Raw genomic sequence first — 115343 nt, 5'->3', positions numbered from 1 at the left:
CATGCCAGCTGGGATCAGAGAGGGCGAGATTTTACTCATTACTCACCACATCAGTTTGAAAAACTCTTCTCTGACAAAGTAACCTTTACTTTACGCTATCAGCGTATGCTGTCCTACCAGGATTTGGCAACGCTGCCTTTCTTTATCGAACACCTGGAAGCAAGCTATTGGGGCTGTAAGTTGCGTATTCGAGATATTCGCAATGAGCCTGGCGATACTCGTGCTATTTTGGTGGTTGAAGATACCGGAGGGTTAAATCCATCAGTACTGGAAACCAGTTTGCAGCAAGAAGCTGACAAGCTGCAATCAATCCAGATTAGTTTACAGTCTGAGCGAAAATTACAGTTTGCAATCCGAGAGTCATTACAGGCGATAAAAGATAAGTACTGGCCGAAACTGCTTGAGCTGTCGGAAATTGACAGTGATGCTAAAACGCGTCGCCTGGCGGTTTTATTTACTGACTTAAAAGGTTTTTCAAACTGGAACGAAGACGAGCGTACCGACAAGTTATCGCTGTTCCGAGGTTTATTAAAACCCGTGTTAAAAAAGTGGCACGCCAGCTACCCGAATATGGAAGGCGACTCGTTACGTGCGACTTTCCAGTCCGTTGAGCATTCTTTGCAGTGTGCAGCTATGATGCAACGGGTATTAGCCGGTGCTGGCTTCTCTCTGCGCATTGGCTTGGATATTGGTGAAGTCAAAATAACTCATAATGAAATTACCGAACAGCTGGACATTGAGGGTGATGCCATTAATTTCGCTGCTCGCCTGGAGTCGATGGCCGATCCTGGTCAGGTGCTTGTATCAGAGAATGTGCGTCATTATGCGATTCAGTCGGATGCACCATTCAATTTCACCGAACATCGCCTGGCACTGAAAAAAGCCGTAGGAGAGAAGCAGGCAGGTGATACCATTGTTTGCTATAGCTCATTGCTGGAATCGGAGTCTTAAGCATGAAGCGACTGCTAGTAACGCTTTTTAGCGTATCCTGTATCAGTTTTGCCGGTTCAGCTTTAGCTGAGTCGCAGGACATCATGTTATTACCGCTATCAACCGATCAGAGTGGTTATTATCAAGTTGAACTTAAACCGTTTCATCTGACTTATCGGGGTGGCTATGATAATCAGCCGAAGTTCAGCCAAAGTGGCGATGCGATATTTTTTACTCGGATGCAGTCGGTTAAAAATGCCACTGAGCAGCAGACGGATATTTATCAGTTTGTCTTTGAGAATAAGCAGCTTATCAATGTTACTCAGACTGAAGAACACAGTGAGTATTCGGCGACACCTTACACTGAAAGTTCGATTTCAATTATCGGGGTTAATCCAGAGGGGAAACAGTATCTGCGAAAAGTGGAGCTGAGTACTGCTGAGCAAAGTGCGTGGCGCAAAGACATCGAACCTGTTGGCTATCATGCCTGGTTAAACCCAGAGCAGGCTGCGGTCTTTGTGCTGGGTGAGGTGATGACATTACAAATACTGGATACTCAATCCAGTGAAACTCCAGAGGTGTTAGCTGAAAACATTGGGCGCTGCTTTGAGACAATAGATGCCGATAAAGTCAGTTTTACCATAGAGAAGGATGGTATTCACCACTTGCAGACGGTTTCTAGTAAAGGAGATATCACGTCAACAGGTATTCAGTTACCGCAAGGCGTACAGGATTATGCCTGGCTTGACGCAGAGCATATTCTCGTGGGCAAGGACTCAAAGTTAATGGTGTTAGATGAGAAGGGTGAGAGGTTGATTGCTGATCTCAACTCGTTGGGTGTTCAGGGAATTACCCGGCTGGCTATTAGTCCAGATAAAACTAAGTTAGCTCTCGTTTATAGCCGTCCTTAGCAATGCTTTCATTTATATTACTTACAAAAAAGCCGCTGATATCAGCGGCTTTTTGATGTAGGAACGGTTACTAAACTTTGGGGCCTGCTTTGATAAGTTCCTGTGCCTTGTCGTTATCGGCAAAGCGATTAAAGTTATCGATAAACATGCCTGCTAATTCTTTAGCTCTTGTTTCCCACTCGGCTGGATCTTTATACGTGTCCTGCGGATTCAGAATAGCCGTATCAACGCCGTTTAGCTCGGTTGGAATCGCCAGGTTAAAGTATGGCAAGTTAGTGAACTCGGTATTCTCAATGGAACCATCCATGATGGCATCAATAATACCGCGAGTATCTTTAATCGAAATACGTTTACCCGTACCGTTCCAGCCGGTATTCACCAGATAAACCTCTGCGCCAGCGTCTTGTATGCGCTTTTCAAGAACTTCTGCGTATTGCGTAGGGTGTAAGCTTAAGAAAGCTTCACCAAAGCAAGAGGAGAAGGTTGGCGTTGGCTCTGTCACACCGCGCTCGGTACCGGCAAGCTTGGCCGTAAAGCCTGATAAGAAGTAGTACTGTGTCTGCTCTGGCGTCAACCTCGCAACCGGAGGTAAAACACCGAAGGCATCGGCACTTAAGAAAATGACTTTTTGCGCGTGTCCCGCTTTGGATACCGGCTTAACAATGTTATCAATATGATAAATTGGGTAAGACACACGAGTATTTTCTGTTTTGCTGTTATCGTCGAAGTCGATATTGCCCTTATCGTCAACAACAACGTTTTCTAGCAAGGCATCACGACGAATAGCACGATAAATATCCGGCTCATTTTCTTCCGACAGGTTAATGGTTTTGGCATAACAGCCACCTTCGAAGTTGAAGACGCCATTGTCATCCCAGCCATGCTCATCATCACCAATTAATGCACGTTTTGGATCGGTAGATAACGTCGTTTTACCAGTACCGGAAAGGCCGAAGAAAATAGCTACATCACCATCTTTACCGACGTTAGCAGAACAGTGCATTGAGGCGATGCCCTTAAGAGGCAATAGGTAGTTCATCATTGAGAACATCCCTTTCTTCATTTCACCGCCATACCAGGTACCGCCAATTAACTGAATTTTCTCAGTTAAATTAAACGCCACGAAGTTTTCAGAATTAAGGCCGTGTTCCTGCCATTTGTCGTTGACCGCTTTGGAGCCGTTCATGACCACAAAGTCCGGCTCAAAGTCTTTAAGCTCTTCTTCCGTCGGACGGATGAACATGTTTTTAACGAAATGCGCCTGCCAGGCAACCTGTGTGATGAAGCGAACTTTCAGGCGCGTGTCTTCATTAGCGCCGCAGAAGGTATCGACCACGAACAAGCGACTACCGGAAAGCTGTTCTGTAACAGTTTCTTTTAAGTCGCTCCAAACGGCCGGCGAAATAGGCTTGTTATCATTTACGCCATTTTTAGACCACCACACTGTATCACGAGTGATGTCATCTTCAACGATGTATTTATCTTTTGGAGAGCGGCCAGTAAAAATCCCTGTATCTACTGCTACAGCGCCTTTGTTGGTAACAACACCTCGCTCATAGCCGGTTGTATCTTCTTTAGTTTCTTCTTCAAATAGTGTTTCGTAAGATGGGTTGTAAACGATTTCGTGGACTGAGTGGATGCCGTATTGGCTCAGGTCTACATCGCGGGACATGGGTTACTCCTCGTGGACAAAGCTTAGCTTTGCAGTGCAATAGTTTAAATAACAGTTTGCTATTTGAAAATTGCACGTAATTATGCCAAAAAACTTTTTAGCTGGCGAGGCTTAATGAAACTTATTTGCAATATTTTTATTAATTTAAAGCGAGGACAGGTTAAACGCTTAAAATTTAGCCTGAATTAGCGTATCCAGGCTCTTAAGGAAGTTAGCTATTACGGTTTAAAGACAATTTAGCTAATTCGATTAAAGCCGTTTTAAACGCTGTATCCGGTAACGGCGTCAAAGCATCTATGGCTTTTTTTACGGCTTTTTCTGCTGCCTGATAGGTGTATTCGATGGCATTGCTGGACTTTACGATAGCTAATATACGTTCTAGATCGTCCAGACCGCCTTGCTCGATAGCTTTACGGATTAAAGCCTGATTCTCCGGGCTGGACTGAGTCAGGGCGTAAATAAGTGGTAGAGTGGGTTTGCCTTCTGCCAGGTCGTCACCTACGTTTTTGCCCATTTCGTCAGCATCGGCTGCATAATCAAGCGCATCATCCACTAACTGAAAGGCAGTGCCAAGCTGTAAGCCATAGGTACGTAGCCCTTTTTCTATCTGATCTGAGGCACCTGTTAGTAGGGCGCCAAGCTGAGTTGCGGCGGCAAAAAGGATCGCTGTCTTACGCTCAATGACCTGATAGTAGCCTTCTTCTGATACGTCCGGATCATTGATATTCATCAGCTGTAGCACTTCGCCGGCAGCGACCTGGTTCGTGGTGTCAGCCAGAACGTTCAACACTTTCATATTGTCGACTTCAACCATCATCTGGAAAGAGCGGCTGTAAAGAAAGTCACCCACTAATACTGAAGCCTGATTACCAAAGAGTTCATTCGCTGTTTCACGACCACGGCGCATGCTGGACTCATCCACCACATCATCGTGCAATAGGGTAGAGGTATGGATTAACTCGATGACGGCGGCCAACTTGGCGTGATCATTTCCTTCGTAACCCGTTGATTTTGCTGCTAGCAGTACCAACATTGGTCGCAGGCGTTTACCGCCAGCCGCAACAATGTAGTGACCGACCTGATCCACTAAAGCCACATCGGACTGAAGACGGTCAAGAATCATTTGGTTTGTTGCTTGGAAATCGCTTTCTACCAAAGCACGGATGTCTGCCAGGTTCATTGTTTACCTTTCATATTATCTATAGACTGATGTTAAATACTGTAAAGATTGACAGTTTGTCTAAGTCAGTCACACTAAATTGGATAATCGCTTGGCAATCCTAGTGAGGCTCGGCCTTGGGGTCAAGCTTTTATAGTGAATATTCAATATCTTGATAGCGTTTTGGTATCTTTCTGGCTGATTTAGTAAAAAACACTTGTTTTATTGGCTTTATATTGGATAAAACCTTGCTTTAGGCGGGGTTTTGGCTTAAAATTCGCGCCCTCAAATTAGAGAAAGCCAATGAGCAATACATATTAACCTTCTTATTGAGATATATGAGAGGGTCGTAAACTGGAGAATAAATATGTACGCAGTAATTAAAAGTGGTGGTAAGCAACACCGCGTAAAAGAAGGCCAGGTTGTACGTCTTGAGAAGATCGAGGCAGAAACTGGTGCTACAATTAATTTTGAAGACGTTTTAATGGTTGCTGATGGTGACAATGTTACTATTGGTACTCCGCTAGTTGATGGTGCTGTGGTTTCAGCTGAAGTCGTTGACCATGGTCGCGCTAAAAAAGTGAACATCATCAAGTTCAAGCGTCGTAAACATCACATGAAACGTCAAGGTCACCGTCAGTGGTTCACAGAAGTGAAAATCAGTGGTATTGCTCTTGATGGCGCTAAAAAGCCTGCGAAGAAAGCTCCTGCTAAAAAAGCAGCAGCTAAGAAAACAGACGGTGATGATTTAACACAACTATCAGGTGTAGGTCCGGTAATCGTTAAGAAATTGAACGAAGCTGGTGTTACTACATTTAAGCAAATTGCTGAGTGGACTGCTGAAGACGTAGCTCGCTTGGATGAAGAACTTAGCTTTAAAGGTCGTATCGAGCGTGAAAACTGGATCGATCAAGCTAAAGAATTGACGAAAGGAGAGTAAACGATGGCTCATAAGAAAGCTGGTGGTAGTACTCGTAACGGCCGCGATTCCGAAAGTAAACGCCTTGGTGTTAAACGCTTTGGTGGTGAAGAAGTAAGCGCAGGCAGCATCATTGTTCGTCAACGTGGTACTCGTTTCCACGCTGGTAACGGTGTTGGTCTAGGTCGTGACCACACTATCTTTGCGAAAGTTGATGGCAAAGTTAAGTTTGAAACTAAAGGTAAAGACAAGCGTAAGTTTGTTTCTATCGAAGCTTAATCAAGCTTTTAGTTTTAGAAAAAGCCTCAGCTCTCGCTGGGGCTTTTTTGTATGCCGGTCTGGAAGGTAGATAAATATGATTTCACGGATCTGGCGCGATATAACAGGATTTATGGCACAATAGACTTATGAAATTTGTAGATGAAGTCTCGATAAAGGTTAAAGCAGGCGATGGCGGTAATGGCATTGTCAGTTTCCGCCGTGAAAAATATGTAGCCAAAGGTGGCCCTGATGGTGGCGACGGTGGCGATGGCGGCAATGTATATATCGAAGCTGACGAAGAGCTGAATACCTTGGTTGATTATCGTTATGTGCGGTTTTATGAAGCCACTCGCGGTGAAAATGGGCAGGGCCGGAACAAAACTGGCGCTAAAGGTGAAGAGCTGGTCTTAAAAGCACCTATTGGAACTCAGATTACCGATAAGGAAACCGGCGAAATTGTTGGTGACCTTACTAGGCCCGGTGAACAGGTTTTAGTTGCTAAAGGTGGCTTCCATGGCTTAGGTAATACTCGCTTTAAGAGCTCGATTAATCGTGCACCGCGCAAAGCGACTCACGGTACCCCGGGCGAAGTTCGAGAGTTACGTCTGGAGCTTAAGGTTTTGGCTGACGTTGGTTTGTTGGGCTTGCCTAATGCCGGTAAGTCGACGTTTATCCGAGCGGTATCGTCCGCTAAACCGAAAGTCGCGGGTTACCCGTTTACTACTCTGGTTCCCAACCTGGGCGTGGTTCGTGTCGATGCTGAGTCGAGCTTTGTCGTGGCCGATATCCCGGGGGTGATTGAGGGTGCTGCAGAAGGTGCCGGTCTGGGTATTCGTTTCTTACGCCACTTAGCCAGAACGCGTATCTTATTGCATATAGTGGATTTATTGCCCTATGATGAATCAGATCCGGTAGAAAACTTTAATGGCATCATGAATGAGCTGTATAAATACAGTGAAAGCAAGGATATCTTGTTAAAAGACAAGCCGGTCTGGTTAGTCTTTAACAAAACGGATTTGATGAGTGAGGAAGAAGCTCAAGCGAAGATGGATGATGTTTTAAAGCGTCTCGAATGGGATGGTCCCGTATTTAAGATGTCGGCCATCAAGAAAGAGGGAACCCGAGAAATCTGTAACTCGATTATGGATTATTTAATCGAGCATCCACAGATTCGTAAGTTTGAAGCCGAGAAAACTCAGGAAAAGTTTAACTGGCCAGAGCCCGGTTCTATGGATGAGCCAGAAGAGGATCCTTTTGCTGGTCTGGATGACGAATGGGACTTTGATGATATCGATCCAGACTTTGTTCTGGACGACGATAAGTAACAGAGAAAGCCGCCTTGAGCGGCTTTTTTATATCCGGAGGTAGAAGAGTGGGTTACGATCTGGCTTTTTCCGCACAAACAGCAGGTAAAAAAAAGCCACTCGTCAGAGTGGCCAAAAAATAACACAGAGGAGTCTGTGTATTCATCGTCCCTCACGACGTAATGCCGAGGACGTAAACTGTCTATAATTCATCTTCTTAGAGAAGTCATACATGTCTTCCTGATTATCCAGACCGTAGGCAATGTAACGGCGGGCTTTCAGGTCATGAATGACATCGAGGGTTGACCAGAGCACTGGTACTTCGTAGTAGTTCAAAGCATGAGCTTCAGCCACTCGCCATAGCTCACCATCGTCATCATAATGATCGACCAATAAGGCTTGCCAACTGTCTTCATCAAGGTAAAAAGTCCGACGACTATAGATATTCTCTTTCAGTTCTTTAAGCGTCGCTTCGACCACCCATACACGGTGTAATTCGTAACGGGCTAAGTCCTGATTAATATGGCCTGGGCGAATAATATCTTCGTAATCCAGTTGGTCGCTGTGTAACTGATAAGCGTTATAAGGAACAAAAATTTCTTTCTTACCTTTGAGTTCCCAGTTGTAACGATCAGGAGAGCCGCTAAACATGTCAAAGTTATCAATTGTAGCTAAGCCGTCCGATGCTAATGCAGGGGCATCGTAAGCGACGGTGGGTGTGCGGAACGCTCTGCGACGGCCGGGATCATAGCGCCAGGCACGACGAGGGTCGACGACCTGATTAGAGGTCTCGTGCACTAGCAAAACTTCACCGGCTAATGCGGCAGGAGAAGTGATGCGCTGTTTATACAAAAACAGGAAATTTTCTTTTTCTGGGTGCTCCTGCGCATAGTATTGCAGTGATTCCTGCTCAAACTTTACAGGGTTAAAGCTACCATCTTCGGTTGGTGAGACCTGAATGTACTCTCGTTTAATGGCCTCGCCACGAAAGCGTGTCAGGTGATTCCATATGGCTTCCAGACCATTTTTAGGGATTGGGAAGGGGACACCGACAGCAGCATTACTTAAACCCGCGCCATCCTGGGTTAAGATGGCTGTTGTCGCATTTTTGATGCTGAAGTCGTAAATCTTCTGCGGAAATGATGCACTTCGGTGAGTTGGATACACCGTAATTTTGTAGTCCGGGTATTGCCTGATCAGTGCAATTTGTCCGGCAGTTAAGTGAGCCGTATAATCTTGATAATTCTCCTGAGTGATCGTCAGTATTGGTTCATCAGAAGCAAAGGGATCAGCGTGATGCTCGCCGGGCGTGTAATCCTGTGGTATTTGTCTAATACCGCCTGTCCATGCCGGGATAGTTCCTTCCTTATTACCCGCTCGCTCAGCACCCATTGGTGTCAGTGTTCGTTGTAACTTTTTAGCTTCGCTTGTCATAACCTTTGACTCCGCCAAAGGAGTCATGACGGCGGTTGTCATGATGGATAATAAAACCAATTTTTTCATGGTATAGATCTTGCATATCTAATGGTGGCGGGCATTCTACATATACACCCAAAGGTGTCAACTGGTACAACCACAGCTTGAGGTAAGATATTACAATTGGAGGTTCACGTTGTAACTGTGTTATCTTAGCTAAGTTAATAATTAACTAATGTTAATTTATGGTGAGGCTATATTAAAACTGAAAATAAAGGTAAAAAGTGAAGACTTATCAGCAAAATACAGAGCAGCAGTTATTCCAGATTCTGAATTCCTACCATATGAAATCAAAAGAGCTTGAGAAAAGCGCGGGATTAACCCAAGAGCGTTTGCAGATTTTAATGCTCTTAGTAATACAAGGGCCAAAAACCATTAATCAACTCGCAGAGGGCGAGAAAGTTAGTGCCCCGGCAATAACGCGAACGGTTAAGGCGCTTGAAAAGCAGGGATATGTGATTAAATCGCGTTCGAAAACCGATCAGCGAGTGGTTTATGTTGCGCCAACAAGGAAAAGCCAGCAAATTATCGAGTCTATCCGCAGTAAGCAGAAAAAACTGATAGCTGAATTAGTAAAGGGGCATAGTGATGAGGAGCTACGGGCTATAGGTCTTGGAGCAGGTTTGTTGGTGAAAAGAACATTATAAATCAGTCGGTTACAATTGACTTATAATACAACGGGTAAAGAAAAAGCCGCTCAATGAGCGGCTTCTAAAATCTTGTTTCAAGCTAACTGATTAAAGCGCTTGAATGCGAGCGTTTAAACGGCTCTTATGACGTGCAGCTTTGTTTTTGTGGATAAGGCCTTTGTTTGCAGCTTTATCAATCACAGACACAGCACGTTGGAACGCAGCTTCTGCATCCTTCTTGTTACCAGCATCAATAGCGTAAATAACTTTCTTCATGTAACTACGCAGCATTGAGCGGCGGCTAGCGTTGTGCTTGCGACGAGCTTCAGCTTGACGAGCACGTTTTTTGGCAGATTTAATGTTAGCCAAGGTGAACTCCTAACAACTGTTGAATAAATAAATCACAAATTTAAGGTCGCGAAATATACCTGTTTTAAGCTTAGGTATCAAGTAAAAACAGCGAAAAACCGTATAATTCTGTCATTTTTAAGGCTTTTAAGCCTTCGCTATGGTTGTTAAAGCCTTTATCGCTTAAACTTGCGCTCAAATAAAACAATATTTTAACACATTCAGGAACCATGGCTAGCCTATTACGCTCCAGTACCATTGTCAGTTTTTGGACCATGATTTCCCGTTTCATGGGACTTGCGCGAGACGTTGTTTTAGCCAACTTGCTGGGTGCCAGTGGTCAGGCCGATGTTTTTCTGGTGGCTCAAAAGATTCCTAATTTTCTTAGGCGTCTTTTTGGTGAGGGCGCTTTTGCCACTGCCTTTGTGCCGGTATTCTCTGAATATTACTCGAATCGTACTAAAGCTGAGACGGTGTCGCTGCTTAGTAAAGTCTCAGGAACCTTAGGTGGCATTTTAGCTGTTATTACCATTATTGGTGTGCTGGGTTCACAAGGAGTTATTGCATTATTTGGTGCAGGCTTTATAGCCGATCCGGAAAAATTTCAACTGGGGAGTGACTTACTAAAAATCACTTTCCCTTATATCTTCTTTATCTCGCTGGTTGCGATGTACAGTTCCGTTCTAAACACTCTGGATAAGTTTGCCATACCCGCGTTCGCGCCTATTTTATTAAACTTATCTATCATTGCCGCGGCTATAATCTGGGCTCCTCATATGGAGCAGCCAACGGTAGCACTGGCCTGGGCGATTTTTATTGCGGGTGCACTGCAGCTATTCCTGCACTTCCCTTTCTTATGGAAAGCGGGTTATTTACCCAAACCTCAGTGGGCTTGGAAGGACTCAGCTGTCCAGCGCATTATTAAATTAATGCTGCCCGTAATTTTTGGTGCGTCAGCCAGCCAGATCAATCTTTTGATTGACACACAAATTGCCTCTTTTCTTCAAGAGGGCAGTATTTCCTGGTTGTATTACTCAGACCGTATGATGGAGTTTCCTTTAGGAATTTTCGGAATTGCGATTGCCACTGTACTTTTACCTACGCTCTCTAAATTCTTTTCAAAAAAGGACATGCAGCATTTCTCGGGTACACTGGATTGGGGGCTGAGAATGGTGCTGATGATTGGAATACCAGCGGGGATTGGCTTATTCTGGCTGGCTGAGCCCATCATGATTAGCGTCTTTCAACATGGTGCTTTTACTCCTGAGGATTCGTATAAAGCAGGGCAGAGTTTGCAGGCTTACTCCATTGGTTTGATTGGTTTTATGATGGTCAAAGTTTTTCTGACCGGTTTTTATTCAAGGCAGGATACCAAAACTCCCGTAAAGATCGCCTTGTTTGCGGTAGTCAGTAACATTGTTTTGAACCTTGCGCTATTCAAACCCTTTGGACACGTCGGCCTTGCTATCGCGACCAGTGTATCAGCTTTTATTAATGCTATTTTCCTATACCGCTACTTACATAAAGAGCAGCACTTGCAGTTGTCTCGCGAAAGCAAGTTGTGGATCCTTAAACTGATCATTGCCAGTGGGTTGCTGTTACTAGGACTCTGGTATACCGACTTCAGCGTCGAACAATGGCAGTCATGGAGCCGTTTTGAAGCGATCGGCATGATTTGCGCCATTATCGCCTCGACCGTGGTGGCTTATACTGTACTGCTGTTTTTATTTGGACTAAGACTGAAGGATTTTAGGATTCTGAGATAGCTTGTGTGGAGTTTGTTTATACGAGATTCCCACCTTCGTGGGAATGACGGTGCTAGGGGGAAGTATTGTTAAAGATTCTGTTTTTGCGGGAGGACGGTACGTAGGAGGGAATGTCGAAGCTTTTGTCAGATAACCTAACCACAAACCACGTCATCCCCGCGAAGGCGGGGATCTCAAACAGGTTTATGGAGCTCTGTTTTCAAGCTTGGGAGTCATCTAAATAATTACAAGGAGTAAAAATATTATGGAAAAACAGGGATATGTTTATATATTAGCTTTAAAGCCAAATGGGGTTCTATACATAGGTGTTACTTCTAACTTAGTGAAAAGAATTTGGGAGCACAAGCAGGGGGAAGCAGAAGGTTTCACTAATAAGTATAATGTTAAGCAGCTAGTTTATTATGAAGCATGTGACTCAATAGAGAGCGCTATTTTTAGAGAAAAGAGACTAAAAAAGTGGAACCGAAACTGGAAAGTTAGGTTGATAGAAAAGCAAAACCAGCACTGGAAAGATCTGTACCTAGATTTGCTTGATTAGGTTTTTAAGAGATTCCCGCCTTCGCGGGAATGACGAGGATAGATTAACTTGAAGGCGCTGTAGAGGTGGGCTCTTACAGCTCTCTAACTACCTTGTGGTGGGGAAGCACTCATGTACAACTGTCATTCCCGCGAAGGCGGGAATCTGTTGAGGTTGGTATTACTTCTAATTAACCATCTTTAGCACCGCTTTATACCTCGGCTCTGCATGCCTTTCTAAATAATAAATCAACTCTTTGGTTTCTGGCTTATATTCCAGCATCCAGACGTTGGTTTTAGCGTCTGGTATTAGATTTGAAGTAAATTCGTCTGCATGGAAAAACTGCTTGGTCGCAGTCACTGGCTGTCCCTTGTATTCAGCTGCGTGGCCACCGTAGTTAGTGATTCGATCTGGCGTACCGTCTTCGTGGCGATGGTCATGTTTAAACAATAGGCCCTGGTGTGTGGCAACTAGTACCCAAGTTCTGGATTTGTCTTCCCCAACGCTGAATGGAATGCGAATAACCCGATCATTGCACTGCTCAATAGTAGCAACGAGTTTTTTACCAGCGAAGTTATGGTTTGGATCGTCTGGGTAGACCGTGGTACCAATAAATGTTTTACCACAAAGCGATTTTATCCTGCTGAAGAAGTCTGCTTGAGGTTTTGACATCATTTCCTCAAGGTTTGGTGCCGGGGCGCAGCTACTACAGGCGCATGCGGTAATTAGTGCTGACAGAATGAGTGTCATGCCAAGTTTTAAATAATGCTTCATTATTGCGCCATAACTGCTTGTTTATGTACGAATAGTTACTGATTTTGGGGATTGAAGCAAGCGGTTAACTCATTATTTTTATTAAAAATATCGTTTTCAATCCATGAATCAGGGATTTATGGTTAATTCTTAGCCCATAGTCCGCTATAATTGCCGCCTTTGGCAGATGCCTGTAGAGAAATTTACTGACCGACATGCGCTTATTACGAGGCCTATATAATTGTCCACCTGAACTGTTCAAGCAGGGATGTGTGGCGACTATTGGTAATTTCGATGGGGTCCATCTAGGCCATCAAGCGATTATTGAGCGTTTAACGGATAAGGCTGATCATTACAATCTGCCTAGCGTGGTGGTGCTCTTTGAGCCTCATCCACAAGAATATTTTCGCCCAGACAACATACCTGCACGTCTATTTAAGTTGACCGATAAAGTTCAGGCACTACGTCAGCTTGGCGTAGATTATGTGCTCTGTTTCCGCTTTAACCAGGAGTTTGCGGAGCTGCGAGCTGAGGAATTTATTCGACGGGTGTTGGTAGAACGCTTGAATGTACTGCACCTGTTTATTGGTGATGATTTCAAGTTCGGCTATCAGCGCCAAGGTGATTTTGACATGCTGAAAGAGCTCGGGGAAGGGCTCTTTACCGTTGAAGCCAATCATTCGGTGACGCTTGAGGTGGATAATGAACATAAGCGTATTAGCAGTAGCTTAGTACGTGAAGCCATAGCTAATAATCAGTTCGATTTAGCCGAACGTTATCTGGGGCGACCTTATCGAGTGGAAGGGAAAGTGGTTCATGGCGATAAACAAGGCCGTGAAATTGGCTTTTCAACCGCTAACATTCCGTTAAAACGCCGTAAAAGTCCTTTAAAAGGGGTGTATGCGGTTTGGGTGTATGGTATAAGTGCTAGTTCGCTGCAGGAGGGCCGCTGGCCAGCTGTTGCGAATGTTGGTAACAAGCCGACGCTAAAGCAAAGTCCCGAGCGGTTAGAGGTTCATCTGTTGAATTTCTCAGGCGATATTTATGGGCAACGTATTCGCATTGAGCCTATTGATAAATTGCGCGGAGAACAGAAGTTCAATTCTGTCGATGAGCTAAAAACACAAATTGCAGCAGACATTGAAGCTGCAAAATATATTTTTAATCAGAAACTAAAACAGAGTAATCATTTCGATGAGTGACTATAAAAGTACCTTAAACTTACCGAAAACTAAGTTTGAAATGCGCGGTAACCTACCAAATCGTGAGCCAAAGATGTTGGCACAATGGGGAAAAAACGATTTGTATGGTGAAATTCGTAAAGCACGTGCTGGCCGTGAGCAATTTATTTTGCACGATGGCCCTCCGTACGCCAACGGTAATATTCATATTGGTCACTCAGTCAATAAAATTCTGAAAGATATCGTGGTTAAGAGCAAAACTATCAGCGGTTACGACAGCCCTTATGTGCCGGGCTGGGACTGTCATGGTTTGCCGATTGAGAACAACGTTGAGAAGAAGGTCGGTAAAGCAGGGCAAAAAGTGACTCACGCCGAGTTCCGTCAGAAATGTCGCGATTACGCGGAAAAGCAAGTTCAGGGCCAGATGAAAGATTTTATCCGTCTTGGTGTTCTGGGCGAGTGGGATAATCCTTACAAGACAATGAACTTTGGTTTTGAAGCGAACATTGTTCGAGCCCTGTCAAAGCTGGTTAAAAACGGTCACATGTTCAAAGGTGAAAAGCCGGTGTACTGGAGCGTTGTTGGCGGTTCGTCTTTGGCTGAAGCTGAAGTTGAATATCAAGATAAAACATCTTTTTCTGTTTATGTGCGCTACCCATTAGCTGATGTAGAAGGATTTGAGAAAGCCTTTGGTGGTCAGTCATGCGCCAACACTTCAGTTGTTATCTGGACCACAACGCCCTGGACCTTACCTTCGAGCCAGGCGGTGACGGTTCATGCGGACTTTACTTATGTGCTGCTTGAGGCAAAAACAGCTGCAGGCACAGAGCAGTTTATTTTAGCTGAAGATCTGTTTAAGCAGGTGATGGAAGAGTCCGAGATTGAAGAGTACAAAATTCTGGCGACGACCACAGGTGCGCAGTTGGAAAATCTGCATGTGCAGCATCCGTTTTATGATAAAACATTGCCGGTGATCATCGGTGAGCATGTGACGACGGATGCCGGTACAGGTCTGGTGCATACCGCGCCGGATCATGGTCCAGACGATTTCCAGGTGGTAAAGAAATACGGTATCGGTTTGTTGAATTACGTTATGGCAAACGGTGTCTTCTCTGAGGATACGCCGCTGTTTGCCGGACAGCATGTCTACAAAGTCGATCAACCGATTGTCGATCATCTGGTCGCAACGGGTCGCTTGTTGCATCAAGATAAAATTCGCCACAGCTATCCGCATTGCTGGCGTACCAAAACGCCTCTGATCTACCGTGCGACGCCGCAGTGGTTTATCTCCATGACGCAGAATGGTTTGCAGCCTCAAGCGATGGAGGAAATCAAAAAGGTGAAATGGGTGCCCGAATGGGGCGAGGCGCGTATCGAGTCGATGGTCGAAAACCGTCCGGACTGGTGTATTTCTCGCCAACGAACCTGGGGCGTGCCGTTATGCTTGTTTATTGACAAAAAAGATGGTCAGCCACATCCGGATGCTGCCGAATTGATGGAAAAAGTGGCTCAATTGATTGAAGAAAAGGGTATTCAAGCGTGGTATGACTTGGATGCCGCAGATTTTGTCGATGCGGATAAATACGAAAAGATCGACGACACGCTGGACGTCTGGTTTGATTCGGGCGTAACGCATTATTGTGTATTAAGTGCGCGCGACTATTTGCGCCAGCCAGCAGATTTATATCTGGAAGGCTCGGATCAGCATCGAGGTTGGTTTCAGTCGTCGCTACTAACTTCAGTTGGTATCCACGGACATGCGCCTTATAAACATTGTTTAACACATGGTTTCGTCGTCGATGGCAAAGGCGAAAAAATGTCGAAGTCGAAAGGCAACGTCATGGCGCCAAATGATGTGATCAATAAGCTGGGCGCGGATGTGCTTCGCTTATGGGTTGCCTCGGCGGACTATCGTGGTGAAATGGCAGTTTCTGACGAAATTCTAAAACGCACGGGTGATACTTACCGCCGTTTAAGAAATACGTCGCGCTTCTTATTAGCGAACCTGGAAGGCTTTAACCCAGAAACTGATTTAATTGCGAAAGAAGAATTACTGCCACTCGATCGTTGGGCTGTGGACTGTGCTTACCAGGCGCAGAAGGCAATTGTTGACGCTTATGATGATTATAATTTCTGGGTAGTGGCGCAAAAAATCCATCATTTCTGTTCGATTGATATGGGCAGTTTCTACCTCGATATCATTAAGGATCGCCAATATACGGCCAAGCGTGGTTCGCAAGCGCAGCGCTCCTGTCAAACGGCCTTGTATCATATTGTGGAAGCCTTGGTGCGCTGGATGGCACCAATCCTAAGTTTTACAGCCAATGAAATCTGGCCTCTGTTGCCAAAGCCAGCTTCAGGTGAGCGTGAGAACAACGTTTTCATTTCTGAGTGGTATGACGGTTTGTTTGCGATGGAAAATGCCGATATTACAGCAGATGACTGGAACACGATTTCTGAAGTAAAAGCCGCTATCAATAAGGCGCTTGAAGCAAAACGTAAAGAAGGCGTTATTGGTGGCTCTTTGCAGGCCGAAGTGACGATTCATGTCAATGATGAGTTGTATGCTGTGTTGAGCAAGCTTGAAGATGAGTTGCGCTTCGTGTTTATCACGTCTCAAGCACGTTTGGTTAATGACGCGGCAGGTGAAGACACTGATATCGAAGGGTTGAAACTTACCGTTGAAGCTTCTGATGCTGAAAAGTGTGAGCGTTGTTGGCATTATCGCGAGGACGTAGGTTCTAACGCTGAGCATCCGACTATTTGTAGCCGCTGCGTGGAAAATGTCGTCGGTGATGGCGAAGTGCGTCATTACGCTTAACATTCAGTCCGTCATCCCCGCGGAGGCGGGGAGCGCCATCTGTATAGTTACCAGATTCCCGCCTTCGCGGGAATGACGCATCAAAAATAGAGTAAATATTTTGAAAAAACTAAAACAAACAGGCTGGGTGTGGTTATGGATCACGGTGATCCTACTCATTATCGATCAGGCCACCAAGATATGGGCAGACAGTGCTTTGGCTCCCGTTTATGGCGGGCGAATTATCGAAGTGATGCCACATTTTGATCTGAACCTGGCTTATAACTATGGTGCTGCTTTCAGCTTTCTTGGCGATGCCGGTGGCTGGCAGCGTTGGTTGTTTACCATCATAGCTATTGGAATCAGCGTTGCGCTCTTGGTGTGGATGTATAAAACACCAAAATCACACAAGCTACCGAATATCGGTATGGCGTTAATATTGAGCGGTGCCATTGGCAATTTATATGATCGTATGGCTTATGGCTACGTCATTGATTTTATTGACTGGTATGTGTCGAAAGATGGCTATCACTGGCCAACGTTTAATATTGCTGACAGTGTCATTTTAATCGGTGTTGGCTTGCTCATAATTGATAGTTTTAAAAATCCAGAGAAATCTAAGAAGGATGAAACGTCCTCTTAGTGCTCTCGTATAGAAGTGATGTATGACAACTGAGAATATAATTAAAGCAGATTCGCGCGCCTTGGTGCATTTTAATGTGCTACTTAAAGATGGTTCCGCCGCGGACAGTACCCGAGTGAATGGTAAGCCGGTATGGTTTATTTTTGGCGATGGTAGTTTGACCGATGTTATCGAGAAGTCATTGATTGGTTTAAAAGCCGGTGATGAAAAGCGCCTTGAAATTCATGGTTCCGAGTTTTTTGGCCCAGCAAATCCTGACGATATTCACTTTATGGATATTAGCCAGTTTTCTGCCGATGTGAAGTTGGAGGAAGGCTCGATTATTGCATTTGAAGACATGATGGGCGGAACGGTCCCCGGTATGATTCGCGAAGTGAAAGGTCATTCGGTCAAGGTGGACTTTAATCATCCGCTGGCGGATCAGGATATAGTCCTTGAAATTGAAATTGTCGAAGTGAGACAATAGTACGTATACCATACCTCGTCATTCCCGCGAAGGCGGGAATCTCTGTTAGGAATATGGTTATTAAAGATTCCCGCCTTCGCGGAAATGATGAAAGAGTTGATAGGTAGTCCTTTGGAAATAGTATTAGCAAATCCCCGCGGCTTCTGCGCCGGTGTAGACCGCGCGATTGAAATCGTCAATCGTGCTTTAGAGCTTTTTGGTGCGCCAATCTACGTTAAACACGAAGTGGTTCATAACAAGTTTGTGGTGGATGGCCTGCGCGATAAAGGGGCTGTTTTCATTGAAGATTTAAACGATGTACCCCGAGATTCAACCTTAATCTTTAGTGCTCACGGCGTGTCGCAACAGGTTCGTAAAGACGCCGAAGCACGTAATCTAAAAGTATTTGATGCCACATGTCCTTTGGTCACTAAAGTGCATATGGAGGTTGCTCGTCATAGCCGTCGTGGTGAAGAGTGTATCTTAATCGGTCATAAAGGTCACCCGGAGGTCGAAGGTACCATGGGGCAATACGATAACTCGACGTCAGGCATTTATCTGGTTGAGGATGAAGAGGATGTGGCCAAGCTGGAGGTGAAAAATCCTGAGCAGCTTTATTACGTCACGCAAACCACTTTGTCAGTGGATGATACGCAGCGTCTGGTTAAGGCTCTAAAGGAAAAGTTCCCACAGATTCAGGGCCCTAAAAAGGATGACATCTGCTATGCTACGCAGAATCGCCAGGATGCGGTGAAGCAGCTGGCGGCAGAATGTGACTTGATTCTAGTGGTTGGCGCACAAAATAGTTCTAACTCCAGCCGTTTGCAGGAATTAGCTGAAAATAAAGGAACGCGCTCCTACTTAATTAACAATGCCAGTGAAATTAACCCTGTATGGTTGCAAGGCATTGATAAAGTTGGCGTTACTGCCGGCGCTTCTGCTCCGGAAGTTCTGGTCAAAGATGTCATCAAATACCTTGAATCTCAGGGTGGCGTTAACCCGCATGAGTCGGAAGGTGTCGAAGAAAGTATTGTATTTGTCCTGCCCAGCGAACTGCGTCCAAACTAAGTCAGTTCTGCATTAATTTCTTAAAAAATAACCACTTAAAGCCGATAAGTTACCGCTTATCGGTTTTTTTATACCGTTTATCCGATACCAGCTGATCTTTGACTGTTAAAACCTTATAACAGTAGTACTTATAAGTATGAAGTGGGATCAAATGGTGAAATCTAAACATTCAGGTTTTTCTTTGATGGAAGTCCTCATCGCCATGCTGGTGATTGCAGTAGGGTTATTGGGGTACCTTTCATTACAGTTAGCCTCTATTAACTCAAATCAGGAAGGGATGGCACGTTCGCAGGCCAACCTTATTGCTCAAGATTTGGCATCCGCGATTCGCGCTAATCGCGCTTACGTAAATAGCAGTGACACGGCAAGTCTCGGTAACCTTTATCTAGCAGGTGATTATACTAGTTGTGATGCGGCGCCTGTTGACTGTAGTGCGGGATGTACTCCTGAAGAGCAAGCACAGTACGACGTCTACCAGGCATGTCAGTCAATACAGGGTTTTGACACGACATCAAAAGAGTCGGACCTAATCACCGAAGGATATATTGATGTTAGCTGTGATGATCGTGATACGGGAGATGCCGACGTTTGTTCCCCAGGGTCTACGTTAAGTATCTTTGCTTATTGGCAAGCGAGCCAAACACGCGAAGATACGGGCCAAAAAGGTTTAATACGGAATGCTCGGTGCGATGCTTTAGCAAAAGATGCTTCATTTGACTGTATTGTTTTGGATGTTATGCCATGAAAATGATTACTAAGAGTAAACAAAAAGCTTTTACGCTGATTGAGTATATGGTTGCCATAACCATTGGTCTTATTTTGCTAGCAGGTATTACGTACCTGTTTTTAGGAATGAAACGCTCTACCGATACGCAATCAGCAATTTCGAACTTGCAGGAAAGTGGTCGGTTTGCACTGTATTTCTTGAGTGATGATATACAGAATGCGGGCTGGGCTGATGTTGAGGAAAGTGGGTATGGCGTTTATACAAGCCCTGCGTTTTTATTCGGAGCTGGAGAGACCGCTGATGGTGGTGCCGCTGATGTAAGTGACTCGATTACTGTTCGCTATGAAGCGGACACAGACTGTGTTGGAGGAGCTAGCGGAGGCATCGTTGAGAACAATTACTACGTAAAGGATGGGCAATTAGTGTGTTCAGGCAACAGTGGTGGTACGGCTGCGTTAATTAGTAATATAAATTTAGCCCATTTCTTTTACGGTGTAGATACTGATGGTGACAGTGCACCGAATAAGTTTCTAAAAGCGAGTGATATCGACCCTTCTGAGCAGGAGTCCATTGCTGCTGTAAAAATTATTCTCTTACTTTCTTCTGATGGTCCTGTAAGGCAGTCTCCTTCTGCACAAAGTTATACGATTGCTAACGAAGGAACCTACGAAATATCGGATAGAAAAGCTCGTAAGATTTTTACCACAACAGTGGTAATCCCAAATAAACCCGCATTTGTAATTTCACCTTAAAGGATGGAGTATTATGATTATTAAGCCATTCCCAAAAAATGACGGTGCAACCTTAGCATTGGTATTGGTTTTTTTACTAATACTAACTGTCTTGGGTGTTGCCAGTATGTCGGACTCGATTATTCAGCAGAAGTCTTCTACTAATATCTATCTTGAAAATGAAGCCTTTCATACAGCAGATAGTGCTGTTAGTGCAGCGATACACTGGGACGAAATAGCCGGTAACGCGCTTTACGGAACAGACACCTCTGAAACTAAAGTTGGTCAGGATTATTGTGTTGGTAACAACGGCGAGCTAACTGAAATTGAGGACGGTGAAAATTGTGCTGTAGCCTTTGAGGACCATGCTAATGTTATTGCTTATGCTCGTGTTGAGTACTTAGGTTGCGGTACCTGTCCAAACTTTGAGATGGGGGTTTCACCCAGTATTGGGTGTAATGCCTGGAAAATTACAGGTGATAGTACTGTTGCTGAGAAAACCAACGCAGCAGTGCAAAGCTGGGTAACCAAAGTTGGTGGCTGCTTCTCGTCTGGTAAAGGTTCAGAACTAATTTTATAAAAGGTGATTGTTATGAAAAATATATTTAGCTCATTGATGAAAGGGGTTCTGCTAGGGCTTTATCTGACAATCCCCTTAATGACAAGTACTACAGCTCATGCTGATGATACCGAAGTCTATTTTTTCGATGGCGATAAAATAGAGTCGGGGAAATCTAAAGTTATGCTGTTGCTTGAGTCATCATCCGCCATGAATGGTGGTGGGCGAATGGCTAAAATCCAAGAAGCCCTTAAGCTCTTGGCTAAAGATGATGAGGTTACCGCTTCAGCGGACTTTGGTATAGCCGTATTCAATAAAGAGAACTCTGGGCCTGGTAAAGCCGAAGGAACGGTTCAATTCCCGATAGCTACGAATAATACGACACCTAGTAGTCCAACATATGACTCGGTTGTTGATCGTTTAGCTAACGCAAGTCCAGATAAAGGTGCAACACCTACGGTAGAAGGTATGTCAGAAGCATATCGTTATTTTCTATCAAGAGAACCGTATTATTGGGATGACGAGTTTGCGACGTCAGGAAAAACTCACCCAGATGCGGTTTCAGAGGGTAGATATGACTTTAACGATACATCAGGTTGTGCAGCAAAGGCGCTAATTGTGTTAGCTCACGGTCAGATCAACGGTAAAGAGTGGCGCAATGCTGCTAGCTCTATCGTTGGTCGCGATAGCACAGATATTGAAATGGTCTCTTACATGAAAGGGAACCACAGTGTTGAAACTTACACAATTAGCCCCGGCTCTTCTGGTAATAACAAGGCGAACTTAGATGCTTGGGCAGATGCTGGTGGAACAGAGCAAGCTTTTGAGTGGAATGATACGGCCGAGTGTTTTGCAACTGATGCAGATGGTAATCCGGTAGGTTTGTGTGCAATCCTGAAGGACATTTTTCAGGAAGTGGCGAGTCAGGGAACAAGTTTTGTGCAAGCAGGTGTAACTGTAAGTCAACAAAACCGGCTAAACCATGATAATCACCTTTATTTTGCCCAGTTTCAGGCGGAGGACATTGCCCGTTGGCCAGGGAATCTGAAGAAGTATAAAATCAGCGGCGGCGAAATTCTTGATGTTGAAAACAAGTCTGCAGTGGATCCTAATACTGGACTGTTTTTAGAGGAAAGAGATGCGAATGGCTTTATTACCAGAAGTACGAGCTTTTGGCCTAAAAAAGATGAGGCTGGCAATATTATTCTCCACGACGGAAACCAAGTAGAGCTTGGTGGCGCTTTAGAACATGTCAGTAATTATTTAGATGAGGCAGTAACAGAAGTTACGGCAGGTGACGGCTCAGTTCATAACGTTCTTAATGAGTATAATGCATATGGTCGCCCTTTATTCTCTGATAGTTCAGGCTCGATGTATAAGGTTATTAATGCTGGTAAAGCAGACTTTGCAATGGGGGGGGCGACAGATGACGAATTTTACTGGGTTAAAGATCGAACTCTAGGCTTTAAGCGCCGCGATGTAACGATAACGCATGATAATGGAGATGAGGAGACGATCTCTAATGTCGCTTCGTCTGCCCGTCTGATGGGCGACCCGCTGCATAGTGTACCTAAAGTTGTTCAATACGGTAATGGCAAGTCGTTAGTGTTCGTTGGAACAAACTTGGGCTACCTGCATGCGGTTGATCTAAGTACAGGTGTTGAAGAGTGGGGGTATATCCCAAACGACTTATTAACAAAAATGCAAACCTATATGAAAGATGAAGAAATCGGTGGCGATCCGACGCTTCATAACTACGGTTTGGATGGCGAAATTCATATTGCGCATGGTGATACAAACGGTAACCTGAAAGTTGACGATGGAGAAATCGCTCTGTTATTAGTCGGAATGCGTCGAGGTGGCGATAAATATTATGTGCTAGATATTAGTAATAGCTCTGTTCCAGAGTTTAAGTTTGATATTGACCCTTCTGATGATGGCCTGTCTAATTTGGCGGATACCTGGTCAACTGCAACGGTAACCAATATTACCTATGGGGGTGATACTCGAACTGTCGCTATTTTTGGTGGTGGTTATGATGATAATCAGGACAGTAGCTTTAGTAAAGATACTGAAGGTAATGATGTCTTTATCTATGACTTGAAAAGCCAGACAGTTCTGTGGAGTTTGCAGGATTCTGGTTTAACGGAAGTAAAAGGACAGATTAATAGTGTACCGGCTAATGTTCGAGCGATTTCTTTGGATAATAACTCGACTGTTGAGCACCTTTACGTCACTGATACCGCTGGTCAGGTATTCCGTTTTGATCTTTATAATACTGACACTGGCATTGAGGTTAAAGGTGGGCGTATCCTTGAGGTCAGTAGTTCAACGGAAGCAGAGAACCGCCGCTTCTACTATGCTCCATCGGTTGCTTATATTCCACAGCCAAGTGGGCAGTCTTATATGGCTGTAGCGCTAGGTAGCGGTTATCGAGCACACCCTTTAGATACTAAGGTGCAGGACTATTTCTTCATGTTAAAAGATAAAGGGATATTACAGACACCGAAGACCTTTAAGGATGTGACCTTTACCCCTGGTGTTGCAGACGGACCTTTAGTCGATGTGACTAGTAATGTAAGTGGCTCGGCTTCTGTCCCTCCAGAGAAAGATGGTTGGTACATTAAACTAAATAGTGAGTTAACCGTTGTGAATGATGATGGCACACAAACAACCACAGCTTATGATGGTGAGAAAGTTATCGCTGAAGCAAGAATTCTGTTTGGTAAAATCGTCTTTACATCGTATGTACCGACCGTTGATTTAACTAAGCTTCAGTGTGCACCTGTAATTGGTAGTGGTAAGATTTATGGTGTGAATGTTGATGATGGTAGCTCATTCTTTTCAGACGATACCCGCTCAATCAGTTTGATCAGTGATGGTATACCACCTATTTTCCAGCTGTTATTCACTACAGGAGCTAGCTCTGATGGCTCAGAAGCAGATTTTATTGGCTTAGTTGGTAACGAGGTCATATCTGATGCCTTTACCGAGGCACTAACCAAAGGGTATGATGGGGTTATACGTGTTAATTGGCGGAAAAAACCAGATGATAATTAAGACAAAGCAGAAAGCTTTTACGCTTATTGAGTTAATGACAACTATTGCAATCGTGGCTATTATGGCTGCGATTGCAACGCCGTCTTTAAGGAATATGATTTTGAATAACCGTTTAGCAGGTTTTTCAAATGATATAATCAGTTCAGTTTCTGCCGCAAGAAATGAAGCTATTTCAACCCGCCAGCAAGTTGTTATTGAGCCTAACGGTGGTGACTGGACCGGTGGTTGGCAAGTGTTTATTGATTCTGATTCTAATGGTACTTTTACGGCTGGGGAAGAGTTAGTTAAAACTGTAGAGGCCTATCCAAGTTCTTTAAGTGAAAGCGCTTCTCCAGGGGACAACTTAGTGTTTAACTCAAAAGGCACTATGAAGGACCTTGGTGGCTGGGGCACCTTAAAAGTATGTGATGACAGAAGCGCAGGCCGCAGTATTAATGTGGAAGGCGCTGGCGTCGTATCCGTAGAAAAACATAAGGTAGGGGAATGTTGAAGGTTAATAATATGCGTAAAACTAAAGCATTTACTTTGATGGAGCTAATGATCGTAGTTGCCATCGTTGCAATATTGGCGGCGATTGCGATTCCGAGCTATCAACACTTTGTAAGAAAAGCCAAGCGGAACGATGCGATGCAGGCTTTATTGGCTGCGTCAGAAGCTGCTGAGAGATATAAGGCAGCTAATTTTTCGTATGCAGGATTAGACGGTAATTTAGGCAGTGTGTTCAATACTCAGGTGCCAGTAGATGGTGGGACGCCGTATTACACGCTGAGTATTGCGGCTGATGCAACAACATATACTATTACAGCTACGGCAACAGGTGGAATGACTGGAGATGGTAACCTAACTATAAACAATGCTGGTCAGAAAACCTATAAAGGTTCTACGGGATGGCCTGATTAAATATTTTTCAGTACATATATCAAAAAAGGAGCTGCGGCTCCTTTTTTGATGCCTCGGTCAATTGTTCAGCAGCAATAGAATATTAGATTTTATCTTGACTGTATCTGTTTGTATCCGTGTGTTACAAAAATGTAACAATGCCAATTTGTCTGCTAGTAAGTTCTGTTATCTTTAAAAAATCTTGTTAGAATCTATCTCTTATTTTGAACTAGGGGTAGTTTAAAGGATGAAAAAAGTATCTGGCTTCTCTTTGCTAGAAGCGATGATAACAGTGGTTGTTATTAGTATTGGTTTATTGGGGTACGCAGCACTGCAGATGGGTGCTTTAAATAGCTCTGTAGATTCGTTCTCACGTTCACAGGCCACCATTATACTGGAGAATACTGCTTCTAGGATTAGTGGCAATACGCAGTATTTGAAGAAGAGTGTTGATGAAGTAGTTGTGCCTAATGCCTACGTTAGTGACTCTGCTTCAGAAACATACTCAACCTGGTGTGACACCAGTACCGGGAGCATACCTGAAGCGGCTTGTAAGTCGGACAACTCTTGCATTCTATCCAACCGCGCTAAGCAAGATATTCATGAAGTTTGCACTACTTTAGCTGATACCAAATTCCCAGAAGCCCAAATGGGAGCTGCTTGCTTTGATCGCGATACTTCCGACGGTGACAACTGCAGTTATGGCTCACGCATGTCTTTATATATGGCATGGCGTGGGCTCGAACGTGAAGATGTCAGCGGTAAATCTGAATACGCTCAGAATACACGTTGTCAAAAAGAAATTGGCCTTGCTTCCGATTACGCCTGCGTGCAATTGGAGCTAGTGCCATGAAAATGCTTAAAAAGCAAGCCAAGGGTTTTACCCTGATTGAAATGATGGTGGCCATGGTTATTGGGCTAATTATCCTCGCTGGAGTGTTTGTCGTTTATCTATCAAGCAAGAAAACATTTAATCTTGGTTCCGGCATGGTTAACGTTCATGAAAATGGCCGCTTCGCCATTAACTACTTGGTTAAAGATATTCGACGAGCAGGGTGGATAGACACGGATGTTACGCCGAGTGAGGGCTTTAGTTTGACTCAACCCTTAACCAACTTTAAAAATAACCAATCGGTTGCTGGCGGTGAAAGCTCTGATGCGATCACTGTTCGTTATTATGGCGACAAAAATTGCAAAGGTGATGTTCCTGCCAGTGGTATCGTGGAAAATACATATCAGCTAGTCCCGGGTGATGATTTATCTGAACTTCAATGTAACGGTGTCACGTTATTAAGCAATGTCGAATCTTTTCAGCTTCGTTATGGGGTTTTATCGCAACATGGGGTGAGCTATGTGAGTGCTGACTCAATCACACCTCAATCTATTATTAAGTCTGTTCAGGTTGGACTAACTGTTGCTTCCAGACAAAAAAATGTCATGAGTGAGAAGACGGTGTCAGTCAAGAACGTTTTAGATGAGGGCCCGTATAGTTTTAGTGACGGCCGTTATCGCCAGGTCTTTTCCAATACTATTTTAATTAATAATTCCGGTTCACTACCACCTGACGAGCTATTGGTTTCGGAGTAAGGCATGAATAATCAAAAAGGGTTTACGTTAGTCGTTGCGTTGATACTACTTGCTATCTTAGCTGTACTTGGTGTGACGTTAATGTCCTCAGGCGTTACGTCTCAAAAAACGGCTTCGGTTAAAGAGCAGGATGCGGTCGCTTTCCATGCTGCAGAAACAGCCAATGGCTCATATAAAAGCAGTTATCACTATGGAACTGAGCATATATTTAAAACAGCTGAAGATGCTTACTGGGACGATTTGGCAGCGCCCAAGTTTGGTTACACCCGTTGCGTTGATGACAAAGGGCGTTTAGTTGACTGTGGGACGAAACCACGAGTTGAGTCCGATCAGTTAGTGAAATCAAAAGTAGAAGCGTTTTATCACAACTGTGAGACGGCTGCCTTGAAGTGTCTGGGAAACTCCTGGGATGACAAAGGGTTAGGCTGTCACTCTTTTCAAATGATTGGAGAAGGGCATTTGGATATCAGCAAAGATGATGTGGCTGATACAAAAGAGGCCCGAACTCATGTCGAAGAGTGGGTTCGAATAGTCCGTAGCTGCAATAAATCGCTTTAAAGGAAGTGCACCATGATGTTTAGAAAAGTTTTATTAAGTACATTTGGAGCGTTTTTGCTGGGGAGTATGGTCAATACTGCAAAAACGGATGATATTGAAATTTACTTCGGAGAGCCAGCCCCGGTAAATGTTTTGCTGGTGTTGGATGTCTCGGGTTCTATGGCCTGGACGATGGATGCGTGTAATGAAGGATATCCTTATAGCGGTTGCTATCCAAAAGGTAGTGAGAAGTCACGCTTAGAAGTTATGAAAGGGGCGCTTTTTGCTTTCATTAATGATCTACCCAGCAATGCAAAAATTGGGATATTAACTTACTCCAGATCGAGTGATATTGACCTGTTACATGAAGTTAAATCTTTGGACGAAGGTAGTCATAAAAGCGATTTATTAAGTAGTGTTGCTGGTTTAAGTGCCGACGGAGGTACTGCGGCAGCAGATGCCGTTTATGAAGCAGCCAGATACTTTCGGGGAGAATACGGAGGTTATAAATCGCCAATCGAGGTTGACTCTAAATGTGGTAGTGCAAGCAATATTGTTTTCTTAAGCGATGGTGAGCCTAATCAATTTAGGAAAAGTCGTTATCATGGAGTTAATGATATTTTAGACGAAGGTGGGGATAAGACGAGTTGTAAATACAAAAAAGATGGTATTGATTGCATGAATAAGCTGGCTGCTTTTATGTCAAGAAACGATCAAATCTCTTCTGTTGAAGACTCAATCGTTAAAACTCATACCATCGCCTTTTCAAAAGAAGAGGGCCCAAAAACATTCCTGAAAAACCTTGCATCGGAGGATCATGGTAATGGGGTCTACAGTGAGGCTGATAGCCAGGAAAAACTGATAGAAGCCTTTAAGGCTTCGATTCAGGCTGATATTGAGCGAAGCATGTTGGTAACACCAAGCGTGCCATTAAGTCGAAGCAACCGCTTAAGCACTAGCGACGAATTATTCTTGTCGTTGTTTCAGCCACAACAAACTCAATCTTGGCCCGGTAACCTTAAGAAATATTATTTTAAAGACGGTAATATTGTCGATAAGAACAAAAATCTCGCAATTAACGATGAGCAGCAGTTTTTTGATACCGCCTCCAGTGCATGGAGTGTACAAGACGGCAATGACGTCACCTTAGGCGGTGTTGCTCAAAATATGGCTATGCCACGTAAGGTTTACTCTAACATTCTAGAGAAGAACTTATGGACTAAGAAAAACCGTGTTGAGGTTGGTAATAATAAAATTAACCGCTCACATTTAGGGTTAACACCTACAGTAAGTGAGACAGAGTTTGAAGATCATATAACTTGGCTCTATAACCACCAGATAGATTATAAGCCAAAAAGTGGTGATGAGAGGAAGGTTAATCGTTTTGGCGATTTACTGCACTCCCAGCCTGTTGCGGTTCAGTATGACGGTAAGAGCCTGCTTTTTGTCGGTGACAATGATGGTTATCTTCATGCTATTAATGGCGCAGATGCGAGTGGTAAGGAAGAGTGGGCATTTATTCCTCGACAGTTGCTGAAAAATACGGCGGCGTTTTATAAAGATGAACCGTTGGGGACGGTGGAAGAGCGAGAGTACGGGCTAGATGGTGATATTTCTGTCTACCATCAAGATAAAAATAATGATGGTATTGTCAATCGCGGTGACAAAGCTTATCTCTATGTGGGCATGCGCCGAGGCGGTAAGAATTATTACGCTATTGATATCACAAGGCCTGATAAGCCGCAGGTGATGTTTACCATAACCGGTGATAAGGCGACCTCTGATGAAATCACGGCAGGTTTAAGCTGGGATAACGTTCATTATTATGAAGGGCTCGCTGAGACTTGGTCCAAGCCTTATATCGGCCATATGAAATGGCGAGGTGGTAAGAAACTTGTCATGATATTTGGTGGCGGTTATGACTCGGCCAATCAAGACGATGAAACATTAGTAGCGGGAAGTCCAGACTCTGTTGGTAATAATATATTTATTGCTGATGCGGTTAGTGGAAAAATGTTATGGAATGCTAGAACCGACGCTATCCATAAACGCTCTGGTAGCTTAGCTGACAGTATGACTAACAGCATTCCTTCTGATATTGCCGCCGGTGATTTACGAGGCTCGGGGACTATTGAGCACTTTTATGCTTCGGATACTGGTGGGCAGTTATTTCGTTTTGATGTTATTCAGAAGAAAAAGTCGGATGCAGTTAAAATTCAGGGAGCGAAAGTCGCTGACATTCAAGGTTCCGGTGTGGCCGGTAACCGCCGTTTCTTTACCAAGCCGGATATTTCATTCATCAAACTTCAGGGGCAGACCATCGGAATGGTGGCTTTAGGCTCTGGCTATCGGGCCCATCCGCTGAATGAAGACATTACCGACAGATTTTATTTATTTTATGACAAGAAGGTCATGGATAGAGAGTTTGAGGATGATGTCATTACTGAATCTACGCTATTCGATGTTACCAACAAGATCCGTGAAACCGATCCGGATACCGGTAAAACCAGGGAGCGGTTTGTCAGTATTTTTGATATCTTAGCGGAAGACTCTAAAAATAACGGTTGGTACTTGCAGTTATCGTCCGGGGAGAAAATATTATCGGACTCCACGACGATTAATTATCGTCTATTTTTTACCAGCTTCTCACCTGAAAAGGGGGACGACGGTAAAGTATGTCAGGCTGCAACAGGTAAAAACAGGCTTTATGCAGTGAGTGTGCTGGATGGAAAACCTGCATTCTTCAGAGAAACTTTACCGGATGGCACCCTGGGGGATCTTGAGAGGGATATTGAGTTAGAATCAGGCGGCATTGCACCTCCTTTTTCGGTGTTCTTTCCTCTGAATGAAAGTGGAGATAGCTCAGAAGGCGCTGGTTATGTTGGCCTGGAAAAGATTTGTGCTGGCAAAGACTGTGATTTCCTTGACCAGTTAACCACGGTTAAATGGAGAGAATTGACAGGAAAGAAGTTAAACGAACTACGCAATAAATAAAGAACCCCGTCAGAGCCCCCAGTTTGGGGGCTCTTGCGTAATGCCTTATGTCATGTAAAATTATCTCAAAACAAGATATAGGGAGTACATTGTGCGTGCGAAAGTATTGAGCTTTGTTCAAATGAAAGGAGGGGCCGGGAAAACCACCCTGTGCTCGAATATTGCATCAACCTTATCTGAATCGGGTAATGTCTTGATGATTGATACAGACGTCCCGCAGAGCTCCCTGAAGACCTGGTTTGATATACGCAATGAACAATATATCATTGAAAATCTTGATGTTTTAGTCGCTAAAAACTTAAAGCACCTGCAGTCTATTGTACGTGATAAAATCAATGACTACGATTATATCTTGATAGATGGTCATCCTCGAATTACCAATCTCACCCGCGCCGTTATTCTCTTATCCGATATGGTGTTAATCCCTATGGCTCCATCCCAGGTCGAAGTCTGGTCAACCAAGCATCTGGCTGAAATCGTTGAAGAAGCAAAGCAGGTGAACAATAAGCTGGAAGCTCGAATTTGCTGGAATCGTTATCGTGTCCGAACCAGCTCTGCGGATGACGTGGTTGCCAGTGCCAAGAAAGAACTTGATCTAGAAGAGTTTTCTACCAAGCTGGGAAACCGTGTGGCCTATCTCGATTCTTTTGCTGAGGGGTTAACCGTAGCCGAATGGCATGATGCCGCAGCCAAACTGGAAATATGGGCATTAACGTCGAGCATTGAGCGGTTATTAGCAAAGCAGGGGAACACACGACTTAAAACAGAAGCCCAGGTTGAAAAATTTGTGAAAGGTAAATAAAAGCCTTGACCTCTTCAGGAATTTCGATTAGCTTACGAACTATGGAAAGTTTATACGTTAAAAGCATCTGGTGGTGGCACGTTACATAGGTAGCGGGCACCTTTGCGTATATACGAAATGAATACCTAAAGCCCGCATTGTGCGGGCTTTTTTTATGTCTGAACGAAATCAAAGGCAGTTAGTAAGGAATTAATGATGACAGTAACAACCCTTTTCAGTGTAACTACATTTGCATGGTGGTGGATTCACTAGGGTGGGTTATTGTCTGTTGAAATCGACAAAAGCCCGCCATTGTGCGGGCTTTTTTTATACCTGATGAATTTTTAACTTTATAGGAACCAGTGATGATTATTATTTTAAAACCAACGGCTACAGAAGCCGATTCTAAAGAAATTTTAAACCAGATTGAGCAGTCTGGTTTAAAGCCACTGCATATGCCGGGAGTAGAACGTACGGTTATAGGGGCGCTTGGCGACGAACGTATTCTGCAGTCTTTACATTTAGACAACCATCCACAGGTTGAACATGTAAAGCCGGTTCTAAGCAAATACAAGCTCGTCAGCCGCGAAATTTATCCCCATGACACAGTGATCTCAGTGGGAAACACGCCTGTCGGCGGCGATCAATTTGCCATTATGGCGGGCCCCTGTGCCATTGAAAGTTACGACCAGTTGCTGGAAACAGCCAAGCAAGTTAAAGCCAGTGGCGCAACTGTCCTTCGAGGTGGCGCTTTTAAGCCAAGAACCAGCCCTTATTCATTTCAGGGGCTGGGCTTGGAGGGTCTCAAGATTATGCAACAGGTCGGTAAGGAGGTCGGCATGGATACCATCACCGAAATCATGGATATCAAAGATCTCGATGACATTGCTACTCATATCTCGGCTTTCCAGATTGGCGCCAGAAATATGCAGAATTACACTCTACTAAAGGCCGTGGGGGAGACAAAGCACCCGGTACTATTAAAGCGTGGTCTTTCAGCCACGATTGAAGAATTATTATTGGCGGCTGAGTACATCGTGGCAACGGGTAACCCGAACGTTATGATTTGTGAACGTGGGATCCGTACTTTTGAAACGGCTACCCGTAATACGCTTGATTTAAACGCGGTTGCTTACATTAAAGAGAAAAGTCATTTACCTGTGATTGTCGATCCATCCCACGGTACCGGCGTCCGTACTTTAGTCAGCCCAATGGCCAAGGCTGGAGTTGCCTGCGGCGCAGATGGCCTGATTATCGAGTCACATAGAAATCCTCGTGAATCTGTTTCAGATGCGGCTCAGGCTTTATCTGCTGATGACTTTTCAGAGCTTATGCAACAGCTATTGCCATTTATTAAGGCAAGCGGTCGTACCTATAAGGAGTTTAATCATGCAAGTTAATACCATAAGTAGAAAGCTTCCTCTGAGCTTGAACCCATATCAGGTTTACGCAGCATTAACTGACAAAGGTCGTGTAGAGCATACCGCGTTATTAGAGACTGCTGAGGCCGGAACACACGAGCACCGCAGAAGCGTTACCATGTTATCTGCAGCTTTGCAGATCCGAGCGCTTGATCAAAAAGTCACACTAAAAGCACTTAATCACAATGGTCATGAAATACTGGCATCGATCAAATCCAGTGAAGAGATCGCTAACCAATTTGAATTAAGATATGAAGGTGGTGACCTCGTTCACTTGATTTGTCCGGAAGCTGTTGAAGTCAATAATGAGCAAGAGCGTTTATTTGAAGTAACCACTATTAGTGCTCTGCAGTTAATCAGAGATTTGCTAAAAGTTGGTCAGGTGTCAGATGACGAAACATCATTATTGATAGGAGCCTTCAGTTACGAGCTGGTAGAGCAATTCGAAGATTTGCCCGACGTTGAAAAGTTCCAGGAAGATTACTGCTTTTATGTTGCTGATCAAATAATTGTTCAAAACCAGGATGGGCAGAACGCTAAAATCGTAGTGAAGGGCTTTGGTGAGAATGCCGAGAATACGGTCAGGTTAGGTGTGGAGCTGGAAGCAACTTATAGCACATTGAAAGAAGCTTCGGTCTCCGAAGTTTTAGACTTTTCTCCACAACAGGAAAATGCCGAATTGTCGCTGAATTTGTCTGATAAAGATTATTATGGATTTGTTGAAGCAGCTAAGGAAAGGATAAAACAGGGTGATATCTTCCAGGTCGTTTTATCCAGAAAATTCGGCATTTCCTGTCCTAATCCTTTTCAGGCGTACGGTAAGCTTCGTCAAAGTAACCCTTCACCCTATATGTATTTTGTTAACTTTGGTGATAAGCAGCTGTTTGGAGCGAGCCCCGAAAGTGCGTTAAAAGTTAATAAACAACGCGAAGTATTTTTATATCCGATTGCTGGCACGCGCAAACGGGCGATTGATAAAAATACTGGCCAAATCAATCATGAGCATGATTCCAGAGTCGAGTTCGAGTTAGTAGAAGATGCCAAGGAAAATGCCGAGCATATGATGCTGGTTGATCTGGCACGGAATGATCTGGCTAAAGTTGTCCAGTCGGGGACGCGTGAAATTATTCAGCTGAAAAAAGTGATCAAATACTCTCATGTCCAGCATATGGTTTCTGAAATAAAGGGAGTGTTAAAGCCTGAAATTGATTCACTAGTAGCTTACCGGGCATGTGCCAACATGGGCACCTTAACTGGTGCTCCAAAAATTAAAGCGATGGAAATTATTCGCCAGCAAGAGAAATTGGCTCGTGGTTTTTACGGCGGAGCGATTTGTATGATGAATGCCAATGATGAGTTTGATAGCGCTATTATTATTCGTTCTGCGGTCGTTTCTGATGGCCAGGCGATGATTTCTGCAGGTGCGGGTATTGTTCATGATTCTGAGCCAAAGGCAGAAGCTCTTGAAACTGTGAATAAAGCGAAAGCTGTTATTGATGCCTGTCGTCAGCAGCTACCCCAGTCGGAGGTGCTGGCATGAACATACTAGTTATCGATAACTATGACTCTTTTATTTATAACCTGACTTATGAATTGGAGTCCATGGGCCATACAGTTGTCGTCTGCCGTAACGATATTAGCTACGAAACTTTAATTCGTCAGGCGCGTTTATCTGATGTTATTGTTATATCCCCAGGGCCAGGAGCACCGGCAGACGCGGGTCATTGTTTAAGTTTAGTTAAAGAACTTGTCGGACATAAACCTTTTCTTGGCGTTTGTCTTGGGCATCAGGTCATTGTAGAGGCATTTGGTGGTAAAGTTGGCTCTGCTAAAGCAATAGTACACGGCAAAACTGAGACTCTGCGTTCAGAAAATCGTGGTGTGCTGGCAGGGCTTGGTAAGACCGTAAGAGTGGCGCGTTACCACTCTCTAGCGGCAATCAATTTACCACAAGCTTTGAGGGTTGACGCTGAAAGTGCTGATCAGGAAGTCATGGCGGTTTCCCATATTGAGTATCCGATCTACGGCTTACAGTTTCACCCTGAAAGTATTATGACCCGTAACGGCTCTAAAATACTGGCTAACTTTATTGAGTTATCGCAAAGCAACCATCCACACGTCAAGACGGAGGGCAAGGCTTATGCTGAGTTTGCTTGAGAATGTCTATCAGGGGCAGCATCTGAACTTTGAGCAGGCGAGTTCCTCTTTCCGTGAAGTACTACAAGGTGATATTGACGTGCCAGTGGTTGCAGCTATGTTAGCAGCACTAAAAACTAAAGGTGAAACGGTGGAAGAAATTGCTGGGGCGGCAGCAGCTTTACGGCAAGAAGCCCAATATTTTCCATCATCCCACTATTCGATAAGTGACTGCTGTGGTACCGGCGGCGATGGTCTCAACACGATAAATGTTTCTACTTTAGTGGCGATAGTCGCCGCCTGTGCTGGAGTGAAAATAGTCAAACACGGTAATCGTTCCGTTTCTTCCAAATGTGGTTCTGCTGACTTGATGGAGCAACTTGGAGTTAACATTAATTTATCAGCCGAGAAGAGTAAGCAGTTACTGGATAGCACTAATTTCTGTTTTTTATTTGCTCCTGACTATCATCAAGGGGTAAAACATATTATGCCTGTGAGGCAGTCGTTAAAGACGAGAACCATTTTTAATTTAATTGGACCACTTGCTAACCCGGCTTTACCCGATGTGCAACTGCTTGGCGTTTATGACGCACAGTATCTACTGCCCTTTGCCAAAATCCTGGATTTGCTTGGAACAAAAAGAGCTTTGGTTGTTCATGGTTCAGGGCTTGACGAAATCGCCGTTCACGGCACAACTAAAGCCGTCAGCTTGAACAGCGGTGTCATAGAGTCGTTAGAGCTTTCACCACAACACTTTTCAGCGAAGCAACATGACTTATCGGCGATTCAGGTCACGGAGGGAGTAGATAATAAAACGGCAGCAATTGCTTTGCTAAGTGGAGATGCACCTGAGGCGCATGTTGATATGGTTGCGGTAAATTGTTCAGCATTGTTGGTGCTTAACGGTGTCGCTAACGATTATAAGCAGGGTTATCAGTTATCCAGGGATATTATCCAAAGAGGACGTGCTTTAGAGCACCTGAATAAAATTAAGGAGATGTCACATGGTTAATGTTTTACAGGCAATTGTTGAACACCGTAGAGAAACCCTGGCCAATAGTTCGGACGTTGATGAAGTGTCAAGCAGCACCAGAAGTTTTTATGATGCCTTAAAGCAGCCTCATTTCGGCTTCATTATGGAGTGCAAAATGGCGTCTCCTTCAAAGGGATTGATCAGAGCTAACTTTGATCTTGGGGAAATTGTCCCGGTCTATAATCGATACGCCGATGCGATTTCGGTATTAACGGAAGAACGATTTTTTCGAGGCAGTTACGCCAACCTTAAATATGTCAGTGAACATACTGATAAACCAGTGTTGTGCAAAGACTTTATCCTGGAGCCAAAGCAGGTGAGACAAGCAAGGTTTTATGGCGCCGATGCGATTTTGTTGATGCTGTCCGTACTTAATGATCAGGAGTATAAAGCCTGTCAGTCGCAGGCTGAAAAGCTGGGTTTAGATATACTGACAGAAGTGCACAATGAACAGGAGCTACAACGTGCCTTGGAGCTTAATGCGAAGATTATTGGCATTAATAACCGCAACCTTAAAGATTTAAGTACCGATTTATCACATACCGAGCGACTGATCGAGCTGATTCCTGATGATGTAATCGTGGTAACTGAGTCTGGCATCGCAACTCATGATGATGTTTTATCGCTATCACCTATGGCTGATGCCTGCTTGGTCGGCAGTAGCCTGATGGCTCAGGACGACCTGGAGGCTGCTGCAAGCCAGTTGGTGTATGGCGATATTAAAGTGTGTGGCGTTAAGAATCAGCAGAGTGCCGATTTAGTCAGCAAAACACCGGCAGCTTCTGTGGGCATGATATTTGTAGATAGTTCACCTCGCCGAGTTGACGCAGAAGGTTTTGACAGCAATAAAAAAGTGATTGGTGTGTTCCAAAACCATCCATTTGACGATGTCCTTGCTGCGGTTGGGAAATATCATCTGCAAGGTGTTCAGTTACATGGTGATGAGTCGGTTGACTTTGTGCTGTCACTGCGTAAAGCGCTCCCCGATGGTTGCATGCTATCCAAAGTGATTTCTATCAAAGATGGGGAGGCGTTACCTCAAGTGGCTGATTACCCGGTTGACGAAGTGTTACTGGATACTCAGGTTGGTGCAACGAAAGGCGGCACGGGAAAGACCTTTGATTGGGCTCTAGTTGAGCAGTTTAAACAGCGATACCCAAATTATCAGATCAGAGTGGCTGGCGGTGTGAGCGCTGATAATATTGCTCAGCTCAAACAGCAGGGGGTTAGCGCTATTGATGTTTGTGGCGGAACAGAACGGGAGCCTGGAGTGAAATCAATCGAAAAAATTGAGTCTCTTTTTGCTAATGCTCGTGCAATGTCAGGAAGAGAGGTTAAGAGGTAATTATGACGATAATTGAAGAACAAACGCATTCAAAGTTTGAGTATGATGGAGCTTATATAGGTCAGTATGGCGGTCAGTTTGTGCCACAAATATTGGTACCTGCGCTTGAACAGTTAGAGCAGGCATTTGAACAGGCTATCGATGACCGGGGGTTTCTGGACGAACTCAATAAGTTGCTTAATGATTATGCCGGTCGACCAACACCACTGACAGAGTGTCAGACTTTTGGACGTAATGAGAATTGCCGAATCTTTTTAAAGCGCGAAGATTTATTGCATGGTGGTGCTCACAAGACTAATCAGGTGTTGGCTCAGGCGTTACTGGCAAAGCGTATGGGTAAAGGGCGAATCATCGCTGAAACTGGAGCTGGGCAACATGGTGTGGCAACGGCTTTGGCCTGTGCCTTATTAGGACTTAAGGCAACCATTTATATGGGCAAGAAGGATTGCGATCGTCAATCACCTAATGTCTTTCGAATGCGTTTGATGGGAGCGGAAGTCATTCCGGTGGATAACGGCAGTGCCAGCCTTAAAGATGCCATTAACGAAGCCTTGCGAGACTGGGCGGCCAACTACGATGATACCCATTATCTGCTGGGAACAGCGGCTGGGCCGCATCCGTTCCCCAAGATGGTTAAACGTTTTCAGCAGGTGATTGGTGAAGAAGCCAAGCAGCAGGTTTTGCAGCAGACCGGGCAGTTACCGGATGCCGTTATTGCCTGTGTCGGTGGCGGCTCGAATGCCATTGGTATTTTCACAGATTTTATTCCTGACGAAGATGTTCGCCTGATTGGTGTTGAGCCAGCGGGACACGGCCTCGATTCGGATGCCCATGGAGCGACCTTATTACGTGGCACAGAGGGAATTATTCATGGTGCCAGGACCCATACTTTACAGACAGAAGAAGGGCAAATTATAGAGTCGCATTCGGTATCCGCGGGTCTCGATTATCCAGCTGTTGGTCCTGAACATGTGCATCTAATGACTTCCGGACGTGCTGAATATGTTGGTATTACTGATGATGAAGCTCTGCAGGCTTTTCAGGAGCTGTCACATGCCGAAGGCATTATTCCAGCACTGGAATCGTCACATGCACTGGCCTACGCTAAAAAGCTAAGTCAACAGGTGACCGAAGAAACGGTACTGTTGGTGAACCTGTCGGGGAGAGGCGATAAAGATCTGTCGCATGTGATGTCCATTCTTGAGTCAAACCAGAAGGAGAGTTCCAATGCGCTATAGTAAGATGTTTCAACAGGTTCGTAACGAAGGTCACCTGGCGTATATTCCTTTTGTGGTGATTGGTGATCCGAATGAGGAATTGAGTCTTGAGATTATCGATCAACTGGTTACCAATGGTGCTGACGGACTGGAACTTGGCTTGGCCTTTTCTGATCCGGTGGCCGATGGGCCGGTGATACAGCAGTCGATTTTAAGACCATTAGCCAATCAGTTTTCAGTGAGCTCTGGCTTGAGGCTAGTTGCTAAAGTGCGGGAGAAATATCCGCAGCTACCTATAGGGTTATTGATATATGCCAATTTAGTCTTTGCACAGGGCATCAAAAGCTTTTTTAATCAGTGCTGTAATGCTGGAATTGACTCAATCTTGATTGCGGACTGTCCGGTTAAAGAATCTAAACTATTTGCTGGTGCAGCAGAGGAGAGCGGTATTGATCTGGTCTTTATTGCTCCGCCCGATGCAAACGATGAGACATTACAGCAAATTGCCAATACGAGTAAAGGGTATACCTATGTGTTAAGCCGTAAAGGTATTACTGGAACCGAAGTAGCTGCCAGCAAAGCCAGTACTGAGTTTCTCGGTAAGCTGAGAAACTTTGGCAGTCCTCCATTAGTACAGGGTTTTGGTATTTCTAAGCCACAACATGTATTTGATGCGGCTAAAGCCGGCGTGGATGGAATTATTACAGGCTCAGCCATAGTTAACTTGATCAATCGACATTATAATACCCCCCAGATTATGCTGGAGCATATTGGGGATTATGTCCGAACAATAGCTCAGGCGGCACACACCAATCATGCCCAAAGTGCTTAGCGCAGGCGTGAATAAAGAGACAAGAGAGAGTGGCTATGTCGATTGCTGATGATATAAAGCAAAGGTTATTACAACTTGAGCAGGAAGTTGAAGAAGAGAAGTTATTTTTAGTGGGATATTTGATCCCAATGGTGGATCTCATTCCTGCGGATGACCTGACTGATGAACAGTGGTTTGCCGAGTTTGCATTATTTGTCGAAGATGCGGTTGACTCGGATGGTTTGAGTGATCGTGACATTGAGTTACTTGCAGAGCTAATAGAGGAGTTACAGCCGTAACTCCCTTAATAAAAAGACATAAGTATGACAGTTAAAAAGATCATCTCACATCATATTAACAACCCGGTTGTTACGGTGCCGGGCAGTAAGTATCTGGCGAACCGCTATGTCGCCATCGCTGCGCTTGCTAATGGCGCTACAGTTCTGCGTAACATGCCGGTTAATGATGATATTGAAGCGGCGTTGGAAGCTGTTCAGCGCTTGGGAGCTAAGGTGACTCAGTTATCTGAGCATGAGGTAAGTATTACCGGAATTGAACGCTTTGAGCAGCCTGAGAGCATTCATATTGACTGTCGAGATAGTGGTACTCTGAGTCGTTTTGTTACGGCATTAGCCAGTAACTTAAGCTCGACGGCCATTATTGGTGCCAGTGCGCAAATGCGACAAAGGCCAATGGAAGAAGTGACCGCAAGTTTAAGAAGCCTCGGTGTGAGCGTTCAAGGCGACAAATTGCCTATTGAGCTTAAAGGGCCGCTCCAGGGTGGACAGATTACATTAGATACCAGTCGTAGCAGTCAGTATCTCAGTGGTTTGTTAATTGCTTGCTTGAAGGCAAAAACAGATACCAGGATCCGTCTGGAGGGTAAAACAGTATCTTCCAGTTATATTCAGCTGACTAAAGATGCCATCGCACGGTTTGGTGGTCAGATTGAAGCCTTATCCGACAAGGAGTTACTAATTCCTGCCAATCAGGATATTGTTGCCACAGACATTCAGGTGGCGGGAGATGTCGTCAGCAGCAGCTATTTTATGGCGGCGGCTTTGTTGGCTAAAACATCGGTGACATTGCAGGGTTATGCTTTCAACTCTCCACAAGGTGAGTCTGGATTCTATCGAGTACTTGAGGCTATGGGCGCAGAGATAGAGACACGAGGTAACGACTTACGAATTGCTTATGAGCAACCGTTGCAGGGTGTTGATGTTGATATGGGAGATATGCCGGATGCGGTGCCGACCTTAGTGGTGACTGCATTGTTTGCATCAGGTCAGACGCATATAACTAATATTGCTCACCTGGCTTTTAAGGAATCAAACCGTATCGTTGATTTGTGTGAACAGCTGAAGAAATTAGGTGCTGTTGTTGAGTATGATGATGATAGTATCACTGTGACTGGCCAGCAACCTTTAACGGTAGCGAGGTTATCCAGCTGCCATGATCACCGCCTGGCCATGAGCTTTGCATTGATTGGTTTACGGCTACCGGGAGTAGTTATTGAAGACGCCCAGGCTGTCGAGAAATCTTTTCCACTGTATTGGCAGTATCTGGAGCAGATTGGTGTAGAGGTTGTTGATATTGATTAAAGTTATATTAATTGGAGTTCATTATGGCCGGTGATAGTTTCGGCAAGTTATTTAAAGTAACCAATTACGGTGAGTCTCATGGTAAAGGCATTGGTGCTGTGCTTGAGGGATGTCCTGCGGGTTTGCCGTTATCGGAAGATGATATTCAGCCATTTTTAGACAAACGCCGTCCGGGACAAAGCTCCATTACGACGCGGCGCGATGAGTCTGATACAGTCGAAATCCTATCGGGCATGGTCGATGGCATAACCACGGGAACGCCAATTAATTTATTTATCCGTAATAAAGATCAGAAAAGCAAAGATTACTCTGAAATGGCACAGCTGTTTCGCCCCAGCCATGCGGACTACAGCTACCAAAAGAAATACGGGATACGTGACGTTGCTGGCGGTGGGCGCAGTTCGGCGCGAATTACGGCGGGTCATGTGGCAGCCGGTGCGATTGCTCGCAAGGTGTTACAACAATCGCTTGGCGTCGATATCTTTGGATATGTCAAAAGTGTTCAAGATCTGGAGCTTAACGTTAGCCCGGAAGATATTCAGCCAGAGCTCATTGATACTAACTTGGTGCGTTGCCCAGATGAAACTTTAGCTGAACAGATGGTGAGTAAGATAGAAAAGGCTCGAAAGGCAGGTGATTCGCTCGGTGGGGTCGTTGAGTGCCAGCTACGATCCGTTCCGGCAGGTTTGGGCGAACCGGTGTTTGATAAGTTAGAAGCTGATCTGGCTAAAGCGATGTTGTCGATCAATGCCAGTAAAGGTTTTGAGATTGGTTCGGGCTTTGCCGGCACTTTAGAACAAGGATCGACGCATAACGATATATTCTTTGATGATAATGGCGAAATCCGAACGAAAACCAATAACTCAGGTGGTGTGCTAGGTGGTATCTCCAACGGTATGCCGATTGTATTTCGAGTTGCTTTTAAGCCAACGCCGACGATTATTCGTGAACAGGAAACAGTAAACCTGGAAGGAAAAGATGTGGTGTTTCATGGTCGTGGCCGCCATGACCCCTGTGTCCTGCCAAGGGCGGTACCGATTGTTGAAGCCATGGCTGCTTTGGTGTTGTGTGATCACTACCTACGTTTCAGAGCTTATAAGAATTTGTTTTAGAGAAAATAAAAAAGGCTGGAAACTCCAGCCTTTTTTATAGGTTCCATAGCAGAGCTTATTCTATGCCTTTTGCTTTCTTGGCTTCAGCATTGGTCTTGATACCTTGCGACAGTGCGTACTGCCTGACATAGCTGACCGAGGCTAAAAAGTATAAGACTGACAAAATAACAAGGATGGTTGACCAGACAACTTTATCGGGTTCGATAATAAAGTAAAAAGCATAGAAAAAGGGCAATAGAATAATAAATCCCGTCCAGCCGTAGGTGTAGGTTTTGCCTCTGAACATGCCTGGAAGTGCGAATAATAGTGGTAGCCACCAGATGCCCAGTGAAATCCAGCGCATAGTCGGGTGGTCATGATTAAACCAGATAAAAAACGGTAAAATGATGACGGTCGCTACAAAGCTGGCAACAGCAATCAATCTGGCTCTTAGCGCTTTTTTGAGATGTATATTCATAGTTTGGCTCATGACTGATTAAGTTTTTTGCTTAGCTCAGCCATCCGTTTACCTTGTGCCAAACATAACGCTTTTTCTGACTCACTGATGTCATTGCTATTATCTGCACCAGCCACATGCGAAACCCCGTAAGGTGTCCCCCCGGTTTGGGTTTTGACTAACTCAGTTTCCGAGTAAGGAATACCTGCAATAATCATGCCGTGATGTAACAGCGGAACCATCATAGTCAGCAGTGTTGACTCCTGACCGCCGTGCAACGAGCTGGTCGAAGTAAAAACACTGGCGGGTTTGCCGCTTAAGGTACCCGATAGCCATTGCGATGAGGTTTGCTCCAGAAAATACTTTAAAGGGGCTGCCATATTACCAAAACGTGTTGGACTGCCCAGCACAAGGCCGTGACTTTGTTCCAGATCGTCTAAAGTAACGTAGGGGTCACCTTCATCCGGAATCGCATCAGCCGTAGCCTCATGATCGGCGCTGACTGGCGGCACAGTACGTATCATCGCCTGGCAGCCGTCGATACTGTCAATGCCTCGGGCGATCAGCCTCGCCATGGTACGGGTGGCGCCATAGCGAGAGTAATAAAGCACTAAAACGGTATTCATTTTACTTAATGATATTTAAAACGTTTTCTGGAGGACGACCCACAGCGGCAGCTTTGTCATTAAAGACAATTGGACGCTCGATAACTTTCGGATATTGTACCATCAGGTTAATTACTTGCTTGTCGGTTAATTCCTGATTATCCAGCCCGGCTTCTTTATATTCCGCTTCTTTTTTTCGCAAAACATCGCGGGGGCTAACGCCGAGATTTTTGATAATTGCGCTGAGTTCTTTTTCAGACGGTGGTGTTTTTAAATACTCAATAATCGTTGGCTCGATACCATTTTCCTGTAATAACGCCAAAGTTTGACGAGATTTCGAACAACGAGGGTTATGTAAGATGTTAAAATCACTCATAATAGTTTAAAGTTTAATTATTGATGCGACTATTCTAGGCATATTTGATGTTAGAAAAAAGGATTAAATGGCTAAAAGCCTTCTCCAAATTTGTTTTTAGTGAGTTTGCGAAAAAGAATGCCAGCTCGATGGCGGCCGAGCTGACGCTGAACAACATGCTAGCTTTAGTTCCATTAATGACCGTTGCGGTCAGTCTGATGGCTATTTTCCCTGCGTTTGATAATTTGAATGTTCAGGTTCAGGATTTAATCTTTAAGAACTTTCTGCCGGAAACAGGGTTGGCTGTTCAGGAGCACCTGAATGAATATGTCGCCAAATCAAAAAATCTTTCAGCCGTAGGCTTCGCTTTCCTGATTATTACATCGCTGATGCTAATACGGGCGATTGATCGTGCCATTAATACCGTTTGGGAGACTCGCAACCGTCGTCGTGGTGTTCAGAAGTGGCTGTCGTATTGGGCGATGTTAACCATGGCACCGATACTGATTGCGGCGAGTCTGGCCGCTTCTTCCTATTTTGCGGCACTTCCACTGGTTTCAAAAATTAGCGGTATTTTAACCTTTGGCTTGCCTTTTCTCTTAATTGTTCTGGCCTTTACGGCACTCTACATGGTCGCCCCTTTCAGTCATGTAAAGTTTCGTTTCGCAGTATTAGCGGCGACCATTACTGCGATATTGTTTGAGTTAGCCAAGTATGGCTTTGCCATCTTTGTGACGAAGTTTTCCACCTACGAGGTAATTTATGGTGCGATTACAGCGATCCCACTGTTTTTCTTATGGGTTTTCTTATCCTGGTTAATCTTGATGTTTGGGGTGGTGATTTGTTTTGCCTTGCATCGTTTTGAGATGAAGCGGGAGAAGTCTGAACATGATTTTATCTCCATACTGAAAATCATGCATTTTTTTGCTCAGGCGCAATCCAATGAGTCCAGCGTCACTATCGAGCAGCTAAAGAGCAAGTTTTCATACCTTCATGGGCAAACGCTGAGACATTTGGTTGAGCAGTTACTAAACCTTAACTATCTGGCTAAACTGGAGAATGGACAATATTGTTTAAAGCTCAACGCCAGTGATTTAACGATTGGGCGTATATATCGGCACGGACCATGGCGTTTACCCAACAACAATCAAACACTGGATGCCGAAGAGCAATCTTTTTTCTCCCGGCATGTTGAGTCGGCCAATCAGGCCATAAACGAGAGCCTAGATGTTTCCATTCTTGGGGACGACAGCAAAGACAGTAACCAGTGAGTTGCTGTCCTCAGTTGAAATAATATGATATTCAGCAGTGTTATTTTCAGTTTTAATGCCTAATGAGCGTTTGTTACCGATAAGGTTTTTAGGGGTTACCAGAAGCGTTTGATTGTCCGTCTCATAGTGAATCAGTAAAACGTTATGTTGGATCGTTTCACCATACTTATTTTTAGTAAGGTAATGGCAGGGTTTAGGTTTTCCTTTCAAATACTCAATGCCCATGGTTGCGCCTGTAGAGCAGTTACCAGTAAGCCATCTGATGATACCAACGAGCCCTTGTGATTGACTGGATTCTTTGCGGATAAAAACGATATTGCCAACGTTCAGGTTGGTGACGTCAGCCTGGGGCTGCTTCAGACATAAACCACCCTTACTGTAATTCGTTGCTTGCCACTGGACCAGGTGAGGGTAATCCTTTTGCGAGCTATCAGCCTGTAGTGGTGACCCAGTGTCCTCAAGAGTTTTAAAAACTGGACCTAGTCCAATGGTGACTTTGACATTGCTGTGGCTTGGGTAGCGAATATTTTTCCGCTCAATATGATGATCGCAGTAGGCATAGATTTGTTGTAAAAGTTTATGCCCCGAAGTGTTATCAATGGATGGATAAAAACCATACTGGGGCAACTTATGGTGTTGTTCGTAATAAATTAATTGTTTTTTTAACTCTTTTAGCAACTCCGTCGTTATCAGTAATCGATAGAGATTGTGTTCTTCATACTCAATATCAGTAGCAGCATATTCAGGGGGATGGCTACCGAGAAGGTTAATAATAAAACACTCGCTGTCGGTATAGTGCGACAAGTCAGCCGACAAGTAAGTTGTTTTTCCCCAGTAACCAAAGTATTTAAAAAGGTGCCAGTGAAGATTACCTTCAATATGGTAAGGATTAATGACCGACATTAAGCAGTTGCGCTTATAAGTGTTTTCGATAGTGTCTAATGCCTGTAAAGTCTCCCCTGTAGCTTTTTGCTGTCTCTGATGCAGCCCTTCCTGCTCAGCAAAGTGGTAAAGTTTATGTAGCTCGTGCCAGATATAGCTTGGTACCGGTGCATACTGCTGATAGTGCTCAATGAGATGCAGCCCCAAGTAGTGCTGGGTTTGATTGATGGCAAAAGCGAGACGGGACGGTTTTTTGAGAGCCATCTTTTGCTCGGCTAACTCATGAATGACTCGCTTATAACCGTAAGCCATTTCGGCCGTTAATTGACTGAATAGCTGAAACTGTTCAGTATCCGGCGTGGCCACTCTTTGGTCATGGTGCTGTCGGAAGTGACGGCTCATCTGCAAATAGCCCCGATCCAGAGTCGCCAGGTTCTCTTCTCGGTGAGCGAGTTTACACTCGCTGCGATTAAATGTTTTAGCTGCTTGCAGCAGATGGGTTAAAGAGAGTGTTATGTCGGTAAAGGTTAAATCCTCTAACCATTGTTTTACGACCGTTGGTTTGTTATCCATCATGAACTCTTGGCCTTCCTGAGTCGATGGATACGTGAGTTGTATAGACTCCATAAGCGCTCCCTTTATAGCTTTATCCAGTAATTAAATTGCTTTAGGCTTTATTGTTTTTATCTGTATAATATGCACAAAAGTGTGACAGAGTCCACTTTTCGTTGTTTGCGTTTAATTTAAGTTATTGATTTTGTGTTGGTAGTCCATGAAAAAAATGTTATTTAGTCTCGCTGTGGCGGTAGCTATGCTGCTTACAGCATGTTCCAACGAAAACTCTTTTCATCTGCTGTCTGGTGAAAAAAAAAGTATGAACGATTATGAAGGGCAGTGGTTGGTCATTAATTTCTGGGCTGAATGGTGTCCGCCTTGTCTGGAAGAAATTCCGGAGCTTGGTTTGTTGGCAGAGGAAAATCCGGATATTGCCATTTTAGGAGTAAGCTACGATAAGTTAACCAATAATGAGTTAAAGTCTTTGGTGGATAAGCTTGAAATTAGTTATCCCATCGTTGCCACCGAACCTATGCCGTATCTGCCTGTTGCAAAACCACAAAGTCTTCCTGGTACTTATCTGGTTAGCCCCAGTGGGCAGACTATGGGGCCAATTCTAGGTAAGGTTGATAGAGCCAAGATTTTAAAAATCATTAAGAAAGTAGAAGGCAGGCTGGAAGCGGCTGACTAGCGCCTGGTCTTGGCTTCGAGTTGAGCTCGCATCTTTTGTTTCACTTCTTCAAGTCGAGCCTGGATGCGGGTTTGAGCATAAGGATCTTCAGAGGTTGCATGCAGCGCTAACTCAAAATGTTGCTTGGCTGTCCTTAAGTCTCCTAGCAACAATAAGTACTGTCCGGTTGTTTCATACATTTCAGGGGTGTGTCCGGCTTCAGCCTGTGCCTCGGCAAGTAGTTTCAGGTAGTTTGGGTTATTGCGGTTCACATCAACGTAGCGCAGCAATAACTTTTCAGCTTTGTCGACTTTGTCTGTTTTTAAGTAGATTTCTGAGGTAGCTAATATCAACTTGGTAGAGTCAGGATGCTTGATAAGTTGAGTTTCCAGTAACGGCAGCATTTCTGCACCGCTGTCTTGCGCCAAATGAGCTTCCGCCAAGCTAAACAGTAACAATTGATTGCCTTCATTGTTTTTGTATAAGCTGGTCAGTACTTTTATTGCCGGATTGAAGCGGCCTTTACTTTTGAGTAACTCAGCGTATAAATAACGCTCACCCAGATCCGACAGTTTGTCGCTTTGTGCCTTGGCGGTCAATTGTCGAAATTTTTCCTTGTCATTAATCAGCGTTTTGCTCTCTATCCTTGATTTGACCAGTCGGTAGTCTACAGAGTCCTGATGTTCGACTTCAGGGTAGAGCTCGGCACGTTCACGCGCTGCTGCGATACGATTTCGTGACAAAGGGTGGGTCAGTAAAATTTCTGGTGGTTTAAAAGTATATCGGCTGGCATTTTGCAGTGTTTCAAAAAAATCGGCTGCCGCGCGGACATCAAAGCCGGCACTGGAGAGCATCGTAATGCCAATGCGATCGGCTTCTTTTTCGTTGTCTCGGGTATGATTAATAATGCTTTGTTTTCCTGCTGCCTGAGTTGCTGCTATTCCCGCCATGCCTGCCTCTGGATCTTGTGTTGCAGCGAGAACCGAACCGATCAACCCCAGAATACTGGGGATTGATAATTCGTTCTGGGCTTCCAGGCGTCGTGCTAAATGTCTCTGGGTGACGTGGGCAACCTCATGACCGACAACGGACGCGAGCTCGCTCTCACTTTGGGATGCCGTAATAAGACCTGAGTGAAGACCTATATAACCACCAGGCAGGGCAAATGCGTTAATGGAGTTCTCTTGAATAACGAAAAACTGGAATTGTCTGCCCAGGGCGTCAGGATTTGCCGCAACTAAACGATAGCCCAGTTGCTGGATATAGTCTGTGACGATAGGATCTTTCATCAAATATTCACTGCGTCTAATTTGACGCATAATTTGATCACCGATTTGCTGCTCTTTAGCAACGGATAAGGTTGAGCCTGCGGTTTCCCCTATCTTAGGTAGATCAAGGCTTGCCGCACCTGCTGCAGAATGAGCGAGTAGCGTAGAGCTTAAGCTCAGTACACGTAAGGCTTTGGAGGCTTTTGAATGCAGGAATATATTACTCATTCTGATAAAATAGCAGTGAAGTTACTGTATATGATGGGGCTTGTGTGGTAAAAGTTCAATCATCAGGTACCGATATACCTCTTAGTTTAAATAATCTTCCGCTGAGTCAATAATATGGCTCGTGACAGAAAAAAGTGTAAAACAATGAATTCTATCTTTACTCGCTGGTTTCAGCGTAACTTTTCCAGCCCTGCAACTATCGTACTAACGATGCTGATTATTGTGGGCTTTTTTATCATCCTGACAGTGGGTGATATTTTAGCGCCGATCTTATGGGCTTTGGTCATTGCTTATTTATTAGAATGGGGAGTTACGGCACTACAAAAACGGGGGCTTGGACGGTTCGTTTCTGTGCTTATTGTTTTTGTTGCATTTGTCGGTTTGTCGATTGTTATCTTCTTGGGGCTGGTGCCATTAATTTGGAAGCAGGGTTCAAAATTGATCGCTGAGTTACCCAGCATTATGTTGAAGTTGAAAGAGCAGGTATTAGAGCTGCCGACCAAGTACCCAAACTTTGTATCAGCAGAGCAGGTTGATGGTTTTATTAACAGTTTAAATTCTGAACTAGGTAACATTGGTGAAGCCATATTGAGCGCTTCTTTCAGTTCTCTTATTAGTATCGCCAGCTTATTGGTCTATATTGTGCTGGTCCCACTGCTAGTCTTTTTCTTTCTTAAAGATCGACAGAAAATCTTTGGCTGGTGTAGCCAGTGGTTGCCTCAGGAGCGTCACCTTGCAGAGCGAGTCTGGAGCGAAGTGAACCGACAGATTGGCAACTATATTCGGGGTAAAGTTGTCGAGATTATTATTGTTGGTGTCGTATCCTATATTACTTTTGTTTTAATGGGGCTTAATTACGCTTTATTGCTGGGTGTTTGTGTCGGTTTGTCCGTACTAATACCTTATGTCGGCGCTGCTCTGGTAACCATTCCTGTGGCGTTGATTGCATTTTTCCAATGGGGCCTAACCTCGGATTTTTATATTTTGTTGAGTGTGTACCTCATTATTCAAATTCTCGATGGTAATGTACTGGTACCACTAATTTTCTCCGAGGCGGTCAATTTGCACCCGGTTGCCATTATTGGCGCCATTCTCCTGTTTGGTGGCTTGTGGGGCTTCTGGGGCGTATTTTTCGCCATTCCATTAGCCGTTCTTGTCAACGCAACGCTGGATGCTGTGAAAGAACATAAAGCTGAAGAGGAGAGTCTCGCTCTGGAGCAGCAAGCTGAGGTTGAGTAAAACTGAAAACCCCTTGGCACAGAGATCTGCTTTTTAGGCCAAGGGGACGTTATTAAAGTAGCTCAGTGGCGTAATCGGCCAGTCTCGAGCGTTCACCGCGTTTGAGTGTAATGTGTCCTGAATGATCCCAGTTCTTGAACCGATCCACGACGAAGGTAATGCCGGAAGTGGTTTCGGTAAGGTAGGGGGTATCAATTTGGCCGACATTTCCCATACAAACCACCTTGGTACCTGGGCCGGCACGGGTGATCAGTGTTTTCATCTGCTTCGAGGTCAAGTTCTGAGCCTCATCAATAATGATGAATTTATTGAGGAAGGTTCGGCCGCGCATAAAGTTCAATGAGCGTACTTTAATCCATTTACGTAACAGATCGTGGGTCGCTGCTACTCCCCACTCATCGTCTTCACTGGGTGACAGAACTTCGAGGTTGTCCATCAAAGCTCCCATCCAGGGAGTCATCTTTTCTTCTTCTGTGCCAGGGAGGAAACCAATATCTTCACCGACCGATACCGTGACGCGGGTGACAATGACTTCCTTATAGCGTTTCATCTCTATCGCTTGCTCTAGAGCGGCGGCGAGAGCCAGCAGGGTTTTACCGGTACCTGCTGGGCCTTGCAGAGTGACGAAGTCAATTTCAGGGTCCATTAGCACATTTAAAGCGAAGCTTTGTTCACGGTTTCGAGCCGTGATGCCCCAGATATTATGACTGTCGTTTCGGTAGTCGACTAATAACTCGATAATGGCCGTCGGATTATCAGCGTCAGTATCGTCAATTTCTCGCACAATAGCTTCGAAATTATCTTCGGGCTGGAACAGGCACTGATTAACGAACCACTCTTTAACCAGCGGGCCTTTGATACGGTAGTAGGTGTGGCCTTCCTCCTGCCAGGAGTCTATATCACGACTATGAGTGTCCCAGAAATCACCAGGGAGTTCAAAATAACCTGTATGTAGCTGCTCTACATCATCCAGCACCTTGTCGTTATAGTAGTCCTCTGAGTGGACGCCGACAATATTGGCTTTTATTCTAAGGTTAATATCTTTCGAGACTATGGTTACGGTTTTATCTTTGTTTTTTGCTTGGAGCGCCAGGGCGACGTTAAGAATGGTGTTATCGGCTTTGCTACTGGGCAGTGAATCGGGTAGTCGGTCAATGTGATCTTTGGTTTGAAAGTAGATTTTCCCGTGTTTGTCTGCGTCTTGAATCTGGGGCAGCATACCGATGGGAATACCTTCTTTCATGGGGTCTTTATCATCTTCGGCAATTGAAAGAAGGTCATCAAGATAGCGGCTGACTTGCCGCACATTTCGGGCCACCTCCGAGAGGCCCTTTTTACCAGCATCCAATTCTTCGAGAACGACCATCGGAATTAATATATCATGTTCTTCAAATCGGAAGAGGGCGGTAGGGTCGTGCATCAGCACGTTGGTATCAAGAACAAAAAGGCGTTTACCATCTATTTGGGGTTTTACCATTGGGACTCCTTTATCAGCTCCTAAGGGAGTAGTGTCACTGTAACAATTACAGTGACTTAACAGCTTCCAGAACTTCGTCGACGTGACCTTTAACTTTTACTTTGCGCCACTCTTGACGTAACTTCCCCTGCTTATCGATCAGGAAGGTACTGCGTTCGATTCCCATGTACTCTTTGCCATACATCTTTTTAAGTTTAATCACATCATAGGCATTACACATTTCTTCTTCTTTATCGCTTAGTAGGTCAAAAGGGAAATCATGTTTTTTTCTGAAGTTTTCATGGACTCGAACACTATCACGCGACACGCCAACGATTTCTGTGTCGTGGCTTTGGAATTCTTTGTATAAGTCTCTAAAGTTTTGCCCTTCGGTGGTACAACCGGGGGTGTTGTCTTTAGGATAGAAATAGATAACGAGGTTTTTATCTTTAAAGTCTTTTAGAGAGAGGTTTTGTTCTCCGGTGGCTGGGAGATCGAAATTAGGTGCTTTCTTATTCAGCTCTGGTTGGCTCAAATCAGCCTCCTGTACGCTTTTTATACTGTTTGTTGGTTAATTAACCAGCTCTAATCACTAAAGCTTTGTTTTATCAATATAAGTCACTGTAACGCTCTTTTATTGAATAAAAATGAACGTTAATATCACTTTACGTTAGAATTTTTATTGTCGCAAGTTATGCACAGCGATTTTTCGCTTTTAGGTTGTTTTTAGTGCTGTGGCTGGCTAACATAGCGGCGCGCAGATAGAGGATTATTATGATGTTTTCAGGCAGTATTGTAGCAATAGTGACGCCAATGACTGACTCGGGTCAGTTAGATCTAGAGGCATTACGTCAGCTTGTCGATTGGCATGTTGAGGAAGGTACTTCAGGGATTGTTGTGATGGGAACGACGGGTGAATCGGGTACTGTCACGGAAAAAGAATATTTCGCGGCGATTGATGCAGTGGTTAAACAAGCTGCAGGGCGTATCCAGGTCATTGCTGGGAGTGGTGCTATGAGCACTAACAAAACCATTACGTTAACCAACCAGGCTAAAGAGTTAGGCGTTGATGGTGCGCTTGTAGTAACCCCTTATTATTGTAAGCCGTCGCAACAAGGTCTCTATGAGCACTTTAAAGCTGTGGCGAGTCATTGTGAGTTACCGATTATTCTATACAATGTACCAGGCAGAACGGCGGTTGACTTATTACCAGAGACCGTAGCCAAGCTGACTGAGCTGGAGAATATCGTGGGCATTAAGGAGGCCACTGGCGATGTTAGTCGAGTTACGGAACTAAATCGCCTTATCGAAACTCCAATCAGCATATTAAGTGGTGATGACGCTACGGCATATGACTTCATGAAGCTGGGCGGACATGGTGTTATCTCGGTAACAGCCAACGTTGCGCCAGGATTAATGAGCAAAATGTGCCAGTTAGCCCAAGCCGAAAACTGGAAACAGGCCGCATTGATTAACGATAAACTTTCGGGTTTGAATGATAAGCTATTTTTAGAAGCTAACCCGATTCCCGTAAAATGGGCGCTTTATCGAATGAATAAAATAGGGTGTGGTATCCGACTGCCTTTGACCGAGTTGGATAGTCGTTTCCACTCACAAGTTGTAACAGCACTGGAACAAGCGAATGTTGAATTATCATAAGAATATTAAAGTTTTAGCCCTTTCCGTTAGTGCCGCGGTATTAGTATCGGCCTGCGCAACTTCAGGCGATGGTTCTGAAGACATTGATGACCGCTATATGCAAAGTCAAAAGGGGCCTGATCTGCAGTTGCCGCCTGGAACTAGCGAAATCAATGTTCAGGACGGGTACCGTGTACCTGAAGGCGCTGTTATTACTGAGCGCGAGCCGCAAGGTAAAGCGATGAGCCTTGAGCCACCGCAATTGTTATTGGTCGCTGGCGATGGTGTTTGGGAAGACACGGAACGTGCCGAGCCTACGGTCTGGATCAGAGGGGATGCTGAACAGTTGATCAGCTATATTGAGCGTTTCATGCAGTCCCAGAACTTATCCTATAACGAGCCAGCTAACAGCTTAGTGGAGACCGACTGGATCACCGACACGGAAGATAACCAGGTCGCAGAGCGCCTAGGTTCTTATTATGTTGATGGTCAGCGTCATAAATTTAGGCTGAGCATCGTTGATAAAAAGCCAAATGAGGTCGCTCTGCAGGCGAAGCATATCGCTAACCAACGCTATCAAGACGAACAGTGGAACAGTGTTGCGACTTCACAGCGCGTAGCGAAACAGTTTTTAAATTATTTCATTGGTTATTATGACTCTGCAAGAACGCGCGAAGCTCGTCAGAGAATCTTGCAACAGGCTAAAGTCGACTTTGAGTTAGGCTACGACGATCAGGGGTCCTTGGCACTTATCACAGAGCGAAAATTTTTGGCCGTTTGGGAGCAGATGCCTCGTGTATTAACAGCATTAAATCTGTCGATAACTGATAGAGACCGTTCGGAACAGACGTATTACTTTAATGTTAAGGAGCCTGATACTGGTTTCTGGTCGCTATTTTCTAGCGATAACGAAAAAGTAAAAGTGGATTTAGAGCCGGGTGATTATCAAGTTAAACTATCCGAACTCGCTTCCGGTGGTATCAGCATGAGCTTTTATGGTGCTGAGGGCGATAAGCTCGAGGACAATGTTGTGACTCGAATCTATCCTGAGTTTGCGGCTGAGTTTAAGCGAGGCAAAGAATAGCGTGTTAAAGGTCGCTTCGCTGGGTTCTGGGAGCAAAGGCAATTCAACACTTATCGCAACTAAAGAAGCCACGGTTATGGTTGACTGTGGCTTTACTTTAAAAGAAACGGTTAAGCGGCTGCAGCGACTGGAGGTCGAGCCATCCTGTATTGATGCTATTTTGGTGACACATGAGCACCAGGATCATATCAGCGGTGTTGGGCCGTTAAGTCGTAAGTATGATATTCCTGTATGGTCTACCCGAGGTAGTTTGTTATCCGGGAAGTGCGGCAAGTTGAACGCATATTCTATTATCGAGGGCTTTCAACAGTTTGCAATCGGTGATTTATCGGTTATTCCTCTATCGGTTCCTCACGATGCCCGAGAGCCTTGTCAGTATCTATTCCAGGCTTATGGTAAGCAGCTGGCCATTCTTACCGATCTGGGTTCGTATACATCAGAAATTATAAAGGCATTACAGTCGTGTCATGGTCTGTTACTCGAGTGTAATCATGATGAGGATATGCTTTGGAACGGGCCTTACCCAAGGTCATTGAAACAAAGGGTAGCAGGTCCTTTAGGGCATATGAGCAATCGACAGGCCATTGAGCTGTTGCAAAAGGTGTTCAGTGATGATTTAGAGTTGCTGATAGCCAGTCATATCAGTGAGCAAAATAACTGCCCTAAACTGGTTCAAGAGAGTGTTGCAGAGTCGATTCAATGGCCTTTAGATAAAGTCGTTATCGCTGAGCAAAATCACGGATTTGACTGGGTTAATCTGGCGTAATATCAGTACCTTTCAAGCTATCTCCGGCGATGGCGCTGTTCTGTTTTGTCGTCTGTGTCTGTGCTCGAGGATTTTTTTAAGGCCTCTTCTGCTTCAATGACTGCTGATTTTTGTTCCAGCGGCATATGAATGGTGAGCACTGCCCCACCGAGCTCCCGGCTGTCTTCAGCCCAGATTGTGCCTTGGTGGCGGTTGATGATTCCCTTCGCAATAGCGAGGCCAAGACCTGCACCGCCAGAATCCCGGCTCCGACTATAGTCCAGACGAGTAAAGGGCTCAAAGATGCGGTTGCGTTTCCCCGGTGGAATGCCTGGTCCATCATCCTCGACCCGAATTTCGATGCTGTCTTTAAAGCAAATTAAAGCGACTTTCACCTTAGAGTTAGAGAAACGAGCTGCATTACGAATCAGGTTGATCATGACTCGATCAATCAGGTTACAGTCAGCATAAAGAGGAATGGCTTTGGCTGGTTCCGAGTATAAGATGAAGTTCTTTTCTGGGTATAGAGTTTTTACTTTTTCAATCACACTTTCGGTTATCTTTCTCAGGTCAAAGTGCTCCAACTCAAGAGGAAAGCGTCCATCCTTTAACCTGGAGTAACCCAGCACTTCTTTAACCAGATCGTCTAACTCTGAAAGTGCGTCATCCATGTCTTCTGTTAGTTCCTGTCGGCGCTCCTCTGATCGGGTTTGAGAAAAAAGATCCAGCGCAAAGCTTAATCTTGCCATCGGCCCTCTAAACTCATGGGCAACTGCATGCATGAGGTCGCGTTGGTTGTACAGGCTTTGCTGATGTTGTTTGTGCAAGCCCTTGATATGGTTAACCACTCTTGGTGTGTTTGCCGATATATTGGTCAGGGGAGAGCGGGTTTTTTTGAGTTTGAGCCCACTTAAATCCAGCTGTCCAATCGCCCGAATAGCGACATTTAAAGCCTCGTTAACGTGCCTATATACAATGAGTACTGCTACAGCATTAAATACAATTAGTATAATGACGTAAAACAGCCAGTCCCTTAATTGGATGTCACTATTAACTTTGGGGTAGGGACCAACGGTCAGGATAGTTTGGTTATCGTTAAGTAACAGGTAAGCAGAGGGACCTTCTGGGCGACCCATATCAATACCATAGCGATTTTCTTTTAACTGGTTAAAGTAAGACGGTTCCATACCAAGTTGCTCTCGGGAACGCGCTTTGATTTTTATATTTAACTCATGCTCTGCTTTGGCGATGGTTTGTGGTGAATAGCTGTAATCAAGAAGGGATAAACGAAAGTTTAAAAAGCGAACGTCTGCGAGTATGGACTCCTGGAGTTCCTGACTGTCTATTTTATGCATCCAGGGAAAATAGACATAATACATGGCAATAAAACTACACAGATTGATCCCAACCAAGATAGCGAGGAGAGCTAAGCTACGTTTCATTAGACCGCCAGAAGGTATCCTTCGCCACGAATCGTTTTTATTATATAGGGCAGCTTTGGGTCGTCTCCCAACTTTCGGCGAAGTCTGGATATTCTTAAGTCAATACTTCGATCTGTGCCATCATATTCTAATTTAAAGGTTTTGCGGTGCAGTTCTTCGCGGCTGACCACCTCTCCTGAACGTTCAGCCAGCAACCATAAAAGGTTGTATTCTGCGGTGGTTAAATGGATTTCTTTCCCATGGCAGAGGACACTGCGATTTTGAGGGTTAATAGCGATGCTGCCAGCATTAATAATTTTATCCTGAGGCTGGCTGGATTCATCAGATTCAATTCGGCGTAACAGAGCACGCAGGTGAGCTAGTAAAACGTGTGATTTTACCGGCTTGCTTAAATAATCATCTGCACCATTTTCAAGGCCGGCAATTTCATCGATCTCATCACTAAGCGATGTCAGCATTAATATTGGCCCCTGGTATTTGGGGCGTACGGTGCGACAGATAGTAAAGCCATCCGTTCCTGGAAGCATAACATCCAGAATAACCGCTCGTGGTTGATTTTGCGTAATGAAGTCAATAGCCTGGCTCCCATGGTTCTCAACGGTAACATTGAAGTCATGACTTCTTAGGAAGTCTGCAATCAGGCTGGAAAGTTTCTCATCATCTTCAACGAGAAAAATAGTATCATTCATAAGCAAAACTTATTGGCGAATCTTACAAAGGTGAGATAAATTGCCTTATTTCGGCGCTAAGGTCAATATTTTAACCATTTTATTCGCAGAAAACTTTGAGGTTTTTGCAAAATAACATGCCTTATTTTTTCTTATTAAAAAATAAAACAATTAAAAATCAAAAGGTTATAGGTGTTAGCCTAAGCTTGCAATTAACTGCTAAACTCTTACAATATGAACTGTGTCATAAATTTTGACATTAATTCCGCGTTTTGATTAATAATGGCTGCACTCTAATGAAAAAAATTACACAAGTACTAATTCTACCCTTTGTTGCGTATGTATCTATTGCCTTTATCAACTATGCTTCAGCTGCAGAGCAGGTTGATGTCGCTGGTGCTCCTTTAAAGTTAAATGGTCTGGGAGTTCATAGCGAATTACGAAACGAATGGTTTCTGGATGCTTTATATTTAGCGAGCACCACGGATGACGGCGAGGAAGCCGTATCAAGCCCTGGCGCAAAGCGCATGGAGCTGCGGGTTTTGGCGGATAATTTATCGGGACGCCGTTTAAAGCGCTTTTGGATCGAGCGGATTAAGAATAACAACGAGGCCAGTAATGTTTTGGCAAACGCGAAAGCCGTTCGTGATTTTGCAAAGCTAATGGATCAAGATTTAGTGAGTGGCGACATTGTGACGATTGACCTGTTGCCCGGTGTTGCCACCGTGATCGGCGTCAATGGCTCAGAAGTAGGGCGTATTGGCGAAGAAGCCTTTCCTCTCGTCCTAAGAACCTGGGTTGGCGATCGGCCGCCTAGTTCAGAATTTAAAGAAGCTATTTTGGGTGAAACATCTGATGTTCAGCGTTCAGAGCTGCTTAGTCGGTTTAGTTCCGTTCAGCCTTCTCCAGCACGTATAGCAGCTTTCGATCAGGCGGCCGTCGCGGCGAAAGAAGAAGCCGAGCGAAAAAAACGTGAAGAAGAAGCCAGAAAGAAAAGGGAAGCGGCCGAAGAAGAGCGTAAGCGCCTGGAAGAGGAAAAGCGCAAGCTGGAAGAGCAGAAGAAGCTGGAGCAAGAAAAAGCAGCTGAAGCACAGAAGGAAGAGGAGCAACTTGCTGCAGAAGCTGAAGCTGAAAAGTTACGCAAAGAACTGGAAGAAGCGAAGCGTAAGTTAGCGGAGAAGGATAAGGTGCAGCAGCCACAAGGACCAACGCCCGCCCAAATTGAAGCGATGAGGAAAAAGTACTCAAGTCAGCTAGGGGCCCATTACATTCCTTATTTCGAATACCCATTACAGGAGATATTCCGCCGTCATGGTAAGTCCGTTTTAATGCGACCACGCAAAGGGAAGACCCACGGTGACGTTTCTATCAGCATTGAAGTTGATAGAGAGGGTCAGCTTGTTGGTGGTAGTCTGGTGAGCAGTTCAGGCGAGAAAATTCTTGATGATGCGGTGATGGCAGCCTTGTTTGACTCGGTGCCTTTCCCATCCATGCCAGAAGAGTTGCCAGAAGAGACGTTTAAAACCACGGTGAGTATTTCAATTCCTGCACCAGAAATGTAGAATCTGTGCATACGTCTAAAGGGGCCTATATGGCCCCTTTTATTTATTGTAGAATTTATTCTTTTGATAGATTTCTTGAGGTCCTATGAATATTAATAGTTCATTTGATAGCGGTAATATTGAGGTTGTTTCTGCAGATAGTCCGGATAATATTAAGCTACAAATTCGCACAGACTCTAATAGTGAGTTTAAGCAGTGGTTTCACTACAAATTTAGCGGTAATGTAGGCCAAGCCTATAATTTTGAGCTGGTTAACGCTAAAGACTGCTCTTACGTTGAGGGTTGGGAAAATTATAATGTCGTGGCATCCTATGATCGTCAGTACTGGTTCCGTGTTGACTCTGAGTTTACTGCTGAGAAGACGTTAACCTTTTCTCATGAATTAGAACAGGCTTCGATTTATTTTGCTTACTTTGAACCATATTCATATGAACGCCACCAGAATTTAATTCAGGCATCTCAGTTATCGGAGATCTGTCAGCATCGTGTTATTGGCCATACAGTTGATGGGCGAGACCTGGATTTATTGGTCATTGGTAATGAGTCTAAAGGTAATAAAATCTGGATCACAGCCCGCCAACACCCTGGAGAAACAATGGCTGAGTGGTGCGCAGAAGGCTTGATTGAGCGCCTGCTCGATCCGAACGATGCTTTAGCTCGTAGCTTATTAGACAAAGCCGTTTTCTATATCGTCCCTAACATGAATGTTGACGGTAGCTACCGCGGCAACCTGCGTTCTAATGCCGCGGGTGCAAACCTTAACCGAGAGTGGCAGGAACCAACGTTGGAGAAAAGCCCTGAGGTATATCACGTACGTCAAATGATGAAAGAGACGGGCGTTGATGCCTTTTTAGACTTGCACGGTGATGAGGCTTTACCTTACGTTTTCGTCGCTGGTTCTGAAGGTGTACCAAGTTATTCTGACACCATAAAGTCTTTGGAAGATGAATTTAAAACTATCCTGATGTCGGCAAACCCTGACTTTCAGGACAAATATGGTTATGACAAAGATGAGCCGGGAAAAGCTAACTTGACGGTAGCCAATGCATGGGTTGCGGAAGAGTTTAAGTGCCTGTCTTTTACCCTGGAAATGCCTTTTAAGGATAATGATAATTTGCCTAATGAAGAAACCGGTTGGTCATCTGAGCGAAGCTTTTTGTTAGGGCAAACATTATTAAATCCACTGTATCAGCTGGTTGATAAGTTAAGGCCGTAATTTATGCGATTGATTTTAGTTCTTGGAGCGGCTTTGAATGGAGCCGCTGTTTAGTTAAGAATTAACTTATTATCTGATCGTCAAAAAAGCGCTCTTTTAGAGCGCTTTTTTATTCAAAGGTTTGACTGTACTTAAGCCGGAATTTTTTAGGAGGAACTGATAAATCAGTTCGTTAAGCGACCAGTCTGAGTCATTGAGCCTTACTTTTGTATGGTCCGCCTTCATTAATAGGATGGGGTTCTTAGCCAGCTGTTGATTCTGCCATAGGGCTGCTAGCTTTAACAGCTCATCAGATTGGTTCGAACCAATCAATAGCGTCGTCGGATAGCTCCCCTGTGGAAAGTTGTGATAGGGACTCATTCCCAGGAGTTTAGTGATGCCTTCTGTATCGGGGGCTATGGCTAAGTGTCTTAGCCAAGCTTTGTCATCGTTTTGGTAGTAGTTGATAAAGTCAGCTGTTGGATTCTGTAAAACCAGGGCCGACCAGTTTTCTGGCGATAAGATAGCTGCCTGTAATAAGAAGGTAGCACTGTTATCTCGTCCATAGCCAAGAATACCCTGAGCTGAGCTATAGTTTTTATCAACCAACCAACGAACCGCTGAGTTGATATCTTCTGCTGCTTTTAGTTGGCTGCTGGACGATGTCGCTTTTTGCCAGGCGAATCCGTAGGTGCCGCCGCCTCTGATATGCGGGACTGCGATAATACCGTTATGTTCCAACCACTGTTCAAAAATAAAGTGATATCTGTCAACGAAATGCTGTCCTAACCCCTGATGAGTGGTGATTAAGATCTTATTGGCATCGCTCTTATTAATGGCGTGTTTTGAGTATAAGGTGATCGGGATTCGGCTTCCGTCATTGGAGCGGAAAAATAGGACTTTTGTCTTTAGCTGGCCTAGTTGTTGGCGGCCGGAGTGAAGAGCAGTTATGTTTCTTTCTACGAAATCCAGCTGGTATAATTCATGAGGGGTCGACAGCGTCGAGCTGGATAGTAATACTTGGTAAGGATGTGTCAGTAATTGCTCGATACGGGTCTGGGCATGCTCAGGAATATCCAGCTGAGTTTGAGTCGTTCCATTGAGCCTGCTGATGAACCATTGGTGACGTGTGTTATTGACATAATGCAATAACCATTCATTATTCATCAATTCGGCATTCAGAAGTACATCATCTCGCTGGCCAATAACCTCTTTCCAGTATTGTCTTGAGGGTTGCGATTTATCCACTGAAATAATACGTCCTCGTGAAGCGGCCAGGGTAGTTTGAAAGTAGAAAGTGTTGCCATGACTGCCAACGTATTGATATTGTGGCTCCGTTGAGTGGATGAGTTCTTTTGCGTCGTAAGGCCGTTTGAGTTGTAAGTCTTTAACCCAGAATTTTAAATGATTAGCCTGTGGGTTCACTCCTTTGATAATTAACGCGGTATGATCGGTAGCCAGTTCGACATCAATTTCCCAATCTGACGGCTTATCAACCAGACGCGCCGGGTCAAAAATTAGTTGAGGCTCTTTGCCCTTCGGTAGTAGCTTTTGCAGAACGACTTGTTTGCCAGTACTCAGTAATAGCGCACGATTATGCTCCAACCATTCGAGATGTGTTTTTATTTGCGTTATAGGGAGTTCGTGCTCGATAAACTGTCGGTTTGCTAAATCAAACAGTTGCCACTGATATTGATTGTTATCGTTAAGCTCCGAGCTGTTATCTGGCAGCTGCCACAAAATGGCAAAGTAACGGGCGCCTGGTGATAATGAGCTGGCGATCGGCTTTTTTTCGGTAAGACTTAACTCAAATTCAAGTTCAACTTTATTCGACTCTAGATTCCAACGCTGAACGCTAAGCTTTTTATTTTGAGTACTTTGCTTTAAATAATACAGTCTATCCCTAAGTTTTTTAGGAAAGAGGATATGATAAGCGCTGGTTGTTTGCCGCTCTTTCTCTTCCGGTAGAAATTGGGAGAAATATTGCTGAGTGACTTGCTGTTGCTGGGATAACCAGTCGCGTCTTTCCTGGCTGTTTTTTTCTTCTAACCAACGATATGGATCGTGAATCTCCACATCATGCAGCTTATAACTAAAGTCTCGGGTTTGATTTGGTGATACAGTTGAGATTTCCCTGCCTGTCGGACCATCATCTTCTGAGCAAGAGGAAAGCAAGGTGATCCAGGCCAAAAATAATAGAGTTTTCTGTATCTTAAGTATCAACATAGTTGCTGAGCAGGCTTTAATCCATGACTAGCTCCAGTCTAGAGTATAGTGAGCGGGCTATCAACATGGAAAATATATATAAATCAAAGGTATAAGAATTGGTTATCAGTTGAGCAGGAAGTGTTATATAATACTCTAACGATCTAAGACATCCTGTAAAGTAATGACCGATGTAATGACTTCTGTGGACATTGACGTTCCATTTCCAAAGCCGCCTTTAGAGTTATCACCTGAAGAAAAAAGCCTTCACAAATCGAAGATAAAAGATTTGCTGGAGCGACATAATGCTGTGCTGATCGCACACTATTATACCGATCCTGATATTCAGGCATTAGCCGAGGAAACTGGTGGTTTCGTGGGCGATTCACTCGAGATGGCTAAGTTTGGTGCACGTCATGATGCTGACACCTTAATTATTGCTGGCGTTAAGTTTATGGGTGAGACTGCAAAAATCTTAAGCCCGGAAAAACGCATCTTAATGCCGACACTGGAAGCTACCTGCTCTCTGGATTTAGGATGTCCGATCGAAGAGTTCAGCAAATTCTGTGACCAACATCCGGATAGAGAGGTTGTGGTGTATGCCAACACATCTGCTGCCGTTAAGGCTCGTGCAGACTGGGTGGTAACCTCAAGTATAGCTGTTGAAGTCTTAGAGTACCTGGCAGAACAAGATAAGAAGATTATCTGGGGGCCGGATAAGCATTTAGGCCGTTATATTCAACAGAAAACAGACGCTGATATGTTGTTATGGCAGGGGGCCTGTATTGTCCATGATGAGTTTAAGACGAAAGCCTTGCAGCAAACGATGGCACTACACCCTGATGCTGCGGTGCTGGTCCATCCAGAGTCTCCACAAAGTGTGGTTGATTTAGCTGACTTTGTTGGCTCGACGTCACAAATCATTAAGGCCGCGAATGAGCTGCCGAATAAAAAAATGATTGTGGCCACCGATAAAGGCATTTTTTATAAGATGCAGCAAAAGGCACCACACAAGGAATTAATTATCGCACCAACTGCCGGTGAGGGAGCGACCTGTCGTAGTTGTGCCCACTGTCCCTGGATGAAAATGAATGCTCTACACGTACTGTCAGAAGTGTTTGAAGGGCAGGGTAAAGAAATTTTTGTCGATGAAGCTTTAGCAGAAAAAGCACTGATTCCACTTGAAAAGATGGTGAACTTCGCTAAGACTATACAGTCGGAAGTGAAAAGTAATATCTAGAAAGTTAACTTTAGAATCAAATAGCTAGGAGTCAGAATGCGAGCATTTACAATCAGTGCATTAGTATTAGCAATGTCAGCAATCGGTTGTGCAGATGCAACTGAAGATAAAAAGCTGGATGCAAAGGCTAAAGCCAAAATGTCAGTAAAAAATGAAGTTATGGCTGAGAAGGGCGTGGGCTTATGGGAGGAACTTCTCATTTCAGGTCACCGTTCCGACAAAAATAAGCAGCGTGATCAATTCCGTCATCCAAAAGAAACTCTAGAGTTCTTTGGAATTAAGTCCGGTATGACGGTGGTTGAAATTGCTCCTGGTGGTGGTTGGTACACTGAGATTTTGGCGCCACTGCTTGGCCCCAATGGAAAGTTATACGCAGCACACTTCGATCCAGAAAGTGAGGTTGAGTATTTCCGTAAAAGCCGTAAGGGGTTTGGTGAGAAAGTTAAGGCTAATGCCGAGGTTTATGAGAATGTTGAAATTACAACTTTCCAGCCGCCTGAAATGTTCGATATTGCTCCAGAAGGCTCAGCGGATGCAGTAGTGACTTTCCGTAATGTGCATAATTGGCTACGTAATGGCCGTGGAGCTACAGTAGACAGCTTTAAGGCGATGTATAAAGCGTTAAAACCAGGTGGTGTTTTGGGGGTAGTTGAACATCGCTTACCTAAGTCTATGAAGCAAGACGAAAAAGCATCTTCTGGTTACATGCATCAGGACTTCGTGATTAGCATGGCACAAGAGGCTGGTTTTAAACTGGTTGCAACGTCGGAAATTAATGCGAACCCTAAAGACACGGCGGATCACTCTAAAGGTGTTTGGACTTTGCCGCCCAGTTTGCGCTTAGGCGACAAGGACAAAGAAAAATACATGTCGATTGGTGAAAGTGACCGTATGACGCTGAAGTTTGTGAAACCTGCAACTAAATAAGCTTTGGTAAAATACGCTTGAAAAAAAAAGGCTCCTGCGGGAGCCTTTTTAGATCTAGTGTTAAATTTTAGCCTTTCTTAATCGCAGGGAATTCGTGATTACTGAAACTGAGCTAAAGCTCATCGCCGCTGCCGCTATCATTGGCGATAGCAGCAGGCCAAATACCGGGTACAGCACGCCAGCTGCCAGTGGTATTCCCAGTACATTATAGAAAAAAGCAAAGAACAGATTCTGTTTGATGTTTATCATGGTCTTATGGCTTAGTTGATAGGCTTTCTCAATACCTGAAAGATCGCCTTTAACTAACGTGATTTCGGCACTTTCGATGGCAACATCCGTACCGGTACCCATGGCGATACCGATATCTGCCTGTGCCAGTGCCGGAGCGTCGTTAATACCGTCGCCAGCCATGGCAACAATTTTACCCTGAGATTGAAACTCCTTAATTTTGTTCAGTTTGTCCTCTGGCAGACACTCGGCTTCGAAATCAATATCAAGTCCCTCGGCAACGGATTTCGCGGTCACTGGGTTGTCACCAGTCATCATCAGTACTTTTATACCGGAACTTTTTAGCACCCTGACAGCTTCCGCTGATGAAGCTTTGAGTTTATCGCCAATAACAATAAAGCCTACCGCTGTCCCATCGACAGCTAAGTAAGAGATGGTTTTGCCTTTTGACTGATACTTTTCAGCCTGTTGGGTAATGTTTTGCACCAGTTCAATCGAGTTGTGCTTTAAGAGCGCTGCATTGCCAAGCATGATCTGCTGGTCATTGATTTGACCGCTAACGCCATGGCCACTGTGCGCCTTGAAGTTTCCTACTTCGCTGAGCCTAACGTTCTGTGCTTTTGCATACTTGACAGTTGCTGTTGCTAACGAATGCTCACTCGGTTGATTGACTGAACCTGCTAAAGCTGCAACCTTATTCGTTGTATAGTCTGAATGAGTTGACACAACTTCTTCAACGGAAGGTTTGCCTTCGGTCAAGGTTCCAGTTTTGTCGATTATTAGTATATCGACCTGGTTTGTCCGCTCCAGTGCTTCAGCATTTTTTATCAGTACACCCGACTGGGCTCCACGGCCGACCCCAACCATGACGGACATAGGCGTAGCTAATCCAAGCGCACAAGGGCAGGCGATAATTAATACCGCGATAGCATTGACCAGGCCATAGGTATACGCTGGCTGTGGCCCCCAAATAGCCCAGATGATAAAGGTGATGATTGCGGCAACAATGACCATTGGTACGAAGTATTTTGCAACTTTATCCGCTAATTTCTGAATAGGGGCTTTCGAGCGGCTTGCATCGTTGACCATTTGAATGACCTTGGATAACAGGGTATCTTTGCCGACCTTGGTTGCTTCCATCAAGATAGAGCCGCTACCGTTGATGGTGCCTGCGCTGACGGCGTCATCTTTGCGTTTAGTGATGGGAATTGGTTCTCCTGTAATCATCGATTCATCAATATCGGATGAACCATCGATCACTTTGCCATCGACTGGGATTTTACCGCCGGGTTTGACGCGGAGTGTATCGCCGACGGAAACTTGGTCAACGGTTACCTGCTTTTCTTCACCATCTGTGACAAGGGTGGCGACGGAGGGAGATAACTTAAGCAGTTCCTTGATGGCCCTGTTGGTTTTACCGTGTGCTCGAGCTTCCAATAATTGGCCAAGAAGTACTAGAGTCAGAATGACTGTTGCGGCTTCAAAATAGACAAAGACCGTTCCTGACTCTGTCTTAAATTGTGCGGGAAAAATATTGGGTGCCAGTAGGCCACTTAAACTGAAGAGCCAGGCAATGCCCGCACCAATACCAATTAAGGTGAACATGTTCAAGTTCAGAGTTTTAATCGATGTCCAGGCTCTCTCGAAAAACATCCAGCAGCTATAAAAGACAACGGGCAGTGACAGTCCAAGCTGTATCCAATTCCAGTAACTTTGTGGTAGCCATTGATATAATGGGTTACCGGGAATCATTTCTGACATGGCAATCATAAAAATTGGCAGTGTGAACCCGACTGACCATTTAAACTTTTTAAGTAAAGTTACATAGGTTTCGTCAGCTTCCTCTTCATGCTCAACTTCTTTGGGAACCAGTTCCTTACCACACTTGGGGCAGAGGCCGTGTGCTTCCTGTTCAACTTCTGGATGTTCGCTACAGGTATAAATAATATGACTGACTGCACTGGCATGGACCTTCTCAAGATTCATGCCACAAACAGGGCAGGCTCCTGGTTGATCGTAGAGCTTATCACCTTCACAAAACATGGGGCAGTAATACTTACCAATAGCTTCTTGCCCAAATTCATGCTCAGGCTTGTCCTCGTTGGAGTGCTCATGATGACAGCTGGAAGCACTTTGAGCGTGCGTAAGCTTGTCTTGAGCCTGGCTCTGGTCGAGTCCGATAGCTTCGAGCATGATGGCCTCTATTTTGTAATTACCTTTTTCTGTTAATGCCTTTTGTAGCCTTTCCAATGGCACCTCATTCTCTGAATCAATCAGTGCCGTTTTCGGAAGTTCGACGAAAACATTATGCACACCATCTATAGGTTCTAACGCTTTTTGAACTTTTTTACGGCAGCCATCGCAACTCATGCCATCAATTTTATATGCTCGGATCATCACCCCTCCTTAAAGGAAGCCAATGGTTCCAGTATCAGATTAGAACCAGGCTCTAAAACCTATTTTATATTCAGTGCTATTGGCAGACTCGCCTTCGGCCCTTAAAAAGTTTACGGTATCGCCATAGCTGTTATTTCTGCTGATAGCGATAAAGGGTGCAAACTTCGGCGTCACCTCATACCTTAATTGTAGGCTTATTTCGGTATCAGACAAGCCTGAACCGATACTTCGCTCTGCATCATCTTTGCCATAAAAGTTTGCTTCAATCTCAGGCGATAACACCCATTGCTGAGTTAGCATCATTTCGTATTCCGCTGAAAAGCGGAGTCCTGTCTGACCGGACTCGCCAATAAAGAGGGCTGAGTCGATTTCAAAGAAATAGGGGGCTAAGCCTTTAAAGCCAATTACAGCCCAGTGCTGATCTGGGTTCGGTAATAAATCTTTTCGAACGCCCATCTGAAAATCCCAGTAAGGTGCTACTGCTTTACTGTATAAAGCCTGTAACTCGATCTCCTCAGTATCCCCATGATGACGTTCAATGTTGGCTTTTAGCCATAATTTGTTGAGATCATAGCCAAACCAGGCTTCCCCTTCGAAAATATAGGTATCATCTTCATTTTCCACCCACGAAAATTCGTCGACCATAACCATACTTAATAGAGGATCATCTTTAGCTCCAGCATTGGCCATTAGAGGCATACCGCATAGAGTAATAGCTGTCAGGCTATGTTTAAGTGTCATGATGACTCTCCTTAATCGTGGTTGTCGTGGTGATTATGATGGTTCATCATCGGCTGTTTCTTTTTGCCTTTGACGACCCGGACTTCGCGCATCATGCCTGGCATGTGATATAGCAGGTGGCAATGGTAAGCCCAGCGTCCCAACGCATCGGCAGAGACAAGGTAGCTGATTTTCGACCCGGGTTGCACCAGTATCGTATGTTTACGCGGAATATAATCAGGTTCCCCGGTTTCCAGTTCACTCCACATACCGTGCAGGTGGATGGGATGGGTCATCATGGTGTCGTTAACCAAAGTAATGCGAACCCGCTCACCATACGTCAGGATTAAGGGCTCCGCGTCGGCAAATTTTATACCATCCATGGACCACATGTAGCGGCTCATATTGCCGGTTAAATGTAGCTGGATCTCACGCTCAGGTTCGCGCCGGTCTATGGTTGGTGTCAAATTGTAGATATCACCGTAGGTCAGTACTTTTCGTCCTAAGGCCTTTTTATGATTGCGTAAACCAACCCCGGGGTCGTGCAGACCGCTTTGTGGCATTTCCGCACGCATATCAACGTGAGGACCGAACTCGGTTGGTGCATGCTTGATTTCATTATTGCTACCCATGCCGGCTTTACCAAGCCCTTTATGCATCGAATGATCCATGCTGTTATGATCCATATTCGAGTGGTTCATACTACCGCCATTCATGGAGTCATTTTGCATTGAGCTGTGATCCATACTGCCGTGATGGGACATGCCCATATCACGATGGCCTAAGATTGGTGCCCTGTCCATCTCTGGAATCTCGGCCCGCCACTCAGGATTTGGCGTCAAAGTACCGCAGGCATAGCCAGAGCGATCAATCGTTTGTGCAAACAGCGTATAAGCGCTGTCGGCGCTTGGTTCAACAATGACGTCATAGGTTTCGGCAACGCCAATACGGAACTCATCAACAGTAACTGGTTCAATGTTCTGACCGTCGGTCGCAACAACTTTCATACTCAGGCCTGGAATACGAATATCGAAGATACTCATAGCGGCTGCATTAATAAACCGTAAACGAATTTTTTCGTCTTTACCAAATAGTCCCATCCAGTTTTGGGCTGGTGTAGCGCCGTTCATGAGGAAGGTGTAAGTGTATCCAGTGACGTCAGAGATATCACGATCACTCATACGCATGTTATTCCACATGGCGCGATCTTCCCAGGTTTGTTCAACGCCTTTTTTCTTAACTTCAGACCAGAGGTCGCTCATAGTGCGCTCCTGGCGGTTGTAGAAGTGACTCATCTTTTTCAGGTTGGCGTAAATATCATTCGGATCATCATCACTCCAGTCGGACAGTAGTACCACATAATCGCGATCAGCTTGAACCGGATCTGAGTCCTTAGCATCAATGATCAGGGCACCGTAAACCCCGGTTTGCTCCTGGAACCCCGAATGGCTGTGATACCAGTAGGTTCCACTTTGGTTGAGATCGAATTCGTATTCGTAGGTTTCGCCCGGTTTGATGCCATCAAAACTTAAGCCAGGAACGCCATCCATTTCGGTGGGTAGGATAATGCCGTGCCAGTGGATGGAAGCATCGTGGGCAAGGTTGTTTTTAACATTGAGTTTAATCCGTTGTCCTTCTTTAAAGTGTAGGGTTGGTCCTGGTAGAGAGCCGTTAACGGTAGTCGCTGTGCGCTCTGAGCCTGTCAGATTCACCGTCTGATAACCAATGGAGAGGTTTACTTCATCACCGCTCAGAACCAGTGGCAGCTTATAATCAGCAGCTTGTGCAAAGAGTCTTCCACTCATGCCCAGGCCGACGGCAGCGCTTGTAGCTGCTGCGCCGGTTACAAATTTACGGCGATTAAAACTTTTATTCAGTAGTTTATCGAATACTGACATCAGAACTGTTCCTCTAAACCGTTGACTTCAGCAAAGATCGATACCTGGCCATTGTCATGTAGAAGGAAAACCTTGTAGGGCATAAACTTATCCTGATACTCCATTCCCGGACTACCCACCGGCATCGCAGGGACGGATAATCCTAAAGCACCTTTTGGCGGGTTGGATAAAAACTGTTTAATGTACTTTGCGGGGATATGTCCTTCGAAAACAAACTGTTGTTCATCCTGTTCGATGACCGCTGTATGACATGATGCCAGGCGAGAGTTGATACCAAGCTCTTGCTTAAGTTGGCTCAAGTTAGAGCTAATTTCGATAGTGGTACCAATATCATTTTGATTCAGATGCTTAGCCCACTTATCACAGCAGCTACAGCCTTTATTTTTATAAACCGCTAAATGCAGTTCATTTAGGTTGCTAGTATTTGTTGTTTCTGAGGCTGGCACCTCAGCAAAGCTGAACGTCATCACCAAAGCCAGCGATAGCTTTACAATTGCATTTAATTTCATGTTGAACTCCAAAGTCTGTTAATAAGTAGCACGGTGGTGTGCGAGACATATTGATTGCTTTAGAGTTGGATAGGGGGTCTATAGAGAATACTGTGGACAGAGAGTAAAGGCAGGTCTTTATAACGATCCAGTACCTGTTGAGATGTTGGCTCGTTCGTTTTTGCCAGCATCGGCGGTGCCACAAGGGATGGTGTACTACAGCTTGTCATAGGACAATGTGATTCACCGCAGCAATCATCAGTTTTTACTGACTGTGTATCATGCTGCATTCGACTTTTCATAGCATCATGATCCATATTCATGACGTGCTGCTGTGACATGTCTTTCTGTTGCATGATGCCGCCGCAGTCCTGAAGGGAACCGAGCGAGGCACTACTGATGTTCAGCATCAGTATGCTGATTATCAGGTATGTTAATTTCAGAAAACGAGCCATGTCTTTGAATGTCTTAAAGTTAAGGTGTGGCAAACCAACCACACCTTTCTGATTCTAACACTTTGATTTTTCGCAAGCCAAGCCGTTTACATATCTTTACCGACTATTTAGTCGGTAGTTGACTTTCCTTTCTCTATCATATCGTTGACGTAATCGTCCTTATCTTTTTGTAAATCCTCGTCAGTGGGTAAAGGCTGGCCTGTGTAGGCATGAAGAAATGCCTCACATAGAAGTTCACTATTGGTGGCGTGTCTCAAATTATTAACCTGGCGACGAGTTCGCTCATCGGTTAAAACTTTCAGCACCGAAAAGGGTATAGAAACGGTAATTTTCTTTACTTTATCCTTTTTTTCACCATGTTCTACATAGGGATTAATGAATTCCCCGTTCCACTTTTTGCTCATTTTCACCTCATAGTTTGTTGATCAGTCGGATTATACACATATTCAGCCGCCTAAACATCTTGACTTTTACAATTATCAAGTTATGATTTCTATACGTTTAGACGTCTAAATGTATAAATGGTTTGTTTGAATTCCAGCAATATCATTTAGGGCGAATTTCGAAAGATAGTTATCCCTCGAGATGGGAGGGTGTGAGTTAACGATATGCTGACAATAAAAAGCCAAGAAAAAAGAGAGGAGGTAACAACGCCGGTATCTAGCCGTTTGGGCGTGGTAACTCTCGAGCCGACTCCTGAGTTAAGTGTCGGTATTCCCGCTCGACCTGTTGAAGTTGAATACGCCCTGTACGGTGATCTAAACCTACCAGTAACGGTTGTGCTGGGTGGTATTTCGGCCAGTTGTCAGGTGATGAAGTCAGGTCAGGATAATGCTCATTCCCGAGCAACTTACACTCAAGGGTGGTGGCAACCCTTAGTAGGACCTGGCAAAGCTGTAGATTGCACCAGGACCTGTGTCTTGTCTTTTAATTATGTAGCGCAGCATAGAGTCAAAACTTCAGTGAGCGAAGTTCGAGAGCTAAGTTTAACGCCAGCTGATCAAGCTAAGTTGCTCAATGTCCTGTTAAAAACATTAAAGCTCAACGGGAGGATTACTTTTGTTGGCAGTTCTTATGGCGGCATGGTGGGCTTAAGCTTTGCTGAATTATATCCGGAAGCCATTAAGCAATTGATTTGTATTTCTGCGAGCGATCGAAGCACCCATACGGCCAGGGCGATACGAGCGATACAGAAAGGTATTTTTGAATTGGCCGACTTGCCTGAACAAAAACACCAAGCGTTATCTCTGGCCCGCCAATTAGCGATTTTATTTTATCGTACCGATGATGTGTTTGATGCTCAGTTTATAGACCCACTGCTTGAGCTTCCCCAAGGAAAAGTTGTGGGTTATGAGCAAACGGTTTATAGCTACCTTGCGCATCAAGGTCAGAAATTTGCCAACTCGAACACTATAGAAACTTATGCTGCATTGTTGGATTCAATTGATACTCATGCTGTTAACGCATCAAAAATTGAGTGTGATTGCAGTTTTATAGCCGTACCTAGTGACCGACTAGTCAGTTATGAGTCGATGCGCAAGCTTGCGCATAAGGTCAATGGTCAATCTCAATTTTATCGTCTTGAATCCATTTATGGTCATGACGCTTTTTTAAAAGAATTTCAGAAATTAACAGAATTATTGAAAAAGATTTTAGGAGAATATGATGAACCAGCAACGAGCTACGCAAGCTGTTAGAGCAGGCATCGAAAGCGATCAGCAATACGGTGCGGTAACGCCACCACTATATTTATCGAGTAATTATACGTTTGAAGATTTAGGCAGCCCAAGAAAGTACGACTATAGTCGTTCTGGCAATCCTACTCGCGATGTTCTGGCTGAATGCCTGGCTGAACTCGAAGGTGGGGTTGGCGCTGTGGTTACTTCCAGCGGCATGTCAGCTGTTCACCTGGTTACTCAGTTATTAGAGCCGGGTGATCTGGTCATTGTTCCACATGATTGTTATGGCGGGACTTACCGACTGTTTACTTCTTTAGCTAAAAAAGGTGGTTGTCGGGTAAAGTTTGTCGATCAGGGGGATGCAAAAGCTTTCCAGGCTACATTGCAGGAAAAACCTCGTATTTTATGGATAGAAACACCGAGTAATCCCTTATTAAGAATTGTCGACGTTGAACAATTATGTCAGCAAGCAGGCGATGATGTTATTAAAGTAGTCGATAACACCTTTTTATCACCAATCCAGCAAAAACCACTGGAGCTAGGTGCTGATCTCGTTATTCACTCAACGACTAAGTACATCAATGGGCATAGCGATGTGGTCGGCGGTGCTGTAATTGCTAAAGCACCAGAGTTACATGAACAGGTTGCCTGGTGGGCAAACTGTATTGGTATTACCGCATCACCGTTCGATAGTTTTATTACTACTCGAGGTATTCGGACGCTTGGTATTCGTATTAAAAAACACGAAGAAAATGCTCATGCGATTGCAGAGTTTTTAGATAACCACCCACTGGTAAATAACGTTTATTACCCAGGGCTTGAGCATCATCCAGGGCATCTGGTGGCACGAAAACAGCAGCAAGGTTTCGGCGCCATGTTGTCGTTTACTACCAGGTTCAATCAAGACACGCTTGCCAAGTTTATCAGGGAGCTGAAGCTGTTCTCACTGGCTGAGTCATTAGGTGGCGTGGAAAGTTTGATCTGTCATCCTGCAACCATGACTCATGCAGCAATGGATGAAGCTGCTCAGCTGGAAGCTGGTATCACCTCTCAACTATTGAGAGTATCAGTAGGTATTGAAGAAGTTGACGACTTATTGGCAGATCTGACGCAGGCTTTTGAGCGAATTCAGCTTGATATTGATAAGCATCAGAAGGAGGTGAGCAATGGCTGATAATCTTTTTGCTGTTGGTGCTGAGCTGGTTCATAAAAATGGTCAGCACAAGGTTCATAAGTTTGGGGGTACCTGCCTGGCTACCGCAGCGTCTATTGCAGCGGTAGCTGACATTGTAATTAATGAAGTCGATAAAGGCGATCTGGTTGTTGTATCGGCTAATGGCAATGTCACTAACTGGCTGTTAGCGCTGATTGAAGGTGGTATTCCCGATGGTCAAGTGGTCCTGGATTACTTTGAAAAGTTGCAACAGGAGGCGCAGTTCAGTCGAGCCATTCTGGACAGCATCAGAGCTGATGTCATCAGTATCTGTCGCAGCATAGAAGACACCTATTTTTCTCAGAGTGACGTTTTGGCCTATGGTGAAGTGTGGTCATCACTGATTTTATCCGATATTTTAAATCAGAAGGGGCATAAGGCATTACCAGTGGATAGTTGTCGATGTTTAAAATTAAACACAGCAACCTATCAATATCCGTTTGACCAGGCCTTTGCCGATAACGCACTGGCTGATCTGTATCAGTCTGAAAGTGATACTACTTTTGTTGTCACCGGCTTTATTGCGCTGGATCGCGAGTTGAAGAAAACCACTCTGGGACGTAACGGCAGTGATTTTTCCGCTACGGCATTGGGCTATCTGGTCAATGCACCAAGCATTACCATTTGGACGGATGTTAATGGTATCTATACGGCCGATCCCAAAATTATTCGAAACCCACTTTTAGTAGATAGTTTGACGCTTTGTGAAGCGCAAGCTCTGTCGGAGCTGGGCGCGAATGTGTTGCATGAAAAAACGGTGTTACCGTTATTGTCCTATAAGGGCCGCGTGAACATTAAAAGTTTTGAACAGCCGGAAGCCCCCGGCACTGTGGTATCACAGGACATTACGCCGACGAACCAGGTTAAGACCATAACCTTTAAACCAAAGCTGCATAAAGTTTGTGTACATTCTATTGATGAATTGCAGGCGCGCCGAATCCAAAAGAAGTTGGCTGAAAAGAGCATTGCCAGCTACGTCAATGGTTATGATATTACTCAACACAAACTGACATTCTATATAGAAAAAAGTGATGTCTTTGCTGTTACTTCAACCATCAAAGCATTACAGCATTATCCTTCGGTATTGCTTTCTAATATGACGTTGATTTCGCTGGTAGGGCAGAACATACGTCAGGATAAGCGTATTATTGAACGCTTTATTCGACGCTTAAGCAGCTTTGATACGCAGGAAATTCACTACCCAAACAACAGTCACAGCTTGTCGGTGGTGATTGACGACCAGCATGCAGAAGCCTTACTGCGCGACTTGCATACCAGCTTCTTTTATCGTGAGCCTACGGTACCTGTGGTAGTTTTAGGCTACGGTAATATTGGCAAGAAGTTTGTTGAGTTAATCGAGCAAGGTTATGAGCGTCTATCGAATGGTTTGAATCGTTCAATTCAGATATTGGCTGTGGCTAACAGCAAACGCTTTGTGTTCGATCATAACGGCCTGGAGCTGAATAAAGTGGAGTCGGCTTTGAGTCACGGAGAGGATAACCGTACCGATCAAATTTTTGCCTGGTTAGAACAATACGCTGGGCGGGAGTTGATTGTTGTCGATGCCACGGCGAGCCAAAGCGTTTCTGAGCGCTATAAAAGGTTCGCTCAAAATAAATGGCATATTATCTCGGCAAATAAAATTTCTGCCTCAGATAAAGCGTATGCTAAAGCGGTTGAGAAAGAACTCGATGCTCATCACCGTGTATGGAAAAAAAACACGACGGCAGGAGCTGGGTTACCCATTCAGGCAGTGATCAAAAACCTGCATGAATCGGGTGATCATATTGAACAGGTGAGTGGTATTTTTTCTGGCTCTTTGTCGTGGTTATTCAGCGAGTTTGATGGCTCACAGCCTTTTACTGAGCTACTAAAAGTGGCGCAGGACAATGCTTATACCGAGCCTGATCCGCGTGAAGATTTATCGGGCAACGACGTAATCCGCAAGATCCGTATTCTGGCACAGCAACTTGGTTTTGAAGATGCACCGGAAGATTTTGAACCGGCTATTTCCGACGAACTTTTGCAAGGTAATCTGGATGACTTCTGGCAGAAAGAAAACGCCATTAATGACTATTATCAAAGCTTGCAAGAAAAAGCGAAAGCCGATGACACTCTATTGCGTTACATTGCTACGCTGACACCTGAAAAATTATCGCTAAAACTGGAGTTTATCGATAAGTCACATCCGTTTGCTTCGTTAAATCCATGCGATAACGTGTTTCAGGTCGAAAGCGCCTGGTATAAGGCCAATCCGCTGATTATTCAGGGGCCGGGCGCTGGACGTGAAGTAACGGCGGGCGGTGTGCTCAATGACTTGTGCGACCTGCTAAGGGGGTACTAAATGGCACGTTCCGATCCCAGTTATGAAGAGGCTCGCATTGCCGAGTTTCTAAATCAACAAATTGCTGATTTAGACGGTAAGGTGAATGTCTCCTTTGAGTTTTTCCCGCCAAAAACACCGGACATGCGAAAGACGCTGTGGAGCAGTATTAAAAAACTGGAACCGCTAAGTCCTGAGTTTGTCTCAGTGACCTATGGCGCAGCAGCCAGCACGCGTTCACGAACGCATGATGTTATTACTAAAATCATTCGAGAAACAGGGTTAACTGCGGTACCACATTTAACTTGTATTGGTTCCACTGAAGCAGAAATCGAAGCTATTGCCGAAGATTACTGGGATAAAGGTGTGCGGCATATCGTCGCGCTGCGTGGCGACTTAGGTGAAGGCGCTGACACAGGAGATTTTGAATACGCCACTGATTTGGTAGAGAAGCTTAAGTCTTTACACGATTTTGAAATCAGTGTGGCAGCCTATCCAGAAGTTCATCCTGAAGCAGACAGTGCTCGAAGTGATTTGCTTAACCTCAAGCGTAAAGTGGATGCAGGGGCTTCCCGTGCTATCAGTCAGTTTTTCTTTAGCGCAGAGAAGTTTTTACACTTCCGCGACAACTGCGAAGCCGAAGGGCTGGGGATTGATCTAACGCCCGGGATCTTGCCGGTAACCAATTTCCCGCAGCTTTTAAAGTTCGCCAAATTTACCCAGGTCGATATTCCAGACTGGATGTTTAAGGTGTACGAAGGCTTACAGGACGACCCTGAAACCAGTCGCCTGATAGCATCGCATATCGCGATTGAGCAGGTAAAATTACTGGTTAAAGAGGGTATTAGCGACTTCCACTTTTACACCTTAAACCGCGCTGATTTGACCTACGCTATTTGCCACAGCTTGGGTAAACGCTGCTTGTCATCGGTGGCTTGAAGTTATTTTCTACGTCATTCACCACAGGCACTTCCTACGGTCGCCCGCGAAGGCGGGAATCTGCTAAGGATGCCTATTTAAAAGATTCCCACCTTCGTGGGAATGACGGCAGTTCTGCTCCATTACTTTATCTAATCCCAAAGTCTACATCTCCCTATTGAGAATCGTTTGCAAATAGAATTTATTCTTATATAATTCGGCTAAATCCTCCGCACGGTGGAACTCATGAGTAACCTAAATACCGCAAAAGTACTGTCTGTAAAACACTGGAACGATACACTATTCAGCTTCCAGACCACACGCGATCAAAGCTTACGCTTTAGAAATGGCGAGTTTATTATGATTGGTTTACCTCTTGAAGGGGGTAAGAAAGTCATGCGCGCCTACAGTATCGCCAGCCCAAATTATGAAGAGCAACTTGAGTTCTTCAGTATCAAAGTCCCAGACGGTACTTTGACTTCTCGCCTGCAGCACTTAAAGCCGGGTGATGAGATTATGATCAGCAAAAAGCCAACGGGAACTTTGGTGGTTGATGATGTAAAACCGGGGCGTAACCTTTATTTATTGGCGACGGGTACCGGTCTGGCGCCGTTCATGAGTATTATTCAGTGTCCTGAGACTTACGAGAAGTTTGATAAGGTTATTCTGTGCCACGGTGTTCGTTATGTCAGCGAGCTCTGTTATCAGGAGAAAATCATGCAGGAGCTGCCGCAGCACGAATATCTCGGTGAAGTTATCAGGGAGAAACTCCTGTACTACCCAACGGTGACACGCGAACCTTATCAAAATCAAGGACGTTTAACCCATGCCCTGGAAGAAGGTCAGGTCGAGTCGACCTTAGGCATTGATAAGTTGGATCCAGAGCATGACAGAGCAATGATTTGTGGTAGTCCCGCAATGCTTGAAGATTTGTCCAAAATGCTTGATGCCAAAGGCTTTGAGATCAGCCCTAAAATGGGTATTCAGGGAGACTATGTGATTGAGCGAGCTTTTGTCGAATAGCTATATAACTAAAGACCATATAACTGAATGGCATAAATTTATAGTTGTTAATTTGTAGAGAGTAGACGTCTATACACCAATAATAGCACTATCGTGAATAATTGATGTATAGACGTGACAGCCAAAGAACAACAACCCAGCTGGTTAGCCAGCAAGCTCATCGGCGATGAGTTAGTTAACAAAATCAAATCCCTTAACCCTCAAGAGTTGAGTTGGTTAAGCGGCTATTGTGCTGGATTGCTCGAGAATCAAGCACCCCAGGCTTTACAGCCTCAGTCAGCCAGCGTTTCAGTTCCAGTACCGGAGCCAGTTAACCCCGTTCTTGTGCTGTATGCATCGCAAACCGGTAATGCGCAAACGGTTGCGGAAGGCTTGTTTAAAGCTTTGCAACAGAGCGGCATTGATGTCGTTATTAAATCGACGCTGGATATTAAACTCAAAGATCTGAAGAATTATTCAGCAATTCTGCTTACCGCTTCAACCCATGGCGAGGGCGAACCGCCAGATGATGCGATTGAATTCCACGAAGCAGTTTTCAGCAAAAAACGACCAAAGCTTGATGGTGTTCGACATGCTGTTTTAGGGCTGGGAGATTCCAGTTATGAATTTTTCTGCCAAACAGCCAAGGACTTTGACAAAGCGTTAAGCGAAGGCGGTGCTTCTGCATTGATTGAGCCAGTTCTGTGTGATGTTGATTATGAGGAACAGGCAGAGCAGTGGGTCAGTCAAGTGGTCAGTTCGATTCAGCAGCATGTAGTTGCAAGCCATGACTCAGCAGTTATTTCCAGCAGTAATTCGTTAGCGCCACAAGCTTCCAGCGCTACGTCTTATGATAAAAATACTCCATATGTAGCTTCAGTAGAAACAATTCAGCGTATTACTGGAACCGGCTCCCCGAAAGAAACTTATCATGTTGAAATCGATATCACTGACTCGGGTATTTCTTATGAGCCGGGGGATTCGCTGGGTATTGTGGCTCATAATAAAGAATCATTGGTTCAAGAGGTTCTTGCTGCTCTATCACTGGAAGCAAATGAGAAGGTAGTATTTAAAGACCAGACTATTTCATTACAGACTTTTCTGATAGAAAAAGCGGAGCTGACTTTGGTCAATAAGGGCAGTCTACAAAGTCTGCTTAGATTATCCCCGAGCGATGAATTACAAACTATCGTGGACAACAGTTTCTCCGAGTTTATAGAGCAACACCAGTTTATTGATGTATTAAAAATTGCAAAGCCAAAACTAACTGCACAGCAGTTGGTGGATATTTTAAAGCCAATTAAACCAAGATTATATTCTATATCCTCCAGCCAGGAAGAGTCTCCAGATGAAGTTCACTTAACGCTTAATCATGTTTCAGTCAGCAACCAGTTTGGTCAGCGTTATGGACTGGCCAGTCATTACCTGACTCAAAATCTGGAAGAGGGTGATGAGATCAGTATCTTCATTGAGACCAACCAGAAGTTTAAGCTTCCTGAATCTGACGCGCCGGTCATTATGGTTGGCCCGGGAACAGGCGTTGCACCATTCAGGGCCTTCCTCCAGCATCGCGACGCGATGGAGAATTCGGGTGATAACTGGTTATTCTTTGGCAACCCTCACTTTAATACCGATTTCTTATATCAGGTAGAAATTCAGAACTTCCTCAAAGCGGGTGTATTAACTAACGTTGATCTGGCGTTTTCTCGTGATGGCGAAGAAAAGGTTTATGTGCAGCATAAGTTGCTTGAACAGGCCGCCGAGGTTTGGCAGTGGCTGGAGCAAGGCGCTTACTTTTATGTCTGCGGCGATATGCATCGCATGGCAAAGGATGTTGAAGAAGCCTTATTGCGGATAGCACAAGAGCAGGGCGGGCTTGATGAAGACGGTGCAAAACAGTACCTGAAGCAATTGAAACTTGATAATCGTTACCAGAGAGATATTTATTAATGAGCAAAGTAAAACCGACAGAATATGATCCCAAGCGTCACACTGATGTCGAAACGATAAAGGTTAATAGCAACTATTTGCGCGGTACTTTAGAAGAAAGTTTACAGCGTGAAGTAACCGGTGCAGTAGCCGATGATGATCAGATGCTGATTAAGTTTCATGGCTCCTACCAGCAGGATGATCGTGACTTACGTAACGAGCGTCGTAAACAGAAATTAGAGCCTTTGTATTCATTTATGATTCGAGCTCGCCTGCCTGGTGGTGTGGCGACTTCAGAGCAATATAAAGTACTGGCTGATATTGCACAAAAGTATGGTGGCAGCAGCCTGCGTTTAACAACTCGCCAGACGTACCAATGGCATGGCGTGTTTAAGCGTGATTTGAAGAAGACGATTGCCGGTATCAATACAGCCTTAGTCGATTCGATCGCCGCCTGTGGTGACGTTAACCGCAATGTGATGGCCAACCCTCTGTATGAAACCTCAAAGCTTCACCAGGAGGTCTATGAATGGTCAAAAAAAATCAGTGAGCATCTGTTACCGAATACCAATGCTTATCATGAGATTTGGCTTGACGGTGAAAAGGTAGAAACCACAGAAGAGCCTATTTATGGAAAAACCTACCTGCCTCGAAAGTTCAAAATTGCCATTGCGGTTCCTCCGTATAACGACGTTGATGTTTATGCCAATGATATAGGCTTAGTAGCTATTGCTGAGGGCGATAAATTAATTGGCTTTAACATTCTTGCTGGTGGCGGTATGGGAAGCTCTCATGGTGATCCTGAAACTTACCCTCGGGTAGCCAGTGTTTTGGGCTTTTGCCGTCCGCAAGACACTTTGGCTACAGTTGAGGCTATTCTAAAAGTACAGCGTGACTACGGTAATCGAGAAGTGCGTAAACTGGCACGTTTGAAATATACGGTTGATCGCTTAACCGTTGATGGTTTTAAAGATATTTTAGCCGACTATCTGGGGTGGCAGTTGGACGAAGCAAAACCCTTTGAATTTGAGCATAACGGTGATCGTTATGGCTGGATTCAAACCGATGACGGCAACTGGCATTTAACTCTGTATATCCATAGTGGGCGGATCAAAGATAGTGAACAGTCAAAAGTATTTAGTGGGTTGCTGGCTATTGCCGATATTCATGATGGGGAGTTCAGGTGTTCTCCCAATCAGAACCTGATTATCAGCAATGTGACCGAGGAAAACAAAGCCGCCATTGAAGGAATACTTTCTGAGCACAACATCAGTATCGGTGAAGCAGAAACACCAACGCGCCTTAATTCATTGGCTTGTGTTGCTTTTCCAACTTGTGCTTTAGCGATGGCTGAAGCCGAACGTTATTTGCCGACATTGATCGATAAGATTGAAGATCAGCTAGAACAGCATGGTATTTCTGAAGTGCCGATTAATATTCGCATGACCGGCTGTCCAAATGGTTGTGCACGTCCTTACCTGGGCGAAATTGGTTTTGTCGGTAAAGCGCCTGGAAAATATAACTTGTACCTTGGTGCCAGCCACCAAGGGGATAGAGTTAATAAGCTATACCGAGAGAATATCAATGAAGCGCAAATTCTAGAAGAGTTATCGCCTATATTTGAAAGTTTCGCTGCAAACCGTAAAGACGGTGAGTTTTTTGGTGATTATGTGGTTCGGCAGGGCTACGTTAATGCCGTCCATAACGGCAGCGACTTCCACAGTTAAACTAAAACATTGAGGTTATCATGAGTTTAGCAAGCCCATCGTGGCTCGTGCAGGTCAATCAAAAACTGGAGCAGGCATCGGCCGAAGAGCGAGTGCAGTTTGCACTGGAGAATATGCCAAGGAACATCGTGCTGTCCTCCAGTTTCGGTGCTCAGTCTGCCGTTAGCCTGCATTTGCTAACGCGATTTATGCCTGACATACCGGTGATCCTGGTCGACACTGGCTACCTGTTTCCTGAAACCTATCAGTTTGTAGATCAATTAACCGAGCGATTGAATCTTAATTTAAAAGTTTGTCGCAGTGAATTGAGCGCTGCGTGGCAGGAAGCTCGATACGGTAAGCAGTGGGAGCAGGGTAAGGATGGCATCCAGGAATACAATGAGCGCAATAAAGTGGCGCCCATGGATCGCGCGTTGGATGAGTTGAAAGCTGAGACCTGGTTTTCAGGTTTAAGAAGGCAGCAGGCGAGCTCTCGGCAGGACCTTCCTGTGGTGCAGTCGTTTAAAGATCGGTTAAAAGTACATCCTATTATTGACTGGAGTAATAAAACTGTTCATGACTACCTTAAAAAGCATGATTTACCTTACCATCCTCTTTGGCATAAAGGTTATGTGTCGATTGGTGACACCCACAGTACGGTGCCTTTAACCGCTGATATGACGGAAGAAGAAACTCGCTTTGGCGGAGTGGTTCGTGAGTGTGGTTTACATGTGGATACTTTATCGGGGCTTTAGACCTTATTAAGTTTGAAGTTTTGTCATCAAGTGACAGAGTGACGAAAGCAAGACAACTAGCACCAATTTTCCCTAATATTGAGCTGGAGCAATATAAAAATTTAGCAATTTGAATCTTGGACGATTCAAATAACAAATATCAGGCCATGGACGGCCTGTTGTTTGAGGTGCGTTAAGAATTTTTATTTGGCTACAGTTTAGTCATGCTTGCATGACTTCAATATCGGGTGTCTTTTCTTTTGGTTCGTTTTCTTTGGAGAAGCAAAGAAAATGAACATCCATAAAAAAAGGTTTTACTGGATAAAATATACCTAAGGAGAGACTGTTTCCAAAGTCACTGCACCCCGCGGTGAGCGAGCGTAGGAAGTGCCTGTGGTACCGCGGGATGACACAAGGTGGGCCGGGCCATACTCTACAAAAGCAAATTAAATATGCCACATCTGGTGCATCGGCAGTGGTTTTTCTTCTTCCTTTTCTGCTTCGTTCATTAATTGTAGCGATGAGGTGTAATCTTTATGAATATAACGGCTTAGCTGTTCGCTTGAAATATGCGGAGCAAAGTCATTAATAAAGTCTTTCATGTACTTTTTCAAAAAGATATTTTTATTAAATGCTAACCAGGTTGTGCAGCGAGGAAGAATATCTTTTGTCGAGTAGCCGAGCAGGTCCCGATCCTGCTGTGGTGAAAAAGCCATACTGGCAACGATTCCGATGCCGAAACCATTACGGACATAGGTTTTGATGACATCAGCGTCTCGAGCGGTGAAGACGATATTGGGTTCCAGCTTTTCTTTTTTAAACGCATTGGTCAGGCTGGAATGTTTTGCCCCACCCATGAATGGGTAAGTCACGATAGGGTACTTGGCAAGATCTTTGAGCTCGATTTTTTTCAAATCACCAAGAGGATGATCATGTGGGAACAACAAGGTTCTATCCCATTGGAAGCATGGGATCTTGATGATATTGGCACCAAGGTCAATATTACCAGAAGCAATGGCAAAATCGACTTCCTGCTTTTGCAGCTGCGTTAAAATCTGATCGGAAGTGCCTTGCTGCAAATCAATAGTCAAATTTGGGTAACGTTTATGGAAGTTACTAAAAACTTTGGGCAGCACATACTGGGCCTGCGTCTGGGTCGTTGCAATGGAAAAACTGCCCGAGTCACTGTCATTCGCCAGGTTTGTGATGTTCTTAATATGGTTGATTTCATGTAATACCTTGCGTGCTCGGTTAAGAACTTCCTCACCGAGTTCGGTAATACCCACCAGTTGTTTGCCGTTTCTTTCGAAGATCTTCGTCTCTAATTCACTTTCTAATAACCTTAGCTGCTTACTGATTCCGGGCTGAGATGTATAAAGCTTTTCAGCTGCTTTTGTGATGCTCAGGTTATTGTCAGCAATAGCTACAAGATAGTTCAATTGCTGTAACTTCATAACATTTACTTCTTAAATACCCTATAATGACGTCGATAGTATACGTATAGACGGCCAAAGGCAAGCTTTATATTCTTTTTGGTTATAAGGGATTGGCTAAAGATTATTTATCAATTTTGACAATCAATGTTTAGATATGGCCATCTAAACGGTCAGCGTAAACAGGTCAGGCTATGGAGTATTTTCCCATTACAGTTAAATTGCAACAACAGCAATGCCTTATCGTAGGTGGGGGAGAGATTGCCTGTCGAAAATTGAAGAGTTTGCTTAAGGCTGATGCCAGAGTCAGTCTGGTCGCCCTGGAATTCTCTCCAGAAGTGATAGAGCTGGCGAACAAGCACGGTTTAAGGTTGTATCAGGAAACGTTTCGAGCTGACTTGCTTGATGATAAGTATCTGGTCGTCGCAGCAACTGATAATAAAACACTTAACGAACAAGTGAGTGAAGCTGCCAGAGAGCGTAATATATGGGTTAATGTGGTCGATGATCTGGAGTTGAGCACTTTCATCATGCCGGCGATTATTGATCGTTCGCCTCTACTGGTGGCGGTTTCAACGGGTGGCGTATCCCCCGTGTTAGCCCGAAAGATTCGTGAAAAAATTGAGTGGTTGCTTCCGAAAAACTTAGGTAGCTTGCTTAGTAAGCTTAAAGATTACCGTCCATTTGTAAAAAAAAAGTTTCAGAGCTTAAAAAGTAAGCGTGACTTTTCAGAGTGGTATATTGAGCATGCTACTGAGGATAGTGACATTTTGAACCATGACTTTGAGCGAGTAACTGAGCTATATCAGAAACAAGTTCAGCCAGCAGGGAAAGTGTTTCTGGTTGGTGCTGGTCCTGGTGATGCGGAGTTGTTAACGGTCAAGGCGTTGAAGGTCTTACAGAAAGCAGATATTGTTTTACATGATGCATTGGTTTCCCAGGATATTTTAGAGCAGGTGCGTCGTGATGCGACCTTAGTTAATATTGGGAAGCGAGCGAAGAAGCACAGTGTGGTGCAGGAAGAAACCAATCGACTGTTGATTGAGTATGCGCGAAAAGGGCTCAGCGTGGTCCGTCTAAAAGGTGGCGATCCTTTTATTTTTGGCCGTGGTGGAGAAGAGCTTCAGGAGCTGGTAACAGCAGGTATTGATTACGAAGTCGTACCTGGCATTACTGCCGCTTCAGGTTGCTCCAGCTATGCAGGAATTCCATTGACTCACCGTGAGTATTCGCAAACAGTCATGTTTATAACGGCACACTGTAAAAACTCTGAAGATAAGTTGAACTGGCAGAGTCTGGCCAGGGAGCGGCAAACCGTCGCAGTATACATGGGGCTGTTGCGTAATGAGGTATTGGTTGAACAATTAATTAAGCATGGGCGAGATGGTGCGACACCAATCGCTGTTATCGAAAATGGCACGCTACCTCGGCAGCGAGTAATCACCGGCACCCTGCAACAGCTACCGGGCTTAGTCAGTGAGCATGACATAGTGTCGCCGTCGCTGATTGTGATAGGTGAAGTGGCGGCATTAGCCAATCAGTTAGGCTGGTTTAAATATAGTCAGTTGATTACACAGAATTCACATTTAAACGATGACTACCGAGATGGTCAGCATCAACCCATTAAAGAGGCTGTATAACGATGAGTAAAATTTACGATTCAATATTGGATACGATTGGTAATACACCTATCGTTAGAATTAACCGCTTAGGGCCTAAGCACGTTAATATGTTCGTTAAGGCGGAATATTTTAACCCGCTGGCTTCCGTTAAAGACCGTTTAGCTTTTGCCATTATTAATGATGCTGAGCGTAAAGGCTTGTTAAAACCAGGCCAGACGGTAGTGGAAGCGACCTCAGGAAATACTGGTATTGCTTTGGCCATGGTCTGTGCCGCTAAGGGGTATCCTTTTGTGGCTGTAATGACCGAGACTTTCTCGGTTGAGCGTCGCAAGATTATGCGAGCTCTGGGCGCAAAAGTGGTGCTAACGCCAGCGGCAGAACGTGGTACTGGTATGGTAAAAGTGGCTGAACAATTGGCAGAGAAGAATGGTTGGTTCCTGGCTCGTCAGTTTGAAAACTTGGCTAACCCTGAATATCACCGTAACACAACGGCACCGGAGATCCTGCGTGCTTTTGCCAATGAAAATCTTGATTATTTTGTCAGCGGCTATGGTACTGGCGGTACTATCACTGGTGTGGGTGAAGTCTTAAAGGTCGCTCGTCCTGATATTAAGATCATTGCCACCGAGCCGAAAGTCGCAGCTCTACTGCAGGGCCAGGAGTGGCAGCCGCACAAGATTCAGGGTTGGACTCCTGATTTTGTTGCCGACGTTATGAATAAAGAAATTTATGACGAAGTCGTATCCATTTCAGATGAGGTTGCACGTGATACGTCACTGGCACTTGCGCGTAACGAAGGTATTTTCTGTGGTGTGTCGTCTGGTGCAACGTTTGCGGCAGCGCTGGAAGTAGCACAAAAGGCTCCTGAAGGCTCTAATATCCTGGCCATGTTGCCTGATACTGGTGAACGTTATCTCAGTACCTTCCTGTTCGATGACATTGATGAAGGTTCTGACGAAGACATAGTCGCAACCTTAAATTAGTAAAATATATTCTGCTGTATAAAGCCCGCGTTAATGCGGGCTTTTTTATGCCTGGCCGTTTGATGTTTGGAAGCAACCATGGGCATAATCAATGCACGGATAATGACTAATAATTACTTGTGGCTGATCGATACTGTGTTTCTGTTTTCGCAACTGACCGTTTAGAAGGAACGACCGCTGTCGTTTTTTGTTTGAATGAGTCTCTGTCAAAAGAGCAGATGCAGGAAATTGCTTTAGAAGAAAACGTACCTGCAACCTGCTTTGTACAACAAATTAATAACGACGTCTTTAACATTCACTTCTTTAACAGTACCCATGAAATTCAACTGTGCGGGCATGGCTTGTTGGCAAGTGCCTGGGTATTGGCTGAAAAGGGTTTTAAAGTATTCCAGTTTAGAACCATACACACCCAGGTGATGGCAAAAGTAGAAGGCGATGGTTCTGTCTGGCTTGAGTTCCATGAACTGAAAGCCGAGCCAGCTAAGATACCGAGCTGGGCTGACGATTGTTTAAGTTCTCAGCCACTCACAGCATATAAAGCTGGCGCTAGCGATGGCTATTGGATTATGGAATGGCCAGAGGACTTTCAACTGTCAAAGCTGCAAGTTGATGGCGGTGCCTTAAAGCGTTCCACCAATCGAGCGTTAATTGCAACTCAAAAAAGTACCAACAGAGACTACGATTATTGTTTTCGCTACTTTGCGCCTCAGCATGGTGTTACCGAGGATAAAGCCACGGGCTCCGCCCATAGAGTGTTAATCAGTTATTGGTATCACAAGCTAGGGCAGAGTAAGGTAACTGCGCGACAACTGTCTAAAGAAGGCGCTGAACTCAACGGTAAGTTTGTCCATGGAGCCGTCTGGATTTCTGGTAATGTCACAATTCGACGGTAAGATAGAGTAATAGGGTATTGATATTCGAGGATTTTATGCTGGATCAAACGACAACAGCATCGCATCTTGAATCGGTTCAAACACAGTTTGAAACAGTAAGAGCTTTTACCGAGTCGCTTTGTGAGCCATTAGAAGTAGATGATTTTGGATTACAGGCAATGGCAGAAACCAGTCCGGTTAAATGGCATTTAGCTCACACCTCCTGGTTTTTTGAAACCTTTATTTTAAAGCGTTATGAACGAGGGTTTAAGCCTTATAATCCACAGTACGAGTATCTTTTCAATTCTTATTACAACGCTGTTGGTCAACAGTTTCCACGACCGCAGCGGCATTTATTGTCTCGTCCCACAGTTAGCGAAGTCTTTGAATATCGCCAGTTCATTACAAGCAAAATAGTAAACTTACTTAAAAGTTTAACTTCGGAACAATATGATGAGGCTCTGTCGCTGGTAGTGCTAGGCATCAATCATGAACAACAGCATCAGGAATTATTGCTGACCGATCTAAAATATAACTTATATCAAAACCCACTGATGCCGCATTATCGTAAGACCAATGACGATAACGTCAGCCTTTACAGGAAACCGGTTGAGCATGACTGGCTTAGGTTTCAGCCAGGACTCGCTGTTATTGGCAAAGACGTGGAAGCGGATGTGAACTCCGAGTTTGGTTTTGATAATGAATCTCCACAACATCAACACTACCTGAATGGTTTTGAGCTAGGCAACCGTCTGGTGACTAATGCTGAATACATGGAATTTATTGAGCATGGCGGTTATGAGTGTTCGGAGTTCTGGCTTAGTGACGGCTGGGATGTAAGGCAACAAAAACAGTGGCATGCACCTTTGTACTGGTTTAAAGATGGTGGACTCTGGTATCACTACACCCTGGCAGGTGTTAAGCCCGTTAATGACGATGACCCACTTGCTCATGTCAGTTATTATGAAGCGGATGCGTTTGCCAGTTGGAAAGGGGCGCGACTACCTACGGAGCAGGAGTGGGAGGTAGCCGCTAGGAATCAGCCGGTGAAAGGCCGTTTTGTCGATGCGTATTATTTGAAGCCAGTTCAAGCTACCGAGGCTGATGATAAACTGCTCCAATTATATGGTGAGCTGTGGCAATGGACGTCAAGCAGTTATAGCCCATACCCAGGCTATAAGCCGTTGGCCGGTGCTGTGGGTGAGTATAACGGGAAGTTTATGGCGAATCAGTTTGTGCTCAAGGGAGGTTCATGTGCTACCTCAAAAGACCATATCAGAAGCACTTATCGTAATTTTTTCTATCCTGAAGCCAGGTGGCAGTTTTCAGGAATACGTTTAGCGAGAGATCTATAAGGAGCTATTGTGACCACTGAACTGTTACTCGAAGAAGAACAGCAGGCGATCATGGAAGGACTTTTATCGCAGCAAAAATTTATCAACCCTAAGTACTTTTATAATCATCGGGGCTCGAAACTATTTGAGCAAATCACGGAGCTTGTTGAGTATTATCCGACGCGTACCGAGCGATCTATTTTACTTACCTATGCCAAGGATATAGCACGTCATATTGACAGCGAAGCCTTAATTATTGAACCGGGAGCAGGCAGCTGTAAAAAAATTGAGTATCTTTTAAATGAGCTACATCCGAGCGTCTATGTGCCGCAGGATGTTTCTGCTGAGTTTCTAGCTCAGTCGGCAAGCAGGTTGTCTAATACTTATCCCTGGTTAGATGTGTCACCTATCGCCAGTGATTTTTCACAGCCGATCATTATTCCAGACAAGTACCAGAATTATAGGAAGTATGTGTTTTACCCGGGGTCGACCATTGGCAATTTTGAACCGGGCGATGCTCGTCAGTTTTTGCAGCAAATGCGGGAATTGGTTGGAAAGCAGGGCGGGATGTTGCTTGGCGTTGATTTGCATAAGGAAAATGAAGTTTTACATGCAGCTTATAATGACAAGAAAGGTATTACCGCCGAATTTAACCTCAATACCTTATATCATATTAACCAAATTCTTGAGGCACAGATGGACGTCTCAAAGTTTGAGCACTATGCTCTATACAATGAGAAGCAGCAGCGTATCGAAATGTACCTGAGAAGTCTGATTCAACAGGATTACAATATTTTGGGGCATAAGGTCACTTTTGCAGAAGGCGAACTGATCCATACCGAGCATTCCTACAAATACACCTTAGACGGTATTGCAGAGATGGCCGAATCAGCTGGTTTTTATCTGGAGCATAGCTGGTTGGATGATAACCAGCTGTTTAGCGTGAATTATTTGAGGGCGGTTTAGGTTTGCCCCTTGAGGCTTCTCATCAACGCCTTCAGCAAATAAAAAAGCCTGCACAAGGCAGGCTTCTTAATTTGGCGGTGAAGGAGGGATTAATAAAATACATCCTCGTATTTTACCCTTCGGGCCATCGTCGCTTTTTAAGAAAAGCTCCGATGTTGTCTTGCAGCAAAGCTGCTCGGCTCGAACCCTTGAGGCTTCTCATCAACTCTCTCAGCAAATAAAAAAGCCTGCACAAGGCAGGCTTCTTAATTTGGCGGTGAAGGAGGGATTAATAAAATACATCCTCGTATTTTACCCTTCGGGCAGCTTCGCTGTTCAAAATCGTTCCAGACGATTTTGTCGAACCAAGGTTCTCATCCCGTTAACGCAGATACAAAAATACCCGCACTAGGCGGGTATTTATTGTATGGCGGTGAAGGAGGGATTCGAACCCTCGATACGCTGTTAACGTATACACACTTTCCAGGCGTGCGCCTTCAGCCACTCGGCCACTTCACCGTATTTCTTTAGTCTCAAGTTTTATTGTGGTGTCGAAACTAAACTCACCACGGCGCACTATTGCGTGCGCATTACTCGAAAGCTGACGCTTTCTCGCCCTGACGGGCCGCTGGTGCATAGCCCCAGCGTTCAAACCTTTGGTTTGTCAGCCACTCGGCCACTTCACCGTATTTCTTTAGTCTCAAGTTTTATTGTGGTGTCGAAACTAAACTCACCACGGCGCACTATTGCGTGCGCATTACTCGAAAGCTGACGCTTTCTCGCCCTGACGGGCCGCTGGTGCATAGCCCCAGCGTTCAAACCTTTGGTTTGTCAGCCACTCGGCCACTTCACCGTATTTCTTTAGTCTCAAGTTTTATTGTGGTGTCGAAACTAAACTCACCACGGCGCACTATTGCGTGCGCATTACTCGAAAGCTGACGCTTTCTCGCCCTGACGGGCCGCTGGTGCATAGCCCCAGCGTTCAAACCTTTGGTTTGTCAGCCACTCGGCCACTTCACCGTAAGCTCTCAGGCCGCGTAAGATAGCTGAAAGTGTCGGTTATGGCAAGCCTGTTTTGATCTTAGTCGGACTGGAGGTAGGTCTTCTGGGGCGATACGATGATGTTTTTCATGGCTTCTCGGCCTAGAAGCATTTTGTAACGCATCTTGTGGCGGTTGGCTAACGTGATGTCTATGTTCCAGGTGCTGTTGCCTATGGTTATTGGGCTGCGTATGACATAACGTAATTGAGTTTGTCCGTTGGAGCTGGTGATTTTTCGGTAATCAATGACTTTTGCTTCACAGGTGATCGTGTGTTTGGGATGACGTTTATCGGGGCATGTCTTGAAGGTTACATAGGTACTGCCTTCTTTATCGAAGGACTCAATATCAAAGGCGTGCAGGCTGGAAGTTTTTGCACCGGTATCGACCTTAACTTTTATGGCATCAATCTTGAGCTCTGTTAGCTTAGCTTCTTCTTTCCAGCCAACTGTCATTTTACTCACAGTAGTATCCTCGTTTAACCTTTGCCTTTCGGTTTGTTAGGACCTTTTAAGGAATCTTTTTCAATATACTTGATAATGGCGCCAGCAACGTCTTTGCCTGTTGCCGTTTCAATACCTTCGAGACCTGGCGATGAGTTCACTTCGATAACCAGCGGGCCGTGGGCTGAACGAATTAAATCCACGCCGGCAACATCAAGTCCCATGACTTTGGCTGCGCGCACAGCTAAAGCACGCTCGTCAGGCTTTAACTTGATGACTTCAGCACTGCCACCACGGTGGAGGTTGGAGCGAAACTCACCTTCTTTGGCACTACGCTGCATAGCGGCAATGACGCGTTCACCGACCACGAAGCAGCGGATATCGGAACCGCCGGCTTCTTTAATGAACTCCTGAACCAAAAAGTCGGCGTTAAGGCTTCTAAAGGCATTAATCAAACTTTCTGCAGCTTTATTGGTTTCCGCTAATACCACGCCATTTCCGTGCGTACTTTCTATCACTTTGACAATTAAAGGTGCGCCGCCAACCGACTGGATTAACTCTTCTGTCGCGTTGGCCGCATGGGCGTAGCTGGTGATCGGCATGCCAACGCCTTTACGCGCCAACAGCTGGTGAGCGCGCAACTTATCCCGTGAGCGGGTGATGGCAATGGACTCGTTTATCGAATAAACGCCACTCACTTCGAACTGACGTAATACCGCGGTGCCGTAAGCCGTAATGGAGGCACCAATACGTGGTATGACGGCATCAAAATTTAGCTGGGTTACTTCACCTTTAACTTTGCTATGAACGGTAGGGCGGTTAGCTGTGATATTCATGAAGCATTTGAGTACATCAATGACCTGTGGAGTATGGCCACGTTGTTTTGCTGCTTCGACTAATCGTCGGGTCGAATATAGTCTGGCGTTGCGGGAAAGGATGCCGATTTTCATGTAAACCCTATGGAAGATGGAGCATATGAAGGAAGTTAGTTTCAATATAGCACATAGCTCTAAAAACTATATAGCAAATAATGAGCATAAAAGAGTAATGATTTGATCACAGTTTCAAAGAGCACAACCTGTTTGTCACAAAGCTGCAACCATTCTGACAATTAGCTGTCACCATACCGTCACGTTTTCCGCATAGGCTATAGGCGCTTATCAAAAAATTTATGATTTACAATCTATAACAGAGGATAAAATATGCGTCGCCTAACTCAATCGATAATGGCAGCAGCGGTGGCAGCAGGTGTCACTTCAGTTGCTCATTCTGCGATTCTTCCTGACGTTCAATCGAATAGTCAGTGGTTTATTGACGGTCAAGCTGCGATTGATAAACAACTTAATCAAACTCATCTTACCAACGCAAAAAACGTCATCGTGTTTGTCGGTGATGGCATGGGAGTTTCGACAGTTACGGCTGCTCGTATCCTGGCCGGTCAGCGCGTGGGCAATTCGGGCGAAGAGAATTTCCTGTCGTTTGAACAGATGCCGTATAGTGCTCAGGTTAAAACCTATAACACCAACCAGCAAACACCTGATTCAGCAGGTACCATGACTGCCATGATGACAGGGGTGAAAACGAAAGCTGGTGTCATCAATATCGCACCCGATAGCGATCGCGCCAACTGTGATATGGCTAACGGTTATGAGCTGAAAACGGCTCTTGAGTTAGCAGAAGATCAAGGCCTCTCGACAGGGGTTGTTTCAACAGCTCGCGTTACTCATGCTACTCCTGCCGCCACTTACGCCAAGGTCTCTGAACGTAACTGGGAAAGCGACGATGGTATGCCAGATGAAGCGAAAGAGGCAGGCTGTAAAGATATTGCTACCCAGCTCGTTGAACTGGAAGTGGGCGATGGTATTGATGTTGTTTTGGGTGGTGGTCGTCGTCACTTTATTCCAGAAACAATGACAGACTCAGAAGGTAAGACCGGTAAGCGCACTGATGGTCGTGATTTGACTAATGAGTGGTTAGAGCGATACAGCGGCCAGGCTGCATTTTATGTTGAAGATCAAAGTAGTTTTTCCGGCCTGGACCTTGCTAACACCGACAAATTGCTAGGTCTTTTTAATTCGTCGCACATGGAATATAACGCTGACCGTTTGAATGATATTGGTGGTGAACCAACATTAACTGAAATGACCCAGGGCGCTATCGATGTTCTAAAGAAAAATGATAACGGTTATGTACTGATGGTTGAGTCAGGCCGAATCGATCACGCGCACCACGCGGGTAACGCCTACCGGGCTCTGGATGACACGATTGAATTCGCCAACGCTGTTCAATATGCAATGGATAATACCAACCCGGAAGAAACTCTGATTATCGTAACAGCCGATCACAGTCATGTGTTCACGATTGCTGGGTATCCGCAACGTGGTAATCCTATCCTTGGCTTAGTTAAATCAACTGACGCTAATGGCCAGCCTTTAGCCGAACCGGCGGTAGCCTCAGACGGCATGCCGTACACAACGGTCAGTTATACCAATGGCTTAGGCTTCGCTGATTACGGTACTGGCAATGGCGGCGATCAACGCTATGGCGATGATTCTCATATGGGGGGACGTGTTGATTTAACCGCTATCGATACGACTCAGTCAGGTTTCCATCAGGAAGCACTCGTTCCACTAAGTTCTGAAACTCATGCTGGTGAAGATATTACGGTCCATGCTGTTGGCCCTGGGGCTCAGTTACTCCAAGGTGTTATCGAGCAGAACGTTATCTTCCACGTCATTAACCAGGCAGCTGAGCTTGGCGGCGACACTTACCAGTAACTGATTAACAGCACAGAATTTAAATTGAGGAAAACAACATGACTATTTTTCAAATAAAGCAGCAATCCAAAAGGCATGCTCATAAATTGTTGAGCGTGTTGGTGGCGAGTAGCTTACTGACGGCCTGTTTTGATGATGACGATGACCCACAACCCGATCCTGAACCACCTGTTTCAAGTGTCGACTGGACTAAAACCAATGACTGGTTTACCAAAGGTGAGCAACGAGTTGCTACTGCCATGAACACAGAGGAAGTGTTAACCAAAGGTTCCGCTAAAAACGTTATCTTGTTTGTTGGCGATGGCATGGGCGTTTCAACGGTAACGGCTGCGCGTATTTTGGCGGGGCAAAAAGCGGGTGATACTGGTGAAGAATATCAGCTGAGTTTTGAAACTTTCCCGGTTGCGGGTTTTGCCAAAACTTATAACACTAATCAGCAAACACCTGATTCGGCAGGTACCATGACGGCCATGATGAGCGGTGTTAAAACCAAAGCGGGCGTGATTGGGGTTGCTGAGGATGTATTGCGAGCGGATTGTGCTTCTTCGCAGGGTAAGGAGTTAATGACTGCTGTGGAATTGGCTGAGATGTCTGGGATGTCGACGGGGGTTGTATCGACCGCCCGCATTACGCATGCTACGCCAGCCGCAACTTACGCTAAGTCTCCTGAACGTAACTGGGAGAGTGATGATGGGTTAACGGATGAAGCCAAAGCGAATGGTTGTAAAGATATTGCGACTCAATTAATCGATTTTGCTTACGGTGATGGTATTGATGTTGTGATGGGTGGTGGTCGTCGTCACTTTATTCCCAACACTTTAACGGATGAAGAAGGAAAAAGCGGTAAGCGCACGGATGGGGTTAATCTTATCGATTCATGGCAAGCCAAATACAGTATGGGCTCTTATGTGTATGATCAGGCTGGCTTTGACACTTTGAGTGCTGATACGACATCGAAGGTTTTGGGTTTATTTAACTCTTCGCATATGGAGTATGAAGCAGATCGTGCGAACGATACGGCGGGCGAACCATCGTTGACTGAAATGACGGAAAAGTCGATTGATATCCTCAGTAAAAACGATAAGGGGTATTTCTTAACGGTTGAGTCAGGTCGTATTGATCATGGTCACCATGCGGGTAATGCTTATCGTGCGCTGGAAGATGCAATCGAGTTTTCGGAAGCGATTCAGGCGGCGGTTGATAAGGTTGACCTGAGCGAGACCCTGATCGTTGTAACTGCTGACCACAGTCACGTATTCACTTTGGCAGGTTATCCAACTCGCGGCAACCCAATTCTTGGCGTAGTGAAAGGCAACGATGATGCTGGTCATGCAGAATCTGAAGCCGTGATGGCTGCGGACGATATGCCTTATACCACGGTTGGTTATGCTAATGGCCTGGGTTATGCCGACTATGGTCAAGGTGCCGGTGGTGACCAGCGTTATGGCGATGCAGCAGCTGTAGGCCGCCATGATATCGGTGCTGTTGAAACTGAAACGTCTGGCTATCATCAGGAAGCCTTAGTGCCATTAGGTTCTGAGACACATTCCGGTGAAGACGTCGGCATCTACGCTGTAGGACCTGGAGCGCAACTGCTTCGTGGTACTCATGAGCAAAGTGATATTTTCCATGCAATGAACCATATTGCAGATCTTGTGAGTAAAGCGGAAGCTGCTCAGTAATTAATGACTATGGCGCTCTGACTTCAGGAGCGCCTTTATTGCGTGTAAAAGTATTATGTTTCAAATCAATAAATTATTAACACTAATGGCTATTGTGGGCTTTTTAAGTTTAGCCCTGGTTAGCTTGGCAATGGCTCAGAATAGAGGGGCTTTCCCGGCTCAGAAAGCAGAGTATGTACTATCTGAAGATGGCGTGAATTCGTTACTCACGGTCTGGGTCAGTGACGGTACTATTGCGTTTTCACCGCAGGGGACGGATCAAATTGCTGCATGGCATTTGTGGCAAACGGATAATCCTACGTTTTATCAGATTTTCCCAAACGTTAAATACCGTATCGAGTTTGATCGTTTGACCAGTCATGAGATGCAGTCAGTTTTGGCGCAGCTAAAACAATTGGTTAAGGATGAGTCTTTGGTGGATGATGCTGAGTTTAGTAATAAAGAGTTAACTTTGTCCTCTCTGGATTCTGGGGAGCAGGCGCAGAATGAAATCAGGTCATGGAACGACTTTAAGACATTAGATTATGCCGATATTGGTGACAATGAAGCGGACCCGGTTCTTGGTCGGTTGATCCAGCAGGGTTTCGTGCGTGGCTTTTAATAGCCACGCTCGCTTGTCCTGATCACAGCTTTGGTCTGGCTCTTTCTATAAGGTATTCGCAATCAATCGAGGACGGCAAGTTGCCGTAATTGAGTCCTCGTATGGCTGTTAATCGGGCTTCACAAAATGCTTCGGCAACGGTGTTATCGCCATAAAGAAGCAGCTGACAGGCTTGCATCAGTTTAGCCAGTCTCTCAACTAAGTAACGACTTTCATATTCAAAGTTTTCACTTTGACTCAATTGCTCTCGTGTTTCTGCCAGATAGTGATCATAGTGTTGGTTTTTACCCTTTGCTTTCTCCAGTTCTTCAAAGTAAACATCAAGCGCCTCGGGTGATTTATTAATCGCACGGATCACATCCAAACATTGTACATTACCGCTACCTTCCCAAATCGAGTTTACAGGAGCTTCGCGATAAAGTCGGGGGAGAATGGATTCTTCGACATAACCTACGCCTCCCAAACACTCTTGAGCCTCCGCAATATGACCACTGGCGCGTTTACAGATCCAGTATTTACCTATCGCAGTAGTTAAGCGCAGTAAGCCCTGTTCAAATGGATCGTCGGCTTGATCCAGAGCCATAGCCATTCGAGCGGTTATGGCTAGCGCTGCTTCTGATTCTAAACATAAATCGGCCAGAACATTTTGCATCAGAGGTTGTTGAACTAAAGGCTTGCCGAACACCTGTCGGTAATGACAATGGTGAGTTATTTGGGCTACAGCCTGGTGCATTAAAGCGCTGGAGCCGATCATGCAGTCGTAGCGGGTAAGGGCAACCATTTCAATAATGGTTTTTACACCTTTGCCTTCGTCACCTAATAACCAACCAAAAGCACCGCGAAACTCGACTTCCGAAGAAGCGTTGGAGCGGTTACCCATCTTGTCTTTCAGGCGCTGAATATAGAGCTGGTTTTTACTGCCATCGGGTCGCCATCGAGGAACCAGAAAGCAGGACAGGCCTTGTTCGGTTTGAGCCAGTGTTAAAAAGCCATCGCACATTGGAGCGGAGCAGAACCACTTATGACCGATGATTTCGTACGTTTTGTTTTCTGTACTTACTGCTGCGGCATAACTTTTGTTAGCACGAACATCAGTTCCGCCCTGTTTTTCAGTCATGGCCATGCCAATAGTTACACCGGCTTTGTCACTGACTGGCTTATTGGCTGGGTCATAGGTTCCATGCAGCAGTTTCTCCAGCCAGTCGGAACCAATGTGCGGATTCTTACTTAACGGTGGTACCGCAGAGAAGGTCATGGTCAGCGGGCAGGCGCTACCGGCTTCAATCTGGTTGTAGAGATAATTCTTGGCCATTCGCACCAAATGGGAGCCGCTTTGCTTTTCACTCCAGGGCTGAGAGGGAAGCTTGTGTTCTATGGCCAGCGCCATCAAGTCATGATAAGCAGGGTGATACTCTACGACATCCTGTCGATTTCCAAAGCGATCGTGGGAATGAAATTGGGGCGGGTTTTCATTGGCTTGAAAACCTTTTTGAATCCATTCCGCCTGACCAAGTATTGCTCCCAGCTGGCTTATTTCCTGGCGGCCCCAGTCACCGCCTGATTGTTTTACCCACTCCTGTAATGCGGTGTCGCTCTCGAACAAATTATAGTTCTCAAGCGCTGGTGGCTGATTGGTCACCTGGTGGGTTTCAGCAACTGCTTTAGCAAAAGTTACTTTGTCGTCCTGATGATAGTTTTCACTCATAGTTCGCTAACCTTGATGAACACTTCCGACCAGTGTAGCAGGAAAAAAGTTAGCAAAACAAATAGTCGCCAGTTAAGAATGAGCCTGATGTGACATTTTTCGTAAAAGAGGGCTTTATTATTTTTAACGTTTGGGGGATAATGCGCACCACTCAGCTGGTCCCCCCGCAACGATACGTTGTGAATCCCGCCAGGCCCGGAAGGGAGCAACGGTAGCAGCCGACTCGTGTGCCGGGGTGTGGCTAGCTGGGTCTAAATTCAAAAAGCCGCTAGTGGAGACACTTAGCGGCTTTTTATCAATAGAGTTAGTTGCCTACTGGCTTGCATCAACCTCCTTTTCTACGCCAACTTCACCATCCTCATCTTCGTCATAGTTTGGATCCGTAATAGTACTCTCAATTACCCGGTGCACTTCCAACTCAAATTTGTCCACATTGTACGTTTTTCTTAAATCCTTAATTTTAGCAATGACTTCTTTATCACCAATCGCGCCGCCGGTATTGGTATCGTCACCGTTAATGCCTGAATTCCAGTCATCAATAATATCTTCGTATACCTCATAGTCTGATTCATAGCGCCATACACACTTAGGAGCGCCTGAATATGGGAGCCAACCATCACTGTTGCCATAATCAACCTGAACGGCTTGCTGACACTCTTCTTCTGTGCTGTAAGGACCCCGGTCTGCATAGGTGTAGTCGGCCATACCGTTAGTATTACTGTAACTGTATGCTGTATAAAAATAACCGCCACAGGTAACGCAGCCTTGTCCAGCTGTTGCCTGGATAGCGGCTGATGTTAATCCTAGCGCGGTAGCTGTTAACAGAGCAGTTTTTAATATTTTCATAGTTTGGACCTCTCGTTTATATGTTTAGTACGTAGTGGTTTTTGAGTGTATTGGCAACTCGGTATCGGTTACAGTGATATCGTGGGCATAAGAGGGAAAACCTGGGAAGTCTTGGGTAAAAATACAGTTAACCTGTTGAAAGCAATGGCTTTGTTGGTTTTTCACGTTGTTGCCCATAGAGATAAATATTTTCTGTAGCAAGCTTTTGTGCTATGGTCTTTGCACTAAAACGATAAGCATTTCTATAGTTGATTGATTTATGAGCTACCAAGTGCTCGCCCGTAAATGGCGCCCTAAAAATTTTCAGGAATTACGCGGACAGGAACACGTCAGTCGCGCGCTAGTTAATGCTATTGATAGTGGTCGTTTGCACCATGCCTATTTATTCACGGGAACCCGTGGTGTTGGTAAAACGACGATTGCACGGATTTTATCGAAGTGTCTGAACTGTGAGACTAATGGGGTGACAGCAACCCCGTGCGGGGAATGCGGTAGCTGCTCTGAGATTGATCAGGGGCGTTTTGTCGACCTGATTGAAGTCGATGCGGCGTCTCGAACCAAGGTGGATGATACCCGTGAACTGTTAGAAAACGTGCAGTACCGACCGACTCGTGGTCGCTATAAAGTTTACCTGATTGATGAAGTCCACATGTTGTCGAACAGCTCTTTTAATGCTTTGCTTAAAACCTTGGAAGAGCCGCCTGAGCACGTTATTTTCCTATTGGCCACAACCGATCCGCAAAAGCTGCCGGTGACGGTCTTATCACGTTGTCTTCAATTCCATTTAAAACACATGGACGAAGAGACTATTGCGAGTCACCTTCAGTTTATTCTTGAACAGGAATCCATTGAATTTGAACAGCCTGCACTGCATTTAATCGCACAGTCAGCGGAAGGCAGTATGCGTGATGCGTTGAGTTTACTCGATCAAGCCATTGCTTACGGGCAGGGTAAGGTACTTGAAGAAGATATCCGTACCATGCTGGGCACGATAGACCATAAATTTATGGTGCGTTTGTTGGAGGCATTGGCCAGTAAAGACAGCGTGATGGCGATAAAAGCGGTTGATGACATGAGCCATTATCCGGTGGACTTTGCCGATGCTCTGAAAGAGTTGTTGAGCCGCTTACATCAGATAGCTGTTTACCAGGCGACACAAGTGGTGTTGGATCATGCGGCTTCCTACATCCCACAGTTTGCGGAGATTTTCGAGTCAGCGGACTTACAGATGTATTACCAGCTAGGGCTGCATGCAAGACGTGATATGGAGTGGGCTCCCACCGCCAAGCAGGGGCTGGAAATGGCCCTGCTGCGAATGTTGGCATTTCAGCTGGACACTTCTTCTGCCCAGCCAGAAGCAAAAAAAAAAGTTAGCGTAAAGTCTAAGTCAGTTACTTGTTCAGAGCCAGCTACAGAACCTACAAAGGTAAGCTCAAAGGATAACTCTTCCGAACAGCCCAAAACTGAGCCTTTACCCCAAAGCCCTGAAAAAGTCAAATTAAGACAAGAAGATAGAGTAGAAACCTCATCTAAAATAGAAAGTGTTGAAGTTAACTCTCAACAAGTGTCTCAGGATGAGTTTGCCGGGTATGAGCAGTTTATTCAGCAGGACGAAGCGGATAAAGAATCCGCGCTTGATAACTTCTCCATGCCCGCCGAACCAGAGAAAAGAGACCAAAACACCACTCAGGAAAGTACTCCTAAAGCTTCGAATAAGTCTGAGGCGGTTGAAGACGACACGGATGCATTAGCCAGTTTGCATTCAGCACTAGGCTTAGACTTTGGACAGTCGACGGAAGAGCCTGCCAAGGATAACAGTGAATCTTTTGAGGCGGAGGTAAAAAGCGCCGAGCAACAGAAGACTCACGTTGAAAGTCGGCCTGATCGCGAATCAGTTCCTGATGAAGCCGAAGCGGCAGAAGAGCAGGCTTATGACAGTGACATAGAACGTTTAATGCAGGTGCAAAGCGATGCTGCCGAAGAGCCTGTAATGTCTCAGCCGCAAGCTTCAGTAGAGCCTGACGTTATAGAACAGGAACCTGATGTTGTCGGGGAGCTTGATGCGCCGCAGGAAGCCTTGGATTGGGCAAATATGGTGAAAAGACTTGAATTAGAGGGGACCTACCACCAAATAGCACAATCAAGCTGTGCTATTTGGGATTCAGAGCAGCAACTGACGCTTGAAATAGCACCGGAGCAAGAAATTTTATTAACTGACGGTGCTAAGGCTAACATTAAACAGTCTTTGGAGTCTGGCTTAGGCAAAAGCGTAACGATTAATTGGCAGCTAAAAGCGCCAACCATCATAACGCCTGTTGAAATTTGGCAGCATCAGGCCAAACTTAGACTGCAAAAAGCGTGTGAGGATTTGAATCAGCACCCATTTAGTCAGCAGCTACAGCAGCAGTTTGGTGCTAAAATAGATCGTCAGTCAGTAACCTATTTAGATAATCAGGGCTCTTAAGTAATAGTCCTGATCGGATTTTCAGTATTATAAAGTTGAGGTAAGCAATGTTTGGTAAAGGCGGATTGGGCAACATGATGAAACAGGCCCAGCAAATGCAGGAAAAGATGAAAGCGGCTCAGGAAGAGATTGCTAATATGGAAGTGACAGGCGAAGCCGGTGGCGGCATGGTTAAAGTCATCATGACTGGTCGTCACGACGTTAAAAGCGTTGAAATCGATCCAAGCGTTTTGGATGAAGATAAAGAATTTCTTGAAGATTTAATCGCAGCGGCGACCAATGCGGCTGTGCGTAAGGTTGAAGAAACGACTAAAGAGAAGATGGAAGGGGCGACTGATGGGTTGAATCTTCCCCCAGGTATGAACCTCCCATTTTAACTTGCCTATTTGGATTTCTTCGGTGTTGGTTTTGTGCTCGAGTCATCACGTATTTCTTAATACGCTCAGCCTCTGTGCGCAAAACCGCCTGGAAGAAACCCCAAATATTCAGCGTTAAAACTAAAACAATACGTAATGTTCAAAGTACCTTATAAGAAGCTTGTATGCAGTCTCCGTTGATTAAAAAGTTAGTTGATGCTTTTACCTGTCTGCCGGGAGTTGGACCTAAGTCTGCGCAGCGTATGACTTATCACCTGCTCGAGCGGAATCGGGATGGTGGTAATAACTTATCGGCTGCGCTGGAGGCTGCGATGAGCGGCGTAGAACATTGTAAACGTTGTCGCGACTTTACCGAGTCAGAACTGTGCGGAATTTGTCAGTCGGAGCGTCGCGATAAAAGCCTTCTGTGTATCGTCGAGAGCCCGGCTGATGTAATGGCAATTGAGGCTACCGGGGGCTTTAAAGGAACCTACTTTGTGCTGATGGGCCACCTCTCGCCGCTGGATGGCATTGGTCCGGAAGATATTGGGCTCGACCAGTTAAAGATGTTAATTGATTCTGAAAAGCCACAAGAAGTGATTTTGGCCACCAACTCTACAGTGGAAGGCGAGGCTACCGCGCACTTTATTGCCGAAATGCTTAAAGGTACGGGAATAACCCTATCTCGGATTGCTTCCGGCGTGCCTATTGGTGGTGAGCTGGAATATATCGATGGCGGCACCTTAATGCATTCTTTTTCCGGGCGTCAACCATACTCCTCTTAGACCTTTTTTGTTGTCTAACACCTTGATATTGATACAAATGGATACTTTTTACAGGCGTTAGGAATAAATGGTATATTGATAGGATATTTGTTTGCGCAGGAATTGCTATGAAATTGACTTCTTTTAATATTAAAACAACGACTATTGCTTCTTTGAGTTTATTGCTTGCCGCATGCGGTGGAGGGAGCGATAGTGATTCGCCAGAGCCCACTCCTATCAGTGAGGCTCCAACCTGGACACAAGGGGTTTTTGAAGATGAAGATAAGTTCAAAGATCTGTGTGAAAACCCTCGCTCGGGCACGGATATAGACGGAGACCCATGGCCAGATCAAGAGGGCGGTTATCTCCATGAAAAGCATTGGCTTCGTTCCTGGAGTAACAATACCTATCTATGGTATGACGAGATTCAGGATCAAAACCCAGCTAATTTTGGCTTACCAACAGAGTACTTTGACGTATTAAAAACGTTTAACACTACCAGTTCGGGTGCCAATAAAGATAACTTCCATTTTTTCCAGGATACCAATGAATATGAGCAACGCGTTTCTTCTGGTGCGTCATTCGGCTACGGAGCTGAATTCTTTTTGATTAGTGCTGCACCACCGCGGGAAGTGGTTGTTGCTTACACTGAGCCTAACTCTCCGGCTACTGATGCCGCTTTAACCCGAGGTGCAGAAATCCTGGAGATTGACGGTGTTGATGTTGTTAATGGTAGTGATACCGATAGGCTTAATGCTGGTCTGTTTCCCGCTGAAGATGGTGAGACTCACGAATTTGTGATCCGCGATTTAGGCGCAACCGACACGCGTACCATCACAATGACGTCGACAACGGTGACTTCTGATCCGGTACAGAATGAAAAGGTTTTCGATACGGCATCAGGTAAAGTTGGTTACATGCAGTTTAACACCTTCGGAACCCGAATTGCCGAGCAGGAAGTGATTGATGCTTTTGTTGACTTCTCCAACCAGGGTGTTGACGACGTCGTGGTCGATTTACGCTATAACGGTGGCGGTTTCTTATTTATTTCCAGCCAGTTAGCTTATATGGTTGCTGGTGATGCTCAAACCAGTGGTCGTATCTTTGAAGAAACTGTATTCAATGATAAGCACCCCGATATTAACCCTGTAACTGGTGAAGCGTTAGAGCCGACACCTTTTTATTCAACGACTTCCGATGAGGCGACTGCTCCGGGTGATACATTACCGAGTGTCAATTTGAATCGAGTCTTTGTGCTATCAACCGGCGGTACCTGTTCGGCCAGTGAGGCGTTTATCAATGGCTTGCGTGGTATTGACGTACAGGTGATTTTAATCGGCGATACCACTTGTGGTAAGCCTTACGGCTTCTTCCCAACGGATAATTGTGGCACGACCTATTTCACAATCCAGTTCCGTGGTGAGAACGATAAAGGCTTCGGTCAGTATGCTGATGGTTTTGTCCCTTCATCGACGGATAATGGACAGGACTTGGTTCAGGGCTGTGTCGTTGCAGATGATTTTGATCATCTGCTGGGTGATCCAAACGAAGCCATGCTGGCTGCTGCATTAGAATATCAGAGTAGTGGCTCTTGTCCTGCTACGGCGAGTAAGACGACCAAGCGTCATGCTGCAAAAAGTTATATGCAAGATGGTTCGCTACTTAAGTCCCAGCGGGTGCAGCAACAGCTCTTCTTGGAGCAAAACCGTAATCTAGAAACCCCAGAGGAGCTGAAGCAATGAGAGCTCAAGCTGTTATAATTTCGGTTGTACTAGGAGGGTTGTTAGTGTCTTGCAAAACTTTGGATAGATCAAACGCCAGTCCCGCGGTGGTTACCGAATTGTCGGAGCCGGCTAAACAACAAATAGCCGATACCATTAATGAGGTCATGCCAGGAGCCAATGTGCGCCTGGCAGATGATACCTTGAGTAAGGATAACCGCTTGTTTATCCAGCGAAAGACGACGATGGTCGATGGCAATCCTGCTCAGGGTCGAATTACCGAGATGCCAAGGAAGTTTGAGTTATTTATCTCTAATGGCGATTGTTTCTTAGTCGATGATAAAGTCGGTGACAGCTATTATCTGGATAAGGTGCAGTGTCGTAGAATGGATTAACTTCAGGAATTAAAAGCCAGCATATCGCTGGCTTTTTTGATGTATATCACTATTGAAAAAATTTCAATAATCCCCATCTTTGCCGTACTGTTAGTTAACTTATTGAAAAAGAACTATGGCAGAGACAGCGACTAAAAAAACACATTCTTTTCAAACTGAAGTGAAACAACTTTTGCATTTGATGGTGCATTCGTTGTATTCCAATAAAGAAATCTTCCTGCGTGAACTTATTTCTAATGCAGCCGACGCGGCGGATAAGCTACGTTTTAAAGCTTTAAAAGACAGTAGCCTTTACGGCGGCGACAGCGAGCTTAAGATCCGTATTACTACGGACAAAGACGCTAAAACCGTTACCATTTCCGATAATGGTATCGGTATGACCGAGCAGGAAGTGATTAACAACCTCGGAACTATCGCAAAATCAGGTACGGCAGACTTTTTAAAGCAGCTTACTGGTGATCAGAAAAAAGACTCCAAGCTGATTGGCCAGTTCGGTGTGGGTTTCTACTCGGCATTTATTGTGGCGGACAAAGTCACCGTGATTACGCGTGCTGCGGGGACTGACGAAGCGGTGATCTGGGAATCTGCTGGTGACGGTGAGTTTACTATTGAACCAACGGAAAAAGATACTCGTGGTACCGATATTACTCTTCACTTGAAAGAGGGTGAAGAAGAGTTTTTAGAAGAGTTCCGCCTACGCAATATTATCGGCAAATATTCTGACCATATTTCACTACCAGTGGAAATGCATAAGATGAAAACTGGTGAGGATGAAGAAGACAGCGCGGAAGAGTTTGAGGCGGTCAATAAGGCGACGGCTTTATGGACTCGTCCGAAGTCTGATATCTCTGATGAAGAGTATCAGGAATTTTATAAGCATATATCCCATGATTTTCAGGATGCTTTGACCTGGAGCCATAATCAGGTTGAAGGCACACAGGAATATACGAGCTTATTGTATATCCCATCAAAGGCACCGTTTGACCTGTGGAACCGTGATCGCGTTCGTGGAGTGAAGCTTTACGTCCAACGCGTATTCATCATGGACGATGCCGAGCAGTTCTTGCCAGTCTATTTGCGTTTTGTCCGTGGTTTAATTGATTCGAATGACCTGCCTTTAAACGTGTCGCGGGAAATTCTTCAGGACTCTAAAGTAACTCAGTCATTACGTAATGCGGCAGTATCTCGAATTCTTAAGATGCTGGATCAGCTGGCGAAGAAAGATAAAGAGAAATATCAGCAGTTCTGGGATGAGTTTGGTCAGGTACTGAAAGAGGGAACTGGAGAAGACTTTGCCAATAAGGAAAAAATTGCGAAGCTGTTCCGTTTCAGCTCAACGCACACTGACGATAAGGCACAAACGGTATCGCTGGATGATTACATCGAGCGTATGAAACCGGGTCAGGACAAAATCTACTACATTGCAGCAGACAGTTTCCTGGCGGCTAAAAATAGTCCTCACCTGGAAATCTTCCGCAAGAAAGGCATTGAAGTCCTGTTAATGTCGGATCGTATTGATGAGTGGACTATTTCTCACCTTACCGAATACAGTGATAAGAAATTTGTATCGGTGACTCAGGGCAATCTGGATCTTGGTAGTCTCGAAGACGAGAAAGATAAGCAGGCCCAGGCAAAAGCCAGTGAAGAACATAAGGACTTCATTGAGCGCGTTAAAACCGTTCTTGGCGATAAAGTTGCAGAGGTGAAAGTCACTATGCGTTTGACGGATACGCCAGCCTGTATCGTTGCAGGTGAGGGCGATATGCCGCTACAAATGGTGAAAATGCTTCAAGCTGCCGGTCAGCAGGTGCCTGATGTGAAGCCTGTTTTTGAAATAAACCCTGAGCATGCTTTGATTAATCTGGTTGAGAAAGAGCAGAATGATGAGCAGTTTAATGAGTGGGTTGACGTGCTATTTGATCAGGCGCTGCTTGCGGAGCAAGGGCAGCTGGACGATCCAGCCAGTTTCGCAACCAAGCTTAACAAGCTACTATTAAAACTGGCTGACTAAGCCGTCATTGTATCAGTCCTATACTGGCCCGTGGCTAGAGTGAGGGTAATATCTTCACCAAGGCCGCGGGTGTTCGCCTCTCTATAAAGAACCTGTTTGTCACCTGATAGTCTCTTCAGGTTTAGGTTACGACCGGCAACCTCCGTCGAACTTCTTAACACCTGTCTATTTACTTTACAAAACAGCCCAAAAAAACCTCGTTATAACTGTAAAATATTGAGGGTGTGATTTGTGTTTATTGTTCTTGTTATTCAAGTTTTTTAGGGTGTCCGTTATCCAAAACCTATTTTGTCATGGGACGTGAGTTAGCAGGCTATTGAGCTTTGACAATGACGTTCAGGAGTTAAAACTGGATGAAGGAGTATTTAATTATGAGTCATTTATTTAAAGTCGTTTTGTCTATCTTTGCTTTTTTCCTTGCCGCAGGACAAGCCGAGGCAGGGAAGCTAGAAGTCGAGTTGAGTCAAGCTCGCCAAGCAACTGCTCTATATCATAATCTAGATAACGCACTTATCGATGGGTACGTGGATATTGGTGTGTATGTTCCGGGTATGGGGCATCACTATCTTAACTTCTCCTATGTTGATGATGCATTTGAAGTTGATAAGCCAGAAGTGCTGGTTTATGCCAACTCAGAAGCAGGTGGGAAGTTGAGGCTGGTTGCTCTCGAGTATTTGATTCCTGCTGCATTATCGGCCTCTGCGCCAGAGGGGTTTACCGGTGATGAAGACCACTGGCACATCAACCAAGACATAAACATGTGGGCACTACATGCATGGATCTGGTATCACAATCCTGATGGAGTCTTCAGTGACCTGAATGACCGAGTAGACTGAGTACAGCTGAAATGTCCTGCGTAAGGTCCAGTAATTTTACTGGACCTTTTATAATCGTAGGGCAAGGTTCAGTTTAACCTTTGTCTGCATCTCGGTAATGCGGATCCAGCCAACAACGTGGCAAAGACTCATTGGATAGAAATACCAGATCAGACTTAGCAAAAGTTTCTGGTTCTTGAATTTCTTCACCATAATGAAGGCGGCCCTTGATGGTAGTTTGGAAAGGATCAAATAAATCGCTTAACTCCAGAACCTCTACCAGATGCCCATTGGTGCTCTCCTTCAAATACATAAGCGCTCCTTATATCGATACTATAACAGGCATTGCAAGCATAAGCTTATGACCAGCTTAGCAGTTTTGCTATGGGTTGTGCTATCTTTATAACTGACTGTCATTTATCAGTGGTTTTATTGAAAAAGTAAAAGCTGGGTACTATTGTGCTAGTTTATTGTGTACAAAAGCTGCACTACCAGGGTGAGGACTGTTTTGATTAACCTTAATGTTCAAAAGGAGGTAAAGTGGCAGAGTTAACTTACCGGTCCACAATAACGTGTCCACAATGTGGTCATCAAAAAGCCGAGGTTATGCCAGCTGACGCTTGCCAGTATTTTTATGAGTGTGTGTCCTGTAAGGCTTTACTCAAGCCCAAGTCTGGAGATTGTTGCGTTTTTTGCTCTTACGGTTCGGTTGCTTGTCCACCGATTCAGCAACAGACAGGATGTTGTAATCGAGAGTAGCAATAGAGCTTCTCGCTGGGTATGTGTTGTTAAGTGGAGTATCACACGCTTCTGAAATATATTCATAGCCACCTTTAAGATTGGTTGTTAAAATCCAGCTTAATTATCTTTAAATTTGCCGCCAGCTGCGGTTTTTTCATGCAGAAAATTTTGAACAGTAAGCTTTTTAAACTCTTATTCATCGTCTGCTGCCTGGCTATTTTTACTGTGTCTTTGATGCCGGGCAAGCAGCTACCGAGTAATTTACCCTGGGATAAGGCGTTACACTTTATCGGGTATGCTGGCTTGGCATTTCTTGCGCGCATGGGCTCGGTTAAACACCCCAGCTGGCAAATCATTATTGGCTGTATTGTCTTTTCACTCGGTATCGAGTTTATACAGCAATTTATTCCAAACCGTGGTTTTGAATGGGAAGACCTTATAGCGAATTCACTCGGTGTTTTGTCTGGTGTGTTGATTGCTGTGCTTCTAAAACCATTGTTAATAAAGGACACTAAATAGCGCTCTTTACTGTCAGAGAGATTACAGGTGACAGCTTTAAGTCTAATTTCACTTTCCTAACAAAGTGGCATTAGCAGATTTAAATGTAGTGCATTAGATTAAAAGTTAATGTCTGGGGAAATGACCGTACAGGCTACGGACGAACGAAGTAACGGTTATCTAAGCCTTTTAATAATGGCTAAGCACCGTTATTTTAGCCATTTTTTACTTGAGATACGGGGCTATTCCAAGTATCTTTAGCGCCTACACAGTCAATCTTTACAAATAAGGCTAGGAGACTTCGCTCATGCGAGTTATTTTGTTGGGTGCCCCAGGCGCGGGAAAAGGCACTCAGGCGCAATTTATTAAAGAAAAATATGATATTCCTCAGATTTCGACGGGTGATATGTTACGGGCTGCGGTTAAAGCAGGTACTGAATTAGGCCTCCAAGCCAAGCAAAAGATGGACGCCGGTGAACTGGTATCCGATGACATTATTATTGGTATTGTGAAAGAGCGCGTTAAGGAAGACGACTGTAAAAACGGTTATTTATTAGACGGTTTCCCACGCACGATTCCTCAAGCAGATGCCATGCGTGAGCATAACATTGATGTTGACTATGTCGTTGAAATTGATGTTGACCACGAAGAAATCGTTAAACGCCTAAGTGGTCGTCGTGTACATCCAGCCTCAGGTCGTGTTTATCATGTGACTTATAATCCGCCTAAAGAAGAAGGTAAGGATGATGAGACGGGTGAACCGTTGATTCAGCGTGATGATGATCAGGAAGATACGATTCGTCGACGTCTGGCCGTTTACGAAGAGCAAACACGTCCTCTGGTTTCATATTACTCTAAATGGGCGGATGAAGAGCCTTCAAAAGCACCTCAGTACGTTAAAGTTGCTGGTGTTGGTTCTGTTGAATCTATCCGCGACGCTATCTTTAAAGGTTTGTCTTAATTAAACCAGTACCAGTAGGCGAGAAGTAGATTGAAAAAACAGGGTGTTTTATTATGTAATTTAGGAACTCCGGACGAACCAACGCCTAAGGCGGTTCGTCGGTATTTATCTCAGTTTCTGCATGACAAGCGCGTTGTTTCTATTTCTCGCTGGGTTTGGTGTCTGATCCTTCATGGCATTATATTAAGAATCCGCCCACAAAAAGTCGCCAAGTTATATCAAAAGATTTGGTATAAAGATGGCTCGCCACTGTTGGTTATCGCGCAAAAACAGCGTCAGAAATTACAAAGCGAGATCAATGAACGTTTTGTCGATCAGCGCTACGGAAAACATGTGCCCGTTGAAATAGCGATGGCTTATGGTAATCCTTCGATCGACGATGGTTTGCAGGCACTGAAAAATCAGGGTTGCGAGCGTATCATTGTCTTGCCGCTATACCCGCAGTACTCATCAGCGACGACAGCATCTATTTTTGATCGGGTGGCGAAGCATTATAAAAATAAATATTTCGTACCTGAAATTAGCTATGTCGGTGACTACCATGACCATCCGCACTATATCCACTCATTAGCGAGGTCCGTTCGTCAATTTAGAGAGCGTCATGGCGATAGTCAGAAGCTTTTATTTTCTTATCATGGGGTGCCACAGCGTTTCAGTGTTAAAGGTGATCCTTACGAAGCTCAGTGCCGTAAAACGACCGAACTGGTTGTGAAAGAGTTAGGACTGACCGAAGATGACTATGCGATTTCTTTCCAATCCCGTTTTGGTAAGGAAGAGTGGATCAAGCCGTATACTGATGAGTTATTAATTGAGTGGGCAAAAGATGGCGTGGAGTCGGTTCAAGTGATTAGCCCGGCGTTTAGTGCGGACTGCCTGGAAACGCTAGAAGAGTTAGCCGTTGAGAATCGAGATATTTTTATTGAAAATGGTGGCTCTGAGTATCAGTACATCCCAGCCCTTAACGATGACCGAGCTCATATCGAGTTGATGCTGCAATTGGTCGAGCAGCGTCTGTTAAATTAAGCTCCATGCGTCTCTTAGCCGAGCGAACGGATTAATGCATGGCAGACTCCCTTTCTCTTAAATCCCTTTTCTCTTCTGATGGAGCCTTGTCAAAAGTCTTTACTGGCTTTAAACAGCGTGAAGAACAGTTGACGATGGCTGAAGCCATTGAAGACGTTATTGAATCGGAAGAATCAATCTGTATTGAAGCCGGTACCGGTACCGGTAAAACTTTCGGATATTTAGTTCCTGCACTTAAAGCCTGGCATCAGCAAGATAAGAAAGTCATCCTTTCCACTGGTACAAAAAACCTGCAGGATCAACTGTATTATCGAGACTTACCCAATATGCGCAAAGCATTAGGGGTTTCACCAAAAATTGCCTTGTTGAAAGGGCGGAATAATTATTTATGCCTTTATAGAATGGAGCAAAGTCTTGACTCGGGGCAGTTTCAGAGCCGTAGTATGGCTGATACTCTGGTTAAAGTTAAAAGCTGGTCCAGACAGACCCAAAGTGGCGATCTAACTCAATGTTCAGATTTGGCTGATGGTGATGCCTTATGGCCTTACGTTACCTCAACCAATGACAATTGCCTTGGTGTAGAATGTCCTGACTATGCCGACTGTTATGTCGCCAAAGCACGACAAAAAGCGACTTCAGCCGATGTGGTCGTGGTTAACCACCATTTACTTCTTGCTGATATGGTGTTGAAAGACGATGGCTTTGGTGAGTTATTACCGGATGCCGATATGGTGGTGGTGGATGAGGCTCACCAGTTAACGGATATCGCACACAGTTTTTACGGTCAGCGACTGACCAGCAGACAGCTGATGGAAGTTTGTCGGGATACTGAGCTGGAGGCGCTGACAACGGCAAAAGATGATCGACAGCTGAGTGTGTCAGTGCGGCGAGTCGAAGGTGCTGTTAACGAAGTTCGTCTGTCGTTAGGTGAGGCCGGGCAGAAAGTTAATTGGCAGCTGATTGCTTCCCCGGAGCTACAACAAAAGCTTAAAGAGTTAGAAAAGGAATTGTTGGCGCTTTGCGAGCGGCTGGAGCGGCATGCATCGCGTTCTAAAGGTTTGGATAGTTGTCATCGTCGATGCGAAGAATCGTTGCAAAGCCTGTCTTTGTTTAACAGTAGTTTTGATAATTCTGAGCAAACCAAAAGTTATGAGGCTGTGCGTTGGGTTGAAACCTATCGTAATGGCTTCGCTATTTTAGAAACACCACTGAACGTTTCCGAGTCTTTTGCACGGAGTCGTAAAGAACATGCAGCAACCAGCTGGATCTTTACCTCAGCGACCATGACGCAGGCTGATGATTTTAGCCTGTTCAAGCAGGAGCTGGGACTAGAGCAGGCCAAAGAGCTGATCCTGCCGAGTCCTTTTGATTATGAACATCAGGCTATTTTGCATATCCCACGAAGTTTACCGGATCCAAGAGATAGGGCTTATATCAGTACTTGGCAAAAAGAAATCTTGCCGTTGGTAGAAAGTAATCCTGGTGGCACTTTCGTTCTTTTTACCAGTTATGCTGCCCTTAATAAGGTTAAGGAACTGTGGCAGGAGCAACTATCAGGCAAGGAGCTGTTTGCACAAGGTGATTTACCAAAAAATGAACTGATTGAACGCTTTCGTGAAGCCGGCGATGCTGTGTTGTTGGCAACTTCCAGTTTCTGGGAGGGGGTGGACGTTAAAGGCGAAGCTCTCAGCCTGGTCATTATTGATAAACTACCGTTTTCAGCACCTGATGAGCCTTTAATAGAAGCCAAAATACAAGCGGCGAGAAAGGCAGGCAAAAACCCTTTTTTCGATATTCAAATTCCACAGGCCATTATTGCATTGAAACAGGGAGCGGGGCGCCTGATCCGGGATTATTCTGATAAAGGCGTATTGGTGCTCTGTGATCCTCGTTTAATCGCGAATCGTTACGGACAGAAGTTTCTGAAGAGCTTGCCGCCAATGAAGAGAACTCGTGATAAGGCGGTTGTGTTAGAATTTTTACAGAGTTTAAGTTTAGACAGTGATAACAAAGACGCTGACAATGGCTAATTTATTGATTATAGATACTGCTACAGAGGCTTGCTCAGTAGCACTGACATTCAACGGTAATCTCTATAAGCAAGCAGAGGTTGCTCCTAGAATGCATGGCGAGCTGGTATTGCCGATGGTTGATGAGGTTCTGCAAGAAGCTGGAATCAAATTGAAGGAGCTTGATGCCATAGCCTATGGACAGGGTCCTGGTGCCTTTACGGGGCTTAGAATTTGTATCAGTATTGTTCAAGGGCTGGCCTTTGGCGCTGGGTTGCCTGTCGTGGGCGTGTCTAGCTTACAAGCGATGGCCCAGGGGCTTTATATGGCTAAAGGCGAAAAGCAGCTGTTAGCGGTCATAGATGCACGAATGGGCGAAGTGTACTGGGGGCAGTACCAGGAAGTTGATGGCTTAATGCAGTTGGTTGGCGAAGAAACCGTTTGTTCTCCAGAGCTTGTCACAATTTGTGATGCTGATGCGTCTAATGTATATCAAGGTGTTGGTACAGGTTGGAAAACTTATGCCAGCGAACTGAGTGAAGCTTTGAATATGCCCATAGTTGTACAGACGGAGCCATTATATCCACTCGCAGAATATATGATGCCGATGGCAGAGCATTTATTAAAGCTAGGTAAAGCTGTTCCTGCAGAGCAAGCATTGCCAATATATCTACGTGATAATGTAGCGAAAAAAGCTAAAGAAAAACAGGAGTGATATATGAAAATCTTAGGAGTAATGTTTGCAACTTGTTTTGTTACTGCATGTTCGACAAGTCCACACTTTGTAGCTGAGCAGTCGTATAAACTTAATGATTTGTCAGAGGGCAATGTTACAGCCAGTCATGATGTACAAGGTGGGATCATATCTAATCTAGAAAAAGATACGGTCAGTGATAAGTATGTGGTTACCGTTGCGAAAACTAGTTTGAGTGAAAATAACAAGCCGAAAAAGGCAGTAGCCGTGTTATCTTCTCAGTCATTTAAAACTGTAGTTGATAGCAAGTATGTTGATGAGTTGAAAGTGGGGAATGAAATTACAGTTTTTGGATCCTCTGGAAACTCTGATAAAACAGACGGCACTATAAGAGCCGAAAATTTCTATGTTTGGAACGATAAGCCAGTTTATGAGTATATTGAGTTGGCAACCCCCGTTGAAATAAAGTCAGGGATTTTTGCTGATGGAGTGTGGATGTGTACTGACTGTGAAGGAAAGAGGAAGTCAAAAATGCTTACGCAGAGTTTAAGGGAAAAGTATAAGGCTGATGGGCGGGTAGAGTCTGAGCCACCTTATCAAATTAAACATAGAACTGATGATTATTGATTGTTCAGCTTAAATTCACAGAATATATAGTAAAATACTAGTAGTTTGGGTTACTGGGTATTGTTTTGAGAGATTTTAAGGAGATTGTATATGGGTAAAATTTTAAAGCTTACATCTGTGTTGTTTGGCGGAGCCTTGCTGGCCGCGTGTGCCACTACGCCCGAGCAGATTGCATTTGAAAAGCCTAATCTCGACTTTACTCAGGTCGCTCAGAGCCCACAAGCCTACACCAAGCAAGAAGTTCGTTGGGGCGGTATTGTGGCTCGAGTGGAAAATCTGGAAAAGGACACCTTAATTGAGGTGGTGAATTTGCCACTGGGTCGTAAGGCACGTCCGGTAGAGGGACAGGAGACAGGTGGCAGGTTTATTGCTCGGGTCCCCGGTTTTTTGGATCCGATGATTTATGACGTTGGTAAAGAAATTACCGTTGTCGGTAAACTGGCAAAACCAATGCCGGGCAAAGTCGGTGAGCATAAAATTAATTTCCCTGTGGTTGATACACGAGGCCATTATCTGTGGAAAAAGCGTCCGAATTACGAGTACGTGGAAGTGTATTCAGCGTGGGATCCCTATTGGTTTTACCATCGTCCCTATTACTGGCCATATCACTACCGCTATCGTGTGATTCGTCATGATCGGGATTACCAACGTCGTCGTGAGCTTAATCGCGATGCAGAGAACCCGGATACAGAAATTTATAGAGATGTGCCTGAGCCAAGGACTGAGCGTCAGCGGCCAGTACGTCCAACAAAGTCAACCCCTGTACGCAAAGCTTCAGACAAAAATTCTGAGATCTTGAAAATGAAGTAAAGATTGAATGCGTCCATTAAAAAAGGAGCTTTGTGGCTCCTTTTTTGTGTAGTGCTTATTCCGGTTTATCATGGCCATAAAACTTGATGTTACGCTTTATTCGATCGCGTCCATTCGACATTCGCCAGCGGTTCGTATCTCTTAAGGAGTACACGCAGCCACAATATTCCTGCTGATAGAACTCTTCCCGTTTGGAAATTTCTATCATGCGTTGAGCACCACCTTTTTTACGCCAGTTAAAAGTCCAGTAATTGACTTCATCATAACGGTTTGCCGCTCTAACGCCACAGTCGTTAATTTGCTCCATATTTTTCCAGCGAGAAATCCCGAGGGTACTGGTGATTAGGTCAAAGCCATGTTCCGCGGCATAGAGCGCCGTGCGTTCAAAACGTATATCAAAACATACTGTACAGCGTGCACCACGCTCAGGTTCGTTCTCTAAGCCCTTAACCCGCTCAAACCAGTTATCTTTATCATAATCGGCATCAATAAATTCTATGCCCAGTTTATCGCAGAAACGTTTGTTTTCATCTTTGCGAATCTCATACTCTTCAATGGGATGAATATTCGGGTTATAGAAAAACACTGTTTGTTGAATTCCTGAGGCGTGAACCGCTTCCATGACTTCTGCTGCACAAGGGGCGCAACAGGAGTGCATCAAGACTTTATCTTCACCGTTTGGTGTCTCTAGAACGGGACGGTCGTAGTTATCGACTGAATAAGGATTCACGCTAAACTCCAAGAGTTAGAAAACTCGGTATTTCGATGGCTATCAAGGCGTAATGGTAAACCGAAGCATGACAAGTCGCAAGTCGGTTAAAGGTTCGCTTTACCATTCTGTTGGGCGAATTGAATAGCATGCCGGGAGCGACGAATAAATCGTGATAACAGTAGAACCGCTGCTATTGATAGGCCAATAATAATGCCAACCCAGAAGCCTTGAACCTTAAGCTCTTGATATTCAGCTAAATAATAGCCAATGGGGAAACCGAAGATCCAGTAGGCAATGCCCATATAAATCATGGGCACCTTAGTATCTTTCATGCCCCGTAGGGCACCGGCGCTGTTGATTTGCAGACCATCCGAAAACTGGAATATGGCAGCCAGGAAGATCAAACTGGCTGCTAAATTAATGAGTTCCGGATTATCTGTATAAAAGCCCACAAAATCATGCCTGAACAATAGCATCAGGGTCACTGACAGTGCTTGAAACAGTACACTCAGGCCAATGCCACAAAAACCAGCTAACCGCATCTGGCGGTAATTTTGCTTGCCTTGCCAAAAGCCAACTCGCGCCGTTATTGCAACGGAAAGACCCAGAGGGACCATAAAGGCAACGGTAGCAATGTTCATCGCTATTTGATGTGCGCCGGTTAAATCCACCCCATAGCGGGCTACCATAATACCGATCATGCCGAAAAGACCGACTTCCATCAGCATTCCGACGGCAATTGGTGTGCCAACGGTAAAGTATTCCTTGATGAGCTTGGGCTTTGGCCAACTGATATTCTTGAAAATATCCATTTCATCGTATCGCTGATTTTTATAGGTATAAATCAGCAGAAATAAAAAGAGTAGCGACCAAACGACACTGGTGGCATAACCAACACCAACCGCGCCCATCGCTGGTAACCCTAAACCGCCATAAATAAACCAAGTATTGAACAACACGTTAAATGGAATAACCAGAAAGGAGCACACCATAATGGCTTTGGTTGAGAAGAGTCCCTCATTGGCCGAGCGTAGAGCTAGAAACATAAAGGCTGGTAACGTTCCCCAACTCATTGCCGTTAAATATTCAGATGTTAACTTAGCAATACCAGGGCTGACATCCATCAACAGCAGAGGTGAGTGCATATTTCTTAAAATAACAAAGACAATCACGCCAAAGGCAATAGCAATCAATTGTCCCAGTTGAAATGTTTTGCCAATCTGTTTGAACTGCCCCTGACCATTAAAGTGCGACACCATTGGGTTTAACGCGAAGCTTAGGCCCAAGTAGAGTGAAAATATAATCATAAAGGTGTTGGCACCGGTACCCACTGCCGCCAGTGCATGTTTGCTATAGTTACCAGCCATCAAGGTATCAACCACGCCGAGTGTCATTTGTGCGAGTTGCGCCAGAATGGCCGGGATGGCGACTTTGATCAGGGCGCCACTTTCTTCACCAATGTGGCGTAGTGAATGCTTTTCCATAAGGTGTCTTTGCTTTATTCTGGTAGTCTCAATGCGCCAAGAGCGATGCCGTGGCTTAAAAACTCACCGAGCGGCAAACGCGGGAGTTCATCCAGATCATTCTTCGATAAATGAAACTGATGGTTGAGTTTTTGAATCGCTTTTTCCAGTCCTATCGGGAACTGGAAATAGATTCCGTTAATAAACGTGAGCAATGCCTGTTCATGCTCAAAGTACGCAATTCTGGCTAATGGACTTAATTCAATCCCTTCCGTCAGGGCAATTTCTGATAGCTCCTGTGCTTTTGGCAGGTTTACTGAAC

At 44.8% G+C, this 115343-nt stretch carries 105 protein-coding genes, 1 tRNA gene and 1 other RNA gene (2 of these 107 cut by a window edge); 76 read left to right on the top strand and 31 right to left on the bottom strand.

The genetic code is table 11. From position 1 onward, the window contains the following. Both H7708_RS04235 and H7708_RS04230 read left to right on the top strand, forming a co-directional pair. Positions 1-951: the 3' portion of a pentapeptide repeat-containing protein gene (locus H7708_RS04235; RefSeq protein WP_223669226.1), read on the top strand. 777 nt of this gene lie to the left of the window's left edge; only the last 951 of its 1728 coding nucleotides appear in the window; its start codon lies off the left edge, out of view; it ends in the stop codon at positions 949-951. A 2-nt stretch (positions 952-953) separates the two neighbouring features. Continuing rightward, the gene (locus H7708_RS04230; protein WP_223669225.1) at positions 954-1841 is read left to right on the top strand and encodes a hypothetical protein; all 888 of its coding nucleotides are present in this window, start codon (positions 954-956) and stop codon (positions 1839-1841) included. Between the two features lie 70 nt (positions 1842-1911). Here the strand turns inward: H7708_RS04230 and pckA are convergent, their stop codons facing one another. Continuing rightward, positions 1912-3513 (bottom strand): phosphoenolpyruvate carboxykinase (ATP), encoded by a 1602-nt coding sequence (gene pckA, locus H7708_RS04225; protein ID WP_223669224.1) that lies wholly within the window; start codon positions 3511-3513, stop codon positions 1912-1914. Between the two features lie 211 nt (positions 3514-3724). Continuing rightward, positions 3725-4693 carry an octaprenyl diphosphate synthase gene (gene ispB / locus H7708_RS04220; RefSeq protein WP_223669223.1) on the bottom strand — a complete coding sequence of 323 codons (969 nt, stop codon included), beginning with the start codon at positions 4691-4693 and terminating at the stop codon, positions 3725-3727. Between the two features lie 346 nt (positions 4694-5039). Between ispB and rplU the strand changes: the two genes are divergently transcribed. The 3 genes from rplU (at position 5040) to cgtA (ending at position 7177) form a co-directional block, all read left to right on the top strand. Continuing rightward, positions 5040-5612, top strand: a complete 573-nt coding sequence (gene rplU, locus H7708_RS13510) for a 50S ribosomal protein L21 (RefSeq protein ID WP_407929717.1) — start codon at positions 5040-5042, stop codon at positions 5610-5612. A 3-nt stretch (positions 5613-5615) separates the two neighbouring features. Next, positions 5616-5870, top strand: a complete 255-nt coding sequence (gene rpmA, locus H7708_RS04205; RefSeq protein ID WP_223669222.1) for a 50S ribosomal protein L27 — start codon at positions 5616-5618, stop codon at positions 5868-5870. Positions 5871-5998: 128 nt separating this feature from the next. Next, complete coding sequence (gene cgtA, locus H7708_RS04200) at positions 5999-7177, top strand: Obg family GTPase CgtA (protein WP_223669221.1); 1179 nt, start codon at positions 5999-6001, stop codon at positions 7175-7177. Positions 7178-7318: 141 nt separating this feature from the next. Here the strand turns inward: cgtA and H7708_RS04195 are convergent, their stop codons facing one another. After that, positions 7319-8659, bottom strand: coding sequence for a DUF1329 domain-containing protein (locus tag H7708_RS04195; protein WP_223669220.1), 1341 nt, complete (start codon positions 8657-8659; stop codon positions 7319-7321). Positions 8660-8856: 197 nt separating this feature from the next. Here H7708_RS04195 and H7708_RS04190 point away from each other — a divergent pair, with 197 nt between their 5' ends. Next, on the top strand, positions 8857-9279 hold the full coding sequence (locus tag H7708_RS04190) for a MarR family winged helix-turn-helix transcriptional regulator (protein WP_223669219.1): 423 nt from the start codon (positions 8857-8859) through the stop codon (positions 9277-9279). A gap of 90 nt (positions 9280-9369) precedes the next feature. Here H7708_RS04190 and rpsT read toward each other — a convergent pair whose 3' ends face one another. Further along, positions 9370-9630 carry a 30S ribosomal protein S20 gene (rpsT, locus tag H7708_RS04185; protein WP_223669218.1) on the bottom strand — a complete coding sequence of 87 codons (261 nt, stop codon included), beginning with the start codon at positions 9628-9630 and terminating at the stop codon, positions 9370-9372. A gap of 209 nt (positions 9631-9839) precedes the next feature. Between rpsT and murJ the strand changes: the two genes are divergently transcribed. Beyond that, positions 9840-11375, top strand: coding sequence for a murein biosynthesis integral membrane protein MurJ (murJ, locus tag H7708_RS04180; protein ID WP_223669217.1), 1536 nt, complete (start codon positions 9840-9842; stop codon positions 11373-11375). A 244-nt stretch (positions 11376-11619) separates the two neighbouring features. Next, entirely contained in the window at positions 11620-11913 is a 294-nt protein-coding gene (locus H7708_RS04175) for a GIY-YIG nuclease family protein (protein ID WP_223669216.1), read from the top strand. Between the two features lie 165 nt (positions 11914-12078). Here H7708_RS04175 and H7708_RS04170 read toward each other — a convergent pair whose 3' ends face one another. Beyond that, positions 12079-12666: a hypothetical protein gene (locus H7708_RS04170; RefSeq protein ID WP_223669215.1), complete on the bottom strand. Its 588-nt coding sequence runs from the start codon at positions 12664-12666 to the stop codon at positions 12079-12081. Between the two features lie 194 nt (positions 12667-12860). Here H7708_RS04170 and ribF point away from each other — a divergent pair, with 194 nt between their 5' ends. From ribF to aroC, 26 genes are all read left to right on the top strand, one after another. Continuing rightward, positions 12861-13847, top strand: coding sequence for a bifunctional riboflavin kinase/FAD synthetase (gene ribF / locus H7708_RS04165; RefSeq protein WP_223669214.1), 987 nt, complete (start codon positions 12861-12863; stop codon positions 13845-13847). Beyond that, positions 13840-16647 carry an isoleucine--tRNA ligase gene (gene ileS, locus H7708_RS04160; RefSeq protein ID WP_223669213.1) on the top strand — a complete coding sequence of 936 codons (2808 nt, stop codon included), beginning with the start codon at positions 13840-13842 and terminating at the stop codon, positions 16645-16647. Before ribF ends, ileS begins: the two co-directional genes overlap by 8 nt. A 97-nt stretch (positions 16648-16744) precedes the next feature. Continuing rightward, a complete protein-coding gene (gene lspA / locus H7708_RS04155) occupies positions 16745-17269 on the top strand; it encodes a signal peptidase II (protein ID WP_407929721.1) in 525 nt (174 codons plus the stop codon). Positions 17270-17291: 22 nt separating this feature from the next. Beyond that, the gene (gene fkpB, locus H7708_RS04150; protein WP_223669211.1) at positions 17292-17735 is read left to right on the top strand and encodes an FKBP-type peptidyl-prolyl cis-trans isomerase; all 444 of its coding nucleotides are present in this window, start codon (positions 17292-17294) and stop codon (positions 17733-17735) included. Between the two features lie 111 nt (positions 17736-17846). After that, positions 17847-18782, top strand: a complete 936-nt coding sequence (ispH, locus tag H7708_RS04145; protein ID WP_235727506.1) for a 4-hydroxy-3-methylbut-2-enyl diphosphate reductase — start codon at positions 17847-17849, stop codon at positions 18780-18782. Between the two features lie 151 nt (positions 18783-18933). Continuing rightward, a complete protein-coding gene (gene pilV / locus H7708_RS04140; protein WP_223669209.1) occupies positions 18934-19527 on the top strand; it encodes a type IV pilus modification protein PilV in 594 nt (197 codons plus the stop codon). Then, the gene (locus H7708_RS04135; RefSeq protein WP_223669208.1) at positions 19524-20261 is read left to right on the top strand and encodes a PilW family protein; all 738 of its coding nucleotides are present in this window, start codon (positions 19524-19526) and stop codon (positions 20259-20261) included. The genes pilV and H7708_RS04135 overlap by 4 nt, the downstream gene beginning before the upstream one ends. A gap of 13 nt (positions 20262-20274) precedes the next feature. After that, entirely contained in the window at positions 20275-20820 is a 546-nt protein-coding gene (locus tag H7708_RS04130) for a pilus assembly PilX family protein (protein ID WP_223669207.1), read from the top strand. A gap of 12 nt (positions 20821-20832) precedes the next feature. Then, positions 20833-23859, top strand: coding sequence for a pilus assembly protein (locus H7708_RS04125; RefSeq protein ID WP_223669206.1), 3027 nt, complete (start codon positions 20833-20835; stop codon positions 23857-23859). Further along, positions 23849-24349, top strand: a complete 501-nt coding sequence (locus H7708_RS04115) for a GspH/FimT family pseudopilin (RefSeq protein WP_235727505.1) — start codon at positions 23849-23851, stop codon at positions 24347-24349. Before H7708_RS04125 ends, H7708_RS04115 begins: the two co-directional genes overlap by 11 nt. Before the next feature lie 11 nt (positions 24350-24360). Next, positions 24361-24759 (top strand): type IV pilin protein, encoded by a 399-nt coding sequence (locus H7708_RS04105; RefSeq protein WP_328798965.1) that lies wholly within the window; start codon positions 24361-24363, stop codon positions 24757-24759. A 226-nt stretch (positions 24760-24985) separates the two neighbouring features. Further along, the gene (locus H7708_RS04100; RefSeq protein WP_223669205.1) at positions 24986-25591 is read left to right on the top strand and encodes a type IV pilus modification PilV family protein; all 606 of its coding nucleotides are present in this window, start codon (positions 24986-24988) and stop codon (positions 25589-25591) included. After that, a complete protein-coding gene (locus H7708_RS04095) occupies positions 25588-26325 on the top strand; it encodes a PilW family protein (protein ID WP_223669204.1) in 738 nt (245 codons plus the stop codon). The genes H7708_RS04100 and H7708_RS04095 overlap by 4 nt, the downstream gene beginning before the upstream one ends. Before the next feature lie 3 nt (positions 26326-26328). After that, complete coding sequence (locus H7708_RS04090) at positions 26329-26883, top strand: PilX N-terminal domain-containing pilus assembly protein (RefSeq protein ID WP_223669203.1); 555 nt, start codon at positions 26329-26331, stop codon at positions 26881-26883. 12 nt (positions 26884-26895) lie between these two features. Next, positions 26896-29856, top strand: coding sequence for a PilC/PilY family type IV pilus protein (locus tag H7708_RS04085; protein ID WP_223669202.1), 2961 nt, complete (start codon positions 26896-26898; stop codon positions 29854-29856). A gap of 91 nt (positions 29857-29947) precedes the next feature. Next, positions 29948-30658 carry an AAA family ATPase gene (locus H7708_RS04080; RefSeq protein ID WP_223669201.1) on the top strand — a complete coding sequence of 237 codons (711 nt, stop codon included), beginning with the start codon at positions 29948-29950 and terminating at the stop codon, positions 30656-30658. A gap of 344 nt (positions 30659-31002) precedes the next feature. Further along, positions 31003-32037 (top strand): 3-deoxy-7-phosphoheptulonate synthase, encoded by a 1035-nt coding sequence (aroF, locus tag H7708_RS04075; RefSeq protein WP_223669200.1) that lies wholly within the window; start codon positions 31003-31005, stop codon positions 32035-32037. Next, the gene (locus tag H7708_RS04070) at positions 32027-33598 is read left to right on the top strand and encodes an anthranilate synthase component 1 (protein WP_223669199.1); all 1572 of its coding nucleotides are present in this window, start codon (positions 32027-32029) and stop codon (positions 33596-33598) included. Before aroF ends, H7708_RS04070 begins: the two co-directional genes overlap by 11 nt. After that, a complete protein-coding gene (locus H7708_RS04065) occupies positions 33595-34215 on the top strand; it encodes an anthranilate synthase component II (RefSeq protein ID WP_223669198.1) in 621 nt (206 codons plus the stop codon). The genes H7708_RS04070 and H7708_RS04065 overlap by 4 nt, the downstream gene beginning before the upstream one ends. Then, positions 34199-35206, top strand: coding sequence for an anthranilate phosphoribosyltransferase (trpD, locus tag H7708_RS04060; RefSeq protein WP_223669197.1), 1008 nt, complete (start codon positions 34199-34201; stop codon positions 35204-35206). The genes H7708_RS04065 and trpD overlap by 17 nt, the downstream gene beginning before the upstream one ends. Next, on the top strand, positions 35199-36572 hold the full coding sequence (trpCF, locus tag H7708_RS04055) for a bifunctional indole-3-glycerol-phosphate synthase TrpC/phosphoribosylanthranilate isomerase TrpF (protein ID WP_223669196.1): 1374 nt from the start codon (positions 35199-35201) through the stop codon (positions 36570-36572). Before trpD ends, trpCF begins: the two co-directional genes overlap by 8 nt. A 2-nt stretch (positions 36573-36574) precedes the next feature. Further along, on the top strand, positions 36575-37810 hold the full coding sequence (gene trpB / locus H7708_RS04050; RefSeq protein ID WP_223669195.1) for a tryptophan synthase subunit beta: 1236 nt from the start codon (positions 36575-36577) through the stop codon (positions 37808-37810). Further along, positions 37800-38621 carry a tryptophan synthase subunit alpha gene (trpA, locus tag H7708_RS04045; RefSeq protein WP_223669194.1) on the top strand — a complete coding sequence of 274 codons (822 nt, stop codon included), beginning with the start codon at positions 37800-37802 and terminating at the stop codon, positions 38619-38621. Before trpB ends, trpA begins: the two co-directional genes overlap by 11 nt. A gap of 35 nt (positions 38622-38656) precedes the next feature. Then, positions 38657-38899, top strand: coding sequence for a hypothetical protein (locus tag H7708_RS04040; RefSeq protein WP_223669193.1), 243 nt, complete (start codon positions 38657-38659; stop codon positions 38897-38899). 24 nt (positions 38900-38923) lie between these two features. Further along, entirely contained in the window at positions 38924-40201 is a 1278-nt protein-coding gene (gene aroA, locus H7708_RS04035; protein WP_223669192.1) for a 3-phosphoshikimate 1-carboxyvinyltransferase, read from the top strand. A gap of 23 nt (positions 40202-40224) precedes the next feature. Then, positions 40225-41313, top strand: coding sequence for a chorismate synthase (gene aroC / locus H7708_RS04030; protein WP_223669191.1), 1089 nt, complete (start codon positions 40225-40227; stop codon positions 41311-41313). Between the two features lie 55 nt (positions 41314-41368). On the opposite strand, the gene H7708_RS04025 is transcribed toward aroC, so the two are convergent. The 3 genes from H7708_RS04025 to arsC are packed head-to-tail and all read right to left on the bottom strand — an operon-like array spanning position 41369 to position 42730. After that, positions 41369-41770, bottom strand: coding sequence for a DUF2069 domain-containing protein (locus tag H7708_RS04025; RefSeq protein WP_223669190.1), 402 nt, complete (start codon positions 41768-41770; stop codon positions 41369-41371). Between the two features lie 8 nt (positions 41771-41778). After that, positions 41779-42375 carry an NAD(P)H:quinone oxidoreductase gene (gene wrbA, locus H7708_RS04020; RefSeq protein ID WP_223669189.1) on the bottom strand — a complete coding sequence of 199 codons (597 nt, stop codon included), beginning with the start codon at positions 42373-42375 and terminating at the stop codon, positions 41779-41781. Position 42376: 1 nt separating this feature from the next. Next, positions 42377-42730 (bottom strand): arsenate reductase (glutaredoxin), encoded by a 354-nt coding sequence (gene arsC, locus H7708_RS04015; protein WP_223669188.1) that lies wholly within the window; start codon positions 42728-42730, stop codon positions 42377-42379. Between the two features lie 47 nt (positions 42731-42777). Here arsC and H7708_RS04010 point away from each other — a divergent pair, with 47 nt between their 5' ends. Beyond that, on the top strand, positions 42778-43980 hold the full coding sequence (locus tag H7708_RS04010) for a YihY family inner membrane protein (RefSeq protein WP_223669187.1): 1203 nt from the start codon (positions 42778-42780) through the stop codon (positions 43978-43980). On the opposite strand, the gene H7708_RS04005 is transcribed toward H7708_RS04010, so the two are convergent. Beyond that, entirely contained in the window at positions 43933-45489 is a 1557-nt protein-coding gene (locus H7708_RS04005; protein WP_223669186.1) for a hypothetical protein, read from the bottom strand. The genes H7708_RS04010 and H7708_RS04005 overlap by 48 nt on opposite strands. 145 nt (positions 45490-45634) lie before the next feature. Here H7708_RS04005 and H7708_RS04000 point away from each other — a divergent pair, with 145 nt between their 5' ends. Beyond that, entirely contained in the window at positions 45635-46108 is a 474-nt protein-coding gene (locus H7708_RS04000; RefSeq protein WP_223669185.1) for a TlpA family protein disulfide reductase, read from the top strand. On the opposite strand, the gene H7708_RS03995 is transcribed toward H7708_RS04000, so the two are convergent. Beyond that, positions 46105-47583 carry a beta-barrel assembly-enhancing protease gene (locus H7708_RS03995; RefSeq protein WP_223669184.1) on the bottom strand — a complete coding sequence of 493 codons (1479 nt, stop codon included), beginning with the start codon at positions 47581-47583 and terminating at the stop codon, positions 46105-46107. The genes H7708_RS04000 and H7708_RS03995 overlap by 4 nt on opposite strands. A gap of 144 nt (positions 47584-47727) precedes the next feature. Here H7708_RS03995 and H7708_RS03990 point away from each other — a divergent pair, with 144 nt between their 5' ends. Then, on the top strand, positions 47728-48822 hold the full coding sequence (locus H7708_RS03990; RefSeq protein WP_223669183.1) for an AI-2E family transporter: 1095 nt from the start codon (positions 47728-47730) through the stop codon (positions 48820-48822). Between the two features lie 52 nt (positions 48823-48874). On the opposite strand, the gene H7708_RS03985 is transcribed toward H7708_RS03990, so the two are convergent. After that, positions 48875-50299 (bottom strand): PhoH family protein, encoded by a 1425-nt coding sequence (locus H7708_RS03985; protein WP_223669182.1) that lies wholly within the window; start codon positions 50297-50299, stop codon positions 48875-48877. Between the two features lie 46 nt (positions 50300-50345). After that, positions 50346-50813, bottom strand: a complete 468-nt coding sequence (locus tag H7708_RS03980; RefSeq protein ID WP_223669181.1) for a peroxiredoxin — start codon at positions 50811-50813, stop codon at positions 50346-50348. Between the two features lie 242 nt (positions 50814-51055). Between H7708_RS03980 and dapA the strand changes: the two genes are divergently transcribed. Genes dapA through H7708_RS03965 form a run of 3 tightly spaced genes read left to right on the top strand, consistent with a single transcriptional unit; the run spans position 51056 to position 53766 of the window. Next, positions 51056-51937, top strand: a complete 882-nt coding sequence (gene dapA, locus H7708_RS03975) for a 4-hydroxy-tetrahydrodipicolinate synthase (protein WP_223669390.1) — start codon at positions 51056-51058, stop codon at positions 51935-51937. After that, positions 51921-53000 carry an outer membrane protein assembly factor BamC gene (gene bamC / locus H7708_RS03970; RefSeq protein WP_223669180.1) on the top strand — a complete coding sequence of 360 codons (1080 nt, stop codon included), beginning with the start codon at positions 51921-51923 and terminating at the stop codon, positions 52998-53000. Before dapA ends, bamC begins: the two co-directional genes overlap by 17 nt. A 1-nt stretch (position 53001) precedes the next feature. Further along, positions 53002-53766 carry an MBL fold metallo-hydrolase gene (locus tag H7708_RS03965; protein WP_223669179.1) on the top strand — a complete coding sequence of 255 codons (765 nt, stop codon included), beginning with the start codon at positions 53002-53004 and terminating at the stop codon, positions 53764-53766. Between the two features lie 17 nt (positions 53767-53783). On the opposite strand, the gene H7708_RS03960 is transcribed toward H7708_RS03965, so the two are convergent. Together H7708_RS03960 and H7708_RS03955 are read right to left on the bottom strand one after the other, a co-directional pair. Then, positions 53784-55187, bottom strand: a complete 1404-nt coding sequence (locus H7708_RS03960) for a sensor histidine kinase (protein WP_223669178.1) — start codon at positions 55185-55187, stop codon at positions 53784-53786. Next, on the bottom strand, positions 55187-55876 hold the full coding sequence (locus H7708_RS03955) for a winged helix-turn-helix domain-containing protein (RefSeq protein ID WP_223669177.1): 690 nt from the start codon (positions 55874-55876) through the stop codon (positions 55187-55189). Before H7708_RS03955 ends, H7708_RS03960 begins: the two co-directional genes overlap by 1 nt. 275 nt (positions 55877-56151) lie before the next feature. Here H7708_RS03955 and H7708_RS03950 point away from each other — a divergent pair, with 275 nt between their 5' ends. Then, entirely contained in the window at positions 56152-57417 is a 1266-nt protein-coding gene (locus H7708_RS03950) for a TonB family protein (protein ID WP_223669176.1), read from the top strand. A gap of 85 nt (positions 57418-57502) precedes the next feature. Beyond that, positions 57503-58633 (top strand): M14 family metallopeptidase, encoded by a 1131-nt coding sequence (locus tag H7708_RS03945; RefSeq protein ID WP_223669175.1) that lies wholly within the window; start codon positions 57503-57505, stop codon positions 58631-58633. Positions 58634-58729: 96 nt separating this feature from the next. Here the strand turns inward: H7708_RS03945 and H7708_RS03940 are convergent, their stop codons facing one another. Beyond that, on the bottom strand, positions 58730-60838 hold the full coding sequence (locus H7708_RS03940) for a prolyl oligopeptidase family serine peptidase (RefSeq protein WP_223669174.1): 2109 nt from the start codon (positions 60836-60838) through the stop codon (positions 58730-58732). A 163-nt stretch (positions 60839-61001) separates the two neighbouring features. Between H7708_RS03940 and nadA the strand changes: the two genes are divergently transcribed. Both nadA and H7708_RS03930 read left to right on the top strand, forming a co-directional pair. After that, positions 61002-62057 (top strand): quinolinate synthase NadA, encoded by a 1056-nt coding sequence (nadA, locus tag H7708_RS03935; RefSeq protein ID WP_223669173.1) that lies wholly within the window; start codon positions 61002-61004, stop codon positions 62055-62057. A gap of 138 nt (positions 62058-62195) precedes the next feature. Further along, positions 62196-62984 carry a class I SAM-dependent methyltransferase gene (locus tag H7708_RS03930; RefSeq protein WP_407929720.1) on the top strand — a complete coding sequence of 263 codons (789 nt, stop codon included), beginning with the start codon at positions 62196-62198 and terminating at the stop codon, positions 62982-62984. A gap of 60 nt (positions 62985-63044) precedes the next feature. On the opposite strand, the gene H7708_RS03925 is transcribed toward H7708_RS03930, so the two are convergent. From H7708_RS03925 to metJ, 6 genes are all read right to left on the bottom strand, one after another. After that, complete coding sequence (locus H7708_RS03925) at positions 63045-65609, bottom strand: heavy metal translocating P-type ATPase (protein ID WP_223669171.1); 2565 nt, start codon at positions 65607-65609, stop codon at positions 63045-63047. Between the two features lie 39 nt (positions 65610-65648). Continuing rightward, on the bottom strand, positions 65649-66350 hold the full coding sequence (locus H7708_RS03920) for a copper resistance protein B (protein WP_223669170.1): 702 nt from the start codon (positions 66348-66350) through the stop codon (positions 65649-65651). Positions 66351-66361: 11 nt separating this feature from the next. Next, a complete protein-coding gene (locus tag H7708_RS03915) occupies positions 66362-68227 on the bottom strand; it encodes a copper resistance system multicopper oxidase (protein ID WP_223669169.1) in 1866 nt (621 codons plus the stop codon). Further along, positions 68227-68736, bottom strand: a complete 510-nt coding sequence (locus H7708_RS03910; RefSeq protein WP_223669168.1) for a DUF411 domain-containing protein — start codon at positions 68734-68736, stop codon at positions 68227-68229. Before H7708_RS03910 ends, H7708_RS03915 begins: the two co-directional genes overlap by 1 nt. A gap of 59 nt (positions 68737-68795) precedes the next feature. Beyond that, complete coding sequence (locus tag H7708_RS03905; protein ID WP_223669167.1) at positions 68796-69203, bottom strand: hypothetical protein; 408 nt, start codon at positions 69201-69203, stop codon at positions 68796-68798. Positions 69204-69277: 74 nt separating this feature from the next. Then, entirely contained in the window at positions 69278-69574 is a 297-nt protein-coding gene (gene metJ, locus H7708_RS03900; protein WP_223669166.1) for a met regulon transcriptional regulator MetJ, read from the bottom strand. A 204-nt stretch (positions 69575-69778) separates the two neighbouring features. Here metJ and H7708_RS03895 point away from each other — a divergent pair, with 204 nt between their 5' ends. From H7708_RS03895 to H7708_RS03860, 8 genes are all read left to right on the top strand, one after another. Continuing rightward, entirely contained in the window at positions 69779-70867 is a 1089-nt protein-coding gene (locus H7708_RS03895) for an alpha/beta fold hydrolase (protein WP_223669165.1), read from the top strand. Continuing rightward, the gene (gene metB / locus H7708_RS03890; RefSeq protein WP_223669164.1) at positions 70836-72023 is read left to right on the top strand and encodes a cystathionine gamma-synthase; all 1188 of its coding nucleotides are present in this window, start codon (positions 70836-70838) and stop codon (positions 72021-72023) included. The genes H7708_RS03895 and metB overlap by 32 nt, the downstream gene beginning before the upstream one ends. Continuing rightward, positions 72016-74406 (top strand): bifunctional aspartate kinase/homoserine dehydrogenase II, encoded by a 2391-nt coding sequence (metL, locus tag H7708_RS03885; protein WP_223669163.1) that lies wholly within the window; start codon positions 72016-72018, stop codon positions 74404-74406. The genes metB and metL overlap by 8 nt, the downstream gene beginning before the upstream one ends. Further along, positions 74407-75324 carry a methylenetetrahydrofolate reductase gene (gene metF / locus H7708_RS03880; RefSeq protein ID WP_223669162.1) on the top strand — a complete coding sequence of 306 codons (918 nt, stop codon included), beginning with the start codon at positions 74407-74409 and terminating at the stop codon, positions 75322-75324. A gap of 225 nt (positions 75325-75549) precedes the next feature. After that, positions 75550-76326: a ferredoxin--NADP reductase gene (locus H7708_RS03875; protein WP_223669161.1), complete on the top strand. Its 777-nt coding sequence runs from the start codon at positions 75550-75552 to the stop codon at positions 76324-76326. 114 nt (positions 76327-76440) lie between these two features. Continuing rightward, on the top strand, positions 76441-78255 hold the full coding sequence (locus tag H7708_RS03870; protein ID WP_223669160.1) for an assimilatory sulfite reductase (NADPH) flavoprotein subunit: 1815 nt from the start codon (positions 76441-76443) through the stop codon (positions 78253-78255). Beyond that, the gene (gene cysI, locus H7708_RS03865; RefSeq protein WP_223669159.1) at positions 78255-79961 is read left to right on the top strand and encodes an assimilatory sulfite reductase (NADPH) hemoprotein subunit; all 1707 of its coding nucleotides are present in this window, start codon (positions 78255-78257) and stop codon (positions 79959-79961) included. Before H7708_RS03870 ends, cysI begins: the two co-directional genes overlap by 1 nt. Positions 79962-79981: 20 nt before the next feature. Further along, positions 79982-80695, top strand: a complete 714-nt coding sequence (locus H7708_RS03860; RefSeq protein ID WP_223669158.1) for a phosphoadenylyl-sulfate reductase — start codon at positions 79982-79984, stop codon at positions 80693-80695. Positions 80696-81120: 425 nt separating this feature from the next. On the opposite strand, the gene H7708_RS03855 is transcribed toward H7708_RS03860, so the two are convergent. Continuing rightward, complete coding sequence (locus H7708_RS03855) at positions 81121-82128, bottom strand: LysR substrate-binding domain-containing protein (RefSeq protein WP_223669157.1); 1008 nt, start codon at positions 82126-82128, stop codon at positions 81121-81123. A gap of 173 nt (positions 82129-82301) precedes the next feature. Between H7708_RS03855 and cysG the strand changes: the two genes are divergently transcribed. From cysG to egtD, 5 genes are all read left to right on the top strand, one after another. Next, on the top strand, positions 82302-83747 hold the full coding sequence (cysG, locus tag H7708_RS03850; RefSeq protein WP_223669156.1) for a siroheme synthase CysG: 1446 nt from the start codon (positions 82302-82304) through the stop codon (positions 83745-83747). A 2-nt stretch (positions 83748-83749) separates the two neighbouring features. After that, complete coding sequence (cysK, locus tag H7708_RS03845) at positions 83750-84712, top strand: cysteine synthase A (protein ID WP_223669155.1); 963 nt, start codon at positions 83750-83752, stop codon at positions 84710-84712. Positions 84713-84831: 119 nt separating this feature from the next. Further along, complete coding sequence (locus H7708_RS03840; protein ID WP_223669154.1) at positions 84832-85605, top strand: PhzF family phenazine biosynthesis protein; 774 nt, start codon at positions 84832-84834, stop codon at positions 85603-85605. Positions 85606-85640: 35 nt separating this feature from the next. Next, complete coding sequence (gene egtB / locus H7708_RS03835) at positions 85641-86939, top strand: ergothioneine biosynthesis protein EgtB (RefSeq protein WP_223669153.1); 1299 nt, start codon at positions 85641-85643, stop codon at positions 86937-86939. 9 nt (positions 86940-86948) lie between these two features. After that, entirely contained in the window at positions 86949-87884 is a 936-nt protein-coding gene (egtD, locus tag H7708_RS03830) for an L-histidine N(alpha)-methyltransferase (RefSeq protein ID WP_223669152.1), read from the top strand. Between the two features lie 407 nt (positions 87885-88291). Here the strand turns inward: egtD and H7708_RS03825 are convergent. The 3 genes from H7708_RS03825 to rimK form a co-directional block, all read right to left on the bottom strand. Then, positions 88292-88382, bottom strand: a tRNA-Ser gene (locus H7708_RS03825). A gap of 562 nt (positions 88383-88944) precedes the next feature. Beyond that, on the bottom strand, positions 88945-89358 hold the full coding sequence (locus H7708_RS03820; RefSeq protein WP_223669389.1) for an ATP-dependent zinc protease family protein: 414 nt from the start codon (positions 89356-89358) through the stop codon (positions 88945-88947). Between the two features lie 23 nt (positions 89359-89381). After that, on the bottom strand, positions 89382-90296 hold the full coding sequence (rimK, locus tag H7708_RS03815; RefSeq protein ID WP_223669151.1) for a 30S ribosomal protein S6--L-glutamate ligase: 915 nt from the start codon (positions 90294-90296) through the stop codon (positions 89382-89384). A gap of 252 nt (positions 90297-90548) precedes the next feature. On the opposite strand from rimK, the gene H7708_RS03810 reads away from it, so the two are divergent. The 3 genes from H7708_RS03810 to H7708_RS03800 all read left to right on the top strand — a co-directional run bounded on the left by H7708_RS03810 (position 90549) and on the right by H7708_RS03800 (position 94406). Then, positions 90549-92123 carry an alkaline phosphatase gene (locus H7708_RS03810; protein WP_223669150.1) on the top strand — a complete coding sequence of 525 codons (1575 nt, stop codon included), beginning with the start codon at positions 90549-90551 and terminating at the stop codon, positions 92121-92123. Between the two features lie 38 nt (positions 92124-92161). After that, a complete protein-coding gene (locus tag H7708_RS03805; protein ID WP_223669149.1) occupies positions 92162-93805 on the top strand; it encodes an alkaline phosphatase in 1644 nt (547 codons plus the stop codon). Between the two features lie 130 nt (positions 93806-93935). Continuing rightward, positions 93936-94406, top strand: a complete 471-nt coding sequence (locus H7708_RS03800; RefSeq protein ID WP_223669148.1) for a hypothetical protein — start codon at positions 93936-93938, stop codon at positions 94404-94406. Between the two features lie 22 nt (positions 94407-94428). Here H7708_RS03800 and H7708_RS03795 read toward each other — a convergent pair whose 3' ends face one another. Then, complete coding sequence (locus tag H7708_RS03795; RefSeq protein ID WP_223669147.1) at positions 94429-96111, bottom strand: isovaleryl-CoA dehydrogenase; 1683 nt, start codon at positions 96109-96111, stop codon at positions 94429-94431. A gap of 153 nt (positions 96112-96264) precedes the next feature. On the opposite strand from H7708_RS03795, the gene ffs reads away from it, so the two are divergent. Beyond that, positions 96265-96361, top strand: an RNA gene (ffs, locus tag H7708_RS03790) — signal recognition particle sRNA small type. Positions 96362-96423: 62 nt separating this feature from the next. On the opposite strand, the gene H7708_RS03785 is transcribed toward ffs, so the two are convergent. Continuing rightward, positions 96424-96957: a hypothetical protein gene (locus tag H7708_RS03785; RefSeq protein ID WP_223669146.1), complete on the bottom strand. Its 534-nt coding sequence runs from the start codon at positions 96955-96957 to the stop codon at positions 96424-96426. 259 nt (positions 96958-97216) lie between these two features. On the opposite strand from H7708_RS03785, the gene dnaX reads away from it, so the two are divergent. From dnaX to H7708_RS03750, 7 genes are all read left to right on the top strand, one after another. Continuing rightward, a complete protein-coding gene (gene dnaX, locus H7708_RS03780) occupies positions 97217-99421 on the top strand; it encodes a DNA polymerase III subunit gamma/tau (RefSeq protein WP_223669145.1) in 2205 nt (734 codons plus the stop codon). Positions 99422-99468: 47 nt separating this feature from the next. Beyond that, positions 99469-99798, top strand: coding sequence for a YbaB/EbfC family nucleoid-associated protein (locus tag H7708_RS03775; protein WP_223669144.1), 330 nt, complete (start codon positions 99469-99471; stop codon positions 99796-99798). Between the two features lie 164 nt (positions 99799-99962). Next, positions 99963-100562, top strand: coding sequence for a recombination mediator RecR (gene recR / locus H7708_RS03770; RefSeq protein ID WP_223669143.1), 600 nt, complete (start codon positions 99963-99965; stop codon positions 100560-100562). A gap of 107 nt (positions 100563-100669) precedes the next feature. Next, the gene (locus H7708_RS03765; protein ID WP_223669142.1) at positions 100670-102283 is read left to right on the top strand and encodes a S41 family peptidase; all 1614 of its coding nucleotides are present in this window, start codon (positions 100670-100672) and stop codon (positions 102281-102283) included. A 44-nt stretch (positions 102284-102327) separates the two neighbouring features. Continuing rightward, entirely contained in the window at positions 102328-102657 is a 330-nt protein-coding gene (locus tag H7708_RS03760) for a hypothetical protein (RefSeq protein ID WP_223669141.1), read from the top strand. 115 nt (positions 102658-102772) lie between these two features. Beyond that, the gene (gene htpG / locus H7708_RS03755; RefSeq protein ID WP_223669140.1) at positions 102773-104668 is read left to right on the top strand and encodes a molecular chaperone HtpG; all 1896 of its coding nucleotides are present in this window, start codon (positions 102773-102775) and stop codon (positions 104666-104668) included. A 371-nt stretch (positions 104669-105039) separates the two neighbouring features. Beyond that, on the top strand, positions 105040-105504 hold the full coding sequence (locus H7708_RS03750) for a hypothetical protein (protein ID WP_223669139.1): 465 nt from the start codon (positions 105040-105042) through the stop codon (positions 105502-105504). Positions 105505-105577: 73 nt separating this feature from the next. Here H7708_RS03750 and H7708_RS03745 read toward each other — a convergent pair whose 3' ends face one another. Continuing rightward, positions 105578-105796: an acetyltransferase gene (locus H7708_RS03745; protein WP_223669138.1), complete on the bottom strand. Its 219-nt coding sequence runs from the start codon at positions 105794-105796 to the stop codon at positions 105578-105580. A 227-nt stretch (positions 105797-106023) separates the two neighbouring features. On the opposite strand from H7708_RS03745, the gene H7708_RS13460 reads away from it, so the two are divergent. The 8 genes from H7708_RS13460 to H7708_RS03710 all read left to right on the top strand — a co-directional run bounded on the left by H7708_RS13460 (position 106024) and on the right by H7708_RS03710 (position 112846). Next, positions 106024-106242 carry a GDCCVxC domain-containing (seleno)protein gene (locus tag H7708_RS13460; RefSeq protein WP_328798964.1) on the top strand — a complete coding sequence of 73 codons (219 nt, stop codon included), beginning with the start codon at positions 106024-106026 and terminating at the stop codon, positions 106240-106242. A gap of 138 nt (positions 106243-106380) precedes the next feature. Beyond that, positions 106381-106743, top strand: coding sequence for a VanZ family protein (locus H7708_RS03740; protein WP_223669137.1), 363 nt, complete (start codon positions 106381-106383; stop codon positions 106741-106743). A gap of 286 nt (positions 106744-107029) precedes the next feature. Further along, positions 107030-107683: an adenylate kinase gene (gene adk, locus H7708_RS03735; RefSeq protein ID WP_223669136.1), complete on the top strand. Its 654-nt coding sequence runs from the start codon at positions 107030-107032 to the stop codon at positions 107681-107683. 30 nt (positions 107684-107713) lie between these two features. Next, a complete protein-coding gene (gene hemH / locus H7708_RS03730) occupies positions 107714-108706 on the top strand; it encodes a ferrochelatase (RefSeq protein ID WP_223669135.1) in 993 nt (330 codons plus the stop codon). A 38-nt stretch (positions 108707-108744) separates the two neighbouring features. Continuing rightward, a complete protein-coding gene (locus tag H7708_RS03725) occupies positions 108745-110736 on the top strand; it encodes an ATP-dependent DNA helicase (protein WP_223669134.1) in 1992 nt (663 codons plus the stop codon). Then, a complete protein-coding gene (tsaB, locus tag H7708_RS03720) occupies positions 110729-111430 on the top strand; it encodes a tRNA (adenosine(37)-N6)-threonylcarbamoyltransferase complex dimerization subunit type 1 TsaB (RefSeq protein WP_223669133.1) in 702 nt (233 codons plus the stop codon). Before H7708_RS03725 ends, tsaB begins: the two co-directional genes overlap by 8 nt. 3 nt (positions 111431-111433) lie before the next feature. After that, entirely contained in the window at positions 111434-112036 is a 603-nt protein-coding gene (locus H7708_RS03715; RefSeq protein ID WP_223669132.1) for a hypothetical protein, read from the top strand. Positions 112037-112126: 90 nt separating this feature from the next. Then, entirely contained in the window at positions 112127-112846 is a 720-nt protein-coding gene (locus H7708_RS03710) for a Slp family lipoprotein (protein ID WP_223669131.1), read from the top strand. A gap of 55 nt (positions 112847-112901) precedes the next feature. Here H7708_RS03710 and H7708_RS03705 read toward each other — a convergent pair whose 3' ends face one another. From H7708_RS03705 to H7708_RS03695, 3 genes are all read right to left on the bottom strand, one after another. Next, positions 112902-113504, bottom strand: coding sequence for an epoxyqueuosine reductase QueH (locus H7708_RS03705; protein WP_235727511.1), 603 nt, complete (start codon positions 113502-113504; stop codon positions 112902-112904). A 158-nt stretch (positions 113505-113662) separates the two neighbouring features. Further along, complete coding sequence (locus H7708_RS03700) at positions 113663-115042, bottom strand: MATE family efflux transporter (protein ID WP_223669129.1); 1380 nt, start codon at positions 115040-115042, stop codon at positions 113663-113665. Between the two features lie 14 nt (positions 115043-115056). After that, a protein-coding gene (locus H7708_RS03695) for a cupin domain-containing protein (RefSeq protein WP_223669128.1) crosses the window boundary here: on the bottom strand, positions 115057-115343 show its end. 868 nt of this gene lie beyond the right edge of the window; 287 of the gene's 1155 nt are visible here — the last part of the coding sequence; its start codon lies beyond the right edge, outside the window — the gene reads right to left on this strand; it ends in the stop codon at positions 115057-115059.

This window comes from Kangiella shandongensis, from assembly GCF_020005365.1.
In the GTDB taxonomy this organism is placed as follows: Bacteria; Pseudomonadota; Gammaproteobacteria; order Enterobacterales; family Kangiellaceae; genus Kangiella; species Kangiella shandongensis.
The sequence above is the reverse complement of the archived record's forward strand: the minus strand, read 5'-3'. Positions and strand labels throughout refer to the sequence as shown.

Excerpts from the sequence above, each read along its gene's own strand:
- H7708_RS04230 (WP_223669225.1), top strand. The coding sequence starts at position 954 with ATGAAGCGACTGCTAGTAACGCTTTTTAGCGTATCCTGTATCAGTTTT.
- pckA (WP_223669224.1), bottom strand. The coding sequence starts at position 3,513 with ATGTCCCGCGATGTAGACCTGAGCCAATACGGCATCCACTCAGTCCAC.
- ispB (WP_223669223.1), bottom strand. The coding sequence starts at position 4,693 with ATGAACCTGGCAGACATCCGTGCTTTGGTAGAAAGCGATTTCCAAGCA.
- rplU (WP_407929717.1), top strand. The coding sequence starts at position 5,040 with ATGTACGCAGTAATTAAAAGTGGTGGTAAGCAACACCGCGTAAAAGAA.
- rpmA (WP_223669222.1), top strand. The coding sequence starts at position 5,616 with ATGGCTCATAAGAAAGCTGGTGGTAGTACTCGTAACGGCCGCGATTCC.
- cgtA (WP_223669221.1), top strand. The coding sequence starts at position 5,999 with ATGAAATTTGTAGATGAAGTCTCGATAAAGGTTAAAGCAGGCGATGGC.
- H7708_RS04195 (WP_223669220.1), bottom strand. The coding sequence starts at position 8,659 with ATGAAAAAATTGGTTTTATTATCCATCATGACAACCGCCGTCATGACT.
- murJ (WP_223669217.1), top strand. The coding sequence starts at position 9,840 with ATGGCTAGCCTATTACGCTCCAGTACCATTGTCAGTTTTTGGACCATG.
- H7708_RS04175 (WP_223669216.1), top strand. The coding sequence starts at position 11,620 with ATGGAAAAACAGGGATATGTTTATATATTAGCTTTAAAGCCAAATGGG.
- H7708_RS04170 (WP_223669215.1), bottom strand. The coding sequence starts at position 12,666 with ATGAAGCATTATTTAAAACTTGGCATGACACTCATTCTGTCAGCACTA.
- ribF (WP_223669214.1), top strand. The coding sequence starts at position 12,861 with ATGCGCTTATTACGAGGCCTATATAATTGTCCACCTGAACTGTTCAAG.
- ileS (WP_223669213.1), top strand. The coding sequence starts at position 13,840 with ATGAGTGACTATAAAAGTACCTTAAACTTACCGAAAACTAAGTTTGAA.
- fkpB (WP_223669211.1), top strand. The coding sequence starts at position 17,292 with ATGACAACTGAGAATATAATTAAAGCAGATTCGCGCGCCTTGGTGCAT.
- pilV (WP_223669209.1), top strand. The coding sequence starts at position 18,934 with ATGGTGAAATCTAAACATTCAGGTTTTTCTTTGATGGAAGTCCTCATC.
- H7708_RS04135 (WP_223669208.1), top strand. The coding sequence starts at position 19,524 with ATGAAAATGATTACTAAGAGTAAACAAAAAGCTTTTACGCTGATTGAG.
- H7708_RS04130 (WP_223669207.1), top strand. The coding sequence starts at position 20,275 with ATGATTATTAAGCCATTCCCAAAAAATGACGGTGCAACCTTAGCATTG.
- H7708_RS04125 (WP_223669206.1), top strand. The coding sequence starts at position 20,833 with ATGAAAAATATATTTAGCTCATTGATGAAAGGGGTTCTGCTAGGGCTT.
- H7708_RS04115 (WP_235727505.1), top strand. The coding sequence starts at position 23,849 with ATGATAATTAAGACAAAGCAGAAAGCTTTTACGCTTATTGAGTTAATG.
- H7708_RS04105 (WP_328798965.1), top strand. The coding sequence starts at position 24,361 with ATGCGTAAAACTAAAGCATTTACTTTGATGGAGCTAATGATCGTAGTT.
- H7708_RS04100 (WP_223669205.1), top strand. The coding sequence starts at position 24,986 with ATGAAAAAAGTATCTGGCTTCTCTTTGCTAGAAGCGATGATAACAGTG.
- H7708_RS04095 (WP_223669204.1), top strand. The coding sequence starts at position 25,588 with ATGAAAATGCTTAAAAAGCAAGCCAAGGGTTTTACCCTGATTGAAATG.
- H7708_RS04090 (WP_223669203.1), top strand. The coding sequence starts at position 26,329 with ATGAATAATCAAAAAGGGTTTACGTTAGTCGTTGCGTTGATACTACTT.
- H7708_RS04085 (WP_223669202.1), top strand. The coding sequence starts at position 26,896 with ATGATGTTTAGAAAAGTTTTATTAAGTACATTTGGAGCGTTTTTGCTG.
- aroF (WP_223669200.1), top strand. The coding sequence starts at position 31,003 with ATGATTATTATTTTAAAACCAACGGCTACAGAAGCCGATTCTAAAGAA.
- H7708_RS04070 (WP_223669199.1), top strand. The coding sequence starts at position 32,027 with ATGCAAGTTAATACCATAAGTAGAAAGCTTCCTCTGAGCTTGAACCCA.
- H7708_RS04065 (WP_223669198.1), top strand. The coding sequence starts at position 33,595 with ATGAACATACTAGTTATCGATAACTATGACTCTTTTATTTATAACCTG.
- trpD (WP_223669197.1), top strand. The coding sequence starts at position 34,199 with ATGCTGAGTTTGCTTGAGAATGTCTATCAGGGGCAGCATCTGAACTTT.
- trpCF (WP_223669196.1), top strand. The coding sequence starts at position 35,199 with ATGGTTAATGTTTTACAGGCAATTGTTGAACACCGTAGAGAAACCCTG.
- trpB (WP_223669195.1), top strand. The coding sequence starts at position 36,575 with ATGACGATAATTGAAGAACAAACGCATTCAAAGTTTGAGTATGATGGA.
- trpA (WP_223669194.1), top strand. The coding sequence starts at position 37,800 with ATGCGCTATAGTAAGATGTTTCAACAGGTTCGTAACGAAGGTCACCTG.
- H7708_RS04040 (WP_223669193.1), top strand. The coding sequence starts at position 38,657 with ATGTCGATTGCTGATGATATAAAGCAAAGGTTATTACAACTTGAGCAG.
- aroA (WP_223669192.1), top strand. The coding sequence starts at position 38,924 with ATGACAGTTAAAAAGATCATCTCACATCATATTAACAACCCGGTTGTT.
- aroC (WP_223669191.1), top strand. The coding sequence starts at position 40,225 with ATGGCCGGTGATAGTTTCGGCAAGTTATTTAAAGTAACCAATTACGGT.
- H7708_RS04025 (WP_223669190.1), bottom strand. The coding sequence starts at position 41,770 with ATGAATATACATCTCAAAAAAGCGCTAAGAGCCAGATTGATTGCTGTT.
- wrbA (WP_223669189.1), bottom strand. The coding sequence starts at position 42,375 with ATGAATACCGTTTTAGTGCTTTATTACTCTCGCTATGGCGCCACCCGT.
- arsC (WP_223669188.1), bottom strand. The coding sequence starts at position 42,730 with ATGAGTGATTTTAACATCTTACATAACCCTCGTTGTTCGAAATCTCGT.
- H7708_RS04010 (WP_223669187.1), top strand. The coding sequence starts at position 42,778 with ATGTTAGAAAAAAGGATTAAATGGCTAAAAGCCTTCTCCAAATTTGTT.
- H7708_RS04005 (WP_223669186.1), bottom strand. The coding sequence starts at position 45,489 with ATGGAGTCTATACAACTCACGTATCCATCGACTCAGGAAGGCCAAGAG.
- H7708_RS04000 (WP_223669185.1), top strand. The coding sequence starts at position 45,635 with ATGAAAAAAATGTTATTTAGTCTCGCTGTGGCGGTAGCTATGCTGCTT.
- H7708_RS03995 (WP_223669184.1), bottom strand. The coding sequence starts at position 47,583 with ATGAGTAATATATTCCTGCATTCAAAAGCCTCCAAAGCCTTACGTGTA.
- H7708_RS03990 (WP_223669183.1), top strand. The coding sequence starts at position 47,728 with ATGAATTCTATCTTTACTCGCTGGTTTCAGCGTAACTTTTCCAGCCCT.
- H7708_RS03985 (WP_223669182.1), bottom strand. The coding sequence starts at position 50,299 with ATGGTAAAACCCCAAATAGATGGTAAACGCCTTTTTGTTCTTGATACC.
- dapA (WP_223669390.1), top strand. The coding sequence starts at position 51,056 with ATGTTTTCAGGCAGTATTGTAGCAATAGTGACGCCAATGACTGACTCG.
- bamC (WP_223669180.1), top strand. The coding sequence starts at position 51,921 with ATGTTGAATTATCATAAGAATATTAAAGTTTTAGCCCTTTCCGTTAGT.
- H7708_RS03960 (WP_223669178.1), bottom strand. The coding sequence starts at position 55,187 with ATGAAACGTAGCTTAGCTCTCCTCGCTATCTTGGTTGGGATCAATCTG.
- H7708_RS03955 (WP_223669177.1), bottom strand. The coding sequence starts at position 55,876 with ATGAATGATACTATTTTTCTCGTTGAAGATGATGAGAAACTTTCCAGC.
- H7708_RS03950 (WP_223669176.1), top strand. The coding sequence starts at position 56,152 with ATGAAAAAAATTACACAAGTACTAATTCTACCCTTTGTTGCGTATGTA.
- H7708_RS03945 (WP_223669175.1), top strand. The coding sequence starts at position 57,503 with ATGAATATTAATAGTTCATTTGATAGCGGTAATATTGAGGTTGTTTCT.
- H7708_RS03940 (WP_223669174.1), bottom strand. The coding sequence starts at position 60,838 with ATGTTGATACTTAAGATACAGAAAACTCTATTATTTTTGGCCTGGATC.
- nadA (WP_223669173.1), top strand. The coding sequence starts at position 61,002 with ATGACCGATGTAATGACTTCTGTGGACATTGACGTTCCATTTCCAAAG.
- H7708_RS03930 (WP_407929720.1), top strand. The coding sequence starts at position 62,196 with ATGTCAGTAAAAAATGAAGTTATGGCTGAGAAGGGCGTGGGCTTATGG.
- H7708_RS03925 (WP_223669171.1), bottom strand. The coding sequence starts at position 65,609 with ATGATCCGAGCATATAAAATTGATGGCATGAGTTGCGATGGCTGCCGT.
- H7708_RS03920 (WP_223669170.1), bottom strand. The coding sequence starts at position 66,350 with ATGACACTTAAACATAGCCTGACAGCTATTACTCTATGCGGTATGCCT.
- H7708_RS03915 (WP_223669169.1), bottom strand. The coding sequence starts at position 68,227 with ATGTCAGTATTCGATAAACTACTGAATAAAAGTTTTAATCGCCGTAAA.
- H7708_RS03910 (WP_223669168.1), bottom strand. The coding sequence starts at position 68,736 with ATGAAATTAAATGCAATTGTAAAGCTATCGCTGGCTTTGGTGATGACG.
- metJ (WP_223669166.1), bottom strand. The coding sequence starts at position 69,574 with ATGAGCAAAAAGTGGAACGGGGAATTCATTAATCCCTATGTAGAACAT.
- H7708_RS03895 (WP_223669165.1), top strand. The coding sequence starts at position 69,779 with ATGCTGACAATAAAAAGCCAAGAAAAAAGAGAGGAGGTAACAACGCCG.
- metB (WP_223669164.1), top strand. The coding sequence starts at position 70,836 with ATGAACCAGCAACGAGCTACGCAAGCTGTTAGAGCAGGCATCGAAAGC.
- metL (WP_223669163.1), top strand. The coding sequence starts at position 72,016 with ATGGCTGATAATCTTTTTGCTGTTGGTGCTGAGCTGGTTCATAAAAAT.
- metF (WP_223669162.1), top strand. The coding sequence starts at position 74,407 with ATGGCACGTTCCGATCCCAGTTATGAAGAGGCTCGCATTGCCGAGTTT.
- H7708_RS03875 (WP_223669161.1), top strand. The coding sequence starts at position 75,550 with ATGAGTAACCTAAATACCGCAAAAGTACTGTCTGTAAAACACTGGAAC.
- cysI (WP_223669159.1), top strand. The coding sequence starts at position 78,255 with ATGAGCAAAGTAAAACCGACAGAATATGATCCCAAGCGTCACACTGAT.
- H7708_RS03860 (WP_223669158.1), top strand. The coding sequence starts at position 79,982 with ATGAGTTTAGCAAGCCCATCGTGGCTCGTGCAGGTCAATCAAAAACTG.
- H7708_RS03855 (WP_223669157.1), bottom strand. The coding sequence starts at position 82,128 with ATGAAGTTACAGCAATTGAACTATCTTGTAGCTATTGCTGACAATAAC.
- cysG (WP_223669156.1), top strand. The coding sequence starts at position 82,302 with ATGGAGTATTTTCCCATTACAGTTAAATTGCAACAACAGCAATGCCTT.
- cysK (WP_223669155.1), top strand. The coding sequence starts at position 83,750 with ATGAGTAAAATTTACGATTCAATATTGGATACGATTGGTAATACACCT.
- egtB (WP_223669153.1), top strand. The coding sequence starts at position 85,641 with ATGCTGGATCAAACGACAACAGCATCGCATCTTGAATCGGTTCAAACA.
- H7708_RS03820 (WP_223669389.1), bottom strand. The coding sequence starts at position 89,358 with ATGACAGTTGGCTGGAAAGAAGAAGCTAAGCTAACAGAGCTCAAGATT.
- rimK (WP_223669151.1), bottom strand. The coding sequence starts at position 90,296 with ATGAAAATCGGCATCCTTTCCCGCAACGCCAGACTATATTCGACCCGA.
- H7708_RS03810 (WP_223669150.1), top strand. The coding sequence starts at position 90,549 with ATGCGTCGCCTAACTCAATCGATAATGGCAGCAGCGGTGGCAGCAGGT.
- H7708_RS03805 (WP_223669149.1), top strand. The coding sequence starts at position 92,162 with ATGACTATTTTTCAAATAAAGCAGCAATCCAAAAGGCATGCTCATAAA.
- H7708_RS03800 (WP_223669148.1), top strand. The coding sequence starts at position 93,936 with ATGGCTCAGAATAGAGGGGCTTTCCCGGCTCAGAAAGCAGAGTATGTA.
- H7708_RS03795 (WP_223669147.1), bottom strand. The coding sequence starts at position 96,111 with ATGAGTGAAAACTATCATCAGGACGACAAAGTAACTTTTGCTAAAGCA.
- H7708_RS03785 (WP_223669146.1), bottom strand. The coding sequence starts at position 96,957 with ATGAAAATATTAAAAACTGCTCTGTTAACAGCTACCGCGCTAGGATTA.
- dnaX (WP_223669145.1), top strand. The coding sequence starts at position 97,217 with ATGAGCTACCAAGTGCTCGCCCGTAAATGGCGCCCTAAAAATTTTCAG.
- H7708_RS03775 (WP_223669144.1), top strand. The coding sequence starts at position 99,469 with ATGTTTGGTAAAGGCGGATTGGGCAACATGATGAAACAGGCCCAGCAA.
- recR (WP_223669143.1), top strand. The coding sequence starts at position 99,963 with ATGCAGTCTCCGTTGATTAAAAAGTTAGTTGATGCTTTTACCTGTCTG.
- H7708_RS03765 (WP_223669142.1), top strand. The coding sequence starts at position 100,670 with ATGAAATTGACTTCTTTTAATATTAAAACAACGACTATTGCTTCTTTG.
- htpG (WP_223669140.1), top strand. The coding sequence starts at position 102,773 with ATGGCAGAGACAGCGACTAAAAAAACACATTCTTTTCAAACTGAAGTG.
- H7708_RS03750 (WP_223669139.1), top strand. The coding sequence starts at position 105,040 with ATGAGTCATTTATTTAAAGTCGTTTTGTCTATCTTTGCTTTTTTCCTT.
- H7708_RS03745 (WP_223669138.1), bottom strand. The coding sequence starts at position 105,796 with ATGTATTTGAAGGAGAGCACCAATGGGCATCTGGTAGAGGTTCTGGAG.
- H7708_RS03740 (WP_223669137.1), top strand. The coding sequence starts at position 106,381 with ATGCAGAAAATTTTGAACAGTAAGCTTTTTAAACTCTTATTCATCGTC.
- adk (WP_223669136.1), top strand. The coding sequence starts at position 107,030 with ATGCGAGTTATTTTGTTGGGTGCCCCAGGCGCGGGAAAAGGCACTCAG.
- H7708_RS03725 (WP_223669134.1), top strand. The coding sequence starts at position 108,745 with ATGGCAGACTCCCTTTCTCTTAAATCCCTTTTCTCTTCTGATGGAGCC.
- tsaB (WP_223669133.1), top strand. The coding sequence starts at position 110,729 with ATGGCTAATTTATTGATTATAGATACTGCTACAGAGGCTTGCTCAGTA.
- H7708_RS03715 (WP_223669132.1), top strand. The coding sequence starts at position 111,434 with ATGAAAATCTTAGGAGTAATGTTTGCAACTTGTTTTGTTACTGCATGT.
- H7708_RS03710 (WP_223669131.1), top strand. The coding sequence starts at position 112,127 with ATGGGTAAAATTTTAAAGCTTACATCTGTGTTGTTTGGCGGAGCCTTG.
- H7708_RS03705 (WP_235727511.1), bottom strand. The coding sequence starts at position 113,504 with ATGCACTCCTGTTGCGCCCCTTGTGCAGCAGAAGTCATGGAAGCGGTT.
- H7708_RS03700 (WP_223669129.1), bottom strand. The coding sequence starts at position 115,042 with ATGGAAAAGCATTCACTACGCCACATTGGTGAAGAAAGTGGCGCCCTG.